The following is a 115343-nucleotide window of genomic DNA, read 5'->3' as shown; positions in this document are numbered from 1 at the left end:
AAGGATAGGTTTTATCATCCTTGAGGTTGATATTAAATTTGGGCTGAAATTGTTTAATCAGTGAGTTTTCCAGCAGGAAGGCATCCTGTTCGGAGCCGACGATGGTAAACTCAATATGATGAATATGTTCAACCAGCTTCCTGGTTTTAAAACTATCGTGATTCTTTACAAAATAAGAGCTCACCCGTTTACGCAGGCTTTTCGCTTTTCCCACGTACAGGAGCTCGCCACCCTCGCTATAGTATTTGTAAATACCGGGTTGAAGGGGAATGGTATGTGATATCTGTGAAAACTCCGCTGCTGTCATCTGATCAATAAAGTCATTAAAGGTGCATCATCGCAATCTTTATATCCAGTTCTTTTTCGGGAAGGAAAGCGATGCGCTGTCTTGTCGTAATCCGGATATGATGATTTTGCTGATACTCGAGGTTTTGTTCGTACTCATAAACGAGGTTCCGTACATGCTTGTTCAGCTGTACGGCAGTAATATGCTGTGCATTGTCTAATTCGAGGATTATTTCCTGTGGAAGAGTCGATTCTTCCTTTGCCTTGTACATCAGGGAACGCTTGCCGCTGAATTGATCAGCAAGCAGGATCGTATCGTAGGCACCCTGCAAACTGGGTTTATGGAGGTCTACATCCATAAAGGGGGCGAGCATATTGTGCAGTTGCAGTGAATCGGGGGCGCTGATAGTGACACTATCATGCTTTGTATTCAGTGAAACAGTTTTAAATAAGCCGGGTTTTGTCTTTTCCAATCCGTTGAGTTCTTCCTGGAAGTAGCCTTTCAGATCCCTGTATCCGCTGCCAGTTGGAGGAGTAGTGGAAGAGCCGGTTTTGCATGAGCTAAAGAGTATAGTGCCAGTCAGTAATATCCAGAAAAATTTCATGCAGCAAAGGTAGCGAAGTATGAGGAATTGAGAGGAATAGCAAACTGAACTGCTCCCGCACTAAAGGCTAAAAAATAATGCGCCGTGAAGACGGCGCATCTGATGCATGAGCAAATCTGTCGAGAGCACTAAAAACGTAAAACGGTTTACCAAACAGAATAGTTACAGGCAGGGCTGAAAATAAAAAGGCCGCCCTGTTACTCACAGAACGGCCTTTTGGCTGTGGTAGAACCAGCAATTATATCAGGACATTACCACTCATTTCTTTTGGAATAGGTAATCCCATCAGTGTCAGGATAGTAGGTGCTACGTCACCCAGTTTACCAGGCTTCACTTCACCTTTGAAATCATTGCTGATGATGAAATATGGAACCAGGTTCAGGGTGTGAGCGGTATTTGGTGTACCGTCACCGTTCACCATGAAGTCTGCATTCCCGTGGTCAGCAGTCAGGAATACGGTATAGTCATTTGCCAGGGCAGCAGTCACTACCTTGCTTACGCAGGTATCAACAGTTTCTACTGCTTTGATAGCGGCTTCCCATACACCGGTATGACCCACCATGTCAGCATTTGCGAAGTTGAGGGCGATAAAGTCGGCTGATTTCTGGTTAATTTCAGCTACGATCGTATCGGTTACTTCAGGCGCACTCATTTCAGGCTGCAGATCATAAGTAGCTACTTTAGGAGAAGCTACGATGAGACGGCGTTCACCTTTGAATTCTTTTTCGCGTCCACCGGAGAAGAAGAAAGATACGTGAGGGTATTTTTCAGTTTCTGCGATACGGATCTGTGTACGGTCGTTTTGTTCCAGTACTTCACCCAGGGTATTAGCCAGGTTATCATTTTCGAAGATCACATGCACGCCTTTGTATGTTTTATCATACTCAGTCATGGTAGTGTAGAACAGGTTCAGTGGTTGCATACCGAAATCGGGGAAAGCCTGCTGAGTGAGCACCTGGGTGATTTCCCGGCAACGGTCAGTACGGAAGTTAAAGCACAGTACTGCATCGCCTTCCTGGATAGTGGTCACTGGTTTACCAGCTGCATCAGTGATGATTACAGGCTTGATAAATTCGTCAGTTACACCCGCTTCGTAAGAAGCTTTTACAGCTGCCAGTACATCGGTAGCAGGGGTACCTGTACCATTTACCAGGGCATCGTAAGCAAGTTTTACACGTTCCCAGCGTTTATCGCGGTCCATCGCATAGTAGCGGCCGGTGATGGTGGCTACCTGACCGGTAGTTTGTGCCAGGTGAGGCAACAGGTCAGCGAAGTAGCCCAGACCACCTTTAGGATCTGTATCACGACCATCTGTGAAGGCGTGAATATATACTTTGGTCAGACCTTTTTCCTTAGCAATCTGGGTCAGCGCTTTCAGGTGGGTGATATGAGAATGCACACCTCCATCGCTCACCAGACCAATCAGGTGAAGGGCTTTATCTTTGTCTTTAGCGTAGTTGAAAGTTTCCTGCAACACAGCATTAGATGCCAGTTCTCCTGTACGGATAGCGACATTGATACGCTGGAGCTCCTGGTATACAATGCGACCGGCACCGAGGTTGAGGTGACCTACTTCTGAGTTACCCATTTGTCCATCCGGTAAGCCTACCTGTTCGCCACAGGTAACGAGCGTACTGTGTGGGTACTTTGAATAAAGACTGCTCACGAAAGGTGTCTTGGCATTTGCTATTGCGTCAGCGGAAGGAACCTGTCCTTGTCCCCATCCATCCATGATAACGAGCATGGCTTTTTTCTTTTCCATATATCCGGTTGAGATTTTAAAGCAGTAAGGTCGTAAAGTTACGCAAGCATCCTTGATTCTTCTAGTAATTTGATCATTTGCTGGCAAAATTCATATCAGTTTCTGACTGAGATTAATTGTTACAACATGCACTTAAGTTTTATTCTAATTTTATATATTTTTAAATTTGAATTAATTACCAATTGGATGATACAACGATAATTGTATTTTCCGCGCCAACTGGCAGTTTGGCATAGTTTTAGCCCGTTTCTCACTGATGATGAAAACTTTACTATCTAATAAAATACTGGCAATGAAAAAGTTAATGTACGTGCTGGGAGTGGTGCTGTTAGCAGGCATTGTCACTGCATTTACAATGTCAGCAAGCGCCTTAAATCCGGGTGCTGCAGGACCTTTCGAAGATGTAGTCAGCTCCATCAAATCGGGTGATGCTAGTTCACTCTCCCGCTACCTTGATAATACTGTTGAAATCAACATCTCAGGTAAATCCAGCTCTTACAGCAAATCTCAGGCTGAAATTATATTAAAAGACTTTTTTTCAAAGAATCAGGTGAAGTCATTCGAACTGATACATCAGGGCGAAGGCGGAGGCGGATCCCGCTTCGGTATCGGTAATATGGGTACCTCTGGTGGAGCATACCGTACATCCTTTTTCCTGCAAAAAAAGGGAGGCTCAATGGTCCTCAATGAGCTTCGTTTTGAAAACAAGTAGTGATTGTTAAGATTGATATTGTTTAGTCCGGAGTACATCTCCGGACTTTTTTTGTTTGGAAGCGTCAGTTAAAATTCGCTTACTTTCGTTGTCTCAAAGCAATAGTATGTTACAGGAACCAGCATTAACAAACCTTATTCGCAGCGCACTGGCAGAAGATATCGGAGATGGAGACCACTCTACCCTTGCTTGTATACCAGCCAACGCCAAAGGTGGTGCAAAATTGAAGATCAAAGAAAACGGCATTTTAGCAGGAATGGAAGTAGCACCTGTCATTTTCCGGTTGCTGGATCCGGAAACTGTATTTACGCCTTTTAAGAAAGATGGAGAAGCCATGACTGCCGGTGAAACGGCATTTGAAGTGCATGCTTCCGTACATACCCTGCTTATGGCCGAAAGACTGGTGTTGAACTGCATGCAGCGCATGAGCGGAATTGCTACCCTCACCAATCAATACGTACAAAAACTAAACGGATATCATACAAAACTGCTCGACACACGCAAGACAACACCTAACTTCCGCCTGCTGGAAAAAGAAGCAGTAAGAATTGGTGGCGGTGTCAATCACAGGATGGGACTATATGATATGGTGATGCTGAAAGACAATCATATCGATTTCGCAGGCGGTATTACTGCTGCTGTAAACAGAACAGTTGCTTACCTCGAAAAGAACGGATTACCTTTGCAGATTGAAGTGGAAACCCGTAATCTCGATGATGTAAAAGAAGCTTTGACTGTTGGAAAGATTCATCGCATCATGCTCGATAATTTTACGCCGGCACAATTGCATCAGGCATTATTACTGATAGACGGGAAATATGAAACAGAGGCTTCAGGAGGCATAAACCTGGATACGATTGAAGAGTACGCAAAGACAGGAGTGGATTACGTATCAGCAGGAGCTGTCATTCACCACGCGGTGAGTCTTGACCTGAGTCTGAAAGCTATTTAAAACAGAAATATCCCTAGCGTTGAGAAAGATATTATTTATCATCAACCGCAAAGCCGGTACGGACAGACAAAAGCGGTTAGAAGGAGTGATTCGGCGATACCTGACACCGAAAGCTTTTCAGGTAGAAATTAAACACCTGGAATACCTGGGTCATGGCGCAGACCTATCCCGCGAAGCAGTCACCAATGGTGTAGATACTGTGGTAGCAGTAGGAGGAGATGGTTCCATCAATGAAATAGCGCAGGGTTTGATCGGTACAGATACCGCACTTGCAGTAATTCCACTGGGTAGTGGCAACGGCCTGGCCAGAGCCTTGAAGATTCCGCTGAAAGTACCTTTGGCACTGGAGCTGATTGCTAATGGAAAAAGGAAATCTATTGACATCGGGTATGCCAATGAACACCTATTCCTCAGCAATGCGGGGGTAGGCTTCGATGCCCTCATCGCCGACCAGTTCAGACATACGAAAAAGAGAGGATTGTGGGGATATGCCAAGCTGGTGATCAGCAGTTTCAACAAGTACAAAGGGCCTTCTTATAAAATCGATATTGACGGGCAGCAACTGGAACAGAGAGCTTTTATGTTCACCGTAGCTAACGGGAACCAGTTTGGGTACGAGTTCAAACTTGCACCAAACGCCAGCGTTTTCGATGGTACCCTCGATGTATGTGTCGTACCTCCCATGCCTTTCTTTGGATTAGTGCCATTAGGTTTCTTTTCACTGATGGGCAATGTTGACAAGACCAGTTACATGAACCATTACATGGGTAAGCAAATTCTGGTCAAAAGTCCGGAACTGGCCCATTTGCAGGTAGATGGAGATGCGGTGCCACTGACCAGTCAGGGACAGGTGCTCTTCAGAGTAGAACCCGCTTCCCTACAGGTAATTGTAGCATAATTTAAAATGAATTTTATGTCCAAAAAGAAAAATAGCAGCGGCGGGATCGTTTATTCCACAGATCCCAATTTTACTCCTTTTAATGATAACGACCAGGAAGAAGTAAATACCCTCCCTCCTGCTCAACAGCAGTTGCGTGTAAAATTAGACACGAAGCAGCGTGCAGGTAAAGTGGTTACACTGGTAGACGGATTCGTAGGTAAAGAGGAAGACCTGGAAAAACTGGGTAAAGACCTCAAAACAAAATGCGGCACCGGTGGTAGTGCCAAAGATGGCCAGATCCTGATTCAGGGAGATTACAAAGAGAAGGTCATCAAGTGGCTGCAGGACTGGGGCTATAAAGCCAAATAACTGATACAACAGCCCCCATATTCATCATACAATAAAATTAAGAAGAAATCGCCCCTCCTGTTCTGCAAAAATTTGCAGGACAGGCATTACTTTTTGTGCCACGTTATAAATTGTAAACAGTTAATAATTAAAATTATATGTTTCTCCGTTGCATTTTTTAATTTGATAAATTAACAAAGTTTTCACAATTTAGTCCTACCCTTTATCAACCAAAATCTTGTTTTTCATCTGGCTTTTTGATGAACTGCTATGAAACAACAACCAACTACCCGCTCTGCAGTAGAAACAAGATACTAAACGGATTACGTGACCCCGTCATCCAACCTATATTCTTAACATGAACGCGGCACGTAATCCGTATCATTTTAAGTGTTCGCTTTGATCAAAACCGGACGATATCACTTAGGAAAAATGAATTCTATCTCCCCAAATCCGAGTTGTAAAATATTTCCTTCTTTTTCCAGGCAAAGTTTGCCATCCGGCAGTACATCCCTGATGGTGCCTTCGAAGATTTCCCCGTCTTTGCGATACAGACCAGGCTTGTTCATGCGCACCAGCTTGCTTTTATATTCGTCCAGCAGCTCATTATAATGTGCGGGATGTAACTGTTCGAAACGTGTGTGTAGAAACGTACATAGGTCCTTTGCCAGCTCTACAGAATCCCAGGTTTTTCCGGTTATTTGCCTGAGAGACACAGGATTCGGTAAATGTGGCGGGAAACTACCCTGGTTAATGTTAAACCCAATACCTGTTATGGCATATTGCCATGTATTGCCACGCAGCACATTTTCAATTAAAATGCCTGCTGCCTTTCTGTCACGCCAATAAATATCGTTACTCCACTTTATACCAGTCTCATCACCAGCATACTTTGTAAAGAAATCAGCTGCACCGAGGGCTACAGCTACGCTCAGCAGGAATTGTCTGGAAAGTGGCAGCATAGTGGGTTCCAGTGCTATTGTCAGTGCGATGTTTTCCCCTTTGGGCGATGACCATTGCTTTCCACGTTGTCCTTTTCCGGCCGTTTGTTCCATTGCAAACCAGGCTGTACCGGATGTCACGAAGCCCGAATTTACCTGCTCCATGGCATAGTTATTGGTGCTGTCTACTGAATCTAAGATATAGAAAGGCTGTCCTGTCATTGAAAAAATTCGTTGAATTATTTTGGAAAGGCAAAGTAACTCATTTTATCTTTTCCTTAACAGTTACAAAACAGCCTGCGCCAAGCCGCCGAAAGCCATAGCAAGTCCGTGGTTCTTAAGCATTAACACCCGGTAAACCTTCGATCATCCCCTAGTGGTACCTTCGTTTTATTCCGGCGTTTATTTCAGGCTTGTTTAGTAATTTTGACAATTAAAGTTTATTTTTAACCAAAAGAGATTTTATTGGCACCCTTAACCGTTCTGAGTACGAGAAAGAAAGCGCTTGCGCGCCTGAGTAGAGAAAGCGAGATTTTTTCCACCATCATCAAGGCCATCCAGGAAAAAAAGGGAGAAAACATAGTTTCCCTGGATCTGCGCCAGATTCCTGAAGCTGTGGCTGATTTCTTTGTAATTTGTGAGGCTAACTCCAACACACAGGTGCGGGCTATTGCTGACTTCGTGGAAGACCAGGTGCAAAAGTTTACCGGAGAAACCCCTTATAAGCATGAGGGCTTTACCGCACAACAATGGATTCTTGTAGATTATGTGAATGTTGTGGTGCATGTATTCCAACCGGAAACCAGACAATTTTATGGTCTGGAGGATATGTGGAGTGATGCCGAACGAATGGAGCATAATGAGACTAACTAATAACTTTTAACTATTACCCGACATCCGTAAAGGAGCGAAAGATTATGGAAAGAGGCAACAACTTCACAAAGGGGTCAGACAAATCGCCTAAAAAAGGACCAAAGTTCAATATATACTGGGTCTATGCCTTTATAGGTATTGCCCTGCTGGCAATGAACTGGTTTCCCTTTAACCCACCGCCCAGAGATATAAGCTGGCAGGAATTCCAGCTGGATTATCTGAAACCAGGTGATGTAGATAAGCTGGTGGTTGTAAATAAAAAATCAGTAGAGGTTTACATAAAAAGAGACCGTCTTAATGAGCCTAAATTCGACAAAGTATCCAAGGGCAACCTGGGTCGTGTGAATCCAGGCCCTCACTATCGTTTTACTATCGGTAGTGAAGAAAGCTTCAAGGCAGATATGGATAAGGCGCAGGCCAATACCGCTCTGGAAGACCAGGTGAAAGTCACCTACGAAGACAGACAAGGTTGGTTTGAACCATTCATTCAACTGCTGTTGCCGCTGGTATTACTCATAGGTCTCTGGATCTTGCTGATGCGTAAAATGGGAGGCCCTGCCGGTGGCAGCGGTGGCCCAGGCGGCATCTTCAATATCGGTAAGTCCAAAGCTACCCTCTTCGACAAAGGCACCCGTGTCAATATCACCTTCAGTGATGTAGCCGGTCTCGACGAAGCCAAGGTGGAAGTGATGGAAATCGTAGACTTCCTGAAGAATCCCAAAAAATACACCTCCCTGGGTGGTAAAATACCAAAGGGTGCGCTGCTGGTTGGCCCTCCGGGCACCGGTAAGACCCTGCTGGCCAAAGCAATGGCCGGTGAAGCTCAGGTACCTTTCTTCTCTATGTCCGGTTCTGACTTCGTAGAACTGTTCGTAGGGGTAGGTGCAAGCCGTGTTCGTGACCTGTTCAAACAGGCGCGTGAAAAAGCACCATGTATCATCTTCATCGATGAAATTGATGCGATCGGCCGTGCAAGAGGTAAAAACGTAATGATGAGCAACGATGAGCGTGAAAACACCCTCAACCAGCTGCTGGTAGAAATGGATGGTTTCGGTACCGACAGTGGTATCATCATCCTCGCTGCTACCAACCGTCCGGATGTACTGGATAGTGCGCTGCTGCGTCCAGGTCGTTTTGACCGTCAGATCTCTATCGATAAGCCGGATCTGGCTGGCCGTGAAGCCATCTTCGATGTGCACCTGAAACCAATCAAGACTTCTCCTATCCTCGATATCAAGAAACTGGCTTCCATGACTCCGGGTTTTGCCGGTGCCGACATTGCCAACGTATGTAACGAAGCAGCCCTGATCGCTGCACGTAAAGGCAAGACGGAAGTAGAAATGGATGACTTCAACGATGCGGTAGACAGAGTGATCGGTGGTCTTGAAAAGAAAAACAAGATCATCTCCCCTGAAGAGAAAGAAATCATCGCATTCCATGAAGCTGGTCACGCTATCTGCGGCTGGTACCTGGAACATGCTAATCCACTGGTGAAAGTAACCATCGTTCCCCGTGGTGTAGCTGCCCTCGGTTACGCACAATACTTACCGAAAGAACAATACCTCTATAATACCGAACAACTGATGGACGATATCTGTATGACCCTCGGTGGCCGTGCAGTAGAAGAAATCGTATTCGGTAAGGTATCTACCGGTGCCCAGAATGACCTGCAGGTGATCACCCGTATGGCCTATGCAATGGTAACCGTATATGGTATGAACGATAAGGTCGGTAATGTATCCTTCTATGATCCAAACAGTGATCAGTCATTCACCAAGCCTTACTCCGAAGAGACGGCAAAAATGATCGACGAAGAAGTACGTGCACTGATCGAAAAAGCTTACCAGCGTACCAAGAACCTGCTGACCGAGAAAATCGACAACGTGAGAGCGCTGGCCGGTGAACTGCTGAAAAAAGAAGTATTATATCAGGCAGATCTGGAAAGACTGATTGGTAAACGTCCTTACGATGTACACAAAGAGCACATAGCAAACCACGAAGGTATGACTACTGACGGTGTTCATCCTACAGACCTGATCAATCCATCACCAGCTACTGCTAATGCGTAAGTTGATATGAAAGTATCTCCTGCCAAGGAAAATATTCTCAAAAGAGTAAGAAATGCATTAAGCCAGTCGGTACAGTTGCCCTTCCCTAACTCGGAGGGCAACAACTCCGTCTTCGTGAAGGAACACGAAGGACTGGAAATGAAATTTGCAGAAGAATTTGCCCGCTTGCAGGGCAAATTCGTTTTTTGTACCAGTAAGGCCGAACTGCTGGAAAACCTGCAGGCACTGGCCGCCACCAGGGAATGGACAGATATCATCTGCCAGACTCCTGCCCTGATCAAAGATCTGCAACTGAACCAGCTGCCCGGCCTGAACAAAGGTGATATGCACACCGCACAAGCAGCCATCACTGACTGCGAAATGCTGGTAGCCCGTACAGGTACCATGGTACTCAGTGCGGCACAGTCTTCAGGAAGAGCACTCCCGGTTTATACACCGGTACACCTGGTGATCGCTTATACCCATCAACTGGTGTTTGACCTGAAAGATGCCATTGCAAGATTGAAGGAGAAATACCAGGGAGACCTCCCCTCCTCTATTCACTTTGCCTCTGGCCCAAGCCGCACGGCAGACATCGAGAAAACACTGGTAGTAGGTATACATGGTCCGAAAGAAGTGTATGTATTCCTGGTAGATGAATAATTCAATTATCAGTAAACAATATTCGTACAGCGCGTGACCCCGTCATGCGCTGTTCTTTTAAATAATCAAGCAAGTGACACGCTTACTGTTTTTTATTTCCATCATCGTCATGTGCGCCTCCTGTGGCAGTGGAGGCGGTGGTAATTTCCAGGATTCTACCACTACCCTTATCGTTGCCGATACCTGTGCCGTTATCTTCCATCCCACAGGCGATAAACTGACCTACCTGAAGAATACCTTCAACAAGAACTCCTTTGCTGCAATGGAGCAGTCCAACAACGCTGCCCTGGTAGCAGATAGCGCCTATCTCGCCAAACTGGGCGTGAAAATTATCAGTACTGACAAAGTGAAAATTAAGTTTCACAAAAAGAACGGTGAAGATGTAGACATTAACCTCATGCATGAAAAATATGCCTGGGAAATCTTCCTGTTCGACAGCTACAATGATCCTGTAAAGGCGGATGTCACCGATATTGAAACTGCTGTACAGGAAGCGGGCATCAGGTAATCACATTTTTTCTTCATCTTTGCACGCGCAATTAAAAGGCTCATGCATCATCATATTCAACTGCCGGCTGGCAAACGTGTTTATTTCGCTTCAGACTTTCACCTGGGTGCACCTGATATGGTGCGCAGCAGAGATAGAGAGCGAAAGATCGTTGCCTGGCTGAATGAAGTATCTAAAGATGCAGCGCATATCTTTCTCGTAGGCGATCTTTTCGATTTCTGGTTTGAGTATAAAGAGGTAATTCCAAAAGGCTATACCCGACTGCTGGGTAAACTGGCTGAGCTGCGTGACAATGGTATTGGCATCTCTGTTTTCATCGGCAATCATGACATGTGGATGAACGGCTATTTCGAAGATGAACTGGATATCCCGGTGTACTACGAGCCACAGACTTACGACATTGCAGGCAAACAGTTCTACATCGGTCATGGCGATGGCTTAGGCCCCGGCGATCATGGATACAAGATGTTGAAAAAGGTCTTCCGTAATCCCATCTGCCGCTGGTTGTTTTCCCTCATTCATCCATCATGGGGCATTGGGCTCGCTAATTACTTCAGCCGCAAAAGCAGGGCAGCTACCGGTGGAGAGCATGAAGAAAAATTCCTGGGAGAAGAAAATGAGTGGCTGGCCATCTATAGCAAAGAAATTCTCAAAACGACCCACTACGACTACTTTATATTCGGTCATCGTCACCTGCCATTAGACCTTGAGCTGACATCAAACAGTCACTATATCAACCTGGGCGATTGGCTGCGTTATTTCACCTATGCGGAGTTCGACGGTACAACTACAACCCTGAAGTACCTTAATCAAGAATCTCGTGCAAAATAGGCGGTGAATTCATCTCCTGGAAGTCCGGCATATGCAGCTTGAAGAAATCCAGGTAAGCATACAGTAATCTCCTTCTTTTATCTTTATTCATCACCACCTCACCCAGTTGTTCCCATTCCTGGCACTGGAACAGGCGATCTGTGATCTCACTGTTCATGGCATCCAGGTAATTGTTATGGTGTGGAGGTAAGTCAGTAAATGAGCCTTCCTGCAGGTCGAGAAAAGGTGCGTATTCCGAGAACCTTCCATTCAGCCGGAAGCCCAGCTGTTCTGCCAGTTTCAAAGTAAAATACAAGGGTATATTCGCTGCGATGCCCAGCGGAGCCTGATCCAATGCTGCCAGTGCTGCCTCGGAAAAGTAATAGAGCTCCAGGTTTTGTTCCGGTTGTTTCAGGCTTTTTTGCAACAACTCTATGAGATAGAGCGCGACCGTGTTTTTGACTATATTGAAGTGCAGGGAGGTATAGATATATCCCAGCTTGAATTCGGAGATCCTTTGAATGGTTTTTTGCTCATAATGATACACCACGAGTTCCAGTATGTTGCCGGGTTGAAACAGGTTACCTTTGGCTTTGGGCTTCGATGAACGAACGCCATTGACCATATAAGACTGGATACCAAACAGCTCTGTGAAAATCGTTACGATGGCGCTGGTTTCACCATACTTAACTGTTCTGAGGACTATACCGCGTGTTTTGTGTAACATTACACTACAAAAATAGGCTAATTAATAAACACTATCTTCGTAACAAGATGTTCACCTGTAGTAGCACTGGAAGCAAATACCAAATAGACCCCTGTCTGAGGTCTGTGACCTGTATAATCTACCCCATTCCATAATGCAAGTCCACCTTTACTCCACGTTTGATATACTACTCTGCCGCTTACATCAGTAATTTTCACTAAACTATTGTCCGCTAAACCGCTGATAGCAATATTGCCGCCATAGTCATGCGTAACAGGGTTGGGAAATACCAGCACAGAATCCTTACTCATTGTTTTTCCTTCCGTGGCAGTGCCTCTGTAAGACATCAGGCCCTGATCGGTGGCAAAATACACCTCGCCGGTATTGGGATTGATGCTGATACTATAGATCCTGTTGCCCGGCAAAGGACTATTATCAGTCGTGAAATTTTCAACAATGCCGGTACCATCCTCATTCACCAGCCATACCCCCTTATGAGTGCCTACCCATTTCCGGTTAGCCCCGTCTACAGCAATGGCAGTCACCTCTTCATCCTGGAAGAGGTAGCCGGCAAAATTGCCCTGCTGAATGATGGGCCATACAGCATCGCAGGTACTGCAGGCAATAACCCCGATCCCGGTTCCTGTGCCTACCCAGATACTGCCATTCTTATCTTTTGCCATACAGTTAACATCGTTGGACGGCAGATTGCCCTGCGCACTCCCCTGTCTGTACTGTGTCCATTGATTACTGACTGTATTGTAAATGAAGATGCCATTGCTTTGCGGGGATACTATCCAGATCTGCCCGGCATCATCTGCAATCAACTGGCTGATGGCATTACCGCTTTGAGCATAGGTACTACGGAAAGTGAGATAGGTACCATCCGGCTTCTTACACACCAGGTTATAGCTAGCACCATACACGGCTATCCAGAGATTGCCGGAGGCATCCGTGGTAAGACCACTTATTTTCTGGTTTGGCAGTTCATAAGTACGGGTACCATCGCTGGCAATATGTATCAGTCCATTGCCAAATGAGCCGGCATACAAACCGTTCCCGGCCGGATCAGGAGCCATGACCATAATATCATGGTGCAGGCTATCTGTATATTGCTGCCAGTCGCCATTGCTATAGGTATAGTATACTCCTGTATTGTTGTTGGCCGCCCAGCTATCGGAGACCCCACCTGCAGGGGCATACAGCGTATTGTTAGTAAAGAGCAACTGCCCTGTCAGTATGCTGGCGGGGCCATTGAGACTGATGGTAGAAAACGTTTGTCCATCGTATTGCAGTAAACCGGAGAGCGAGTCTGCGACCCAGGTATACTGCTTATCTCCCGTGGTTTGCCGGATCGCTTTTAATAAACCATCCTGAACAGGTGTACCCACACTCCCATCTTTCCCAATGAAAACAATACTCGTTGGGTTGGAAATAGTGAGATAATCACCCTGAACAGCAAGGTTGGTAACCCCTGAATAATAAGGCTCCCAGGCATTATTTTGTAGAATATATAATTTCGTTCCCTGCTGGCAAATCAATTGTCCGCCAAAGGAAAGGATATTGGAAACCGTATCCGCCAACTGCCCTACCGCAGACCAGTTTCTATAGTCAGCAGGGTTAGTGCCGGTCATCGGACTGGTTTTCACCCCGGTTGCCGTAGCGGCATAGTATTGGTTATTCAGAACAGTGAAGCCATAAACAGGTCCAAGGGCATAGGTAGCCGCAATTTCCGGGGCTGTTGTATTCACGACTACAACACCCAGCCCTGTACAGAGGTACATGTTGCTACCACCGGGGTAGATGCGGAAAATGGTTTTATCGCTGGTCGTTTGTTTCCTTAGCAGCTCGGGCAGGTTATAACTGTTACTGCCGCTCAGGAAGTCGAGATTGCTGTTGCGGTAGGCGATCAGTACGCCATTTTCATTACTGCTGATGGCACGGATGCCTATGTCGTAAAGGCCGTTGACTTTGCTATAACGGGAAATGTCTTGTTCTGCACCAGTAGTCACGGAAAATAAGCCTGAACTGGTGGCACAATATACTTTGTCCCCCTGTTGGGCGACGGCAATAGCTGGTAGCGTTGGTAGCCATGACTGCCATTGTCCGATAAGGGGTTGTGCTGGTAACAGCAGCGGACCGAGGCACAAAAGATATAGGGGAAGCAGGAACCGGTACATGCATCAAAAATAGTTATATGTTGTTACTTTATGACAATTACTGTGATATAGGCTGAGTCGCCCATTTTTTTAGACAACTTTGATTACCTTTACGACCTAAATTCAACGATGCTTATGTGGCAACGCTTAGCGGGTTTCGTACTAAAATTCAGGCTCCCACTGCTGATTGCATTATTGGCAGCTACCGCAGTAATGGGATATTTCGCCAGCAAGGTTCAACTGTCTTATGAGTCCAACAAAGCTATTCCTACTGATAATCCAAAGTATCAGGAATACCAGGAATTCACAAAGCTTTTTGGTCAGGATGGAAACATGGTTGTACTGGGTGTACAATCAGACAGTTTCTTTAATGCCGGATTTTTCAATGACTATGTACAGCTCAACAACGACCTTAAAAACGTTCCATACGTTGAGAATGTACTGAGTGTACCTGTTGCCATCAATCTGTTGAAGAATGACAGCACACACAAACTGGTAGCGCAGCCTTTGTTCAAAGGTGATACCAAAAACCAGGTAGTGCTGGATAGCCTGGCAAATGTATTTCATAACCTGCCTTTCTACAAAGGGCTGCTGTACAATCCTGATACACATGCATATCTCATGATGATCAGCGTGAACAAGCAGGTGATGGCTACAAAAGGCCGTACCAAGGTGGTGAATGACATCATGAAACTCGGCGATGATTTCGGTGCTAAACATCATACACAGGTACGTATGAGCGGTCTGCCGCTGATTCGTACCATCATGGCGGTGATGGTGGCCAATGAAATGAAGATGTTCCTGATCTTGTCATTTGTACTGACAGCCCTGATCCTCTTCGTATTCTTCCGCTCACTGGGCTCAGTGCTCATGTCTATGGTGGTAGTAGCAATGGGGGTGGTTTGGTCAGTAGCTACCATCGTATTATTAGGCTACAAGATCACATTGCTGACAGCCCTGATTCCACCATTGATAGTGGTGATAGGGATCCCGAACTGTGTATACTTCCTCAATAAATATCATACTGAATTCGCAAAGGATCAGAACAAGACCAGGGCACTGGTACACATGATTCAGCGTATGGGTATTGTGACCCTGTTCACAAACCTGACAGCAGCCATTGGATTCGGTGTATTCTGCTTTACCAAGAGTTCATTGCTGAAAGAATTTGGTATCGTAGCAGGCCTGAATATCATGCTGATCTTTGTGATCTCCTTTATCTTCCTGCCTGCGGTACTGAGCTACCTGCCAGCACCGAAAGTAAAGCACACCAGCTACATGAACAACCGCTTCTTCCGCGCGTTCCTCGATGGGCTGAATGCATTGGTATTTAAGTACAGGCCAGTTGTATATATTGGTACAGCAATAATGGTGATCGTTGCAGTTACCGGTATGCTGCGCCTGAAGTCAGAAGGCTTTATGCTGGATGACGTTCCGAAGGAAGACAGGTTATACCTGGATCTGAAATTCTTTGAACAAAATTTCAAGGGTATAATGCCCCTGGAAATAGCAGTTGATACAAAGAAAAAGAATGGTGTTATCAACCTGCAAACGCTGGATAAACTGGATCAGTTATCTAAGCTGTTTGCTGTTCAGCCGGATTTCGCTCAACCATTGTCAGTCGTACAGGGTATTAAGTTTGCAAAGCAGGCTTATTACAATGGAGACAGCACAAACTATGCGGTTCCAAACTCATTTGATATCGGATTCCTGGCTCCTTACCTGCGCATGAAGAACACGGGTAATGCCAGCAAGGAAGCAGCAATGTTTACAAAACTGGTATCCAACTTTATGGATAGTACCCGCCAGGTAGCGAGAGTAAGTGTGAATATGGCGGACGTAGGTTCCCGTCGTTTACCAATCCTGCTGGATTCACTGAAACCGAAAGTGAATGAAATATTCGATACAACACATTACCAGGTGACATATACCGGTAGCACAGTGATCTTCCTGGAAGGTAGCCGTTTCATCATCGATGGATTGATGGAAAGTATTCTGCTTGCCTTTATCCTGATCATCTTCTGTATGCTGTATCTGTTCCGTTCATTCAAGATGCTGATCATATCACTGATTCCGAATATCATTCCGCTGGCGTTGACAGCAGGTGTGATGGGCTGGGCAGGTGTACCACTCAAGCCATCAACAGTACTTGTATTTAGCGTGGCGCTGGGTATTGCGATAGACGTAACGATTCGTTTCCTGGTGAACTTCAAGCAGGAGTTGCCACATCATAACCTGGATATCTCTGCGACAGTAAAGCAGACGATTCATGAAACAGGTTTGAGCATCGTATACACCTCCCTGATCCTGTTTGCAGGTTTTATGATCTTTGCATTCTCTCAGTTTGGAGGTACCAAAGCATTAGGTTGGTTGACATCGCTGACATTGATGCTGGCGATGATTACGAACTTAACAATTTTGCCTGCTTTGTTGTTATGGATGGAGAAGGGCCTGATCAAAAAGGCGCAGAAGAAACAGTTATGGAATACGCTGGATGATGAAGAAGATGTAGAGATGTCCAAACTGGGATTAAAAGACCGGGAAGAAGGCGACAAATAGACTTAAAAAAATATCCAAAATAGCTAAAAGCTCAATGCCAGTGCACTGGCATTGAGCTTTTTAGTTTCAAATAATCTAGTGCAAGGCACTCATCCCCCCCTTTTAGCCGTTTGTATAAAAGGGTGAATTATACCCATTAAAAAATAAGAGGTTTATGATGCCATTCTAACCACTTTTAGTTCATGAAAAACAAATACTTAAAGGGCGCTCATTTATCTGAGCGTAAATTTAAGGAGATCCTACGGCTATTTGCCGAGGATCTCACGGCCACTCAGATTGCCAGCATAAGTGGAGTAAGTCGGGTTACTGTTAACAGTTATCTTAAGAAAATCAGACAACAGATAGCCCGGCATTGTGAATCTTTATTGCCAACCGACCCCTTACGTTCAACCTCTACTACTGAACGGAAAGTAGTCCCAGCCACTCAAGACTCCGACTCCTCACTTCCCCTAAAAACAGATGTAAGCCGGAATATCAAGCCCGTTGTTTTTGGTATCTACCGTGCATCTGATCGTCTGCACACTGAGATTTTGCCCGATGTAAGCCGTTCCATGATTCATTCTGTAGTCCGGAGTAACCGATCCATATTGGAAACCCAGAGTGCAGCAGACAAAATCAGGCGTTTCAGCAACGTCGCCGATTTGGGACAATACAGGCTTTATAACCTGGAAAATGAGGGTGCCAGCAACCCGGCTGAGGATGTAGACGCATTCTGGGGACTTACCAAGCATCGCCTGGCCAAATTCAAGGGTCTTAACCGCAGCACAGTATATCTTCACCTGAAGGAATGTGAGTTTCGTTACAACCACAGGAATGAAGATATCTATGAAACACTGCTGGAACTGTTAAAGACACAGCCACTAAGCCTGTCCTGAAGGAGAGGCCAATTTTCCGGGGACGAAAGCAGCCAGCCTTTATGAGGCCCGGTTGGCGGTATGTGCGTATGTGAATGCTGATTGACTTCCCTTATTAAACCGTTATCAGACGTATATTTTTATTTAAATCTGGTTTTAACCCGGATTTAGATTTTGGTTGATGAGCGCGCAGGCGGTATTCCTATCGCTTGCCTTTATTATTTTTTTTAATATGAATTTATTCTAGATAAGTTTTAGCGTTATTGTAACATAATTTTGACAATCCTTTAAAACTTAACTTAGACTAGTAGTGCCATAAAACCCCCTATAATAGTCTATTCTTACATTTTTATGACAAAATATGTGCATGATAACATGAAAATTGTATGCGTGTTTTAACATTTTATTAAGTATCTTGCCGACCTATTAAATAATAATAAAGTAACATTACAACAACAGAAATCTAAGCCAAAATCAAAACGTGATGATAAGGAGCTGCTGAGACGAATATGTATTGTGCATACAACCCGACAATATCACAACATAATCTCGTGAAGTGCTTACTGAATAAAAACTTGTGAACTGAATTTTGGTGCCCGAAAAATATTGCATGGCAACATGTAGTATGCGGTTTTTTTATTGGTTTTGCTTAAAGATGATCTAACAAAGACAGATTTATTATTATTTGGTTACACAGAATTAGGGGTCGCTTGTATCTAATTTAATCGGCATTGACTGTAACGGGGGAACGATAGTGAGATGTTAAAATGAACAAGAATTGCCTGCTTGCTTATGAATTAATACTGCTTTGTTATGCGCCGTGAAAGGCGTGGGAGAGGTTTTGCTTATTTTCTATAGACTATTGCTTATTTGCTTATGAGGAATACTGATATAATTGTTAACAAGTTCATTTTATCAAATCAATTATCTTTTATGAAGAAAGGATTACTCCTATGGCTGTTCGTGGCCATGAGCGTGTTACACACGTTCGCTCAAACACGAACAATTACGGGAAAGGTAACTGATACCAAAGATGGGTCTCCCTTACCTGGAGTGTCAGTTATAGTGAAGGGAACTTCCAAAGGTACTGTCACCAGTGCTGATGGTAGCTACAAAATTGAAGCAGACGCAAAAGATGCGCTGATATTCTCCTTCATAGGATATGTTAACCAGGAAAAAGCCGTAGGTGGTGCAGCAAACATCTCCGTATCACTCGGTACAGACAATAAACAATTGAACGAGGTGGTGGTAACCGCTCTCGGTATCACAAAAGAAAAGAAATCACTGGGTTATAGCGTGCAGAAAATCGGCGCTGACGAGCTGATTAATTCTAACGAACACAACGTTATCCAGGCCCTGGCTTCCAAAGCTGCAGGTGTGCAGGTGATTGGTTCCGGTGGTACTCCGGGTGCATCTACCAAGATCATCATCCGTGGTAACGCTACCTTCACTATGGAGAACCAGCCACTGATCGTTGTGGATGGTGTGCCTGTTGATAACAGCACTAACGCTACTTCCGCAAGAAACTACCCTTATAACTCCAACCTGCAGGGTGTAAACAACTCTAACCGTGCATTGGATATCAACCCTGACGATATCGCTTCTGTAACAGTATTGAAAGGACCTGCCGCTGCTGCCCTTTATGGTGCAAGCGCTGCTTCCGGTGCTATCATCTATACTACCAAAAGAGGTCGTGCAGGTGCAACTAAAGTAGCTTACAGCTTCAATGCTGCTTTCGATAAGGTAAGCAAACTGCCTGAAGAACAACATATTTATTCTCAGGGTAGCCCTGGTGCAACTCCTGTTTACGATCCAGGTGGCCTGGGCTCAAGTTCTCCATATAGCTGGGGTCCCGCTATCAGCTCTGTTAGCGGTGCTAAAGTGTATGACAACACAAAAGAATTCTTCCAGACTGGCCAGAACTTCACACATGATGTATCTGTAACCGGTGGTAACGATAATACTACTTTCCGTTTGTCCCTGAACCGTGTAGACCAGAAAGGTGTGGTACCAACCACAGATCTGCAGAGAACAAGCGTTCGTATCAATGCTGACTCTAAGATCACCGACAGGTTAACAATGGGTGTATCTGCTTCTTATGTACTGACTGAAGGTACTAAAGCACAAAACGGTTCTAACACTACCGGTGTTATGCTGCCGCTCATGAGAGCCCCGGCATCATGGAACCTGGCCGACTATAAAAACGAAGACGGTTCCAGCAAGAACTATTACATCTTCTACGACAACCCATACTGGAGTCTGTACAACAACCCTTATAAAGATAAAACCGACCGCTTCTACGGTAACGTGAATACATCATTCAAAATCACCGACTGGTTGTCACTGAACAACCGTACCGGTGTGGATATGTACACTCAGTTCAGCAAACAGGTTTTCGCAATCGGATCTAACGCTGTGAGCGACTATCTGGGTCAGATCGAAGAAAACACTTATACCAACAGAAACATCTACTCAGATCTGATCCTGTCCGGTCATAAGAATTTCAACGAAAAGTTCGATGTAACTGCTAACCTGGGTGGTAACCTGAATCAGGAAACTGGTCAGAATGACTATGCGAAAGGTACGCAGCTGTCTATTCCCAACTATTATAACCTGAATAACGCTTCTACCCTGTACGCTGATAACTCTTCTTTCATTAAAAGAACATCAGCACTGTACTATGACCTGGAATTTGCCTACAAAAACCAGTTCTTCCTGACTACTACAGGTCGTAATGAGTGGTCTTCTACTTTCGGTCAGTCTAAAAATAACTTCTTCTACCCTTCAGTAAGTGGTAGCTGGATATTCACTGAGATTGTACCAGCTAATAACGTAATCACTTATGGTAAACTGCGTGCTGCTATTGCTGCTGGTGGTAAGAGCCCTAGTGTTTACGCTGCAAACACCTTATATACTAATCCAAACTTTGCTGACGGTTTTACCGATGGTAACTCCTTCCCTTTCAAAGGTCAGAACGGTATGAGCCTGAGCAACGCGCTGGGTAACGTAAACCTGAAACCAGAAAGAAGTGTGGAAAAAGAAATCGGTTTGGATGTTAAATTATTCGGCCGTGTAAATTTGGAACTGACTTACTACGATAAACAATCCAAAGATATCCTGGTAGCAAGACCAGTAGCTGGTTCTTCTGGCTTCGCCAGCATCCTGGATAACGCTGGTAAAATGCAGAACAGAGGTTTCGAAGTGTTAGCATCTGCTGATGTATTGAAACTGAAAGACTTCACCTGGAACGTTGAGGTGAACTGGTCTATGAACAAAAACAAAGTATTGGAACTGGCTAATGGTGTAGACGAAATCAGCGTTGAATCTGCATTCACTTCTATCGGTTCTTATGCTATCGTAGGTCAGCCTTATGGTGCGCTTTATGGTACCAAATGGGTACGTAACGATGCTGGCCAGCTCGTAATCGGTGCGAACGGTTTGCCTTCTATTGCCAGCGCAAGCGGCAACCTCGGTAATCCATTCCCTGATTGGACTGGTGGTGCAAGAACTACTTTCACCTACAAACACATCACCCTGTCTGCCCTGCTGGATGTAAGACATGGTGGTAAGATCTGGAACGGTACTTATGCAAGAATGAACAACCTGGGTAGAACTGCTGAGACTGCAGATCGTGAGAGAACTTACGTTATTCCAGGTGTTGTATTGGGTGCTGACGGTAAATACACTGATAACACAACTCCGGTTTCCGCACAGAGCTACTATCGCGTTTACAAAGGTGATGCTGCTGGTTCCGCTGTTGAAAACTCAGTACAGAATGGATCATGGGTTCGTCTGCGTGAACTGAACCTGGGTTATAAATATACCATTCCAGGCAATAGCCCGATTAAAACTGTAGAACTGACCCTGACTGGTCGTAACCTGTGGTTACATACCGACTACAAAGGTGTAGATCCTGAAACTAGCTTAACTGGTGCTGGTTCTAACCTGACAGGTTTTGATTATTTCAACAACCCGGGTACTAAAACTTATGCAGTTGGCGTGAGAGTTGGATTCTAAAGTGTATTTAAAGGAATTATTTGAAAATAATAACAACGACTAAGTCATGAAAAAAGTCTTAATATTTTTAGCATTACCGCTGTTATTCATGGCGGAAGGCTGTTCAAAGTTCACAGAAGGTTACGGCGAAAGCCCAAATAACCCAACGAAAGCGACTCCTCCGCTGATCCTGTCAGCAGCAGAATTAGGCCTTTTCAGTACCTACACCGGTACCCTGGCAAGAATCTCTGCTACCCTGACTCAACAAACTGGTGGTGTACAGGCGCAGATGCTGGAAATCGATCAGTACCAGCTGCTGAATACAGCAAATACCAACGATTGGAACAACCTTTATAATAATGTCGTTCAGCCTGCAAATGACCTGATCGAAAATTATGGTGCTACCAACCAACAGTATGCTGCTGTAATGAAAATCATGAAAGCAATGGCACTGGGTGTTGCTACCGATGTATGGGGCGATGTACCTGCTACCGAAGCTGGTATGGGTAACATTACCGGTAACCTGACTCCTAAATTCGATACCCAGGAATCTATCTATGCATACATTCAGACCCTGCTGAGCGAAGCAGTAACTACCCTGACTGCTACTGACGGTACTAACAACTACACAATTGGTTCCGATGACTTCATCTTCGGTGGTGATCTGACCAAATGGGTTAATACTGCTCACATCCTGCAGGCTCGTTTTGCTAACCGCCTGAGCAAAGGTGATGCTACCGGTTCTGCAAATACCGCACTGGGCTTCCTGGCTAACGTAACTGACGCTGGCGATGCAAAAGCTTACTACGGTTCTGTAACCGCTGAACTGAACCAGTGGGCTGTATTCAAAGTAGACAGAGCTAACTATCTCAAGGTTGGTAAATACATGGTTGACCTGTTACAGAATAACAATGATCCACGCTTACCATACTATGCAGATAAAACTGATGCTGGTACTTATGTAGGTGCTGCTCCTTCATCTGAACTTACTTCCGCTTCTGAAGTGGGTTCATACATTGCTGGTGATGGTGCTCCAATTCCTTTGGTAACTTATGCTGAAGCACTGTTCATCAAAGCTGATGCTAGCTTCCGTCTGGGTAACCTGGGTGATGCTGCTACTTACTACAACCAGGCTGTAATCAAAGCTGTAACCCAGGTAACTGGTACAGCCCCTGATGCTGCTTTCATTGCTGCTTACGCTTCTGCTACAGCTGCCACTATCACTGAAGCGCAGATCGCAACTCAGAAATGGATAGCACTGTATTGCCAGATCGAAGCATGGGCTGAATGGCGCAGAACTGGTTATCCGGCTATCACTCCAAACGCAGATAACGTAACCGGTACTAACGCTGTTCCAAGAAGACTGCCTGTTGTAAACGACGAACTGCTTTATAACAAAGCAAACGCTGAAGCTTACAAAGATATAGATATCTTCCAGCCAGTATGGTGGGATAACCTGTAATCCTTTCAATTCTTCATATCAAAAAGGGAGTGTGTCTTATGATGCACTCCCTTTTTTTTATTGCTAATTCTCCCCCGAATTTTTTATATTAGTACAGACTAATAATCCAAACTCAAAATAGCTAAGAACCAAAATCTGAACACAACGAGCCATCATTTTTAAAACAACCAATTTGTATTTGTAGCCATCATTGTGCCCTGTGCCCTGCAGCTCCCTCATGCATGCATGTAGCCGTTTCACATTGATTTTTTAAAAACAAAGTCCCTCATGAAAACATCTGTACTCCTATGGCTATTGCTAGCCATCAGCGTGGTATCCACGCATGCCCAGACCCGTACCCTCAAAGGAAAGGTAACCGATGCCCACGATGGTCAACCCATCCCCCTCGCCACCATCAGAATTGCAGGCACCAACAAAGGAACTACCACCGATCAACAGGGTAATTTCCTGATCAGTGTTGAACCCGGCCAATCCCTCCAGGTATCGTCTGTCGGCTTTCATTCTGTGTCAATTGTAGTCACAAATCAAACTACATTATCAGTAACCCTGGGTGCGGACCAAAACGTATTGAACGAGTATATCGCTACCGGTTACACGAACACCAACAGGCGCACCAGAACAAGCGCCGTAGGTGAAGTCACCGCAGAAGACCTGGAAAACAAAAACTATGTAGACATTAATCAGGCATTACAAGGCCAAACGCCGGGTGTTTTCGTAGGAGGTAACTCAGGTATGCCCGGTGCCATTCAAACTGTCAGAATCAGGGGCATAGGGTCCATTAGTGCCGGTTCCTCTCCCCTCTACGTCATGGATGGGATCATTATCGACGGCCGGGACATCAATGCATTCGGCTCTCTCGGGGTACAAAGTAATGACCTGCTGGCCAACCTGAACCCCAACGATGTGGAAAGCATCACTATCCTGAAAGATGCTGCCGCCACCGCACTCTACGGATCCAGGGGTGCCAACGGTGTGATCGTCATCACCACCAAAAAAGGTAAATCAGGTACCACCACAATAGGTGTCAATGCCCAGTATGGTAAAACAGAAATGACCAGGGGCCATGCCGCTTTAATGACACCCGCCGAAGCCCTGGCCTACGACAGAGACGTACTCGCCATCAATGGTACCTCTCAGGCCGATATTGATGCGCAATTCCCTCTGTCTCTCCTCGACCATGCTTTTGACTGGTCAAAAGCGGGCTGGCGCAGAGGTACTAACCAGGTACTCGGTCTCACCGGATCCGGCGGTACTGATAAAGCCAAATACTATGCCTCCGGAGGATATGAAAAAGTAGATGGCCCCATGATCGGAACCGGCATGAAACGCTACTCCGTCATGTCTAATGTTAGCTCAAAAGTAAATGACCAGATTGACCTCGCACTCAACCTCAATATCTCCTATACCGATTTCAATTCTGCCGGCGGTGGAAACTTCTATTCCAGCCCTATTTTAGGCGCTTATTTTGTGTCTCCCTTCCAGAGCCCTTACAAACCCGATGGCACCATGTACACAGGCAATGAAACGGACTTTAAAGCCGCTTCCAAAAACAATTTCCTGTACTCCTACACCCGCAATACAAATAAGTTGAATAATTTCAGAGGACTGGGTGGTCTCACGGTTTCCTATACTTTTACTGACTGGCTCAAAATCTCTGAAAAGATCAATATCGATATGGTATATGGATATGCAAACCTCTTCACTGATCCTACTACCCACGATGGTGCCAATGTGAAAGAACCACTGAAGAGCGGAGATATTTTTAACCAGCTCGTACGCAATGTTACACTTACCAACCAGGTCTCCGCATCAGGCAACATTCCCCTTCCAAAAGATCATTCCCTCAACTACATCGCATTGATGGAATATGACCGGTTTAACAATGTCAGCTTCGGTGCAGAAGGTATCGGCCTCGTATCAGGAAAACTAAAAGCCCTGGATGTCGCATCCATTCCGCAGGATGTGAATGGTAACGGTACTGACTATACTTTTATTTCTTACTTAGGTCAGCTCAACTATAATTTCAAAGAGCGATATACACTCAATGTCAGCTACCGCAGCGATGGATCTTCCCGCTTTGGCCTGAACAAACGCTTTGGTAATTTCTACTCTGTAGGTGCCTCCTGGATGCTGATAGATGAGCCGTTTATGAAGAACCAAAAAGTCCTCTCCGACCTGCGCCTGCGCGGTAGCTATGGCCTCACTGGTAATGCAGACTTTGACAACTTTGTAGCGACTGCACTGTATGCCTACAATACTTCCTACAACAACGCACCAGGTAATGCACCGAACACTATCGGAAATAAAAACCTGACCTGGGAAAAGAACAAATCTTCCAACATCGGCTTCGAAGCTGCCGTACTGGATAACAGGATCAAACTCACATTTGATGTATACAAACGCATCACCAATGGTTTGCTCATGAATACACCGGTATCCTCTACCAGTGGATTCACACAGCAGCAGGCAAATGTAGGCAGGGTGCAGAACAAAGGTATTGAAGCCTTGCTCTCCTCTACCAATATAAAAGTCGGCGGATTCGAATGGCAGACAGATTTTAACTTCTCACTGAACAGGAATAAGATCCTTGAACTCTACGGCGGACAGGATATCACCGGTAGCATATCCATTCAACGTGTAGGTTATCACGTTACCAGCTGGTATATGTACAGATGGGCAGGAGTAGACCCTGCAAATGGAAATCCATTATGGCTCACATCAGACAACAAAACGACTACCAGTAGCCTGAATGCTGCAAACAAAGTAGTGGCAGGTAATGCAGAACCCCGATACATTGGCTCAATGACGAACCGACTCTCCTACAAAGGCATTGCATTATCATTTATGTTTTACGGCGTAACAGGCAATAAAGTCCTGAACCAGACAAGGTCTTTATCAGATGCTGATGGCGTATATTTTGGTTACAATTACAGCAGGCAACAGGGACAAAATTACTGGCGTAAACCAGGTGATATTGCAGAAAGACCCAAGCCCCAAAAAGGTGGTAACAGCAATGCGAATTCTGCTACCTCTACAAGGTTCCTGGAGAATGGGGAATTCCTGCGCCTGAAAGATGTAACCCTCTCTTACAATCTGCCTGCCAGATGGCTGAAGCATGCTAAAATCACGAAGGCTTACGTGTTTGCTACAGGCACCAATTTAATTACATGGACAGGCTATACCGGCTGGGATCCTGAGCAGGATATATCCGCGAATGAAGTCTTCCGTTATCCTCCCTCCAAAACAATTAGCCTGGGCTTAAATGTAAACTTCTAAACTGCTGAAAACATGAGAAACTATATCATCTATATATTCCTGCTACTATCCGTTACAGCATGCAATGATAAGCTGACGCTATCACCTGCTGTATCACTGCCTACCGAAGATGCACTCACTGATATTGCTGGTGTAAATGCCGGTATCAGCGGCATGTATGCAGGTATGCGCTCCGTCAATTACTATGGCCGCAATTTTCTTGTAATACCCGAAATAGCCGCTGATAATGTATACCTGGCAGCGGCTAACAGTAATCGTTTCGGCTCCTCATTTCGTGTTACCTGGCTCACATCTGACGGGGATATCACAAGCCTCTGGAACCAGACATATGCAGTAATCCTCAGGGCAAACAATATCATCAACAGTATACCAACCTTAACTGATGGTACGGATGAAGAAAAAAATAATGCATTGGGCCAGGCATTATTCATCAGGGCACTCATACATTTCGATCTGCTGCGTACCTTTTCACAGCCTTATGCAATAGGCGGTGGCAGTGCATTAGGTATCCCTGTTATGACAAAATTTGCAGTAGGTTCACCCGCCAGGAATACCGTAGATGAAGTGTATACACAGATCATCAACGATCTTACACAGGCAAAATCACTGCTTGCAAAAGACGGCAGTAACCCATATAACGCCAATGCATATGCGGCATCCGCATTGCTCGCAAGAGTGTACCTCTACAAAGGCGATAACGAAAACGCTGTAACCGAAGCATCTGCTGTAATTAGCTCAGCAGAATATGCAATCGTTCCCGCAAATGATCTCCCTGATTTTTATAACACAACAGGAACCAGCGAAGATATCTTTACACTCATGGTATTATCCACAGAATCACTGGGCTCTGACGATGTAGGCAGAATCTATCTGAAACCTGGTTATGGTGATATTCGTGTATCACCTGATTTAGTAAAAGTATTCGATACGGCTGATGCCAGGTATAAGTCGTACATACTACCCTTCGATGGAGATAGCACAGAATATGAAAATGATAAGTTTACCGGACAGGATGGTATCTTTGGATTGTACAGTCCCAAGATCCTGAGGATTTCTGAACAATACCTCATACGTGCAGAAGCAAATGCAAAACTGGGCAATTATACAGCTGCATTGGATGATGTAAATGCTATCCGCGCGAAGAGAACAATACCCAACCTGGTGAATATCCCTGATGCAGATGTACTTGCAAATGTACTCCTCGAAAGAAGAAAAGAACTGATGTTCGAAGGCCATCGTTACTTCGATTTGCTGCGGAACAAACAGGATATTGTAAGAGAATTCTGTGGAGATCCTTTGGAGTTAAATACACCGGCTTGTACTTATCCGGCTACACAGCCAACAGTGATACCACCCATACCACAAAGAGAAATAGATGTAAATAAAAACATAGCTCAAAATCCCGGGTATTAAATCCGGAATAAAAAAAGCTTTTGCCGATGGCAAAAGCTTTTTTTATTTTAAAATGAATGCTCAACTTATTTTATCACTTCCGCCAGTTTCGCTTCCAGCGCCTCTCCTCTCAATCCAATTCCCAAAATCTTACCAGACGGGTCCAGCAGCATATTAGTAGGAATAGAATTAATACCATACAGAGGCACTACCGCACTCTCCCAGAACTTCAGGTCACTCACGTGTGTCCATGTCAAACCATCCTTCTGAATCGCCTCTAACCATGCTTCTTTCTTCTTATCCAGGGATACTCCCAGCACAGTGAAGTTCTTACCTTTATAAGCATTATATGCCTTTACTACATTTGGATTCTCCATACGGCAAGGCTGACACCAGCTAGCCCAGAAATCAACCAATACAAATTTACCTTTGAAAGAGCTCAGGCTCACCATCTTGCCAGTCGCATCAGGCAGTGAAAAATCCGGCGCTTCCTGGCCTACCTGCAGTGCAGTCATATTCGCATCTACCTCACCAGCCGCCTGCTTCAGCATCTGCTCCAGTTTACTGGTGAGCCCAACAACGAGCGTATTGGTAGGAAAATGACTCTTTACTTCTGCAATCTCTTTTCCACTGCCCATTAAAGATTGTGGATTGATCATGCTCAATGCAAATGCAGCTACAGCCGGATTCTTGGAAGTAGTAGCCGTGTGCATTACAAAATCAGTGACTTCTTTTTCCTTTGCCTGCAGCGCTTCAGTTTTTACCTGTATAACACTATCACCAACACCACTCTTCGCCAGGCTATCCAGCGCCATGCTTTCTTCAGTCAGCATACGGCTCTTGGAACTTACATCGTTCAGCAATTGCTGCAGTTCAGTAGAAGCTTCCGCATTTTCAAATTTCACCAGTTCCAGGTTATTCAGATCACCTGTTACACTCATGGTTCCTGCATCCAGCGCCAGCAGGATGAAGCGCTGCTGATCTTCGCCAAAACGAATACGATACAGCCCCTGTTCTGGCAGCATGCCTTTCAGGGTAAACTTACCACTGGCATCTTTCAGCGTTACAGAGTCCACTATTTTCAGGGTGTCCATGGACAGTTCTTCCAGTACCACAGTACCCAAAGGTGCATTATCGATTTTTGCATTGATCACAAAATCCCCTTTCTCGGTCTGCTGGTGACAACCTGCCAGTACAAAACCGAAGGCTATCGCCCATAATGCTAATTTCTTCATATAGATCAGTTGTTATTTAAGTTTTTCAGCCAGCAGCTGGTTAGTGAGTTTTGGATCGGCTTTACCTTTGGAGGCTTTCATCACTTCGCCCACAAACAGGGCCATCAGACCTTTCTTCCCTCTGCGGAATTCTGCCACCTTATCAGGGTATTTATTTAACACCTCATCGATGATGGGTGTAATATTATCTGCATTATTATCCTGCAACAGATTGAGACGGGTAGCGATGTCCAGCGGCGCAGTTTCAGGTGCCAGCAGCAATTCCGGGAAGATGCGGGAAGATGCAATGGAGAAGTTCACCTTTCCATCTTCCACCAGCTGAATGAGGGCGGCCAGCGCCTTTGCCGGCAGCGGGAATGCAGACATATCAATGCCCTTGTCATTGAGCGTGGACTTCACAGGGCCCAGCAGCCAGTTAGCTACCGCCTTGTGTTTTGGAATCACATTGACCACCTGCTCAAAATAGTCAGCGGTGGCCTTATCATCGCAGACTACTCTGGCATCGTAATCAGAGAGCCCGTATTGCTTCACATATTTTTGTACCAGCGCTTCCGGCAGTTCAGGTAGTGATGCACGAATGCCCTCCAGGAACTCGTCGGTAAATGAGAACGGTGCCAGGTCCGGCTCAGGGAAGTAACGATAGTCGTTCGCCTCTTCCTTGGAGCGCAGCGGGAAGGAAGTACCATTGCCGGCATCGAAGCTGCGGGTTTCCTGTACAATCGTGCCGCCGGTTTCTACCAGGGTGATCTGGCGCTTTATTTCACCCTCTACCGCACGTTTTACGTTGCGGATAGAGTTCAGGTTCTTTACTTCTACTTTGGTACCCAGTCTGGTCTCACCTTTCAGGCGAATGGAGATGTTAGCATCACAGCGCATGCTACCCTCTTCCATATTACCATCGCACACATCTACCCAGCGTACCAGGCGGCGCAGCACCGTGAGGAATGCATATACCTCATCGCTGCTATGCAGGTCCGGTTCAGTTACAATTTCCAGCAGGGGTACACCGGCACGGTTATAATCCACCAAGGTAAAGGCAGGATCCTGATCGTGCATAGATTTACCGGCATCTTCCTCCATGTGAATGCGATTCAGCTGAATCGCCCTCTCACCATCTGCAGTCGAAATGATAACCCGGCCACCAACACAGATAGGCGCGGTATGTTGCGATACCTGATAGCCCTTGGGCAGGTCAGGATAGAAATAGTTCTTGCGGGCGAAAAAGTTCTCTTTCTCAATATGGCATTCGCATGCCAGCCCCAACCGGATTGCATATTCCACTGCCTTCTTATTCAGTTTTGGCAGGGTACCGGGGTGCCCCAGTGTAATAGGGCTGATATGTGTATTGGGAGCGCCTCCGAAAGCAGCACTGTCCCCACAGAATAGTTTGCTCTCTGTTTGCAGTTGGGCGTGTACCTCCAGGCCTATCACTACCTCATATTTGTCAAAATCGATGCTTGCGCTCATATTATATTATGCTGTGAACGCAAATATAAAAAATGACGGGTAGAAAGGGTATCATTTTGAATTTAATTAAGCCAGCCTGCATCTGGCTTAATTAAATTCATGATTCACCGCTTTTTAAAAGGAATATTGAATTTTAACAAAATTTTATTAAACTTGCACTAGCAACTGTTTGACCTGTATTTCCACATTAATATTACTAGCCACAGCATTTGACCTATATTCTACTGGCGCACCACAAAACATTTAACCTTCTTCCTGATAAAAGCGGTAACTAGCAACGCTGTGTAGCTATCTTCGACATTGGGACTTACCATTTAACCACTATTTATCCCTGTTCCCTGAATTAGGGGTTGATGCCTTTTTAGTAACTTTCAAGCATGAGCATTGAAAATACTTATCAGGCACAGCAGGCCTTTTTTGCCTCCGGCGCTACATTTCCTTACGCATACCGCCGGAAGCAGCTTAAACTGCTGAAAAAGGCCGTAAAGCGCTATGAGCGACGTATATTGGCTGCCCTGCATGCCGATTTACATAAGCCCCCGATGGAAGCCTTCGGCAGCGAGGTAGGGCTCGTGTACGGTGAAATCAAATACTGTTTGCATAACCTGAAGCGCTGGATGCGCCCGGAGCCTGTAAGCAGTCCATTCATGCTCTACCCCTCCAAAAGCAAAATTCATCGCGCCCCCCTGGGCCAAACCCTTATCATAGGTCCCTGGAATTATCCTTTCAGCCTGATCATGACACCCCTCATTGGTGCCATCGCCGGTGGTAACTGTGCCATCCTGAAACCTTCAGAACTGGCTCCCCATACCGCCGCCGTAATTGCCAACCTGGTACAGGAAACCTTTGCCCCCGCCTATGTCACCGTTGTAGATGGCGAAGGCAGTGAAGTCATTCCCGCATTGATGCAGCATCGCTTTGATCATGTGTTCTTTACCGGCAGCACAAATGTTGGTAAGAAAATACTGGAAATGGCCGCCCCTCACCTCAGCCCTGTCACCCTGGAACTGGGCGGTAAGTCTCCCTGCGTGGTTGATGACAAGGTAGACATACAGGTAGCCGCCAAAAGGATCATCTGGGGCAAATACTTTAATGCCGGCCAGACCTGCATAGCACCTGATTATGTACTGGTACATGCCAAAGTAAAGGACGCACTTATCACTGCCATGAAAAAGGCGATTGCCAGCTTCTATGGCGACAACCCGGCTACCAGTAAAGACTATGCCCACATTATCAACAAAAAGCGGTTCGATACGCTTAGCAGCTACCTCTCCAAAGGCACTATCCTGCACGGAGGCGATACCGATGCCGCCAATTTGTACATAGGCCCTACCCTCATGGAAAATGCTGCGATTGACGAAGAAATATTCGGTCCCATCCTGCCCATCATGACTTATGAACACCTGGGCGATGCAATTCAATATATCAAACAGCACCCTGCCCCCCTCTCCCTCTATGTATTCACAAAGAGAAGCAGTACTGAAAAAACACTTATTGAACAACTGAGTTTCGGAGGGGCCTGTGTGAACAATACCTTGGGGCACTATACCAATGTAGAACTACCTTTCGGTGGCGTAGGATACAGTGGTATGGGGCAATACCATGGCAAATACAACTTCCTGACCTTTACCCATGCCAAGGCGGTGATGAAAACCGGTACCTGGCTGGATGTTAAGCTAAAATACCCTCCTTACCGGGGCTTGGGATTCTTAAAAAGACTCATGAAATAATAATCTTCCTGGATAAAAAGCTCCTCAGATAAAAGGACTTCCTGAGTAAAAGCTCCTGAATAAAAATGTCTTCCTAATAAAAAGACCTACTTCTTAAAATGTAAAAAGAGGTTGCCTCCACTACTGGAGACATCCTCTTTTTACTAAAGGCGGTTCGATATGCTTGCCCTATAAATCCGCTTTATGCAATCTCTTTGGTACTTTCACCTGTAAGGTCTGTGACTTCCCATCTCTCTTTACCTGTACATCCACAGTGCCTTTATTCTTGTTTTCCCTGTAAGCATTCGTTACATCGCGGGTAGAGCTGATGCTGGTGCCTGCCAGGGAGGTGATTACATCTTTGGGTTTGAAACCTGCTTTTTCAGCAGCAGACCCCGGGGCTACGGCCAGTACCACAGCACCATTGCCATCTTCAGTATCCTGTACGGAAAGACCCAGTTTCACATCATTTTCACGACGATCATCCCAGCTGAAATTGCGGGGGCCACGGCGCTCCTCATCTCCGCCATCATCACCACGGAAGTCAAAACGACCACCATTAGGCGGCATCATTCGGAAGAAATCTTCCGGGCCATCATTGTCATCACGACCACGGCCGAAACCAAACTCAGGTTGCTTTCTTTCATCCAGCGTCACCGTAACAGTGTTTTCTTTCTTATCACGCAGGTAGGTGATAGTCACTTTATCTCCCGGCTCGTGTGCACCAATTTTCTCAAACAGTTCCTTTGGTTCTTCAATCTTATCAGCATCTACTTTGGTGATCACATCTCCCTCTTTCAGACCCGCTTTGGCGGCAGGACTCTCTTTGGATACTTCTTTCACAGTAGCACCGGCAGCTTCCTTCTTTTCAGTCAGTACACCCAGCAGTGCTCTTCCCGGGCGGATATTATTATTCGGTTCTCCTCCAAAAAACTGTAAGCCACGGTGTTGTGGCATGTTAAAGTTGAAGTCATTGCCATCCATCGGGCGGATCTTGCGGCGATATACAGAGATATCGCCATCCTTGTAGGATTCCAGTTTTTCGCCATCTACCAGCACATTACCATCCTTGATTTCAACAGTTACTTTTCCGTCCTTATTGCTGTTCCGTTTGATAATGATTTCGTCGTATTCACCCAGTTTATCTCCTTTGGGGGCTGGCTCCTGCGCGTAGCCCATGCTAAAAGCGAGGCAGGTAAAACCCGCTAGTGCGAATTTTGGTAAGAGCTTTTTCATATGTATATGTTTTACAGGAGCAAATTTAGAGGGGGGAGATATAAAGGAAAAGTTAAAATCGACAAGGGGGAAATGAAAAGCGCCCTCCGGTCAGAGGGCGCTATAGAGAAGGTTCTTAGAGTATTGCTTTGACTGCGGTAATCACCTGGTCCAGCTTGTCAGTTTCCTGACCACCGGCAGAGGCGAAGGATTTCTGACCACCGCCACCACCTTTGATGAGGCCGGAGATCTTCTCCTTGATAATTTTGGGTGCTTCCAGGCCTTTGTCAGCAACCAGGTTATCAGCAATCATTACTGCTACGTTTGCCTTACCGCCTACATTGGCAGCGAAGACGAATACGTAATCAGTCAGTTCAGTTTTCAGCTGGAAACACAGCTGCTTCAGGGCATCGGCACTATTCACGCTCACAACGCTACCAATGAAGTTGATGCCGTTTATTTTCTCTGCTTTTGGTAGCAGGCTGCTTGCCAGTTGTTTTATCTTCTCCTGTTCCAGTACTTCCAGCTGCTTTTCCAGGCCCGCTTTGTCAGCGATCAGGGTATCCACAGCCTTCACCAGTTCTTTTGGATTCTTCAGGGCAGCTTTTACCTCTTTCAGTTGCTGCAGTTGCTCATTTACATAAGCCAGTGCATGGGCGCCGGTTACACCTTCAATACGGCGTACACCTGCAGCTACAGCGCCTTCAGAGAGGAATTTGAACAGGCCCAGTTCGCCGGTGCTACCGATGTGGGTACCACCACAGAACTCTACAGAGTAGTTGGGGTCCATGATTACTACCCGTACAATGTCGCCATATTTTTCGCCAAACAGGGCCATAGCACCCAGTTTCATCGCTTCTTCCTTAGGCAGTTCCTGGATTACAACAGGAATGTTAGCACGGATCTTTTCATTCACGATATCTTCAATCTGAGCCAGTTCTTCATCAGTCACCTTTGCAAAGTGAGAGAAGTCGAAACGCAGGGATTCAGGATTTACCAGGGATCCTTTCTGCGCTACGTGCGTTCCCAGTACCTGGCGCAGGGCTGCATGCAGCAGGTGGGTAGCAGAGTGGTTCAGGGTAGTCTGCTGGCGTTTATCTTTATTGATAGTCGCGGTGACAGTGGTATTAATCGTTGCAGGCAGCTTGTCGGTGAAATGAACGATCAGGTCGTTTTCCTTTTTGGTATCGGTTACGCTGATTTTTTCACCTTCGAAGTCTAAGGTACCCGTATCCCCTACCTGGCCTCCACTCTCTGCATAGAAAGGGGTCTGGCTCAGTACCAGTTGATATTGTTCCTTGCCTTTGGCCTTGATTTTACGGTACTTGGTTACTTTGGTCTGGGTAGTATCCAGTGAGTAGCCTACGAAGGTGGTGCCGCTGTCTTCCAGGATGGTCCAGTCGCCCATATCCAGTTCCGTAGCAGCGCGGGAACGATCTTTCTGTTCCTTCATAGCAGCTTCAAAACCTTTTTCATCCACGCTGAAGCCATTTTCTGTTGCGATCAGGTTGGTGAGGTCAAATGGAAAGCCATATGTATCAAGCAGTTCGAATGCAGTTTTACCATCAATAGATTTCGTAGCACTGTTGGCAGCAATAATATCTTCAATACGGCGGATCCCGCTATCCAGGGTGCGGAGGAAGTTATTTTCTTCTTCGAAAATTACTTTCTTCACAAAATCCACCTGCTTCTGCAGCTCAGGAAATACAGTTTCAAACTGCTGTGCCAGTACAGGTACCAGCTCATGCAGCAATGGTTTTTTATATTCCAGGTAAGTGAAGTAATATCTTACCGCTCTGCGCAGAATACGGCGTATTACATAACCGGCACCGGTATTGCTGGGCAGCTGATCGTCAGCAATGGTAAAGCAAATGGCACGGATATGATCTGCCAGCACGCGGAAGGTCACATCCTTTTTGCTGTCAGAAGCCTCATATTTGGCACCGGTCAGTTTTTCGATATACCCGATAGTGCCGGAGAATACGTCAGTATCGTAGTTGGAGAATTTACCCTGGATCACGCGTACCAGGCGTTCAAAGCCCATCCCTGTATCCACGTGCTTCGCAGGCAGTGGCTCCAGGCTTTTGTCTTTCAGGCGGTTGAACTGCATGAATACGTTGTTCCAGATCTCAATCACCTGTGGATTATCTTTGTTCACGAGGGTGGCACCTTCCACCAGCTTTCTTTCTTCGTCCGGGCGACAGTCTACGTGAATTTCAGAGCAAGGACCGCAGGGACCGGTATCACCCATTTCCCAGAAGTTATCTTTTTTGTTACCCAGCAGGATGCGATCTTCCGGAACATGTTTTTTCCAGAAGTCGTAGGCTTCCTGGTCTTTTTCCAGGTTTTCTTTCTTATCACCTTCAAATACAGTAACATATAAACGGTCTTTGGGCAGTTTATACACTTCTGTAAGCAGCTCCCAGCTCCAGGCGATGGCTTCTTCCTTGAAGTAGTCACCAAAACTCCAGTTACCTAACATTTCGAACATGGTATGGTGGTAGGTGTCGATCCCTACTTCCTCCAGGTCATTGTGTTTTCCGCTTACGCGAAGGCACTTCTGTGTATCCGCGACCCTGGACCAGGCAGGTGTTTGGTTACCCAGGAAGTAGTCTTTGAACTGGTTCATGCCCGCGTTGGTAAACAGCAGGGTGGGGTCGTTCTTGACCACGATAGGAGCGGATGGCACTACATGGTGCCCTTTGGATTTAAAAAACTCCAGGAATTGCCGGCGAATCTCGGAAGCAGTCATAAGTATTTGAAAAAATTAGTATGTATTATAATTTTGTGTCACCTAAATGGCTTTAATTTGTATTTTAAGCCAACTAGTGGTGTTTAGAAAATTGACACTCAAAAGATTGCCCTTTTAGTCTAATTCCCTTAGGTTTGCACACCCTGACGCAAGAGCGAAAGGAGTGCAAAAATATTGAAAAAGTCAGAATGGCGAAGAATTACTGAAAAGCCGCACCCAACTTCATCCTCATTGTATGAATAGCCCCCAGGAACAAATTACTACTGCTGTTAAAGCATAAGCCCGGCACATGAAGAAGGTAAAATACTTTTATAATACTCAGACGCTCAAGTACGAAAAACTCGTAGTATCACTGCGCGTCAAGGTATTACGTATCCTTGGATTTGTCTCAGCCGCCATTGTCACAGGATTTATTTTTCTATCCATATCTTATAGAGTCTTGGATTCCCCCAAAGAGAAAAATCTGCGTCGTGATCTGGAAGTGATGAACGAGAAATACGAGGAAATGCAGAGCCGCATGAAGGAAGTCAAATCCCAGCTGGCCGAATTGGAACACCGCGACAATGAAATTTACCGCGTTATCTTTGAAGCTTCCCCCATCCCGGATAGTACCAGGGCCGGCAATATGGCAAAAGAAGAAGAGCTCACCCAGATGGCCTCCTTCTCCAGCAGTGAAATCATTGCCAGCACCGGATCCTTACTCCAGGAATTAGTGCATCGTATTGGTATCCAGGCTAAATCTTATGAAAAGATCGACGACCTGGTGAAGAATAAACAGAAAATGCTCGCTTCTATCCCGGCTATTCAGCCGGTATCCAACAAAGACCTGAAACGCATTGCCTCCGGTTTTGGTTATAGAATCGATCCTATTTACAAAACTGTAAAGTACCACTCCGGACTTGACTTCGCTGCCCCTGCCGGTACCCCCATCTACGCCACCGGCGATGGTGTGGTGGAAGAAGCCAGCATGAGCGATGTAGGTTATGGTAACCATGTGGTGGTAAATCATGGCTATGGGTACAGAACCCGCTATGGCCACATGCTCAGAATAAAAGTAAAAGCAGGTACCGCCGTAAAACGTGGCGATGTACTCGGTTGGGTAGGCAGTACAGGTAAGTCTACAGGCCCTCACTGCCACTACGAAGTGGAAAAGAACGGGGAAAAGGTAGATCCTGTGTACTTCTTCTTCAACGACCTGTCTCCGGAAGAGTTTGACAGAATGCTGAAGATAGCCAGATCCGGCAACCAATCATTTGACTAATCAATACCAGATTTTTAAAGCAGGCCGCAGGCCATCTTTTCCCGCCGTTCATTGCCGATGCCACAGGTATCAGCAATGAACGGCGGCTTTTTTTAAAAATCCAAACTCCCCCGGAATTTTGTAATTTGGTATTCATATAATGGATATGATGCAACAGCTGGATCTATTTTCTAACCTGGAACCTAAAAAACCAGACCCTGCGCCCCCTCCGGTTCCTGAAAAGGAACAGGAACCGCTCCCCAAACAGGAGCCGGAACCGGAGCCGCAGCAGCAACCAGTTGTGGAGCGACCTAAGATGGCAGAGATTAACGACTTACCAAACATACCCAGCAGGATTCAGGTTCAGTTGCCTCCTGATATACCGCCACCTCTGGCGGTATCCAGCCAGTCTGTGACCGCATCCCAGCCTCCCCAGAAGAAAAGGGGACGCAAATCGCTGAAAGAAGTGTCCGACGACCCTGATCTGATCAAAACACTGGAAACAGTGCCGCTGGACAAACAATACTACTCCATTAGCGAAGTAGCCACGATGTTCAAAGTAAATACATCGCTGATCCGCTATTGGGAAAACGAATTCGATATACTCCAACCCAAAAAGAACAGAAAAGGCGATCGCTTGTTCCGCCAGGAAGATATCCAACACCTCAAACTGATCTATCATCTTTTGCGTGAGCGTAAGTACACTATCGAAGGTGCAAAGCAAAAGTTAAAAGAAGATCGTAAATTGGCAGCCCGTAATTTTGAAATGGTACAGGCTTTGCTGAAGGTAAAGGGATTTTTAACCGAACTGAAGGAACAATTATAAAAAAAAGTTATGCGATTGAAATTATTACTCATGGGGGCATGTCTCCTACTCGCCACCACCTTATCTTATGCACAATCCACAGCAGCTAATGGAAGGAAGATTCTGAAAGGCAAGATTGAAATGAAAACGTTGATGAACGATAGCTCCATGGCCTGGTTCTATGCTGGTGTAAACAAGTATCAGCCCAATGACCGAATGCTGGCGTACATCAAGGATAATCGTGGCAAATTCACTGTGGTAGCAGTAGTAGGCACCTTCGATGACGAGAGCCGTCGCCTCCTGCCAGCCCTCTATAAGATCATGATCCTGGCCGGTAGTCCCGATGAACAGATCATCACTTACGGTGCTGACGAAAAACTGCAAACAGGTGCACAAGTAGGCTACCAGGCAAAGAAACTCCCTACCTTCATCGTAGTGCGTGATGGTAAGGAACTGGGTCGCATCTCCGGAGATCTGGAAGATTCACTCGAAGGCGATATCGCCAAAATCCTGCTGAAAGCAAACAGAAAAGATAAAGATTGATATAGACTAACTAATGAAAAAGCCGTTCCGGGATCCCGGAACGGCCTTTTTTATGCACAGTGGATAACTTATTTCTCGTGTATTTCCACCTTTGTACTCGATAATTTCACACCCTGTTTCTCCAATATATTAATAAACCCAAGGTTTAGCTCACTCCTCAACTGGTTGTAAGGAATACTCTCTATCACATTCGTGAGGTAAATAATCTGAATCACATAAGTGTCCTTCGTGAAATCATGAAGGTTGACAATGAAACCATCCGCTACTTTCTCCTGCTGTTTCAACAGGGACTTAATGTCCTGTAATACTTTCAGCAGACTATCCGCAGGTGTATCTCCCGCCACTTCCAGCCTGAATACAGCCCTTTGCTGCGTACGCAGCGAAATATTATCAAGAATGCTATCCACCATTTTCTTGTTGGGCACAGTCACAAAAGTCTTATCCTGTGTGCGGATCCGCGTACTGCGCAACCCGATCTTTTCAACAGCACCCTGGTAAGCATCCACCTTTACGGTATCTCCTACACGGAAAGGCTTGTCAAAGAAAATGATGAAAGAACAAATCAGGTTCTCTATACTTTCCTTGGCAGCAAGCGCAAGGGCCGCAGCACCGATACCAAGACCCGCAATAATTTTGTTGACAAGCACCGCACCAAAAAGAATACGGATAAAAGCAATGGCACCAAATATAAATACGATCGCTTTGAAGAAATCCCTGAAGAATACAATAAACTGGTTGTCCGTCTTATCGTGCAGCAGGTCGGCACTCTTACTGATCATCAGCGATACAAAATCAATCACCCGAAGAATGATCCAGATGATCGACACAGAGAGCGCCAGTTCCAGCATAGTACTCAACACCGCCTTCAGACTAAACCCATTGTAAATGGTAATATTCAGCTCCGGCGGGAAGTTCAGGTGATCGATCGTAAGCATGAAAGCAACCAGCAGGAAGAAGTATTCCAAAGGCCGCAGCAGCAAATGGGAAAACTCCTGTTCACCAATATCAGGAGCCCATTTTCTAACCTCTTTGAAGAGAAGATTCGCCAGCCATTGCGAAAGATACCGTTTGATCATCGAGACAAACAGCAGCACAAAGGCCAGAATAAAGTAATTCTGAATAGGGTTGCCAAGGATAACCTTGTCGAGCATGTTGTTCATATTATGCGAAATTACAATATTAGTATATTCTTCGGCTTCCCTTATCAGTAATAACGATTACACCCGGTTGCTTCCCTTTTTCAAAGCTGCCATACCGATTGTTGATTCCCAGTGCTTTAGCGCCATTTAGTGTAGCCCATTGCAGTATTTCTTCCAATGGAATCTCCGGGAAATGTGTGCGTATAGCCTGAATCTCTTCCCAGATGGACAGGTGATGATTAGACGCAAGGCTATCCGTACCCAGGGTGATCGTACAGCCTTCACTGCGTAATAAAGGGATATCCGGCAGGCGATTTTCTATGTACAGATTTGCCTGCGGGCATAAGCACCAGTAGGCTTGCGGGGCATGTAAGCTGGTAAATTGAATATCTTCCTTAGTAGAAAAAGTATTGTGTACCAAGATCACCGGCAGGTGCTTAAAGTAGGGTAACCAGGCAGGTAAGCTGGTACCTCCTGTAGGTACAAATGCAGTCGCATCCATGCCAAAGTGCTGGTAGAAATCCAGGAAAGCCCCCGTTTTATCCCGGTAGAGCTGGTTTTCAGCTGCTGTTTCCTGGTTATGAATACTGATAGGGGTATTATCAGGCATTACGGACAGCAAAGAAAAAAGTGCCTTACTCACTGAATAAGGGGCATGTGGCACCACGGAACAGGAATGCATTGTATCATTCAGACTCCTGAACTGTTCCAGTACCGAAAGACTGTAATCCAGCCTGCCCTGCGCTGCAGCTGGTACAAAGCCCATTGTTTCCACAAAGGAATGGTAGTAAATAGGCGCTCCCTGTTTTTCTGTAAAGGTCGCAGTGCTATTACAAATATCACCTACAGCCGAAATGCCACTTTCCCACATCGCTATTGCAGCCTTTTTCATGGCCTCCTCATCCTGTGCCCCCCTTTTTTCCATTACCTGCGTCAGGAATGCCGGTAAGCCGGTTCCGGCAGGAATCACCCCTTTCATATGTGACAATTCCAGGTGACAATGGCTGTTGACGAAGCCCGGACTGAGCATTCCGTCTACAGACTGTACCCCATCTCCGGCGAGTTCTGCGGGTACAATATCCACGACAGTACCGTCTTCCGAAAGGATCAGCACATTGTTCCCGGGCAATATTTTCTGCCCGTCAAAGAGGGCTGTTCCTTTAAATTTTAGCTGTTGGGTCATAATTATCCTAAAGATGTTAATTTTGCCGGCAATTGATAAGTCGACCAATCACCGACCATTCAACAAAGATAATTATGATAGATAAACTAGACGCGATCAAAGGCCGGTTTGAACAGGTCTCCCTTGCCCTTACCAACCCCGAAGTAGTGAGCGACAACAAACAGTTCAGCAAACTGAGCAAGGAGTACCGTCAGCTGGAAAAAATCGTGAAAGCCTACGATACTTACATGAAACTGCTGGATAGCATCGCCTTTAATAAGGAAGTACTTGAAAGTGGTGACGAAGAAATGAGGGAGCTGGCTAAGGAAGAAACTGAAGCCCTGGCCAACCAGAAAACCGAACAGGAGGAAATAATCCGTAACCTGCTCATCCCGAAAGATCCACAGGATGAAAAGAATGCGATCCTTGAAATCCGTGGTGGTACAGGTGGTGACGAGGCTGCCCTCTTTGCCGGTGACCTGCTGCGTATGTACCTGCGCTTCTGTGAACTCAGAGGCTGGAGTACCAATATCCTGAGTGAAACCCCCGGATCAGTGGGTGGATACAAAGAGGTAGTCGTAGAAATAAATGGAGACGATGTATATGGTACCCTGAAGTTCGAGTCAGGCGTACACCGTGTACAACGTGTACCTGCTACGGAAACTTCCGGCCGTGTACACACTTCTGCGGCTACAGTAGCGATCCTGCCTGAAGCAGAAGAAGTGGATGTGGATGTAAGGGAAGCGGATATCAAAATGGATACCTTCCGCTCATCAGGTGCGGGTGGTCAGCACGTAAACAAAACTGAGTCTGCAGTTCGCCTCACACACATTCCTACCGGTGTGGTAGTAGAATGTCAGGAAGGACGCAGTCAGCACTCTAACCGTGATATCGCCATGAAGATGCTGCGTACACGTATCTACGAAGCAGCAGTACGTAAGCATGAAGAAGCAATTGCTTCACAGCGTAAGAGCCTTGTATCAACCGGTGACCGTTCTGCCAAAATCAGAACTTACAACTATCCACAGGGTAGGGTCACTGATCACCGTATTGGTATGACGGTGTACAACCTGGATGCTTTTACCAATGGTGATATCGAGGAAATGCTGAAGGCATTGGCGTTCGCAGAAAACGTGGAGAAAATGAAGATGGGTAGCTAAACGCTGCGCAATAATAATTTAAAATGAAACGCTTTTGCCGCAGGTAAAAGCGTTTCATTTTTGCGTTCCCCGAAATATGAAACAATAGTCTTACATTTGTTTTTTCACTAATACTTATAAGTATGTTTGCCTTGATTTACCAAAATCTGGCAACATATTTGTCTCGTATTTTTCAGTAATAAATATTCGTACAATGAAAAGAATCAATCCTATCGTAGCAGTAGTATTGTCTGCCACCATGTTATTTAGCTGTAGCACCTGGAATGGAATGAATAACACCCAAAAAGGCGCAGCCATCGGTGTAGGTGGTGGTGCTGCCACTGGTGCTGTGATCGGTAAAGCCGCTGGCAACACCGCGCTTGGAGCTATCATTGGTGCCGCTGTAGGTGGTGGTGCCGGTGTATTGATCGGTAAAAAAATGGATAAACAGGCACAGGAAATCAAAACAACCGTACCAAATGCTACCGTAGAGCGTGTGGGCGAAGGTATCAACGTAACCTTCAACTCAGGAGTGCTCTTCGGATTCGATAAATCTGACCTGACACCTACTGCCCAGACAAACATCCAGTCACTGGCGCAGGTACTTAATAAATATCCTGACACTTACGTACGCGTAGAAGGTCACACAGATACAACCGGTACCGATGCTTACAACTATGCACTCTCTGAAAGACGTGCAACTGCTGTAGCTAACTACCTGAAAACGCAGAACGTAGCTGCTAACCGTATCCAGACATACTGGTATGGTTCTAAACAGCCTGTGGTTCCAAATACTTCAGACGCTAACAGGGCAAAAAACCGCCGTGTGGAATTTGCCATCTATGCAAACGACAAGATGAAGCAGGATGCGCAGAAAGAATCAGGACAATAATAGGATTTCCTTCATACACATATAATGAAAAAGGCCGTATCCATGGATACGGCCTTTTATATTAAATTACTTTTTTAACCACCACTTTCGCACGAATAAGAAGGCGATAATCCCACAGAGGGCACCTATCGAATCGGCCACCACATCCATCATATCGAAGCTGCGGTCTACTGCCCAATACTTCTGGATGTACTCAATAACAAGCCCATAAAAAGCCGCGATCAGCCAAAAGAGCGTGAGCGTTAGTGCAGATATATGTCCCTTGCTTCGGTAATAACCTATACACAACAGGAGTACCGTACAACCAAACAAACCCAGGTGAACGATCTTATCCATATGTATCTTCTCAAAGAAAGGATCTTTGGGAAGATCGCTTCCAGGTAGTGTACATAAGTAAAGCACCAGCAATATCCATAAAATAGCAGGCCAATAGTATCTGATAATCCTCATCGCTGGCACGTCCGGTTGTTTTAAAAGGTAATGTAATGATTCAAAGCCACCCTATCCACGATGGATCAGGGCTAATATTAATAATCATAAAGGTATAAGGTTCCAAAGTCGTTCACAACCTTAGCACCTTATACCTCTACTTTTTTAACCTTTTATTAAGTATTTAGCTTATTCGCCAACAAGTGCACCATAAGCAGCTGCATCCAGCAGTCCTGCTACATCTGCAGGGTTCTTCACTGTCATCTTGATCATCCAGCCATCGCCGTAAGGATCAGAGTTTACCAGTTCAGGAGATCCATCCAGTTCTTCGTTGATTTCATTAACAGTACCGGCTACTGGCAGGAACAGGTCAGACACAGTCTTTACTGCTTCTACAGTACCGAATACTTCTTCTGCATCCAGTGATTTACCAACGGTAGGAATGTCTACAAATACGATATCTCCCAGTTCACGCTGAGCGAATTCAGTGATACCGATAGTCGCTGTATTACCTTCCAGTAACACCCATTCGTGATCTTTGGTGTAACGCAGATTTGACGGAAAATTCATGGCAAGTTTGATTTTAAGGCGTAAAAGTAAGGAAAACCTAAAAGAACAAAAATTTCTTCACCACTCTTATCTTCATTGCCACATCTTCCAGTGGCCTGTCATTTCCGTCTGTCTTCATTCCTGCTATCTTATCTATTACGTCCAGGCCTTCCACAACCTGTCCAAACACGGTATAGCTCTGATCCAGTTGTGGCGTGCCTCCATACTTCTTATAGTATTCGCGTTGATCTACAGGAATCTTCCTCCCTCCCAGCCTGCCCCGCTCCAGTTTGTCCAGTTCCTCGTCTGTCCACACTTTTCCCTGCACGATATAAAACTGGCAACCTGAACTTGCCTTCGCCGGATTGTTATCCCTGGCTGCAGCAAGCGCCCCCTTTTTGTGGAACAGGTTTAACTGGAACTCCGCGGGAATCGTGTAGTTCACATCCCCGTTGCCCAGCATCGCTCCCCTGGCAGCATGCTTTGAATCAGGATCTCCGCCCTGTATCATAAAGCCTTTGATCACCCTGTGAAATAACGTACTATCGTAAAAGTGATGCCTGGCAAGTTTGATAAAATTATCCCTGTGCTTCGGTGTAGTGTTGTACAGCTCAATCACCATCGTGCCATAAGGCGTAATGATTTTTACCTTTCGGTTTTTAGCAGCCATAGTGGGTAGTGTGAGTATTAAACACACAAAGAGGAGCAGTCGTTTCATGGGGTGAATGATTATTTTTTTAGAGTTGTTTGCGCATCAGCCAGTCGGTGTCTTCCTGCTGACCCAGCATGAAAATATGGCTGCCGAATTTTTCAAAGCCATTCTTCTCATAGAATTGGTAAGCCTTGGTATTGTATTCCCAAACCCCCAGCCAGATCGTCCTGATATTATGCTGCGCAGCTACTTCCAGCGCATAGTCCAGCAGGAACTGTCCGGCTTTCATGCCCTGGAATGCTTTCAGCACATAGATTTTTTCAAGCTCCATAACGGGAGCAGGTTCCAGGGGACCATGATGATCCGGTTGCTTGTGTAAATTGAGTTTCAGAAAACCCGCCGGTGAAGTGCCCTCGTACAGAATGTAATATAAACAGCCAGGGGCCGCCATTTCAGCTGTCAGTGCCTTTTTGGACTTTTTCTCCTCCATAAAAGCATTAAAATCCGCCGGGTTGTATTGATGTACAAATGTTTCAGTAAACGTCCGCTGCTCAAGCATCACCAGTAAGTCCAGCAACTCAGTAGAAACGGGCACAACGTGTAATGATGTATCCATAGCCAGGGTGTGTAATTTATATCAGGAGGGAATTTTATCGTCCCTCCTGATCATCAAAGTATGCAATAATATGCTCCTGCAAAAATCTTTCCTGTTCCGGCATACTCATTTTGGGTACAGGCTGTGCCTCCTTGAAATGAGGCCAACCATCCTTGTCGTATCCCTCCAGTTCAAAATAACCGCTTTGACTCAGTAAAGTACATGTTGCCACATGCATCAGGTCCTGTTTCTGTTCCTTGGTGAACTTCTTCTTCATGTGCCCAAGCTCCTGGATGCCTATTAAAAAAAGTATTGCTTCCATATTCGGGGTCTTGCCAAATCGCTCTGTAAGCATATCCAGCACCCTTTTCCATTGCTGCTCAAATTCCTCCGCCATTTTATAATTATTTAATTATGAACCTTCTATCCCTGCAAATGTACGTTATAAAAAAAGATGATATAAATATGCGGCGGCTTTATTAATTTGGGGCTCACATACGTTATTTATAATGCAAGGATTACAGATTATTAAATGTATGTATCTGAGAACCATATCGTAATTTGGAAATTATAATTTGTAATCCTATTCTTAACAGCATTTTAACGGCCATATCAGCTTGTCTGACAGTGTTTTCCTGGCAGAAAGTTTTACTTTAGCAAACTTGTAAATAATAAATAAGCATGGAGAATACTTCGTATGATATCCGTCAACTAAATGAAAAAATCCACCAGGCAAGCGCATTTGTAGACCTGCTGAACCTGGAACTGGGCAAAGTCATCGTAGGGCAGCGTTACATGGTAGAAAGATTATTGATAGGACTGCTGGCACAAGGCCACGTATTGTTGGAAGGTGTACCCGGTCTGGCAAAAACCCTGTCCATCAAATCCCTTTCCTCCGCCATTAATGGTAAATTCAGCCGTATCCAGTTTACCCCGGACTTACTGCCTGCGGACGTGATCGGTACTATGATATACAACCAGCAAAAGAATGAATTTGTGGTAAGACGCGGTCCTATCTTCGCCAACTTTATCCTGGCGGATGAAATTAACCGTGCCCCTGCAAAGGTGCAGAGTGCCCTGCTGGAAGCCATGCAGGAAAAGCAAATCACCATCGGTGACAATACATTCAAACTGGAAGAACCTTTCCTGGTACTGGCCACCCAGAACCCTATCGAGCAGGAAGGTACTTATACACTGCCCGAAGCACAGGTAGACCGTTTCATGCTCAAAGTGGTGATCGGCTATCCTACCAAGGAAGAAGAGCGTATGATCATCCGCCAGAACCTGAATCCGCAGCCTTCTCAGAAAATCAATCCCATCATTCAGCCTGCCGACATCATGAAGGCCCGCGACCTGGTGCGTGAAGTATATATGGATGAAAAGATCGAACGCTATATCCTCGATATCGTATTCGCTACCCGTAATCCTGAAGAATATAAACTGCAGAAACTGAAACCACTCATCGCTTATGGTGGCTCTCCGAGAGCGAGCATCAACCTGGCAATGGCTGCAAAAGCGTATGCTTTCATGAAGCGCCGTGGTTATGTTATTCCTGAAGACGTACGCAGCATTTGCTTCGACGTAATGCGCCACCGTGTAGGCCTCACTTACGAAGCGGAAGCTGAAAACGTAACCAGCGAAAACATCCTGAGCGAAATTCTGAATGCTGTAGAAGTACCTTAATCGGCCCCTCTGTAGCAATCAGTTTTGTTAAAAGTTAATGTACAACCGGTGGATACTGCAGAAATACTTAAGAAGGTCAGGCAGATAGAGATCAAGACCAAAGGTCTCTCCAATCACATCTTTGCAGGTGAATATCACAGCGCCTTCAAAGGCCGTGGTATGTCTTTCAGTGAAGTGCGCGATTACCAGGTAGGCGACGATGTGCGGGCGATCGACTGGAATGTGACTGCCCGTTTAAATCATCCCTTCATCAAGGTCTTCGAAGAAGAACGTGAGCTCACCGTTATGCTGCTCGTAGATGTGAGCGAAAGCTCCCTCTTCGGTACCGTACGGCAGAACAAGCGGAATATGATGACCGAACTCTGCGCTGTACTTGCCTTCTCCGCTATCAAGAACAATGATAAAGTGGGTGTGATCTTCTTCAGCGACGGTATGGAAAAATATATCCCGCCTAAGAAAGGTAAATCCCATATCCTGTTTATCATTCGCGAACTGCTGTCTTTTACGCCTACCCGCAAAGGCACTAATATCAGGGAAACCCTCCGGTTCTTTAATAATGCTGCCAAGAAAAAAAGCATTGTATTCATGCTGAGCGACTTCCTGACAGGCGACTACCAGGATGCACTGAACATAGCCGCCAAACGCCACGATGTGGTGGGTGTGCATGTCTACGATCAGCGTGACAAAGAACTGCCTCCGGTAGGACTGATACAGATGCAGGATTCTGAAACCGGTGCACGCCAGTGGGTAGATGCTTCTGACAAACAGGTGCAGCAGTATTATACCCAACAGTTTCAGCAGCACGTACAGTATTGCCGCAATTCCTTCAAGAAGAGCGGCGCAGACCTGATCAGCATCCGTACGGATGAAGACTATGTAAAGGCTCTACGGGGCTTCTTTACAAACAGGTGATAGTTTAAAGATGAGCAAATTAACATGGGTAAACAGATCATAGTTAAAACACTTATTTTATTTGCAATACTGGGTTATGGGCTTGGGTCGCAGGCCCAGGTGCAGGTGAGCGCCCGTACAGATACCAACAGGATCCGTATAGGTGAGCAGGTAAAATTAATATTGTCCGCCACCTTGCCCGATAAGGGCGCTGGCAATGTTGTATTCCCACAATTACCCGATTCCTTTACCCACTGGGAAGTTGTGAGCCGTACCGGCTTCGATACTTCTGCTGCCAACGGCAACAAGGTGCTTCAGCAAACCCTTGTGCTCACCAGCTTTGACAGCGGTAGCTGGAATCTCCCTGCCTTAAAATTCGATGTACTCAGTAACGGTGCTGTCACAGATTCGGCTTTCACCGATTCCCTGCTCATAGATGTAGGAACCGTTGAAGTAGATACAACCAAAGCATTCAAACCTATCAAAGCCGTACGCTCAGTGCCCTGGAGTTTCTGGGATTACTGGCTGTACTTCGCAATTGGTATCAGCGTCATTCTCATAGGTATCGGGTTGTTCGTTTATTTCCGCAGCCGTCCTAAGAAAGAAGTGCTGAAACCCACGGCCCCCGCTGTTCCTCCTTATGAGGTTGCATTACTGGCACTGAGACAGCTGAAGGAAGAGAAACTCTGGCAACAGGGCGATGTGAAGCAGTATTATACCCGCATCACCGACATTCTGCGTGCATACTTCGAACAGCAATTCAATATCCCTGCCCTGGAGCAAACCAGTGAGGAACTGTTACAGCACATCAAGCCGGTGACAATTCTGAACCAACAGCGAGACAGGTTGAGAGACCTGCTTACGATTGCCGATCTGGCTAAATTTGCAAAATTGACTCCTACACCGGAAGAGCATGAACGTGCACTGTCACAGGCATTTGAGATCGTAGAATGGACGAAGCCCGCTGTGGAAAAAGCAAAGGAATCAGAGAAAGCAAATGATGCAGACGCAGGGAAAACTGAAGGCGCAGGCAACTAAGGGTACGAAGAAAAGGAATTGACGAAGTGACAACCGGGGTCGCAGGCGACTCAGGATGTGAAGAATGAATTGACGAAGCGCTTAGCGTAGCGCCGGCAACCGGAAAGAGCCCTGTACAAATGGGAAACTGCAGCTGCAGGCAATAACTTGAAACAGGAAATTATTTTAGATACATGGATTTTTCAGTCTGGAAAAATATTGAATTTGCCCACCCCGCCTACTTTGGCCTGCTGGTGCTGGTGCCGGTGATGATCTACTGGCATTACGCAAAGCAGCAAAAGAAACAGGTGGCTATGGATATGTCTTCCCTTCAGGGCCTGAAGGGCCTGCCGGTATCCTGGAAGGTGCGGTTCCGCCCCCTCCTGCTGATACTGCGACTGCTGGCGTTTAGCGCGCTGGTAGTGGCGCTGGCAAGACCTCAGACCAGCAATACATCTGAAAGCATAGACAGCGAAGGGATCGATATCGTGTTGGGAATAGATATATCAGGTAGTATGCTGGCAGAAGACCTGCAACCTAACAGGTTGGAAGCTGCCAAGAAAGTAGCAAACGACTTTGTGGATCGCCGTATCAGTGACCGTATTGGCCTGGTAATCTTCTCAGGAGAAAGCTTTACACAATGTCCCATCACTACGGACCATGCTGTACTCAAAAACCAGATAGCAGCCATCAAGAGTGGTATGCTGCAGGATGGTACCGCGATTGGGATGGGATTGGCAACAGCAGTAGACCGCCTCCGAAATTCAAAAGCCAAGAGTAAGGTGATCATTCTCCTGACTGATGGTGTGAACAACGTAGGTCTCATCGATCCGCTCACCGCACTCGAAATTGCAAAGGCATTCAAAACCAGGGTCTATACAGTCGGTGTTGGTACCGTAGGAAAAGCTCCTTTCCCTATGACAATGCCGGATGGCAGTATTCAAATGGCCATGCAGGATGTGCAGCTGGATGAGCCCCTGATGAAAAAGATTTCTACAGAAACAGGAGGTAAATATTTCAGGGCTACCAACAACAGGGACCTGGAAAATATTTATGGCGAGATCGATAAACTGGAAAAGACGAAAGTAGAAATCACTTCCTACAAGCGTTTTGCAGAACATTTCTTCCCCTTTGCCATGCTGGCACTGGCTTGCATGCTACTGGAAGTTGTGCTTCGATATACCATATTCCGGAGCCTGCCATAAAATAATTACCATCAGCTATACCTCAGCGTCAGCTGCTATAGCCTAAAAAACTCGCTTATGCCGAAGGCAGAAGCGAGTTTTTTGTATTTTTACACCCTCATAATAATAAACATAGCATTTGCAGGCATTAATCTACAGATCTACCGGCAGCTGGTACACCGTAAAAACCACTACCACCGGCGAAACTTTCCAGGCACGCATCAAAGGCGTACTGAAACTGGATGAGGATATCACCTCTACCAATCCTATCGCCGTAGGCGATATCGTAGATATCGTACCCGAAGAGGGCGATGCCAATGCAAAAAATGCAATGATTACCGACATCCAGCAACGACGCAATTACATCGTCCGCAGTTCCCCACATAAAAAAGGGAATGCCAAACACATTGTCGCTGCCAATGTAGACCAGGCCATGCTCATCTGCACCGTAAAGGAACCCAGAACCTCCAACGGGTTCATGGATCGTTTCCTGGTGACGGCTGCCGCCTACCACATCCCGGTCGTCCTGGTGTTCAATAAAAGAGACATTTACAAAGAGAAAGAAATAGACAGGTTTGCCGAACTGGCGGCCCTGTATGAAGACATTGGTTATACTGTAAAACTGGTGTCTGCCGCTACGGGCGACGGTGTAGAAGAACTGGAAGCCATGATGAAAGATAAAACCACCCTGATGTCCGGGCATTCCGGCGTAGGGAAATCATCACTGATCAACCGTTTACTACCTGGCCTGGACCTGCGTACAAAAGCTGTTAGTGGCTGGAGTGGCAAAGGATTGCATACCACAACCTATGCAGAGATGTATGACCTGCCAATAGGTGGTAAGCTGATAGATACGCCGGGGGTAAGAGAGTTTGGGATAGTGGATATTGAAAAGCCGGAGCTGTCACATTATTTCCTTGAAATGCAACCTTATCTTTCACAATGCCAGTTTAATAACTGTCTGCATATCAATGAGCCTGGCTGTGCTGTGAAAGCGGCGGTGCAGGCGGGAGAAATAGATCCGGAGAGGTATGTGAGTTATGCAACGATTCTGGAATCCATGAAAGAAGAGAGCTATTAGGGCATTTGAAATTAAAGGAAATAAAAGCCCCTGATTTTTCTGAAAGGAAATACCTTTTTACAATTTCCTAAAATGAAAACCTATTTAAATGTTTTCCGAAGGAAATCCCCCTCAAATTTCACTACCTGCTAATGCCTGTTCTTCTTATGATGCTTCCCCTGCATCTCATCCAATATCTTCTCAGCACCCCAGTTACTCCTCGGTTGCGGACACCCCGTCTTCCTTGTCCTGCAGGAACTCAGGCCCAAAAGCCCAAGCACGAACACGCAAATAATGAACGTACGTATCATTAGAATACCCTATTAGACATTTGTTTGGAAGAATGCTTATTCTGCTTGATATTCCTGTTAGAATAGTAATTGCTGCTGGGACAGCCTTTCTGCTCTGATTGACAGCTGATAGCCATAATGCTACCCAGCACGAGGAGTAATAATAATTTCTGCATAGGGTAAGGATATTAAATGCAAGATAATTAAAATATGTCACTTATATGTTATGCATTTACCGCTCCCGGGGCATAGGTATCCCACATTCACCAGGTTGAACCGGCAGCTAAACCTGGTGAACTGCGCTTTCATCAACAAACAACTTATTTGCCTTCTTCCGGCAGATCTTTGAACCAGCTGGAATACAGGATATAATTATTCGCGATCCTGTTGATCTCCCCGCCTATCAGTGACTCACTGATATTCTTCACCTTCTTCGCAGGCACCCCTGCATAAATAGCGCCTGCTTCTACCTGGGTATTTTCCAGTACCACAGCGCCCGCAGCAATGATTGTATTACTGCCGATGTGCACATTATCCATCACAATAGCGCCCATGCCAATCAGCACATTATCTTCTACCGTACAGCCATGTACAATGGCATTATGGCCGATAGATACGTTATTGCCAACAATGGTCTTGGTCTTTTCGTAAGTAGCGTGAATGCAGGCACCGTCCTGTACATTTACTTTATTCCCTAAGCGGATGCTGTTTACATCGCCCCTGATCACAGCATTGAACCAGACGCTGCACTCATCTCCCATGATCACATCACCCACGATAGTCGCGTTTGGGGCTATAAAACAGTCCTTCCCCATTTCAGGCATTACTCCTTTTACCGGCAGAATGTATGGCATTACTATATGTTTTGCCGGCAAATTAGCACTTACAATTGATTTAACTCATGCTCCGGATCAGGCACACTTACAGTCTTGTAGTTTGAATGAAATTTCAACTGCCAATAAAAAACACGCTATCCCGCAGGTGCTTAAGAAAAGCTCCCTGAACACACAAAACGGAATCATTCCAACCACAACCAACCTGCACACTTATTAATACGCATGGGCATATCATTTTCGTATTTTTGCAGGCAAATGAATAACAGGCAACTTTTTTTAAGACACGTAGCGCAGTTGTCAGACGCGCCCTTAGGAATTGAGATGGTGAAGGCATCAGGCATGTACATGTGGAATGTGGATGGAAAGAAATTATTGGACCTGATAGCAGGGATTAGTGTATGCAATGTAGGGCATTGCCATCCGGCAGTAGTAAAGGCCATACAGGATCAGGCAGCAACCTATATGCATCTCCTGGTGTATGGGGAACTGGTGCAGTCGCCCCAGGTAGCCTTTGCTACCTTACTCACACAACATTTACCAGCTTCTCTGGATAGTGTATACTTTACTAATTGTGGTTCTGAAGCGGTGGAAGGTGCCATGAAACTGGCCAAACGTTTTACCGGCAGAACAGAAATTATAGCATTTGAAAATAGTTATCATGGTTCTACACAGGGAGCCATGAGCATTATGGGCGATGAAGAGTGGCGGAATGCATACCGGCCCTTACTGCCCGATATCCAACACCTGAAATACAATACCTGGGAGGCAATAGACCGCATTACAGAAAGAACGGCCTGTGTGATTGCTGAAACAGTGCAGGCAGAGGCCGGGGTCATTGTACCACAGCAGGAATGGATGAAGGCATTGCGGGAAAAATGTACCCAAACAGGTACCTTACTGGTACTGGATGAAATTCAGTGTGGCCTGGGTAGGAATGGTTCGCTCTTTGGCTTTGAGCAGTTCGGTGTAGTGCCTGATATTCTCCTCCTGGGAAAGGCCCTGGGTGGTGGTATGCCAATGGGCGCTTTCATTGCCAATAAAGAGATCATGTGGACGCTCACCAACAATCCAGTCTTAGGCCACATGACCACCTTCGGCGGCCATCCCGTTATTTGTGCAGCTGGTATGGCAGGGTTCAAAGTCTTGCTGGAAGAAAAACTAACAGATACTGTCAGGGCAAAAGAAGCCTTGTTTAAAAAATACCTCGTCCACCCTGCTATCAAAGCAATCCGTTCCCAGGGCTTAATGATGGCAGTAGAACTGGAAAGCTTCGCCACTAATAAGAAGGTGATCGATGCCTGCATTGAGAAAGGAGTCATGACAGACTGGTTCTTATTTGCACCGCAATGCCTGCGCATTGCGCCTCCGCTCATTATCACAGAAGAAGAGATCAGGTTCGCCTGCGATACCATCCTCGAAGTTTTAAATACGCTGGCATAAGCAATCACATTGTATTTACCTTTTGCAGCTATTTTGCCTGGCGGCAAACCACTGCACCCAGTGAAGATTTTAGAAAATTGAGAAAACAACTTTCTAAAATCTTCACTTTTTTATTTTGTATTTCCAGCCTAAACACTAACTTTGAATTCCAAAGTACTTTAGTATGACCGATCAGCAACACCTGAACACCCTAAGTGATATCAAGCGAATCATGGATCGCAGCAGCCGCTACATCTCCCTCAGCGGCTTAAGCGGTGTATGCGCTGGCATCTCCGGCCTGGTAGGTGCAGCCATCGCTCACAGCTGGATCCGCGACTACTACACCCGCTGGGAAACCTCCGGCATCTTTGACAAACAGGACTTCAACATCCTTAAAATTAAACTCACCATTCTCGGCCTCATCGTCATGGGGCTCGCCCTTGGCGGAGGTACCTACTTTACCTGGCGAAAAGCCAGGAAAGATGGTCTCCCCATCTGGGACAAAACCGCCCGCAACGTCTTCTATAGTGGCCTCATCCCCATGGTAGCCGGCGCTGCATTCATAGCCGGAATGGTCTACAATAACCTTGAAGTACTCGTTGCACCCGCCTGCCTCCTCTTTTACGGACTGGCACTGGTCAACGCCAGTAAGTATACATTCGGAGATATCAAATACTTTGGGATCGCTCAAATCATACTGGGGATAATCAATGTTTTCTATTTGCGTCGCGGGCTGTATTTTTGGGCCTTCGGTTTTGGTGTATTACACATCGTATACGGTGTGATGATGTGGTGGAAGTATGAACGCAATGCCAGCGCAGAAGACTAATCAGTCCCCTGACAGCATAGCTTCAATTATTGAACTTTTTGAATCCGGTAAGCAGTGGCCATAAACAATCCCATAGGTAATCTGAATAAAATTTTCGACAGCAGGATCCGTCTTGGTGTTATGAGCATACTTATGGTCAACGATGAAGTCAGTTTCAACGATCTTAAACAGATGCTGGAACTCACCGATGGTAACCTGGCATCACACCTGAACACCCTGGAAGAAAACGGCTATCTCAAAGTCCACAAAGGCTTCATTGGCCGCAAAACAAATACAACCTATCAAATCACCAAAGCAGGTGAAAAAGCCTTCAAAGGTCACCTCGCTGCACTCGAAAGTATGATTCGATCTATAGAGTAAATTTTTTTTATCCCTATACTTTGAAATACAAAGCACTTTAAAATAACATACCATGGAACAACAACATCTTGCAAATGCAGGACAGGAGAGCCATTCTCCTGCCCCAGGGGAAGACTTTTCCAATGAAAAACCTTCCTTTATGAAACGATACGCTTACGCCATCAAAGCGTTCACCATTTTTGTACTGGTCAACCTGCTCCTCATTCCTACCAATCAGATCATGAACCTGATCCAGGAAAGAGAACAACGGAGTGATGAAGCTACCGTCGAAATCAGTAACAAATGGGGCGGTACCCAAACCTTCACAGGCCCCATCATCATTGTACCTTACATCGATACCCCCAATCACCGGGCTTATGCCCTCTTCCTGCCGGATCAACTAAGCATCAATGGTGAACTCCTGCCCGAAACCCGCCACCGCGGCATCTATACAACCGCTGTATACAGTTCTCACTTACAGATCAGCGGCAACTTCGCAGCAATTAATTCCGATATCCCGGCAGACCGCTTCCTGGTCAATGAAGCCGTGATCGCCGTGGGTGTCGATGACCTGAGAGGTATCAGCAATCAACCCGAACTGCAGCTCAACGGGCAGTCACACATCTTTAGCCCCGGTGTCATGATCCGAAGCGTGTTCCACAACGGTATGCAGACCAGGATCCCACTCACAAAAACTGACAGCGGCTGGTCAGCAGGTAGTTTTACAATCAACCTCGACCTCCGTGGCTCAGGCGTACTCTACTTCTCTCCCGTCGGCAAAACCACCGAAGTCAATATAAAATCCAACTGGGCCAATCCCCAGTTCGATGGCGCATTCCTGCCTGTTAAATCCAGCGTTTTGCCCACCGGCTTTACTGCTGCCTGGCAGGTATCTCACCTGAACCGCAACTTCCCACAGGCGCTCACCACCCAAAATGAAGTGAACCTGCGGACCGCGGATTTTGGTATCAAACTGTTCCTGCCAGTCGATGGCTATCAGCAATCTACCCGCGCTGTTAAATACGCTATCCTCATTATCGGCCTTTCATTCCTTGTTTTCTATTTTATTGAATTACTCCAGCGCTTCTCTGTGCATCCCCTGCAATATATCCTGATCGGGTTTGCCCTTTGTATCTTCTATACCCTGTTAATCGCCCTCGCGGAACAGCTGAACTTTAACACTGCCTACCTCATCGCCAGTATTATGACCATTGGCCTTGTTACTGCATACACAACAAGTATCTTTAACAACTTCCGTATTGGCGGAGGCATAGGTGGGGTATTACTCATCCTCTATGGGTTCATCTATGTCATCATTCAATCCGAAGACCAGGCATTGCTGATGGGTAGCCTGGGATTATTCATTATACTCGCTATTGTAATGTACTTTAGCCGTAAGATCAGGTGGAAAGAGTTGAAAGGCCATGAATAATTGGGCATGACTATACGGCTTGAACAAGATTGCTTTAAACATATGAGTTATCTCAAAAAACGACTGCGCAGTTTTGGATTTGCGATTGCTGGTATCATCGCCTTTGTACGTGCTGAACCACATGCCCTGCTGCATTTTATTGCAACGATCATCGTTGTGGCGGCGGGCTTTTATTATCACATTACTGATACGCAGTGGATGATCCTGCTCCTGGTGATAGCATTGGTATGGATCACCGAAATGTTAAACACCGTGCTGGAGAAGGTAATGGATCACGTAGCACCCGACTACCATCCCCGTGTGAAATGGATCAAGGATGTAGCGGCAGGTGCCGTATTAATAGCAGCCATCATCGCTATCATCATCGGTGCCATTATCTTCGTTCCATTAATATGCTAAACTGTCCCAAAAATAAAAAAGCTTCTGCCGCAAGGCAGAAGCTTTTTTATTGCAATATTATCAGGAAAATTAGAAATCAACCCCCATACCGAAATACCAGATCGGACTTCCTCTAAAGAACGCTATCGCCGGCCATCCTGCATCTACTCTCAGGAAATACCCTGCAATCGTCGTTCTCGCACCAAATCCATAACCAGCTACAAAGGGGCCGAGGAACCCATCCTTCACCTTCACAGTCACCGTTCCATCACTACCATTATAATAAGTATAATTCGCATCCTTGAAGTTCAGCTTACCATTCCACGCTGTCCCAATATCAATGAACTGTGTCAGCTGGAAGTTCCTCAGCAGCGCAGAGTTTATCGGCCTTTGCAGGAAGGTCGCAAACACCGGCAAACGTAACTCCGAGTTAAACACCATCACGTTATTACCATTCCTTGCATTCTGCTTATAACCACGCAGCGGCGTTGCCAGCGTCTGGTAAGCATAACTTGCATTCGTAGCTACCGGTGTCAGTGTATTGATCTTAGGATTCAGCCAGTTGTCCGTACCACCTAAATAGTACAACAGCTTCCTGTCACCCCATGATAAGTCGGCCGCAAAACGGGTCGCCCAGATAAAGTTGCGGTAGATAGACTCATAGTGACGGGCATCAATTCCCATGTTATAAGTAAATCTTCCCTTGCCGGTAGGATCCGTTGTATTGAATGCCTGGTTCAGGTTACCCGCTACTTTGGCCCATGCTTCACCATAGATCTTATACCTTGTACCATGCCAGATGTTCACAGCAGGATTGATGGTATTATCATATACATATTCCAGGCGGGTCAGGATATTTTTATCCTGGTAAGTAGGCCATTTCAGTGAGTTCTGATCAGAAGCCGCAATCACAAATCTGTCAACACGATACCCTACCTGCAGGCGGATACTTCTTGCTTCGTCAAACGGATATTTTACCTCTCCCTGCCACAGGTTCGTCTTCAGCTTGGCAGGATAATCAATCAGCACTGTACCTGTGCTATCCACACCGATACCGGTATACTTGGCCACCTTACGGTAGTAAGTGAATTTATAATCAAAACGTTTTTTCAGGTAAGAAGCAGAGAGGTAGTATTCTGTACCATCCAGTGAAGATGGGATACGGAAACCACCGTTGATCTTGATATCTTCCATCAGATCACTTACCCCCAGGCGGATCAGGCCATTCAGTGGATCTGACAACTGGATCGGGCCGCTAGGCTGACCGGTAAAGGTCTGGTACCTGTTCACCAGTATGGAGTTATCCAGTTGCAGGATGAGGTAGTCAGACGCAAATTTCCATTTATAAGGCAGCAACTTTGCTTTCTTCAGTATTGATTCCACTGGCAGTTTAATCGGATTACCATTGCCTGATACATCGGCAGTAGCATTATTACCTGCAGGGTTATTGAGCGTCGTATCCTTTGGATCGTTGGCGAACTCGCTCTGGAAGAAGTCATTATGTTTTACCGTATCCTTCTTAGGTGCGTTCTGGTAAATAGGCAGGCCCAGCCTGATACTATCCTGGTGCATTACATAAGCACGGTAAGCAGTAGGACGATCACTCACATTACGCTTTTTCAGTGCAATGGTATCTACTTTCAACTTTTGCAGGATCTTATAGCCATACTGCTGAATCACCTGGGATACCTCGCTCTGATCGCCGGCACCTCTTGTTTCCTTGATCCCATATGAATAGTTGCTCAGTGGGAAAGTATAAGTAGAGTCTTTCGTAATAGATACAGCCATTACACTATCAGGTGCATTGGTTCCATATTCCTGCAGGGCAGAATCCAGTTCCAGCGGATCAGGATTGTGCAGGATCTCATTACCTACAAAGAAGAGGGAGTCAACTCCGGCTCTTTCCGTTTTGAAGAAACCGGCATAACGGTTACGGATACCGTTCGCGTCGGACACGAAGGTAAAGTGAGTGGTGTTATATTGAAGCGGGTTACGTGCATCCCCGTATTTCATGTTAGACAGCTGTGTGATCTGCTTGTCCGCACTCTTGTTCCAGTTATCCACCAGGAAGATGTTGTAGTGTCCGGCAGGCAGGGTGGTATCGCCACCTTTAGCAGTAGGTGAAGGCCTGTTGGAAGAGAAGATGATACCGCTCTTACCAGGGAAGGCTACGAAAGATGGATCCAGGTCATCATACACATCGTTCGTAATCTGCTCGATGGAATTCTTGGCAATGCTGTATACGTAGATATCAGTATGACCATTCTTCACAGCAGAAAGCAGGAGGGAGTTATCGAATTCAAAGAAGTACTTCATATCGATCACCCTGTCAAATTTGTTCAGGTCGTACTTCATCCTGGTCCTGGTGATCAGGTCGTATACCATCAGTTTGGTCATGCCTTCTGACTCGTATACGATCGCCAGGCGGTTACCTTTCTGGTTCCACGCCAGCAGTGGGTAGTTAGGGTCCATTTGGTTGGCCTGCATCCGTACCCCGTTTTTCAGCAGGGTGGTAGGATTGTCTTCACCTGTCTGCAGCTGTACCTTGTAGAAACCTCTGTTATATGAAATGACAGCAAAGCTGGCATTTTTAGGATTGGCCTGGAAGCGGAAGTAATCAGTCTTACCCAGTTCTTTCACGGCGATAGTACGGCCTTTGGTCGATTGACGACGACGGCGGTTATCATCCTGATAGCGTTTGGTATTGTATGCGAAGAAATCTTTCAGGGCAGCTTTTGGTTTCGTGTTCAGCACCTGCTCAAAGCCTCTTTTCAGACCTCTGTTGATACGGGAAATATACATGAGGTAAGGAACGGCATCTTTACCATATTTACTTTCTACATAATACCAGAATGCATGGCCAGCCAGCAAAGGCTTGTCATAGGCAAACTGGTAGAAATCTTTGTATTTGTTGGACTGGATAGCATCCTTGAGCTGATCGTCGAGGGTTGTATTCCAGTTTTCCGCAGCATATGCAATAAATCCATCTGTGTACCACTTTGGAAAATCGATCAATACAGCGTTGCCTGCGAATTCCCCGATATCTTCTCCGAACAGGAGATTCTCGAGCATTACGCGGGCAATACCCTGACGGATCAGGGAGCGCAGGTGTTCATGATCGCCATCAAAATATACAATCAGCTTATTACCCACCAGCTTGGTTACACCACCGGTATTTTGCCAGTCTACGCCAATGCCTATATTGGATTGTTTCATTTCTCCAAAGGAGTTGTAAACAATGATATTGACCTTCTGACGGAAGGTGAACTCCATAAACTCTTCCAGCTGGGGTAACTCCTTTTCTGCAACCTGAGCGACGTATTTCCCCAACTCAAGACCGTTTTGGCTGAAATAAGTATTGAAATGGCTGGTTTGATAATAACGCCATTTAAAGTTCTTATGCTGTATGCGGTTTTGTCCAAATTCCACGCTATTCGTCTGCGCCATGAGGAGAAACGGGCCAAGTAATAGGGTACCGGTAAATAATAACCTGGTAATAAGTCTGTTCATACAGAAAGTATTGATAATATTGCGTTCTTAATTAAAAGTAACAAAAATCGGTAACAATGCTTGAAATCAAACATTTCACCTTTAATCCGTTTCAGGAAAATACCTATTTGCTCTTAAACGAAAAAAAGGAATGTATAATTATAGACCCGGGCTGTTATTTTGAGTCGGAAAGAAAAGAATTACTAACATATATCGAAAAAGAGGGATTAAAAGTTACCCGGCTGCTAAATACGCACTGCCATCTGGATCACATTTTTGGCAACAAACTGGTGGCGGATACGTATGGTGTAGGGCTGGAGATCCACCAGCTGGATGCAGTGGTACTGGAGCGTTCACCGGAATTAGGCCAGATGTATGGAGTACCATTTGAGGCTTCTCCCGCTCCCGCCCGATACCTGGAGGATGGCGAAAAGATACAGTTTGGGGACAATGAGCTGGAGGTGTTGCTGACACCTGGACATTCTCCCGGAAGTGTATGTTTTTACTGTGCAAAGCAGCAGTTTGTGATAGGCGGTGATGTGCTGTTCTACCAGAGTATAGGTCGTACTGACCTGCCTGGTGGTGATCATCAAACTTTACTTAACAGCATAGAGACGAAATTGTTCGTATTGCCGGATGAAGTGAGCGTTTGGCCCGGTCATGGAAAAGAGACGACTATAGGGTATGAGAAGCAGCATAACCCTTTCCTATAAACCCGCCGTTTTTGGGGAATGGCGGAGCCATTCCCCAAAAACCGGCCTGCGAAAAAAATCGGCCAGTGCAAAGCACTGGCCGATTTTTTTCGCTTATAATTTCGCTACATACTTCCCAACTACCGGCAACCTCCCAAACTCCTTCTTTTCCATCTTCAACAGGAACCACACATACCCAAAGAACAACACCGTCGCCACCAGTAAATTCCCCGGCTTCGCCGCATACACATCCCCGGGTGACAAAATCGTCCTGTTCAGCAAATCAAATAAATAATACACCAACACCGCACTTCCTATATAAGTAATAATCTTCGGCAAATGATAAGGAATCGGGTAATGCTTCTGCCCCCACGCATAGCAAATAGCCATCTGGATAAAGTAGCACACCATGGTAGCCAGCGCCGCACCAAAATACCCAAACACCGGGATCCACCACCAGTTAAAGAAGAAAGTCGCCGCCGCAGTGATCAGCGTAATAATCGCCCCACTCCTCGTCTTATCCGTCAGCTTAAACCAGATCGTCAGGTTATAATAAATCCCCAGGAACATATTCGCCAGCAACAACACCGGCACAATCTTCATACCCGGGTAATACACCGGCTTCCGCAGGAAGATCTTCCATATATTCAGATAAAGACTCACGAATAAGAACATAAAACACAGCAGGATTACAAACAATTTCATAATTCTCGCATAGGTTCGCTGCGGATCCTTCCCCTCTGCCTGCTTAAAAAAGAAGGGCTCCGCACCTAACTTGAAAGCTTGTATGAACATCGTGATCAGGATGGCCAGCTTATAGTTAGCCGCATAAATCCCAATCAGCTCTTTCTTCACCTCCATATTATTCCCGGGCAGGAACTCCGGCAGGAACCAGGCCCTGTCAAAGGTTTCATTCACCATCCCCGCCATCCCAAAAATGACCAGGGGCAGTGAATAGTGGAGAATCTTCTTCCACAACGCAAAGTCAAACTTCGCCCGGATCTTCAGCAACTGTGGTAAAAATAACAATAAGGTAACCCCACTCCCCAGCATGTTGCTCAGGTAAATAAATCCTACCTGGTTGCCGGTATTCACCACATTAGGAGCAAACTTAGGCAATACGACCAGGAAAAAGATGTTGAATAAAATCGTAGTGAGGATCCCTGACAGGCGGATCATCGCATATTTGATTGGCCGGTTCTCCAGTCGCAGCTGTGCAAAAGGAATCGCCGTGAGCGCATCAAATGCCATAATTAACACCACCCATGTATAAAACCAGGGATGCCCTTTCAATCCTCCCAGTGTACCCAGGTAAGAATTGACGACCGTTCCCTGCATCAATAGCAGCAGTATGGTAAAACCAATCGTCGTAAAAATAAGGGACAACATAGATGTACTGAGTACCTCCGCCTTATTCTCCTTCTTTGCAAAGCGGAAGAAGGCAGTCTCCATCCCATACGTGAGAATAATATTCATGAAAGGTACATAGGCATATACTGTAGACATTTCCCCATATGCCGCCTGGGTCATTAATTCCAGGTAAAGAGGTGTCAAAAAGTAATTCAGCAACTTACTTGCAATGTTACTAAAGCCGTAATAGATAGTCTGTCCTGCCAGTGATTTAATACTACTCAATGCCCTGTATTTTTACCAAAATTAACTATTCCAGCCCTTTCCGGCGAAGCTGTTTTTTGTCAGATTGTTTTTTCTTCAGATTCAGCCGCTTTTCTTTGGCAGCCCGGGAAGGTTTGGTCGCGACACGCTTTTTAGGCCGGATCATCGCTTTCTGCACCAGCTCGTTCATTTTTTTAATGACCAGCTGTTTGTTGCCCAGTTGGCTCCGCTCTTCCTGGGATTTTACCTGGAGCAGGCCTTCACTCGTGAGTCGGTGGGCTAATTTTTCTAAAACAAGGGTTTTCTGTTCCGGGGTTAACAATTGGGATGCGGCTACATCAAAGTATCCCTCTACCATGGTTTCTACCTTGTTCACATTTTGTCCGCCTTTACCTCCGCTGCGGGCAGTTTGGAAGGTAATCTCGGGCGTGAGATCGAGGTTCATTTAAATTAACTTTTCTTTATAACTGATTATTGTAATTTAATAAAGGTACAATTATTAACCTAAACCCTTGGCTATGACATTTTTCAACCCTAACCAACTCCGCGTTCTGAAATCCGGCTGGATAATGGCCGTTCTTGCATGGCTGCTGCTTTTTATTCCACATGCACCGGGTTATATAGTCAACACTCTCACCATCACAGGTCTTTTAAGCTGGGAATTTGTGGTGAGCCGCCGCTGGAAAGACTTTTCAATCATGGTACTGGTATCGGGCATCGCCTTCTCCCTGCAGCATATCCTGATGAACCATTTGCCGGATGGGAATCCCGCAGCTGCAGGGGCACTGTCTCACCTCAACCTCTTTGCTGCTTTTCTTGTCGCAATCACCACCCATTATCACCTGATGGGAATAGACAATAAATTCTCCGCCGGCCTGCTGGCGACGGCCATTTTTTATTTGCTGCCAAAGACAGGCAATCCCTTTAGCAGTAATTATGTCTTCACCGGCACCTTTATGAAAGAAAGCATTTTCATGGCATCTTCATTGATCCTGCTGTACATGAAGATCGTATGCTATTATGTAATCCTCTTCCTGGTGGAAAATGGTTATCGCCTGCGTCACTTCATGGAGCGCCTGCCCTCTAAGGTACAGGTATATAACAGGTGGGAATATCTCTTTATGTGGATGATGCTATTCTTCGCTTACATGGGCTGTATTGGTGACCTTAGCACCCGTGTACACATGCTTTTTGAAGGACAACAGATGCCGGAAGAATCTACGCCCATGAGTATTCTCTTTATGATGGCATCAGTATTCTTTTTATATGCAGGTGCTATCATGCTGCGCAATGTGATAACCGGCAGAGCCTTGACTATAGGCTATTATAGCCCATGGATGTTGTTATTGCATTTATTGCCTGTCGTAAATATTATCGCTGCTATCACCTGTTTTTTTGCACCTGAAAAAAGAGAGACACACATGAAAAATGCAGCGAGCTACCTGCAGGCAAAGCGGGAATATGCACGTAAAGCAATGATAGTACTGGGCCTCCTCATCACCGCATATAATATCTATACCATGCTCTTTGTACCTACAGGACTGCGCCTGGTAGCCATCAGTATATTGGCGATGTTATACCTGCTCAAAATTGGTGCATACCTGAAACTCAATGCCAGCAAGATCTTTGTGTACATCGTCGTGTTATTGAATATCCTGACGGTAGCTTATGCTTTCAATGATTACTTTATATTCTATCTTGCACTGATCTACCTGTACTATTATTTCTTAATTGAAACATTCTATCCTGAACTGGAAGCAGAAGATATTATGGAAATTACAGACAGGGAATAACTAAACAATTACAACATGCGCGCAGTTATACAACGGGTGACCAGGGCCTCAGTGACCGTGGATGGGAATACGACTGGCAGTATTCAAACAGGTTTGCTGGTGCTGTTAGGCATAGAAGATGCTGATCATGCAGAAGACATTACATGGTTGAGCAATAAACTCGTCAACCTGCGGGTATTTGCTGATGCAGAAGGTATCATGAACCTGTCAGTAAAAGATGTGGATGGTGGCATCCTGTTAGTAAGTCAGTTCACATTGTTCGCAGCTACGAAGAAGGGAAATCGTCCTTCTTATATCCGGGCCAGTAAACCGGATATTGCTATTCCATTGTATGAGCAGATGATTCAGCAACTGGGGCAGGATCTCGGTAAGCCGGTGGCTACCGGTATCTTTGGTGCTGATATGAAGGTAGACCTGTTGAACGATGGACCAGTAACTATCATCATCGATACAAAAAATAAGGAATAAGTAATAAATTTTTTCAAATATTAAAATTCAAACAAACTCCAAAGCAAACACATGACTATCAAAGAAGCGCAGGACCAGATCGACCACTGGATCAAAACTGTAGGCGTACGCTACTTCAGTGAACTCACCAACATGGCTATCCTTACCGAAGAAGTCGGCGAAGTAGCCCGCGTCATGGCCCGTAAATACGGCGACCAATCCTCCAAACCCTCCGACCAGCAAAAAGAACTCGCCGATGAGCTGGCCGATGTCATGTGGGTACTCCTCTGCATTGCCAACCAAACAGGCATTGACATGACCAACGCCCTCCTCAAAAATTTCGAGAAAAAAAACATCCGCGATGCCACCAGGCACAAGGAAAATGAAAAATTACACTAAGCCGGTTTCAGCAAATTCGCAACACTACTCATCAAAAATGAAAATAGCACCGGCAGGTTTTTTGTTAAATCTACAATATGCAGAAACCCGGATTTTTTAAGAAATACTGGCAGATCCTGAAGCAAACCTTCAGCGATTTTATGGACGACAAGGTACTCAAACTGAGTGCCGCCTTATCTTACTATACGATTTTCTCCATCGCCCCCATGCTCATAGTGATCATCACACTATGCGAGGTATTCCTGGGCAAGGATGCCATCGAAGGCAGCATCTACGGACAAATCAATTCATTTGTCGGCAATGATGCCGCCATCCAGATCCAGCAGATGATCAAAAACGCCGCCCTCTCCGGAGACTCTACCTGGGCCACCGCAGTAGGTATCATTACCCTGATCTTCGGTGCCACCGGTGTATTCGGTGAAATCCAGGATTCTATCAATTTTATCTGGCAGCTCAAAGCCAAACCCAAAAACGGGATCCTCAAAATTCTCATCAACCGCCTCCTCTCCTTCTCCATGGTGATCTCCCTGGGATTTATCCTCCTGGTATCCCTGGCGCTGAACGGCCTGATCGAGTTATTCAGCACGCAACTGGCCCGTTTACTCCCCGAAGTGACCATGGTATTGGTCTATGTAATCAACCTGGCCATCACCTTTGGGGTCATTTCCCTCTTGTTTGCCATCATTTTTAAAGTCCTTCCGGACGCGAAGGTCAAATGGAAACACGTCATAGTAGGTGCCATGACCACTGCCGTCCTCTTCATGATAGGTAAATTTGCCATCGGATTCTACCTCGGTGCCAGCAAGGTTGGTACCGCATATGGTGCCGCAGGCAGTATCGTCATCATCCTGCTCTGGGTCTATTACTCAGCCATCATCCTCTACTTTGGGGCGGAGTTTACCCAGGTCTACGTACAGTATCATGGGGAGCAGATCAGGCCCAATGAGTACGCAGTCTATGTTAAGGAGGTACCGGTAGAGCTGGAAACCAATCTGGCCGCAGCCGAAAAAAAGCCTCCTACCCCATAAGAGCGGGCACAAAAAAGTTATATATATTTGCGCCATTATGGCAACAGATCAGAACAAATTCCAGGCGATCATTTCGCATTGTAAAGAATATGGCTTCGTTTTTCAGTCCAGTGAGATCTACGATGGATTGAGTGCAGTATATGATTACGGCCAGAATGGAGCCCAGTTAAAGAAGAATATCCGCGACTATTGGTGGAAAAGCATGACCCAGATGCACGATAACATCGTGGGGATCGATGCGGCTATATTTATGCACCCGACTACCTGGAAAGCGTCTGGGCACGTTGATGGTTTTAGCGATCCTATGATTGACAACAAGGATAGCAAAAAGCGCTACCGTGTAGACCACCTGATCGAAGCACACGCCGAAACGCTGGATGCTGCTGCAGGTGAAGAACTGATCGCTAAAATGAACGCTTTGCTGGCGGCTGATGATCTGGCTGGCCTGAAAGCGCTGATCGAAGCATACAAAATCAAATGCGCTGTCAGCGGTACTGTAAACTGGACCGATGTCCGTCAGTTCAACCTGATGTTCTCCACCCAGTTAGGTAGCGTAACCGACGAAGCAAGTGAAATATACCTCCGTCCTGAAACTGCTCAGGGTATCTTCGTAAACTTCCTGAACGTACAGAAAACCGGCCGTATGAAAATACCTTTTGGTATTGCACAGATAGGTAAGGCTTTCCGTAACGAGATCGTAGCCCGTCAGTTCATCTTCCGCATGCGCGAATTCGAGCAGATGGAAATGCAGTTCTTCGTACGCCCTGGCACCCAGAAAGAATGGTTCCAGTACTGGAAAGAAGAACGTATGAAATGGCACCTGAGCCTCGGCGCAGACCCGGCTAAGTACAAGTTCCATGAACACGAAAAGCTGGCTTTCTATGCGGATGCAGCTGAAGATATCGAATTTGAATTTCCTATCGGTTTCAAAGAAGTAGAAGGGATCCACAGCCGTACCGACCACGATCTGGGCAGACACCAGGAGTTCAGCAAAAAGAAAATGCAGTACTTCGATACCGAGATCAATCAGAACTATATTCCATATGTGATCGAAACCTCCATTGGTCTGGATCGTATGTTCCTCCTCACCGTATGCAACGCCTACGAAGAAGAAGACCTGACCAAAGATGGTAAAGAAGATAGCCGTGTAGTAATGCGCTTCCCTGCAAAACTGGCACCCACCAAACTGGCCATCTTCCCGCTCACTAAAAAAGATGGCTTACCTGAGATCGCAAAAGAACTGATGGACATCTGTAAGCCTCATTTCCATACCTTCTACGAAGAGAAAGATGCAATCGGTAAGCGTTACCGCCGTCAGGATGCGATCGGTACACCATTCTGTGTCACCATCGATCACCAGACCAAGGAAGATAATACCGTTACCATCCGCTACAGGGACTCCATGGAACAGGAAAGAATTCCATTGGATAAAGTGAAAGAACTTGTGCTGAACAAAATCAACGAATAACCATACTGGCTGGGGTGATGCGGACATCAACCCGCATAACCCCAGCCCCGCAAAAAAAAGCTGGCACCTGTGGTGCCAGCTTTTTTTTGCTTCTTTATTATCCATACAGCTCCTGGTGTATATCATGCCTGTCATACCCCATCCCCAATATCCTCCCCTTCGCCTCATCAATCATATTTTTCCACCCACACAAAAAGAAATACGCCGGCTCCTTACTCACCCCCAACAACTCCTCATAAATCAAATGCACATACCCTTTCTTGCCCGTCCATCCATCCTCACACCGCGACAAGGTCGGGCTATACCTAAACCCCTCCAGCTCCCGTTCCAACTGCCACAACTCCTGTGCATACAACAAATCACACTCCTTCCTGCACCCATAAATCAAATGTATCGCCTGATGCGGTATCTGATGCGTATGTATATGATGCGCCATCGCCCTGAAAGGTGCGACCCCCGTACCTGTACAAATCAAAAACAAATGCCTGTCCAGCACCTGCGGCAGTGTAAACACCCCCAGCGGCCCTTTCACCGGGATCTCTGTTCCCACACCGACCTCATTGAATAAATAAGTAGTACCCGCTCCACCCTCCAGCAATACTATCACCAACTCAAACTCATTCGTGCCATCCGGTGCCGAGGCAATCGAATAACTCCGCCAACGCTTTTTCTTTTCTTCATGGATGGGAAGATCAAGGGTTACAAATTGCCCGGGTTTATAATCAAATCTTTCAAGCTCCCTTATCTGTATCCAGAACCGTCTCGTGTTATGCGTCTCCTGCACAATGCGGGTCACATAACCAGTGTACCAGTTGTCCTGCATATTTAGTGGAATTTATTACTTAAATATCGTGAAAAATGCCACGACCGCCAATGACTTTTTATGAAACCAAAGACCGCTTTCAGCAGATCAAAGAATGATCAATAATTCGTAACTTTGCTCCCCTCATGAATATACAGGCTGTATTACAACTGTACCAGCGAGACACCCGCCTGCAACAGCTGGTGAAAGGGATTCATTTGTCAAATCCACAGTATTTCCAATTAACAGGACTAACCGGTAGTACCCCCACATTTATCGCGGCAGGCGCGTGGGAACTGGCATCATCGGTCAATCACCTGTTCATTTTAAACGATAAAGAAGAGGCTGCCTATTTCCACAATGACCTGGAGCAGCTTAGTCAGGCACTCGACATCTTCTACTTCCCGGATTCATTCAAAAAGGCAGGTCAGTTCAGCGATCTGAACAGCAGCCATAGCATGCTGCGTACCGAAGCCCTGATGAAATTCTCCGGCGATAGCAATAATATCCATAAAAAGATCCTCGTCACCTACCCGGAAGCCCTCTGGGAAAAGGTAGCCGCCTCCAACGCTTTCAGCACCAACATGGTCCAGTTGAAAGTAGGCGATGTGCTCAAAGTGGATCAGCTGCTGGAACAACTCGTTGGCTGGGGCTTCAGCTTTACCGACTTCGTATACGAACCAGGACAGTATGCCCTGCGTGGAGGTATCCTCGACATCTACTCTTTTGGTAATGAAAAACCTTACCGCATAGAGCTCTTCGGCGAAGATATCGACTCCATCCGCATCTTCGATCCTGAAACCCAGCTCAGTGAACGCAAGCTCACACAGGTCACCCTGATTGCCAATATGGATACCCATAACCTGGACCATCAGAAAACCTCCCTGCTGGAATTCCTGCCCGACAATACCGTTGTCTGGATGAAGGACCCCGGCTATGTGCAGGACGTGATCCTGCAGCTGGAAGAAAAGCTGGAGGCATTCCTGCAATCCGGTCAGCAGGTAAGAATTGATGAAGATGAGAAGATGGAACTGAAGGAAGAAGATTTTGTGAAAGCACATCTCCTCATGCAGCAGATCCTGCAAAGGCACTGCATCAACTTCGGCCATAAACTCTGGTGGGAAGAAACCAATCGTCCTTTCACACCGCTGAACTTCGAAACACAGGAGCAACCCGTCTTTAACCGGCAATTCGAAATGCTGATCAAAGACCTGGAAACGCACAATAAGAATAAATACGCCCTCTTCATCTTCGCCGAAAATGCCCGCCAGCTGGAAAGACTACGCAGCATCTTCGAAGACCTGAAGGCCACATTTACCTTCCACCCCATCCCGGTGCCGGTGAGCCATGGCTTCATCGATCACTCACTGAAGATCGTGTGCTATACAGATCACCAGATCTTCCAGCGCTACCACAAGTACAAAGTAAAACAGGCCTACAACAAGAATAAGGCCCTGACCATGAAGACCCTGCGCGAACTGCAGTCGGGCGACTTCGTAACCCATATCGACCATGGTGTGGGTATGTACAGTGGCTTGCAGAAGATTGAAGTAGGTGGTAAAATGCAGGAAGCCATTCGTATCATCTACAAGAACAATGACCTCCTGTATGTAAACATCAACTCCCTGCACAAGATCAGTAAGTTCACCGGCAAAGAAGGTGTAGAACCCAAGGTGAATAAACTGGGTAGTGATGCCTGGGATAAGCTGAAAGAAAAAGCCAAAACACAGGTAAAGGATATTGCAAAAGACCTGATCAGGTTATACGCTGCACGCAAGGCCCAGAAAGGTTTCCAGCATGCACCGGATACTTACCTGCAAACGGAACTGGAAGCATCCTTTATCTACGAAGATACCCCTGACCAGAGCAAGGCAACTGCCGATGTGAAGCGGGATATGGAATCGCCTTCACCAATGGACAGACTGGTATGTGGTGACGTTGGTTTTGGCAAGACGGAAGTAGCTGTGCGTGCAGCCTTCAAATCCGTTGTAGATGGCAAGCAGGCCGCAATCCTGGTACCTACTACCATCCTCGCCTTCCAGCACTACAAGACCTTTGCAGAGCGATTGAAAGACTTCCCATGTACAGTAGATTACCTGAACCGCTTTAAGTCGGCCAAAGAAAAGAAAGATACATTACAACGACTCGCCGAAGGAAAGATAGACATCATCGTAGGTACACATGCCCTGCTGAGCAAAGATGTGAAGTTCAAAGACCTCGGAGTACTGATCGTGGATGAAGAACAGAAATTTGGTGTGGCAGCAAAAGAAAAGCTGAAACACATCAAGCTGAATGTAGATACACTTACACTAACGGCAACGCCTATTCCGAGAACACTCCAGTTCTCACTGATGGGTGCAAGAGACCTTTCTGTAATCAATACACCGCCGCCTAACAGGCAGCCGATTGAAACAGAAGTACACGTCTTCGATCATGACATGATCCGCGATGCCATCTACTTCGAAACAGAAAGAGGCGGCCAGGTTTACTTTGTATATAACCGTGTGAAAGGATTAGGTGAAATCAGTAGCCTGATCAAAGGCCTTTGCCCGGACTTGTCTATCGCTACTGCCCATGGGCAGATGGAAGGACACCAGCTGGAAGAAGTGATCCTCGATTTCATCGATCGCAAATACGATGTACTGGTATGTACCAATATCGTGGAGAGTGGTGTGGATATTCCAAATGCAAACACCATTATCATCAACAACGCACATCACTTTGGATTGAGTGACCTGCACCAGTTGCGTGGTCGTGTGGGCCGTAGTAACAAGAAGGCATTCTGTTACCTGCTGGCACCACCTATGAGCACATTGCCTGCTGATAGCCGGAAACGCCTGCAAACCCTGGAACAGCATAGTGAACTGGGTAGTGGTTTCCAGATTGCGATGCGTGACCTGGACATTCGTGGTGCCGGTAACCTCTTAGGTGGTGAGCAAAGTGGATTCATGTCGGATATTGGTTTCGATATGTACCAGAAGATCCTGGATGAAGCCATCCGCGAACTGAAGCAGAATGAATTTAAGGATCTCTTTAAGGAGCAACTGGAAGAGAAGAAGGATTATGTGAGTGATTGTACTATCGATACTGACCTGGAAATACTCATCCCGGATAGCTATGTAGAAAGCATCCAGGAGCGTTTGAATCTCTACCAGGAACTGGATAACATCACCCTGGAAAGCAAGCTGGTTGCATTTGAAGAAGAACTGAAAGACAGGTTTGGTCCATTGCCGGAGCCGGTACTGGAACTCTTATGCCTGGTCCGTTGCCGCTGGATGGCGATCAAACTGGGTTTTGAAAAAATGATGCTGAAGAATGAGACATTGCGTTGTTACTTTATCAACAATCCTGACTCACCTTATTTCACATCGCCTACCTTTGATCATATCCTGAATTATGTACAAACCAGGGTGAATAATGCAAAGCTGAAACAGGTGGGCACAAACTTTATGTTGGTAGCTACGAAGATTACGAACATGAATGATCTCTACGATTTCTTAAAGAATATGGAGGATGCCCGTTCATAGAATAAATTAATTTTTGGGGCCGTCTGCAAGACGGCCCCAAAAAAATTATCTCACCAGTGTTACCGTCCCTTTTCGGCTGAATTTCCGCCCTGTATAATCCGTACCCTGTATCTGGTACACATAGGTCCCGACAGGCGAATCCTGCCCCTTAAAAGTGCCATCCCAGGCACCCGTCAGTGAGCTTGTCCTGAACACCTCTTTTCCCCACCTGTCCCATACACATAAAAAATCCAGTTCCGGTACCCCCGCCGCTATCGCCCTGAACAAATCGTTCTGCCCATCATGATTCGGCGAAAATGCACTTGGCACATAAAACTCCGGCCCTGTATACGCTTTCACAAACAAAGTATCTTTCTGCACACATCCCTCCGGTGAGGTCACGGTCAATATATACCTCACATCCTGCCCCAATATCGCTACCGGATCTGCTATAAACGCATCATTCAACCCTATAGCCGGGTACCAGCTATACGCCAGGTCATCTCCGCTTGCCACCGCATTCAGCTGCAAAGGCTGCCCTTTCGCAATCAAAGTATCCCGGCCCGCCTCCAGGTCAATATCCACAATCTTCACAGGAATCCAGAATGAATCGGACAAACACCCATCCCTGCTTACAGCATATACACCCGCCGTATAACTGCCACCCGCCTTATAAGTATAACTAAAATCCTTCACCGTTGCCTTAGTTCCATCACCAAAATCCCAATACCAGCCGGCCAACCCGATGCCGGGTGTAAGATTCGTTCCTGAAAAATTAATCGCATCCCCGATACATGCATCACCGCCGCTGGCACTGATCAACGGTGTATTATACACTGAGAGCAACTGTGTCGTATCATCTGTACATCCCTCTTTGGTCAGCACCGATAACCTTACCGGGTAGGTGCCCGGTGTGGTAAAATCAGCTACTATATTTTGTCCGCTGGCACTATGTCCATTCAGGTCCCAGTTCCATTCCGTCAAGGTGCCCACTTCCAGCGTAGTCGCATCTTTGATGGTCAGCGATCTCCCCAGGCACAAAGGCGCTGTTGACATTTCCGCAACAGGGTAAGTACCTATCGTTACCTGCTGATGCATGGTATCCGAAATACATCCGCTATTATCCTCAATCACCATGGTCACATCATACACGCCCGGCCTGGCATATTGGTGCTGTCCCGGTTGTGATACCGTAGCAGTCGTGCCATCTCCAAAATCCCACAACCACCTGGTAATGGTACCAAATGATTTAGAGGAGTCACTAAACAAAATCGGATCGCCTATGCAAAAACGCTGGTTACTGCTAAAGGCCAGTTCGGGCCTCAGTGCGGCACAAAACTGCTGCACATTATAAGAGCCTCCTGTAGAACCGGCAAAGCCCCAGTAAACCATGGGACTATTACTAAAAATATCACGTACAATGTCTTTAGTCAATGATAGTCTCAGCACACCATCCATGCTCACCGTCATCTGCATAGTGGTGGCATCCCACTTTACCCGGAAGATGTGCCAGTTACAGTCTTCAATATTCTCATTCCCATCCAGCGCCGTTACCGGCCCTGCGAGGTTATTAGCTGAACTGTGGTCTGTCACGCCATTCATCTGTATGGCCAGGTGGTCGTAGTAAGGATCATTGTCATTGGAATTCTGGTAGGTATCAATGATAATACCCAGCGAAGGACTGATACTTTCAAATCCAATACCTGATCCTGTTGCTCCCAGATTAGTTCCCTTGGTTTGTAAGATAAAGCCAATCCCATCCGCGCCTTCATAATCTTTACAGCCCAGGTTTACATCAAAATAATAATCAAAAGAATTACGGAGATCGATTTGGTTCTTATTCCAGACGGTGCCGCTACTGGTATTTACATCCTGTGTCAGGATATAGCAGTTACAGGTGCGCTGTGTGGCACTGCCATTTAAGATATAAGGAGTCTGTACCTGCGCCTTGGCAAGAAATGACAGACATAGCAGAACCATGATAATACCCGTGGATGATGACATAGATACAGAAGCGCTAAGCTTAAATATACTCAAAAAACAATGGCCTTGTTCCAATAAAATTCCAGATCCTGGGTCATACTGACCTTAATCAGGAGATTCAGCGGGATTTTAAAAAGAAAATGAAATGAATAGATATAGCATATACTCAAAATATAAATTTTTTACTGCGGTTTATGGAATTTGATCTTTCCCCTGCATCATGTAGGAAACAAATACGAAAACTATGAAGAAGGTATTATTAACACTGTTGGTAGCAGGAATGGCGATCACCGGATTTGCGCAGGACATGAATGATAAGAAGACGAAGACAATCACAGTAAATGGCACATCTGAAATAGAGATTACACCTGACATTATTTACCTGAACATTACCCTCCAGGAATATCAGAAAGACAAGAATAATAAAGTAGATATTTCCACACTGGAAGATCAGTTGACTAAGGCTGTACAGAAAGCCGGCATCCCTGCTGAAAACCTTACCATTTCAAGCGTATCCGGTGCCCAGTGGTGGAGAAAGAAAAAGAAAGATGCAGACTTCTATGCATCAAAAGAATTCAGACTGAAACTGAGCAGCCTCAATAAGCTGAACAGCATCCTGGATGGTGTGGAAGATGCAGGTATCACCAATGTATATATCAGTGAAGTTAGTAGCAGCAAGATAGAGGACTATCGCATGGCGGCAAAGGTAAAAGCCCTGCAGGCTGCTAAAGCAAAAGCAAGTGTGATGATAGAAGGGATCGGGGAGAAACTGGGGGCAGTGCAACAGGTAGTGGAAAACAATATAAATGTGTTTCGCCCTGCATATAATAATAACGCCAATGTAGTGATTCGTGGACTGAATTCAATTAATACTTCTGTTGCTGATACGAATATCGACTACCGCACTATTAAAGTGACAGCTGACGTAAGCGCGGTTTTTGCAATTCAGTAAAAGCAATAAAGCCAACCCCATATATTGGGGTTGGCTCTCACAATTTTTCTCAATATTGTTCAATCTTATCTCAACAGGCTTACTGCCCATCCCACCACACACGGTCTGTCACTTTCACCGAAGGCACATTCGTACCATTTGTAGAAATCTCCGAGTTCGGGTATAAAAACCTGCGCGGCAAACTTGTAATATTATCATTCGCAATCAGCGATAGCGCCGGGTACCCGGTTCTGCGCCAGTCTACCCAGTTCTCCGTAGAAAAATTATTCGCGATATTCTTCTCTTCAATGATCAGCTGCAATGCATTGCCAGCTGTCAATGTTCCTCTCTTCGACAGGTAAGTTTGTGCGTCACTACTACTTGTATCCACGCCAACCTTTACCATATTGTTCACAATCGCTTTCCTGTAAAGCGGCTGTGCAGCTGCATATCCTGATACAAGATAAGTGGCTTCTGCTTTCATGAAATCAGCTTCTGCTGCATTTAGTACATACCCGTTTGAGGCTATATCCCCGTAAAAACTACCTGGCACTGAGTAGTCGTTTAGGTTTCCTGCTCCGGATCCAATTACGTTACCTGTATAAAGACCTGTATTTGACGCTTTACTTACAAGATAGGGAAGACGGGGATCTGCATGTGATACAAGTGAATCAACATAATGTGAAGCTAATACAAGCGTGGTAGTGTTGAAGAAATGAAGATACCATTGACTGGATGAGGTCTCAGTGCCTGTGTATGGGAAATAGCAGTCCTCATCATTGCTGCTCATACCATTGTTGAGTGCTTCCAAAGCGAGAGATGCCTGTGTAGCCGCGGTGTAACCAGGTGCCTTAGTGAGATGCATATAATACCTTGCTTTCAGCGTATATGCCATTTTAATCCACTTACTCATATCCCCACTATAAAAATAATCATCAGTTCCGGGAGTGGATCCTTCACCAGTAGCCAGTTCTGTAATAGCACTATCCAGCATTGATTGAATGGCTGAATAAATACTTTCCTGTGAATCAAAGGTAGGTGTGCTTACATCTGTACCCTGGAAAGATGCTGAGTAAGGAATATTTCCCCAAAGGTCTGTGGCATTACCAAGTGTATATGCAGTTAATACTTTTGCTATACCTGCATACATTTGATTCCCATTAGTTAATGCCTGCACATTTAAAATATGCAGATTGTTCAACTCTACGATATAAAAGGAATTCCAATAGTCATCAAATGTTGTAGTGGTAACAAGGTAATTGGCAGTATTGGGCAAAGGCTGATTTGGAACGCAATTTTGCATCCATTGATTAACTAATACGGAAGCGTTACCATTTGCAATATATTCTGATGCACCAGCTTCCAGCGGACCTAGTAACAAGGATTCAGAGACCGATCCAGGAAGATTTGGATTATCATTTACATCCAGATATTTTTTACATCCAGCCAGCAGTGATCCCGTGAAAATGGTCAATATGATGAATGTTTTTTTCATGTTCAATATTTTAAAAAGTAAGTTTGATAGTGCAGTCATAAGAGCGGGAAGTTGGCGCGGTGAAAGAGTAAAGACCCACACTACTATTACCGTTGCCCCAGGAATTGGCTTCGGGGTCAGCACCGGTAAATGAAGAAGATTTGTGGATCCATAAGTTACGGCCAGTCAGCACGATGCTGGCATTTTTGAAAGGTAAACTTCCCAACGCTTTTTGACCCATATTATACGACAAGCTTACATTTCGGAGTTTGATATAAGATGCATCCTGTATCACCGCTTCTGTGATACCACTTATCTGCTGGTAATATTTTTGAGCACTTACAGAAACAGTATTTGGCTGGCCGGTTTCATCACTTATTCCTTTTACCACCCTGTCCGCCCGGTTTTCAGTAACTTTAGATACGCCATAATATAGGTTGTATCCATCGTCTGAGTTTTGAATTTTTCCACCCTGTCTTGTATCAAAATAGAAACTGAGACCAAATTGTTTATAATGAAACTGATTAGTGATACTTCCCAGCCAGTCTGCCGTGGTATTTCCGAGAATATTACTATTATCATCCGAATAGGGAAGACCGGATGCATTAATGCGCAACTGACCGTCTGATGTCCTCGCATATTTTGTCCCTTTCAATACTCCCCATGGCTGGCCAACTACTGCCCATGTGCTACCGATACTGGTCTGATCAAGTCCTGCCCCAATTTCCTGAACCTTTGAATTCATTTTAGTGTAGGTCATTGTTACATCCCAACTAAAATCTTTTGTTCTTACAGGAGTGACATTTAGCAATACTTCCAGTCCTTTTGTTTCCATTCTTGCAGAGTTGATCGTTGTCGATGCATACCCGGTAGAGTTAGGAAGTGCAATACCTCCAACCAGTCCGTCGGACATTTTTCGGTCAAACCACGATGTTTCAAATCCCAGTCTGTTATTGAGGAATTTCATTTCTAATCCAAATTCCAGTTCTTTCTGTAATTCATTTTTTAGGTTCGCATTACCTAGCCCACTACTTATAAGAAAGCCATTCTGTCCGTTATAAGGAAATGTCAGGTTACTGCTTACATCTCCATAAATAGTTGCCTGGTAGTAAGGAGTAGTTGTCGTATAAGCATTTACATTATCATTACCTACGATGGCATAGGAAGCCCTGACCTTACCAAAATTGATTGTCTTTTTCACTTTTTCAGGCATCACTTCTGAAAAAATAAATGCAGCGGCAGCAGAACCATAAGGATAGTACCTGTTGCTGGCAGAAAGAACAGAGCTACCATCATATCTGCCATTCAGGTTGAGGATTAATGTCCTGTTATAATCCAGCTCACCTTGTGCATAAAAACCTACTTTTCTTACCATTGTCTGCGATTCAGTGTAAGTCACCGAAGAAGCACTGGCCATATTGTAATAACCGGCTTTTGCCAGGCCTTTTCCAATCGCCTGCATGTAATCAGAGTAGTTAGAATAAACGTTGTTTCCTAACAGCAGGCTGGTATTTATCTTAGATGTGAATTGTTTTTTTAGTTGTACTATGAAGTCATGGTTAAATTGACGAAAGGTGCTATGTTTGGATTGTATCAGACCAGTAGTGTAAGTAATATCATTCATATTTACATGGTACTGCAACTGATCTCCATACATATCTGCACCCATACGCTCTGTTACTGAAAGCCAGTCAGTAGGTGCATATACAAATGTCAGAACAGGGAGGTACCTGTTAACGATGGTTGTATTAAGTACATTGTCAATTACCCAGTATGGGTTATTCCGGCTATAGCGATACAGTCGTTGGGTTCCATCATCATTCAGGTAAGGTTTTAAGTCGTAAGAGACCGGGGCTGCATACACTGTCCAAAGTGGGTTCTCAAGACCATAACCTTCTGGCATACGATGGTTTTTAACTGAGCTATAAGTAATCTGAAATGTTCCTGTCAGTTTCTCATAAATTTTAGTGGTATACTTTGCAAATAGGCTATGCCTGGTGTAATCCGTAGCTGGAATAGTGCCCTGTTGATTAAAGTAGGAATAGGATAGATAATAACCTGAATTGGCAGTTCCTCCTTCTACCGAAACAGTATTGTTAGTACTCACACCTGTGCGAAAAAATTCCTTAAATTGATTGTGAAAAGGAACTTTAGCTCCATTGACCTTCAGGGTGTCCATACGTGGGCCCCATGATGTACTGGTTTTGGTAGCAGCAGTTTCCCCATCGTAATAGATGCCATTATTACCTTGCGCATAAGTCATCTGGCGATCCGGAAAGTAAGCGTTTTCAAATGAAAGACCGGAGCTAAGCATAACGGTTGGTTTACGATTGTCTCCCCCCCTCTTAGTAGTAATCAGGACCACGCCCCTTGCTCCGGCAGAACCATATAATGCTGTAGCCGCAGCTCCCTTCAGCACATTTATACTCTCAATAATACCCGGATCAATATCAGAAAGCCTGTTGGAACCGGGACCTCCATCGTTGGGATTATCTGTTTCATCATTGTTAATAGGCACACCATCCATTACAATTAATGCCTGGTTTTCACCCGTTAGAGAAGTAATGCCACGGATGACAATACGGGCAGAACTACCCGGCATTCCGGATGAGTTGGTTATCTGTACGCCAGATACCTTACCGGTAAGTGTATTTACAATATTCGGCTCTTTTGCACGCAGGATCTCATCGCTTTTTACTTCCTGGGAACTGAAGGTGAGATTACGTTTTTCTTTCTTTACACCCAGTGCAGTCACTACGACTTCATTGAGGTCACTGGCGCTTTCGGCCATGGTAATAGTTAAGGTACCGGTATTGCCTGCACCCACTTCTTTGGTGAGGAATCCTACCGCTCTTAAAATGAGTGTGGTATTCGGTGTGACTTCTAGTGAAAATGAACCGTTTTTGTCAGTAACGGTACCTTTGTTTGTTCCTTTAATGTTCACTGTTACAAAGCCTAAGGGCTGTTTATTTTCATCGGTCACTGTTCCCTGTATAACCCTGCTTTGCGCAATGGTAAGGGTACTAAGAAGCAAGCCCGCCAGCAATGCTGACAGGTAATATGAAACTGTTTTCATACGAAGGAGATTAGAAATTGGTTTTTTTAAGTTGAATTATTACGCTCTACAGGCCATCTGCGCAAATGGCCATCAATAAGTTCCTGATTATGTGATTTACGACTTACTTCAAATGTAATAGGTGGGGCTTCGTATCCTTTTATCGCAATTAACAATCTATGTTCGGATATTAACCAGAATGGGGTTTTCCTGGAGATACCCCGGCAGGCTTTAAAATTGGGTCAGTACGATTTGATCCCCGCTAAAAACAAAAAGTCCCGCTTATATAAGCGGGACACGATGGAAAAAGATTTCAAAAAAAAACGATGATCAATAAATGTTGACTTTAAATATTCCGTCCGTTAATGGCTCTTCTTTCTCGCCATTGTTTAAAATGCCGGCAAATGTGCCTTCGGCATACTTACTATTTATGCTTGTAATTTTAATTGTCGCTGTAGTACTCAGGTAGGACGCAACCTCTGCGGATAATGACGGAGACCATAAAATATAGGTCCCGTTTGCCTGTGTATATGTCCCTACGGCAAGCGTATCAGGGAATATAACTGTGATTGCAATGTGCTTACTCAGGTTGCTGGTCAAACCTTCAATGGTCAGGGCCTTCTTGCCAACTACTGCCGTATCGGTCACAAAACCACTCGCATCGTTTGCAGAATAAGCAGTGCCTTCAAACGCGAATGTTAAAGATCCCGAAGTCGGCACTGCCTTGTCTTTCTGACATGCGCAGAAAGACAGCACCAGACACAGAAGTCCCAGGAGGGAGCTAGGTTTCATAGGATAGTAAAATTTCAATAGGTATAGAGATAAATAGGACTGCAAAATACTGAGAAATCAGATGAATTAAATAAAAGATTTATAAGTTTTTTAACAGGTATGTTCACAATAATAGCGAAGTGACTGTAAATGAGAGAGAAACAAACTGTCCACACTTTCCACAAAATGGTATAAAATTAACGTTTGGGGGTAATTTTTGAGTTTGGCTAGATAATTTTTTGAGTATATCAGAAATAAAAAAGACTGGCCGGAGCCAGTCTTTTTCGCTTATATAAAATTAAACTTAGGCATCGATCTTCGCATACTTTGCGTGAGATTCGATGAATTCTCTACGGGGAGGTACTTCATCGCCCATCAGCATACTAAATACGCGATCTGCTTCGGCAGCACTTTCAATAGTTACCTGTTTCAGGGTACGGTTATCGGGGTTCATGGTAGTTTCCCACAGCTGTTCTGCGTTCATCTCACCCAAACCTTTATAACGCTGGATAGTTACGCTATCTTCCTTACCATTAGCCAGTTGCTGGATCGCTGCTTTACGGTCTTCTTCCGTCCACGCATAGATCTGCTCCTTGCTCTTCTTCACCAGGTACAGTGGCGGCTGCGCAATGTAAACATAGCCCTGTTCTACCATCGCCTTCATATAGCGGAAGATGAACGTGAGGATCAGTGTCGCAATGTGACTACCATCCACGTCGGCATCCGTCATGATGATCAGCTTGTGATAACGGAGTTTAGCCAGATTCAGTGCTTTATCATCTTCTTCAGTACCGATGGTAACCCCAAGGGCGGTGAAGATATTCTTGATTTCTTCGTTTTCGTAGATCTTATGCTCCATGGCTTTCTCTACGTTCAGGATCTTACCACGCAGTGGCAGGATGGCCTGGAAGCTACGGTTGCGACCTTGTTTCGCTGTACCACCCGCGGAATCACCCTCGACCAGGTACAGTTCACATTTTTCAGGATCGTTCTCAGAGCAGTCAGCCAGTTTACCAGGGAGACCACTACCACTCAGTACACTCTTACGCTGTACCATCTGCCTTGCTTTACGCGCAGCTTCACGGGCCTGGGCAGCAAGCACTACCTTATTGATAATAGTTTTGGCTTCACGCGGATGTTCTTCCAGGTAAGCATCCAGTACTGCGGCTACAGAACTGTCTACCACACCCATTACGTCGGAGTTACCCAACTTGGTTTTGGTCTGACCTTCGAACTGTGGCTCAGGTACTTTTACGCTCACGATGGCACTCAGACCTTCGCGGAAGTCATCACCGGTTACCTCTACCTTAGTCTTTTCAAACATCTTGTTCTTATCACCATAGCTTTTGAATACACGGGTGATAGCACGGCGGAAACCGGCTACGTGTGTACCACCTTCAATGGTGTTGATGTTATTTACATAAGAGAAGATGTTCTCAGAGAAGGAGTCATTATAGATCACCGCTACTTCTACGGACACATTGCTGGCAGCATCGAGGGTCTCTACAAAGATTGGATCTGGCAACAGGGGATTACGACGACCATTGCGATCCAGCATAGATACAAATTCGACAATACCACCTTCGCTGTAAAAGGTTTCGCTCACAGAGTTACCATGATCGTCTTTCTCACGGTCGTCCGTCAGAACGATACGGATCTTCCTGTTCAGGTAAGCCAGTTCACGCAGACGGCCAGCCAGGATCTCCCTGTTGTAGGTAGTATCCTTGAAGATCTCACCATCTGGTTTAAAATGAACAGTGGTACCTGTAGTATCGGAAGTACCGATTTCACGTACCGAGTACTGGGGGATACCACGGGAATACTCCTGTTCGAACAGCTTGCCCTCACGTTTTACGGTTACATGCAGCAGGGTACTCAGTGCGTTTACGCAACTCACACCCACACCGTGCAGACCACCGGAAACCTTATATGTGTTTTTGTCAAATTTACCACCTGCGTGCAGTACGGTCATTACCACTTCCAGCGCCGAACGGCCTTCTTTGGTATTCATCCCTGTCGGGATACCGCGACCATCATCCACTACCTTGATCGAGTTGTCCTCACAAATAGTGACTTCTATATTTTTACAATAACCTGCCAGCGCCTCATCGATTGAGTTGTCCACCACTTCATATACAAGGTGGTGAAGACCTTTAACGCCAATGTCACCAATGTACATCGCAGGGCGTTTACGCACCGCTTCCAGACCTTCCAGTACCTGAATACTATCCGCATCATAGCCGCCTTGGGCTGGAGTAGTTACTTGCGCTAATTCTTCGCTCATATTTGGGAGAAAATGTAGTTTAGAATTGAATTCTCGTGAATTGTGCAAAAATACGAAAAATGAGCCTTATTTCAATGTTTAATGTGCAAATAAAATGATGTATCGATGGGTTATTTTTCCACCTCGATTATTCACATGTCAAATATTATATAGGTGAGTGCTCCCCGAGCACCGTTTCCTTGATCCCCGTAAAAAGTGTTTTCCATACCAGGTTAAAGAACGATTTATTGGGATCCCTGGTATATTTGGGATGAGCAATTCTAACCTGTCCCTTACCGGGGTTTTCGTCCTTTATGACCAGCATATTGGCTATAAAGCTGATCAGGCCTTTCTTTTTGAACTCATGACTGCCCTCTTCCTTTTTCAGGATACTGACCTTCAGGTCTGAATAAAGGAATTTCACCTCACCTTTAGCACCCTGTTCATTACCTGTCATGCTAAAGCTCAGGTCGTTGATCTTGCAGGACTTCACCTCCACCATCCCAAGTGGTTTCAATACTGGGTTGAGTTCCTTTCCATCCATATCCTTTACCTGGCCGGTAACGGAAAATGCGCCATTGTTGTTTTTCAGGCCAAAGCCAAAATGGGCTTTTAGCTTACCACTTTTCATGAGTACGGCATCCAGGTCGATGGTGAGCATGGGTTTGCGGGCAATGACGGTGTCAATATTGGTAACATTCCTGAATATGCCATGTACCTGCTTGAAACTGAGTTTTCCTGCCTCCTGCGATTTGGGGTTGATTTCAGTATAAAGAATGTCCGTTCGCTTCCCGACGATGGTATCTATATTAATAGGTAAGGCTACTTTTAGCAGTATCTGGTTAGGAAATTTCCCCAGTTTATTGCCGGGCGAAGGGGGCAGGTTACGGTTATGGTAGATATCCAGGTTCCCGCTGTTGATCACCACCTTTCCTGCCTGGAAGATCTGGTCTTCCAGGAGTAAGCGGGGTTCCAGGTTTGTAATGTCAATATTATTCAGGTGTACATCAAAGCGATCCCGCTGGTAAACGGATTTGATATCGAACTGTTCCCTGTTGTAGCGGGGGGCTACCTGGAACTGCCCTATTTTGATGCTTCTGTCTTCCGCACTGTAATGAACATCTCTCACATGCATCCAGTACAGGCTATCCGGGGTGCGGTACTGGTAATTTTTCAGGTCTAATATATAGTTACGGGCATACAGGAACCGTGTAGGGTCCTGGAGCGCCACGGAGTCAATCAGGAAATCCTTGACCTGTACACTCAGTTCATTGAGCTGGGTGTAGATGAGGCTACTGTCTTTTTTGATATAGGTGTATTTCAGGTTAGTGTTGTCGAGGACCAGGTTGCCCAGGTGAATCGAGGAAATTTTCTTCGAAATATTCTGGTAGGCATTTCTTGGCTTTGTCGTATCGATATTTTGGGTATTGAGTTCCAGTACAAAACTGGGGTTGCGTAGAACTAAGGAGGTGGCGCTCAGCTGTTTTTTGTGGAAGTAACGCCATACTTTGAAATATTTCAGGCTGATTTCGTCAGCACTGAAAGTATAAATGAAGCGGGGAGCCCTGTGCTCCTGCTGTAAACGGGCGTAAACGGCGGAATCCTTTACCAGGCTAACTTTTTCAAGTGCAAGGCTACCTGTGATGAGATTGAGGTGCATTTGGTCGTAACGGAGGTTGTACAGGCTGTCCGACATGTCCAGCACATAGCTTTTCAGCTGAATGCGGATCTGCTTATCCCAGCGGTGGGCCAGGTACCAGGCAGTTGCCATAATTAAAAGGATAAAGCTGGCCAGAATGATCAGGGCTTTCTTCCAGAACCGACGTATAAAGGACTTTCTTTCCATTAGGGATGAGTGAACGAATTTCATACCAGTACGCACTCATTCGTAAAAGTAACGCATGTTATTTTAAAAAGGCCCTATATGAAAGGGTAAAAGCCGGGTTTGTTTCTTGTCGGAAATAGGGGTATTCCCCTTGTTTCCCGTAGATATTACGCATATATCCCGCAGGTAATCCGCCTCTTTTAGAATGCGGGTTATTGGCGGGATATCTGCGGGTTATCTGCGGGTTATCTGCGGGATATTTCCCTTAGAAAGCACAGTGTCTTAGTACAGAAAAACCTTACAGTTGACGTATTGTATGCAGAATTAGCTTTACAGGTTGGAAGTTGGTTCAGCGAGCGCTTTACAGGTGTGAATTACTCATTACTTTGTTTCTTTTCTTCCATTTTGAGGACAAAGCGCCCTTTTTTGTATATGCCTCATTGGGTGTCAGGTAGTTACAACTCATGTGCGGTCTGACACGGTTATAATAATCAATGGCCTTGCTAACGGCATTAAGCGCCTCTCCGTAGGTCTTAAAGATCTTTAGTCATTATCCGAATATAGGTTCACACAAGGGTTAAGGAATCCTGTTAAAAGTTTACAATGTTTGAAGGAATAATCCGGCACCGGGTTTCCTTTTGGAAACCACGTGTTTTGGTCACCTTACTGTCATAATCGTTTCCGTTAAAATATGATTGACTATTTTTGTCGAGGTTTTAACAATAGATCAGGAAAATTGAAAGAGTTGCAGGACATACTAACATTGGCTATCCGCCAGCCGGCTATGAGCGACCAGCTTGAGTTGGCTGTATCTGATAGCGTGGCGGTACCTGACTGTCTCGATTTCACATTGCAGCGGTTTACATATGACCGTCCTTTGCCAGTAGACGATGTAGCGATGGTAGTGTATCAGCCGGCAAAAAGAGGTCAGTCTGCAGCTGTGGAGCTACGTTATTGTGTAGCCGGGAACAAATATTGTCAAAATCCAGGATGTACAGACCAGGTTTGCGCACATAAAAAGGATAACTGCAATCAAAAGCAGCCTTCCATCGACATGATTACGGTGCGTTTTCAGCCGTCGTTTATACAAACCCTGCAGAAGGGCTCTTCAACGAGTACCCTGTTTGACATGCAGTCACGTAAGCCTTTCGTAAAGACAATAGCGCCCAGTACCAAGTCAAAACAGGTATTGGAGCAAATGGTACATCATAACTATGATGGGGCTTTGAAGAATATCTTTTTGCAGAGCAAGGCATTAGAGCTGTTGTTATTCAGCTCTGACCAGTTTGTGCAGAATGATACAGATGACCGTTTCGGTTGTCGTTTCCTCACCCACATGGAAGACCGTGGAAAGATCGAGAAGGCAAAGGATATCCTGCTGGAGCAGCTGGATGCACCTATTACCATTCGTGATCTGGCCCGTAAGGTAGCCATGAATGAGTGTTACCTGAAGAAAGGGTTCAAGGCGATGTATGGTACCACCATTTATGACTATTTCCAGAAGGAAAGAATGGAGAAGGCCAAGGGCCTGCTGTACGAAAAGGGAATGAGTGTGAGTGAGGTAGCGATCCTGATGGGCTATTCCTGTATTTCCCATTTTTCCACTGCGTTTAAGAAACACACCGGATTGAAGCCATGTGAATTGTTATTGCGCTAATAATCAACTTATTATATTAAAAAGCCCCCTGTCAAACAGGGGGCTTTTTAATTTGGGAACAGTGATTTTCCTTTTTCGATCATTAGTTTTCCCGAATTGAAAAAGGATCTGTGAAAGATTGCTGCATCTTTGTATCACGATCGGCAGATATCTATCCTGATCATCCTTATAAGCTTCCTTATCAGATTTGACCATGGGGAAGGCTTACCGGGCAAAAGATTTGAGTAAAGCCATTATTTTGCACCTCAAACACGATATTTGACCTTTTGAAAGTGCATTTTTTGTCAGGTAAGTCTTCTACCGTAATTACATAAAGCCGTCTCGAACTACTCGAGACGGTTTTTATTTAGAATTTTAAATGCGAAAAAAAGGGTTCACCAGCGGTGAACCCTTTTTTTATGTGTTGCGCACAAATAAGATCCAGGTATTAATACAAAAAGAAAACCCCGCCCAAAAGAGCAGGGTCTGTCCTATTTATCCCTATACCTATGAAATACTAATTAGTGAAAGTAATCATTCTGCAATGGTACCAGCCTCATTAATCAACACTGCTTTTTCTGTACCGTTGTCCTGAATATTTACCTTATAATAAGAAGCAACATCTGACCTTTCAATTTTCCAGCCATCTTTGATGGTGGCGGTCGGATACTTCGCTTTTACACCTGTTGCAACTGCCGGGGGCAGGTTTGCTTCTGTGTAATTGCTGCGGGTTGCTAACCATTTACCATCTTTATCAAACTCTGCTGCTGTCTTCACTTCATCTTTGGTAAAGTTCGCTACCCAATTGCCTCCGTAGTTTTTAGTCCATCTGGCGTCCGTACCTGCAAAGTTCTGTTGAAAAGATTCTTTTACAACTGCCGGAGCGACCATTTCTGTCTTAGCAACTACTTTCTTTGATTTTTTTGCTGATTTTTTTTGTGCAAAAGTTGTGCCGGAAGTTACAAGTGCCACAAAAAATATAAAAACTAACTTTTTCATAAAAGATCAGATATGGTTTATCAATTATGGTTTATCAATCTTTTGGGTTAAGTTTTTCAACTTATCTTTTTCTTCCGACGTTAGTTACCAAAACAATGCCAAGATTCAATAGCGAACCAATGCACTGTAAAAATACAAAAAATATTCAGCAATTAAAATCAAATGGTTTACTTCTTTGTTTTTAGTCCCGGTTTCCTTATAAGAGCCGGCTAAAATCCGTAACTTTGCAGAATTTTAATCAACTCACTTATTAACGTCAAAGGGCGCATAATTGTTTTATGAGCAGCAAATATCAGGAATATAATCAGCTGAATTTACCGCAGATAGCGAAAGATGTATTGGCTCGTTGGGAACAGGAGCAGGCTTTCGAGCAGAGTGTTTCCCTGCGGGAAGGCGCGACCCCCTTCGTTTTTTATGAAGGTCCGCCAAGTGCTAACGGCTTACCGGGCATTCACCATGTCATTAGCCGTACACTCAAGGATCTTGTGTGCCGTTATAAGACTATGCGCGGTTTCCAGGTAAAGCGCAAAGGCGGTTGGGATACCCATGGTCTCCCTGTGGAACTGGGTGTAGAAAAAACGCTCGGCATTACTAAAGAAGATATTGGAAAAACTATTTCTGTTGAAGAATATAATAAGACCTGTCGTACTGAGGTATTAAAATATAAAGATAAATGGGATGACCTGACCCGTCAGATGGGTTATTGGGTAGACCTCCAGAAACCATACATCACTTTCGAAAATGATTATATCGAAAGCCTGTGGTGGTGCCTGCAGACATTATATAAGAAAGGCCTCCTGTACAAGAGCGTGAGCATTCAGCCTTACTCTCCTGCTGCAGGTACAGGTCTGAGCTCACATGAACTGAACCAGCCAGGTACTTACAAAGATGTAAAGGATACTACTGTCGTTGCCACTTTCAAGGCTATCGAGTCAGACAGATCCGCATTCCTCTTCGAAATTGCCCGCAAGGCAGACCCTGCTGCTGAAATCTTCTTCATGGCGTGGACGACTACCCCATGGACCCTGCCTTCCAACCTGGGTCTGACTGTAGGAGCGAATATCGAATATGCGCTGATCCGCACTTTCAATCCATATACCGGTCTGCCACAGTTTGTCATTATGGCAACTGCCCTGACTGGCAAATACTTTAAGAAAGAGGGTGAAGACGGCGATTTCGCTGCCTATAAAGAAGGTGACAAAGTAATCCCCTGGCAGACCCTGGCAGTCTTCAAAGGCAGTCAGCTGGAAGAAATCCGCTATGAGCAGCTCTTGCCATATGTACAGCCTGAAGAAGGAGATCCTTTCCGTGTCATCATCGGCGATTTCGTAACCACCGAAGATGGTACCGGTATCGTACATACTGCGCCTGCTTTTGGTGCGGACGATAACAAGGTGGGCAAAAAATATGGTATTGGTATCCTGACCCTGGTAGACCGTCAGGGAAAATTCCTGGATACCGTGGGTGAGTTCGCTGGCCGTTATGTGAAGAATTATAAAAGCGACCCGGATTACAAGGACGTAGATGTAGATATCGCTGTAAAACTGAAGAAAGAAAACCGCGCTTTCAGGGTAGAAAAGTATGAACATACTTATCCTCACTGCTGGCGAACAGATAAGCCTGTATTATATTATCCGCTGGATGCCTGGTTCATCCGTACTACTGCCCTTAAAGACAGGATGGTGGAACTGAATAAAACCATCAACTGGAAACCTGCTTCTACCGGTACCGGTCGTTTTGGCAACTGGCTGGAGAACATGGTAGACTGGAACCTGAGCCGTAGCCGTTATTGGGGTACCCCACTGCCGGTTTGGCGTACAGAAGACAATGAGGAAGAGATCTGCATCGGTTCCGTGGCAGAACTCCGTGAAGAACTGTCAAAATCACTGGCAGCAGGTGTCATGAAAGTACCTGCCAATCAAAAGGATGAAGCTGCTTATATTGAGCACCTTACCTCTGATCTGCACAAGCCATTTGTCGATAATATAATATTGGTAAGTGCATCTGGTAAACCAATGCGCCGTGAACCAGACCTGATCGACGTATGGTTCGACAGTGGGGCGATGCCTTATGCGCAATGGCACTTCCCATTTGAGAATAAAGAAACTTTTGAGCAAAATTTCCCGGCCGATTTCATCGCTGAAGGTGTGGATCAGACCCGTGGATGGTTCTATACCCTGCATGCGCTCGGTAGCATGCTGTTCGACAGCGTAGCTTACAAGACTGTGGTATCTAACGGGCTCGTCCTGGATAAGAATGGCAACAAAATGAGTAAAAGGCTCGGCAATGTGGTCAATCCATTCGAGACTTTGGAAAATTTTGGGGCAGATGCCACTCGTTGGTACCTCATTACTAATGCTTCCCCATGGGATAGCATGAAATTTGATATTGAAGGCATCCGTGAAGTACAACGCAAGTTGTTCGGCACCCTGTACAATACTTATAACTTCTTTGCCATGTATGCGAACCTGGATAACTTCGGTTTCAGGGAAGCATATATCCCGCTGGAACAGCGCCCGGAAATTGACCGCTGGATCATTTCCCTGCTGAACACGCTGGTGAAAGATGTTACAGGATTCTTTGATGAATACGAGCCAACTCAGGCAGGAAGGGCTATCCAGACCTTTGTAGACGAACATCTGAGTAACTGGTATGTACGTCTCTGTCGTCGCCGTTTCTGGAAGGGGGAATACGAACATGACAAGATCTCTGCTTACCAGACGCTGTTCGAATGTCTCGAAACCCTCTCCAAACTGATGGCACCCGTATCCCCGTTCTTTGCAGACTGGTTATTCAACAACCTGAATCAGGTAAGTAAACGTAGCGACAGGGTGTCTGTACACCATGTGGACTTCCCTGCAGTAGTCACTGCAGCGATCGATGCTGAACTGGAAGAAAGGATGCAGCTGGCCCAGGATATCAGTTCCCTGGTATTGTCTCTCCGTAAGAAGGTAAATATTAAAGTACGCCAGCCCTTACAGAAGATTTTAATCCCTGTTCAGGATGGACATCTGAAAGATCAGGTGGAAAAAGTGGCTCACCTCATAAAAAGTGAAGTCAATGTGAAAGGTATTGATTATCTTACGGAAACCGCCGGTTTCATCAAGAAAAAGATCAAGCCAAACTTTAAATCCCTGGGGAGTAAAATGGGAGCAAAAATGAAAGCAGTAGCAGCAGCTATTACCGCTTTCACTGATGCCGATATAGCCGTATTGGAAAGGGACGGACAGTTTAACTTGCTGATCGATAATGAGCAACTGCCTATAGTGTTATCTGACGTTGAGATTATTTCAGAAGACATTCCTGGTTGGACTGTAGCTAATAAAGGCGCCTTAACGGTAGCGCTGGATATTACTATTACTCCCGAGCTGCTCGATGAAGGTAATGCCCGTGAATTGGTAAACCGTATTCAGAAAATCAGGAAGGATAATGATTTCGAACTGACTGACAGAATACAGGTAAAAATGGCGGCCGCAGAAAGCCTCAAGTCCGCGATTATTAACTATAATGACTATATTTGCACGGAAATTTTGGCAGATAGTGTGGAATTAGTGCCGGAATTACAGGATGGAGTTGAAATTGAAGTTAATGATTTGACATTTAATGTATTAGTTAACAAAAAAAGCTAATCCCCATGGCAACAGGCAAAAAAGTTGCTATTAGTAAGACCCATAAGGCAGCACCGGCTTCTAAAGCTACGGTAAAGCAGGCTACACCCGCAAAGAATGCGGCCCAGGCATCCACTGCTAAAAAGGCAGCGGTCCAGGCTGAAAAATCAACTGCGAAGACTGTAACGTCGAAAGCCCCCGCTAAAGCCGCTAAACCGGTTGCTTCCCCAAAGGCTGTTGCCAGTAATAAAACAGTTACAAAAGCATCCCCTTCCAGCAAATCTGTAGCGAAACCAGCACCTGCAAAGGCTGTACCCGCAGCTAAGCAGCCCGTTAATAAAGCTACGGCTCCCGTTAAGCCGGCAGCTAAGAAAGTGCCTGATACAAAGCAGAAAGTAGTTGCGCCTGTCGCACCTGCTGAAAAAGAAAAACTAATTTCCAAGCCAGAAGAAAAAGAAGTAATAATGCCAGTAAAGAATAATAAAGAAAAAGACGAGAAGGAAAAAGCGGTAGCGAAAGATGCCGGCAAGAAAACAGCTGAAAAAGCGCCTGCTAAAACAGAAAAAGCTCCGGTGAAAGCCGAAAAACCTGTTGAACGTGTGGAGAAAGCTGATAAGAAAGCCGGTTCCAAAGCTAACACCCTGGTTACTTACCAGCCCGAGTTCACCAAGTCCGTACTGGATCAACCTGAACAACCTTCCGGACCTATCTACCGTTACAGCGATGCTGACCTGCAGGAATTCAAAGACCTGATCATGAAAAAGCTGGAAGCAGCTAAGAAAGAACTGGTTTACCTGCAAGGCCTGATCACCCGCAAGGATGAAGCTGGAACCGACGATACCGAAAACAAATACATGAGCATGGAAGATGGTTCCGGTTCCCAGGAAAGAGAACAGCTGAACCAGATGGCTAGCCGCCAGATCCAGTTCATCGACCACCTGGAGAAAGCCCTGGTGCGTATCGAGAACAAAACTTATGGTATTTGTCGTATGACAGGTAAGCTGATCGATAAGGCAAGACTGCGTGCAGTACCTCATGCTACCCTGAGCATTGAAGCTAAGTTGGCTAAGAGCAAGTAATTTTCTCTTCTATAGATAAAAAGAAAGCCCGGATGTACCATCCGGGCTTTTTCTTTGCAATATTATCGCGGTAGCTGATGTCTGATGACATCCGGCTTATTTAAATTCCTGCATTTCTACCAGCTTCTTGTAGATTCCATTCACAGCAATCAGTTCTTCGTGCGTACCCTGCTCCTTAATCTCGCCCTGGTCCATTACCACAATAATGTCCGCATGCTGGATGGTAGATAAACGGTGAGCAATCACGATGGTCGTACGGTTTTCCATCAGTTTGTCCAGCGCATCCTGCACCAGTTTTTCTGATTCCGTATCCAGTGCAGAAGTCGCTTCATCCAGGATCAGGATGGGCGGGTTCTTGAAGATCGCTCGTGCAATAGTGAGACGCTGCCGCTGACCACCGCTCAACTTCATACCCCTGTCCCCTATCACGGTATCATAACCATCGTCCTGCTTTATAATAAACTCATGTGCATTGGCAATCTTTGCCGCCCTGATCACTTCTTCTTTGTCCGCATTTTCTTGTCCGAAGGCGATATTATTAAAGATAGAGTCGTTGAAGAGGATCGCTTCCTGCGATACCATACCCATGATAGCGCGCAGGTCGTGCATCTTTACATCACGGATGTCCTGGCCATCGACCATGATCTTACCACCCTGTACATCGTAGAAGCGTGGCAGCAAATCGGCCATGGTGGTTTTACCGGCACCGCTCTTGCCCACCAGCGCCACCATCTTGCCTTTCGGAATGGTGAGACTTACATTCTTAATAACAGGAGTTTCATTGTACCTGAAAGTGATGTTGTCGTATACGATGGAGTCAGTAAAGCCAGGCAGTGATTTTGCATTCGGTTTATCCTTGATGGGATTGTCGAGGTCGATAATGCGCAATACTCTTTCGCCGGCTGCCAGACCTTTAGGCAGTGCCGTAAAGGCAGAACCTATGTTCTTGGCCGGTGCAAGGATCTGGAAATACAGCGCCAGGTAACCAATGAACATACCCGGATCCAGGTTGCTCTTATGATTCAGGATCAGGTATCCACCATACAGCATGATGATCACTACTACCAGTACACCCAGGATCTCGGATACCGGGGAGGCCATTTCACGCTGGTTCTGGATGTTCTTGACTGTCTGGGCAAAGGCTGAGTTATCCTTGTCAAACTTTTCACGGATGAACTTCTCCCCGTTGAAAGCCTTGATGATGCGGATCCCTGACAAGGTTTCTTCTGTCACGTTCAGCAACTTCCCCAGCAAACCCTGACTAATATTGGATTGCCGCTTCAGTTTCTTTGACACACTGCTGATCAGCCAGCCGGAGATCGGGAAAAATAAGATAGTGAATATGGTGAGTTCCTTGGAAATAACAAAGAGTGCAATAAAGGTGGAGATGATCACCAGGGGATCCCTGAACAACGTTTGCAATGAAGTCACCACAGAGTTTTCCACTTCCACAACATCAGAGCTGATGGTAGAAAGCAGGTCACCCTTACGTTCGTCATGAAAGAAACGGAGGGACTGGGTGCTGAACTGTTCGAACAGCCTGTCACGCATCTTCTTCACCATGCTCACACGCATACGGGTCAGTACTTTCTGGCTCAGGTAACCAAAGAGGTTTTTGAGTACGATGGTAGCAAACAGTACTATACATACATATACGAGCACCCCGAATTTACCGGCCTCTGTAGTCAGCTGCTGGTTGAGGTAATAATAGAAAACATCTTTTAAGTACCCGAAGCTCACAGAGAATTCAGGCATCTGGGTCACGATCTGCTGATGCCCCGTGTCAAACAAGGCATTCATCATGGGGATGAGCAGGGTAAAGTTCATGATTCCCAGTAAGGAATAGAGGATAATATAAACAATGTACTCCGGAACGTAGTGGTGATAAGGTCGTGATAAATCCAGCAACCTAAAAAATGTCTTCATCTTTTACTTTATTTTATATCGTATCGCGCATGCGTGTTTCCTTATCTTTGCCAGAGAGATTTGGAACAGGGCTGCAAGTTACTACAATATTAATAGTGATGTTCCCCTGGTTTCTTTACATCTCAATATTAACAATTCGTATAATATGCAGGAAAGCAAGAGACAGAAACAAATTGGACAACTGTTACAAAAAGAACTCAGTGATATATTCCAGCGTCATGGATTCAATGTGATAGAAGGAGGTATGATCTCCATCTCCGCAGTTCGTGTGACCCCGGATCTGCTGGAGGCCAGGGTGTACCTGAGCATGTTCCAGATCAGGGATAACCACGAGATGATCAACCGCATCAAGGAACAGATGGGTGTGATCAAAAGAGACCTGGGAAATCGTGTAGGCAAGCAGTTGCGCCGTATTCCGGAAATTACCCTCTTCCTGGATGACACGCTGGATTACGTGTTCAAGATGGAAGAGCTGTTCAAGAAGATTAACGATGACGATGCCGGGAAGGAAAACAAATAGGAATTTAAGCTAAAAGTATGATCTGGCAGTTCGCATCCCGGTATTTCAGGGCCAAAAAGAGTACTAATGCCATCAATATTATTGCATGGGTGAGCGTATCGGCTATTGCAGTCGGTGTAGCGGCCCTGATTATTGTTCTCAGCGTATTCAACGGCTTTGAGGGACTGGTCAAGTCATTGTATTCCTCCTTTTATCCTTCTGTGAAGGTGAGCCCGGTGAGCGGGAAATCTTTGCACCTGACACCTGCTCAGCTGAAGCAGATAGCGGGAACAAAGGGGGTGGCGTACATGACAGAAGTGATTGAGGAAAAAGCCGTATTGCGATATGGGGATGGCGATCAGACGATTGCTATCCTGAAAGGTGTGGACAGCAATTATAATAAAGTGGCAGCGGTAGACAAAAGCATTGCCCGCGGCCATTATGATACGGGCGATGAACTGGCTTACAGGGCAGTATTGGGCCTGGAGCTGGAAATGGCGCTGGGTGTGGATGTGGAGAGAAGCCTGGTACCCCTCACCGTCTACCTGCCCCGTCGTAATATCACGAGTGTGACTACACCCGAAGAGGCCCTCGGCAGTGGCATCCTCTACCCTGCCGGTTCATTTGCTATACAGCAGGAGTTCAACAGTAAGTATGTGATCACCAATATTGCCTTCATGAGAGGGGTATTGGGGATGGCAGCGGATGAGATGTCGGCACTGGAGGTGAAGGCAACGGCCGGTGTGAGTGACAATGAGCTGAAGGCAAGACTAAAGCAGCTGCTGGGCGATGGCTATCATTTAGAAACCAGGTATGAACAGAACCAGTCCCTGTATGCGATTATGCAGACAGAGAAGTGGGCCGTATATGTGATCATGTCATTTATAATGGTGATTGCAGCATTCAATATGATTGGTTCATTGTATATGCTGGTCATGGAAAAGCAGAAGGACATTACTATTCTGAAGGCCATGGGGGCAAGAAGCAGTCTTATTACAAAGATCTTTTTAATGGAAGGACTGATCATTGCTATGATTGGTACCCTGATAGGTTTTTTCATCAGTATTACCTTTTGTGTATTGCAGGACCAGTTTGGCTTAGTGAAGCTGGAGGGACAATCATTCCTCGTAAGCTCCTATCCGGTAAGCATGCACCTTACGGACTTTTTGCTTGTGAGTATCACTATAATCTTAATAGGCCTGGCCGCCAGCTGGTACCCGGCGCTCCGCGCCGGCCGGCAGCAAGTGGCCTTAAAAGCAACATAGCCACTTTCATATTGCGGTATCAGCCAGCGTCAGCTGGCTGATACCGCGCAGAAAAAAACAGGCCAGTCACGAAGTGACTGGCCTGTTTTTTTGCTATCTGATTCTATTAATAATCTCCCAAAGTCTCTGGCAACTGTCCCAAAGCGCTCTTCAGCTGCTCATCATTTGGCGCAATACCATGCCATTCATGATGCCCTTCCATAAAGTCCACACCAGCTCCCATAATTGTTTTCATCAGGATCACAATCGGCTTACCCTGTCCTGTCATACCAACTGCTTTCTCCAGTGTAGCCACCACTTCATCCATATCATTTCCATTCATATGCAACACTGTCCAGCCAAAAGCTGCAAACTTAGCTTCCAGGTCACCCAGACCAGCTACCGCTTCCACGGTACCATCAATCTGCTGTCCATTCCAATCCACAGTTGCAATCAGATTATCTACTTTATGGTGAGGAGCAAACATAATTGCTTCCCAGTTCTGACCTTCTTCCAGTTCACCATCACCATGGAGGGAGAACACAAAACGGTCATCATTATTCAGTTTCTTAGTCAGCGCAGCACCAATCGCTACACTCAGACCCTGGCCCAGGGAGCCGGAAGCCATACGTATACCTGGTAAACCTTCGTGTGTGGTCGGGTGACCCTGCACACGGGAGTTTAACTGGCGGAATGTAGCCAGTTCAGATACCTCAAAATAACCCGAACGGGCCAATGCACTGTAAAATACCGGCGAGATATGGCCATTGGATAAAAAGAAAAGGTCCTGGTCACCTCCATCCATGTCGAAAGGCTGCGGCTTGTGCTGCATCACCTTAAAATACAGGGCTGTGAAAAAATCAGCACAACCTAATGAACCGCCTGGATGGCCACTCTGGCAGCCATGCACCATGCGAACGATATCCCTTCTGATTTGTGTAGCTATATCTTTCAACTGTGGCATAATACTTGCAAATTTTTTGATCAGGCGAAAATAATAGAATTTAAATACAATTGCACATAATCTTGCCTAATTCCCTCATTTTAAACTTAGAGATCTCTCAATCTGTATTATTTTCAGATTAGAGTGATACACATTTACTTGAAATTAATATCTTTGTACATAGACCAAGTCCCCTCCCAAATGGAGAATGTTTTAATAGCTACTGTCCTAAGTTTCGTTATAACCTACTTTGCCATCCCCGTGTTAATCCGGGTAGCAGAACTGAAGCATTTGTATGACGAACCGGACGAACGGAAATCACATAAGTCGCGAATCCCAACTTTAGGGGGGATAGCGTTTTTTTCAGGATTCATTGTTGCAACTGCGGTTTGTGTGCCTGCGTTGGCTGATTCTCCATTTCAATATATGGTGGCTGCGTTCTTTGTGATTTTTATGGTGGGCATGAAAGATGACATTGTAGGACTCACCCCTCTCAAGAAACTCATTGGCCAGTTAATGGCTTCTTTCGCAGTAATTTATCTCAGCAATTTACAGATCAGCAGTATGTATGGTTTCCTGGGTTTCAATGCCCTGCCCCCACACTTTAGCCTGCTGCTCACCTACTTTACATTCCTGGTAGTGATCAATGCCTTCAACCTGATTGATGGTGTAGATGGCCTGGCCGGTAGTGTAGGCATGCTGGTATCCGGTGTGCTGGGTACATACTTCCTGTATACCGGTCAACTGGTATATGCTGTGTTAGGTTTCTCCATGGCAGGCGGTTTAGCTGCTTTCCTTATTTACAATATTTCTCCGGCAAGGATCTTTATGGGCGATACAGGTTCACTGCTGGTGGGCCTGGTCAATGCCATCCTGACCATCAAGTTCATCGAAGTTGCAGGTAACCCTGCAGGTAAACTGCCTGTAGAATCCGTACCTGCGGTAGCGATTGCTATCCTGATCCTGCCACTGTTCGATACCCTGAGAGTATTTGCAGTGCGTATGCTGCACGGACGTTCACCGTTTGCTGCTGACCGTAACCACCTGCATCACTACCTGCTGGCGCTGAACCTCAATCACCGGCAGACAACCCTGGTATGTGTAGTGGTCAATGCTGCCTACATCGCATTCGCATTTTATTTCCAACATATTGGTACGGGCTGGTTACTGGCTTGTATGATTGGCTCTGCTTTGATACTCACAGGGGTACTTTATCAGCTCAAGAAGAGAAAAGAAACGATGCTGCACAAGGTGAACCTGGCTACTGTAAATGAAACAAAGGCGGTAGTAGAGGTAATGCCAAAGTCCGGTATCAAGGTTAACCCAAAAGGAGTGCTACAGGATAAATAGTTCCCGGTCATTTTACAGGTCTCACTTTCCCGTATGAAAGGCCGTGGCAGGCCGTCAACTGTCCACTCCGCACTCCTCATATTCTATTTCTATCATATCCCGGCTTCAAAATCTCAGATAAATCCTGTAGGTTTGCACGCACTTAATTATTTGTTTGCTATGCAAGATGATCTAAACTTAATCATGGACGATGCCAGCGAATCCATGCAAAAGGCGATCGCTCACCTTGAGGTGGAATTGTCCAGGATCAGAGCTGGAAAAGCAACTCCGGCAATTCTGGATGGGATTTCTGTAGATTACTATGGTTCTCTGACCCCGCTCTCTCAGGTAGCCAATATCAATGTGGCTGATGCGCGTACCCTGACTATTCAGCCATGGGAAAAAAATATGCTCCAGCCGATCGAAAGAGCTATCATTGCTTCTAATATCGGGATTAACCCACAGAATGATGGTATCATCATCAGAATGTTCCTGCCTCCACTGACTGAAGAAAGAAGAAGGGAATTCGTGAAAAGAGCAGCTGGTGAAGGTGAGCAAGGTAAAGTGTCAATCAGGAACATCCGTCGTGACGCGATCGAATCAATAAAGAAACTGCAGAAAGAGGGACTGAGCGAGGATACTGCGAAAGATGCTGAAGCTGAAGTGCAGGCATTGACCAATAAGTTCATCGAATTGGTGGATAAGCATTGTGCACAGAAAGAGAAAGAAATTATGGCGATCTAAGCTGATTGTCAGTACATAATTATAAAAAGAGCCTGTATCCGGATTGATACAGGCTCTTTTTTTGGGAAAATGAATGGTTTGTTACAGGTTGGTGATAGAGAAGCTCCCTTTTATTTCCTGTTCACCAGGTACACGCCCCCTAATATAATTCCCAGGCTCAGGACCTGTAAAAGGGTGATGTGCTCCCCTGCCAGGAAACCCCAGCCCAACGCCACAATAGGTAATACATAAGTCACCATACTGGCGAACATAGCCCCTGTTCTGCTGATCAGGAAGTAAAACAAAACCGTGGCAATACCACTACCCAGGATGCCCAGCGTAGCTGCGGCCCCGATAGAAGTCCAGGGTACAGCCGGCCCGCTGAGCAGTGCAAAGAAATGCGTGTACAGCAATACCGGCAAGGCCAGGATGGCACAGAATCCCAGCGAGATAGCACTTACCTGTACAGAAGAATAATCTTTCAGGTGCCTGCGTACCAGGTTAATATTTGTACCATAGCATACGGTGGCTACTAGGATCCACAGACCGTAGTACCAATAACTCGTGCTGATCCCTTGAGAGGCAAATAATAACACCACCCCGATCAAGCCTGCACTGATACCCAGTAACTGGCGTTTGATAATGGCATTATTGAACAGCAAAGCCCCTGTCACTAAGGTCATAAGGGGAGTAAACCCGTTCAGGATCCCGGCGAGGCCACTATCTACCTGCATCTCAGCAATACAGAAAAGGAAGGCTGGAAAGAAATTGCCTAGTAAACCGGAGAGGAAGATCAGGGGAAGTTTCTTCACCGGTATCTTGTGGATAAAACGGAAAAAGAAAGGTGATAATGAAATGCCTGCACATAACATGCGGAGGCTGGCTACCTGCCAGGGCGATAGTCGCTCCATACCCAGTTTCATGAGAATAAAGGAGCTGCCCCAGGTGAGGGAAAGGAGGAGGAAGATCCCCCAGTTTAATGTTCGTTGGCTCACGTTTTTTAGTTTTTAGAATGGCGATACAAAGATCGCAAAAAAAGAGAGGTTTGCCCGGTAGTAAAGCGGAATAAATCCACCTTTACTGCACAACACTTCGGTTTATATTTTGTTACACTAGGTAGAAATGTTACGCAGATGAGTAAAATTAAACTGGCAGATATCAGTACCACAGCTCCCAAAAAACTGGATAAAGAAAAGATCAAGACCCTGACAGACCAGATCCGGGAAGAGCTGGATGAGCTACAGAACCTGCTCTATGCCGAACATAAACATGCCATCCTCATTATATTGCAGGGCATGGATGCCAGTGGCAAGGACGGTGCTATCCGTGCAGTGATGAGTACTATGAATCCTGAAGGGGTAGATGTAAAGGCATTCAAGGCACCTATAGAGCAGGAACTGGATCATGATTTTTTATGGCGGGTACACCAGCATGCCCCTCCCAAAGGCATGATTATGGTATTCAATCGTTCTCATTATGAAGATGTGCTGGTGCAGCGCGTGCATAAATGGGTGGATGATAAAATGATTATGAAACGAATGAATGCGATCAATGATTTTGAAAGATTACTTACAGTACATGGAAATACAACCATCCTGAAATTTTACCTGCACGTATCTCCGGAGGAGCAGGCAAACCGGCTGCAGGAGCGCACCACCAATCCGAAGAAAATGTGGAAGTATAATAAAGGGGATCTGATAGAAGCGAAGTTCTGGAAGAAGTACAGGAAAGCGTATGAGGATGTATTTGAACATTGTGATGAGGTGCCGTGGATGATTGTACCTGCTGATGATAACTGGTATAAGGAATACGTAGTAGCGAAAACGTTAAGGGATACACTGTTGTCTTTGAAGATGAAGTATCCGGTATTAAAAGGTTAGCCGGATATGATTTGGATTTTCTTTTCAGAAAGGGTTACCAGGATCTCCTGCAGCCGGCCTAAGTAAATTCAAAAATGAGCTGCTACCAAAGAATGGATGTTTTTCAGCAATAAAAAAGCTTATTATCTTGTACCTGCAAATTGTTCGTGTCACCTAAAAAAGTTGTTATATGGGATTTTTCAAAGAGTTTAAAGATTTTGCCACCAAAGGGAATGTAATTGATCTGGCAGTCGGTGTGATCATTGGTGCTGCCTTCGGGAAGATCGTATCAGCATTGGTAGATAACATCTTTATGCCTATACTTGGCATATTGACCGGTAAAGTAGATTTCAAGGAAAAGTACCTGCTGCTGAATGATAGTAAGGGAAGCAATTTTGAATCTCTTGCCAAAGCAAAGGAAGCAGGAGCACCGGTATTGTCTTATGGTCTGTTTATCCAGTCAATCATTGAATTTATTATCATTGCATTCTGTATTTTCCTGCTGGTAAAAGGAATCAATGCCCTCACCAAAAAGAAAGAAGAAGCCCCCGCAGCTCCTGCAGCGCCACCAGAACCTACTCCACAGGAAAAGTTGCTGATGGAAATCAGAGACGAATTGAAGAAAAGATAATTACTCACACAAGTAATAAACAAGGGGTTGCCATAGGTAACCCCTTGTAGCTTTTTGGAGAGTTAGTTATTTTTGCAGCTTAAGAACATTTTATTCAAGGCGGTTCGTAAGCTGCTGAACAGGTCTCACTGTCTGCTGACCCCCGCATTTAAACCACAATTGTAATGAGAAGATCCTTCTTGACAGCCATTTTACTGGTATGTACTTTCGGTCTGCTGCATGCTCAGACAGACTGGATGAAAACCTCCCGCGAAGAAGCGAGTGGAAAAATTAAAAAAGATGCCAGTGACACTACTAACAAAGTTTGGAAAAAAGGAGGCACTTTCAACCTGAACGTAAACCAGGGATCTTTGACTAACTGGGCTGCGGGTGGTGATAAATTCTCTTTTTCCGTGGCATCTTCCCTGAACGCATTTGCCTTTTACAAAAAAGGCAGGCATAGCTGGGACAATGTGCTGAACCTGGCTTACGGTTATGTAAATACGACCAGCCTTGGTGGCCGTAAGAGCGATGACCTGATCTCCATTACATCCAAATATGGATATGACATCGGTAAGAACTTTTACCTCTCAGGTTTAGTGGATTTGCGTACACAGTTTACAGACGGTTACCTGTATACAGATACCAGCAAAACCCTGTCATCCAGATTCTTTGCACCTGCTTACCTGGTACTTTCCCCGGGTATTGACTATAAGCCAACGGACCAGTTTTCTATCTTCTTCTCCCCTGTTACCGGTCGTTATGTATTCGTGATGGACGATTACCTGTCTTCCCAGGCTGCATTTGGTGTAGATACCGGCAAGCATGTAAAATCTGAGTTTGGTGCTTACCTGACGATCAATACTGTAAAGACCCTGGCAAAAGGTATCGTGTACAAAGGCAGGTTGGACCTCTACTCCAACTATCGAAACAATCCGCAGAACGTGGATCTGTATATGACAAACTCACTGAACCTGGCTGTGAATAAGTATATTTCTGCCGTGATCTCACTTGATATGATCTACGATGATGATGTAAAGTCTTTCGTAAATCCGAAAACAGGCGTACTGGGACCAAGACTACAGGTCAAACAGGTGATCGGTGTCGGATTTTCAGCTAAGTTTTAAGCGGGATTTTTTTCCTATTTTTGAATGATCCCTTCACCGGAATTTGCCTGGCGAAGGGATCATAATATTATGGCCGACAACTCATATAAGATAAAACTACCCCAGTTCGAGGGACCTTTTGACCTGCTGCTCTTCTTTATTGAGCGGGACGAACTGGATATCTATAATATCCCCATCACCACTATCACCAACGACTTCCTGGACTATATTCATCACCTGGAATCACTCAACATTGAGCTGGCCAGCGAATTCATCCTTTTCGTATCTACCCTGATGCGTATTAAGGCCAAGATGCTGCTGCCCCGCAAGGAACTGGATGAGCAGGGTGTAGAAATTGACCCCCGTCAGGAGTTGATTGATAAGATCCTGGAATACAAACGCTTCAAACAGGCGGCCGCCGAGCTGGCTGAGAAAGAAGCCGACAGGATGCTGATGATCAAGAGAGGGAATATTGCAAAAGAACTGTCTTCTATCGGGGAAATCACCAGCGAAGGGACTGAAATCCAGACGCTTACCCTCTTCAAACTCACCCAGACCTTCGAAAAGGTGATGCAAAGGGTGAAGCAGCGGGACAACAAACCTCAGCACGTGGTATATAAATATGACTATACCATGGAGGGCTCCCGTCAGTATATGATAGAACTGGCATCGAGGGAGAAGACCCTGGCATTCGAAAAGATCTTCGATCATTGTCAGGACAGGGTGCATGCCATCTTCCTCTTCCTGGGGATGCTGGAACTGGTGCAAATGAAGTACATGACTATCATGGTGGGCGAGGGCCGGAATAATTTTATCATCGACTTTATAGAACCTGAAGACCGTGAACTGGAAGTAGCGGGAACACTGGATATGGAATGAGTGACAAAAAGGAACATATCGAAATCGTCTCCTTGCCGGCTTATGCGCAGGCAGATAGCAACTTTGTTGCTTCCAGTATTTGTGAGCTGAAGGAGAGCTTTTTTGCTACCAATGGTAAACCCCATCGTCACGACTTTTATACTATCTACTGGATCAAAAAAGGGCATATCGAGCCCACTATCGATGCCGTCACTTACGAGGTAAATCAGAATACATTGTATTTCCTGGCACCGGGCCAGGTACATACCATGACCTTCAGCGAAAAGGTAGAAGGCTATATGATCGCGTTTCAGGATGCATTTATGTGCCTGAAAGACCAGGCGGCCTCCCTGATGGGCATTAACTCGTCCCTCTTCTTCAACAACCAGTTCAGCACCGTGATCACCCTGCAACCTGAGCAGGAAAGGGATTTTGAGATGCTGGTACAACTCATGAAGAAAGAGGTGAAGGACCAGGAGCCGGGCTTTGATACCGCCCTGCATGGATTGCTGCGATACTTCCTGGTACTGGCCTCCCGGATCAAGGGTAGCAGCATGATCGCAACCCCTGATCAGCATGCATCGCACAACAGCTCTTTATTTTTACAGTTTAAGAACCTCATCGAAGATAAATATACCACCCACAAGAATGTATCGGACTATGCTGGCCTCATGCACGTGAAGCCGGTATTGCTGAATGAGATCAGCAAGCAGCAGTCAGGCATTACCGCAGGTGAGCATATCCGCAACCGGGTGATCCTGGAAGCACAACGTTATTTATATAATACAGATCTGTCAGCAAAAGAGATTGCATACAGGTTAGGTTTTGAAGATCCTCATTATTTCAGCCGCTTTTTTAAAAAATATACCGGTCAGACCCCTTCTGAATTTAAAGAGACCGGAAAACTTGCTATTTGATAATCAACTACTTAGTTGGACTCAATAAAAAAGTCCACCACTTTCATCTTTTTATCCATTTCGAATAGTTGTTGCAACGATTAATTTTACATCATCAAACAACGAACAAGGCAATTAATCCTTCAGATATTTAAAAACATTCAAAAAACTAAAACTCTTATTTTATGGCAATCTGGAAAATTGATCAATCTCACAGTGATGTAGAATTCAAGATTAAGCATCTGATGATCACTAACGTAACTGGTTATTTCACAAAGTACGACGCTACTGTAGAAAGCAACAGCGATGATTTCAGCGATGCTAAGATTTCTTTCGAAGCTGAAGTAGCTGGCATCACTACCAAGAATGAGCAACGTGACCAGCACCTGCAGGCAGAAGATTTCTTCCATGCAGCACAATATCCTACATTGAATTTTGTATCTACCGGTATTAAGAAAGTAGATGATGAGACTTATAAAGTAACTGGTGACCTGACTATGCGTGGTGTGACCAAACCAGTAGAACTGGATGTAGAGTTCAGCGGTATTGTTAAGGATCCATATGGACAGACTAAAGCTGGCTTTGAAGTAAAAGGTAAAATCGCGAGAAAAGAGTATGGCATTACATTCAACGGTCCTACCGACAACGGTGGTCTGTTGCTGGGTGAAGAGGTAAAACTGCTGGCAAGTGTGCAGTTGGTAAAACAGGCATAATCAGGAATAGTGGAAGATTTCTGGCAATCCGGACTGGAATTAAGGAACAGCAGAACGGAATAAGCAATAATACAAATCGAAGTGTGTGGGGGAAAATGTGGCCTTTGGAACATTAAACTTTTTTTGAAGGATAGATTGCCAGAAATAGTGAGTAGCCGTCCCGGCCGGGGCGGCTTTTTTATTCCACGTATGTAGAGAAAAATCTACGTGGGTACGGGGTTGGGAACAATAAAAGAAGTAGTAATTTAGAGATCCCTACAAATGCATTATTAATCTACATAAAAAACTGAAACATGAAGAGAAATGCTTCTGCTAACTGGCAAGGTACCGGAAAGGATGGGAAAGGAACAGTTACTACGCAATCCACTGTGCTGAACAGTACCCCTTATTCTTACAAGAGCCGTTTCGAGGATGGAAATGGTACAAACCCTGAAGAACTGATTGCAGCTGCGCATGCGGGCTGTTTTACCATGAAACTGAGTTTCCTGATTTCCGGTGCGGGATTTACGCCTGAGAACCTGGATACAAAAGCAACTGTCACCCTGGAAAACGGTGCAGTAACGGGGAGCCATCTGGAACTGAGGGCGAAAGTGCCGGGTCTGGATGAAGCAAAGTTTGCAGAACTGGCGGAGGAAGCGAGGACGAATTGCCCGATTTCGAAGCTGTTGAATACTGAGATTACATTGGATGCGAGTCTGGCGTAATAGCACTTACACTATTTTCTTTTTGAACGGGCCTGCGGGAATGCTGAGCATTCCTGCAGGCCCGTTCGGCATCTGATTTGTACTCGTTAAGCAAAACAAATTTAATCGTATGAGTACCGCAGTAACCAATATCGGACTAGAGAAAAAGACCTCCAAAGAACTTGCAGAAAAACTCAATCACCTGCTGGCCGCTTACCAGGTTTTCTACCAAAACGTGCGCGGTTTCCACTGGAACATACGTGGCGACAAGTTCTTTACCCTGCACATAAAATTCGAAGAATTATATACCGATTCATTAGTGAAAATTGATGAAATCGCAGAACGTATATTGACATTAGGCTTCACTCCCAGCCACGCCTTCTCGGACTACATTGCAGACTCTCTCATTCATGAAATTAAGAATGAAAGCAAGGACACGGCCTGTGTACAACAGGTACTCTCCGGTCTCCAGACCATCATCGAAATAGAACGTGAAGTCTCATCATTAAGTGCCGAAGTAGGTGACGATGGTACCAATGACCTGATCACCACCTACATCCGTGAACAGGAAAAAGTAATCTGGATGTACAACGCTTACTTGCGTTAAAAATAGATATCACCATTAAATGCAGAGACAGGCATTTAATTGAAAAATATGGTAGCACTTTCTTCAAAAAAAATAATTCGATTGCAGTGCTACCCGAAGATTTCGGGAAAAGTACCCATATATCAGGAAAAGGCAATTTGTTAAAAAGCAAATTGCCTTTTTCTATTGCTAAAAAGGTTTGTAACTTAGAAATGTGTTCTAAACAGGACTTGTATTACGCAAGGAAAGCATGGTTGATCCGCTAATTTTTTTCACAGCAAAATCAATACACATGGAAGTTTCAGCACAAACATCAGAACTAGAACAGATTCAGGACTGGAAGGTAGAAGTGAATAGTGTCAGAGATACCCTCCGGTCTATGCAAAATCGTCTTGAACTGTTATCAGGCAAAAAATCAGACGAAGATTCTCTGGCACAGATTGAGCATTTTCAAAATCAGTTCATCCGTCAGTTAGAGGTATCGGATGAGATGTTCCACGACTTAAAGCAGTGTGCAAAAAAGATCTCCAACAATGGTCAGCTCTCCGTTCTACACGATGACCGCCCCGTGGATGACTGCGCCACAATGGAAGATCGCATGCAAACATTCAGAAAGCTATATCACGAGTTACAGGAAGAATTCAACGCATTCTCCGCTTTTTCATAACCTTGCTGGAATAAAAGGAATTGGATTTAATCCCTGCCGGATAGAGGGAATAAGGTTAATAATCACAATTCAATAATGACTGTCTCACTTACTGCATAACCTGTGCAGGTAAGCAGGTAGCCCTGTGCCATCTCTTTATCAGTGAGCACTTCATTCAGGGCCATCCATATTTTTCCCTGTGTACAACGGGCTGTACAGGATCCACAAACACCTCCTTTGCAGCTATAGGGAAGTGTAATGCCATGTGCTAAGGCTTCGGACAATATGTTCTTATTGCCCGGTAGTTTTAGCTCATAGCTTTCATGCCCCTTTTTGATCAGTACTGTTTTGATCGTGCTGTCAGTCGGTGTGCCTATGCGTGCCAGCTGGGGGCCTGTCTCCACTACAAAGTTTTCTTTGTGCTGCTGCTGTTGGCTATACCCCATAAAGGTGAGCGTGAGCAGTGCCATGCGCATATATTCCGGTGGTCCGCACACAAAGAATTGGGTGAGGTGGGCGGCATATTTAGTTTGCTCTTTCACCAGTGGTTCCAGCAGACCATTACTGAGTCTGCGAATGATACCTTCGGCACTGAAGAGGTAAATGATATGTAATTGTTCAGCATATTGTTCCTGCAGTGATTGCAGTTGCTTGTGGAAGATAGTGCGTTCCTGGGTAGGGCTGCTGTAGACCAGTTTGACATGGGCATGGGCATGATGATGCAGGATGTATTTGAGCAGGGAAAACAAGGGCGTGATGCCGCTGCCGGCACCTAGCAAAAAGATGTCGAAAGGTACAGATGGTACTTCATCCAGCGTGAACCTGCCTGAAGGCTGCAGGGTAGTAACGATGTCGCCAACCTTCCAGTAATCCAGTATATGCCGGGAGATCTCACCATTTTCCTTACGGCGGATGGTGACAGCCAGATCCTGATCAATACCCGGTGTGGAGCTGAAAGAATAGGAACGGCGGTATTCCACGCCGTGTAGTTCGATGAGGAAGGTAAGGAACTGACCAGCCTCATAATCTATCTTTTCTCCATTCATGGGCTGAAACCTGTACGTGAAGGTATCAGGTGTTTCCTTTACGATAGCAGTGATCCGAAGCTGTAAATACATACTTACAAATTTATCATTTTCATCAGGCTGTCTTAGCAAAAAAAATCGCTTTTGCCTGAAGACAAAAGCGATTTTATCATGTAAATATTATTCCAGCTATTAGATAGCCGTTACTGTTACTTTATCTTTCATCATTTCCCTGGCAGCCGCCGCAATACCAGCGGCATCAAAGCCACATTCACGGTGCAGCTCTTCAGGCTTACCATGCTCGATGATGCGATCAGGGATACCCAGGCGTTTTACTTTTGCGGTATATCCATGATCCACCATGAATTCCATTACAGCGCTACCAAAACCACCGCTGATAGCATGGTCTTCTACAGTAATCACTTTATCGAACTGGCTGAATACTTCATGCAGCATCTCTTCGTCCAGCGGCTTTACAAAGCGCATGTCGTAGTGAGCAGGCTGCAGGTCATCTGCCAGCAGGTCTTTGCATGCTTCAGTCACGAAGTTGCCTACGTGACCCAGGGAGAGGATCGCGATATCTTTACCGCTACGCAGTTTGCGACCGGTACCGATTTTAATTTCTTTGAAAGGCTGGCGCCACTCAGGCATTACACCCTGCCCTCTCGGATAGCGGATCACGAAAGGCTGTTGCTGTGTAGACAGCTGGGAGCTATACATGAGGTTACGCAGTTCTTCTTCGTTCATCGGTGAGCTGATCACCACATTAGGTACACAACGCATATAAGCGATGTCATACACACCATGGTGGGTAGGACCATCTTCACCCACCAGGCCTGCGCGGTCCAGGCAGAATACTACGGGGAGTTTCTGAATGGCTACGTCATGCAAAGCCTGATCGTAAGCACGCTGGAAGAAGGAAGAGTAGATGGTACAGAACACCCGCATGCCCTGTGTAGCCAGACCGGCAGAGAGGGTAACGGCGTGCTGCTCACAGATGCCTACGTCGAAGGCACGATCCGGCATCTTTTCCATCATGTATTTGAGGGAGGAGCCGGAAGGCATGGCAGGAGTAATACCCATGATGGTATTATTCTGCTCTGCGAGTTCTATGATGGTATGCCCAAATACATCCTGGTATTTAGGAGCCTGGGGCTTATCAGGTATTTTTTTGAAGATCTCACCCGTGATTTTGTCGAACAGGCCGGGTGCATGCCAGGTAGTCTGGTCCTTTTCTGCCAGTGCATATCCTTTACCCTTGGTGGTAACGATATGGAGCAGTTTAGGGCCGGGAATATCTTTCAGGTCCTGCAGGGTGTCTACCAGTTTAATGATATTATGCCCGTCGATGGGACCGAAGTAACGGAGTTTCAGGGATTCAAAGAGGTTGCTGGAGCCGGAAACCACGCCTTTGATACCTGCTTCCAGTTTAGAAGCCATATCGCGGGTAAAGCGTTTGCCTACAGGGAGTTTACCCAGCAGGTTCCACACGTCGTCGCGGAATTTGTTGTAGGTGGGCGAAGTGGTAATATCGGTCAGGTATTCTTTGAGTGCGCCTACGTTAGGGTCAATGGACATGCAGTTATCGTTGAGGATAAAAAGCACGTTGGCATTGGCTACGCCTGCGTGGTTGAGGGCTTCGAAGGCCATACCTGCGGTCATAGCACCATCACCGATCACAGCTATATGCTGGCGGTCGGTTTCTCCTTTGAATTTGGAAGCGATAGCCATACCCAGGGCGGCGGAGAGAGAGGTGGAAGAGTGACCTACACCAAAGGTGTCGTAGGGGCTTTCATCTCTTTTAGGGAAACCGCTGATACCGTGGTATTTACGGTTAGTATGGAACACATCCCTTCTGCCGGTGAGGATTTTGTGTCCATATGCCTGGTGACCTACATCCCATACCAGCTGATCATACGGGGTATTGAATACATAGTGCAGGGCTACTGATAGTTCTACCACACCAAGGCTGGCCGCAAAGTGGCCACCATGCACGCTCACCATGTCAATAATGAACTGGCGGAGTTCTTCGCTTACCTCATGCAGTTGTTCCTTACTCAGCTTCCGCAAATCAGCAGGGGTTTGTATGTTGCCCAGCAATGGGCCCGGCGTAATGTTCATATCTGTTGGATGCAGGATTTTAATACACAAAAGTACGATAAATAATGTGTGTATGCACTTAGCAATTCATTTGCCAAATATCAGCACATAGAACCATTTGCCCCTGTAGAATTCCGTACATCTGCACCTGTTGCAGGATACCACCGGCTAATGGTATTTTTGAAAAGGAGGCGGCGGCCTGTTGAAGGAACTCTTTCAACCTGTAAATGTATCCTTTTGAATTTAATCATGCCGGCCGCGGGCCTTTTCCGGGATTATTGGCAGGAAAGCGATTGATTCAATGCTCCCGGGCCGGGCATTTTTGAAATGTAGCAGTTGTTTATTAATTTCAAATAGATGTTTAAACGAATATCAAAATATTGGTGGTGTCAGATAGCTGGATGGGCTGCTTATTTTGTCGTGAATATATTCTTCGCCTACTCCTACCAGGGAAGTGTGGACAGATCATATACCATCAATCTGTTGCTTATCATATTTTTTGGTCTGGTGGCCACCCATGCTCTCCGGAGCTTGCTGCAGCGCATCAACTGGTTCCAGTACAGCTTTGAGAGCCAGATGCTGTTATTCTTCGGATTGACGGTAGGTGCCGGGATTATTATTTATGTCGGGAACATTTCGGTCGGGAACCTGTTTCGCGATCTGAGCCAGCAGCGCACTTTTGCGGATCTTAAGACGGTCAATTTTCTCATTCCTATCTTTTTGATCACGGCTATCTGGTGGCTCATCTATTTTGTGTGGCACTATATAGACCGCAGCAGGAATACTCAGGTAGATAAGTTGAAGCTGGAGAGTACAGTGAAGGAGCTGGAACTGAAGACGATCAAATCACAGCTGAATCCTCATTTTATTTTTAACGCGCTCAACAGTATACGGGCATTGGTAGACGAAAACCCTCAAAGGGCGAGAACGGCTATCACAGAGTTGTCCAACATCCTGAGGAGTAGTATGCAGGTGGAAAAAGCGGAGACGGTGAGCCTGGAAAATGAGTTGAGTATCGTGAAGGATTACCTGGCCCTGGAAACGATCCGCTTCGAGGAACGCCTGAAAGTAGAATACGATATAGATCCTGAAACCCTGGAATTGCCCATCCCTCCTATGATGTTGCAGACATTGGTGGAGAACGCAATCAAGCACGGTATTTCAAGAATTATAACGGGAGGAACGGTGTTGATAGGCTCTCATGTCAGGGATATGCAGCATGAGATTACGATTGAGAATACGGGGCAGCTGTCGGCCTCAGGTCCGGGATTCGGGTTTGGGATCCAGAGTACGAGACAAAGGTTGAGTATGTTGTTTGGCAGCAGGGCATCTTTCAATATTTACAATAAGGATGGGGAGATGGTAGAAGTAAAGGTGGTGATGCCGCTGGTATAAGGTCCGGGTGGGCTTTCCGGTGAAAGAGGACCATTTTTATAACTGCACTGCTCAAGGCTGAGAGCTGGTCCTGGTTTCAAGTTGAATAAAATTCTTAGATTTATAGTAACGCGCAGCGATCAAAACAAAGCAACTGCTCATGAAAAAAGCTTTAATTATTGACGATGAAAGATTAGCCAGGAGTGAGCTCAAAAAGCTGCTGGCAGACCATCCGGAGATAGTGGTGGTGGGAGAAGCGGTGAATGCCAAAGATGGTCTGGACAAGATTGAAACCCTGCATCCGGATCTCCTGTTCCTGGATATCCAGATGCCTGACAAAACCGGTTTTGATTTATTGGCAGAGCTGGAGAAAGCTCCCCAGGTTATTTTCACCACAGCATACGACGAACACGCGCTGAAAGCATTTGAGTACAATGCCCTGGACTACCTGCTGAAACCGGTAGAGCCAAAAAGGCTGGCAGATGCCATACACAAACTGCATCAGCAGGAAGAAAAGGAAAGACAGGCCGAAGTTGGCGCGATCAGAACCATTCTCTCAGAAAATGACCAGGTATTTGTAAAAGACGGTGACCGTTGCTGGTTTGTAAAATTGCAGGAAATCCGCCTTTTTGAGAGTGTAGGTAACTATGCGAGGGTCTATTTTGAGACCAATAAGCCATTGATCCTGAAGTCATTGAATGCCCTGGAAGAACGCCTGGATGAGCGCACTTTCTTCCGTGCAAACCGTAAGCACATTGTGAATTTGCGGATGATAGAGAAGATCGATACTTATTTTAACGGTGGATTGCTGCTGGAAATGAAAGGGGGTGAAAAGATAGAGGTGAGCAGAAGGCAGGCCGTGAAGTTTAAGGAGATGATGAGTCTTTAGAGTGGGAGAAATTTGCAGGTTTAAAACTTAGAAATACAAGAAAAGTCCCCTCTCAGGAGGGGACTTTAATTTTTTTAAGTTGCAGGAGCTATTATCTTAACACAGGTGCTGCATGTACAGCATCTGCTATTTCTTTGATCAAAGAAGCATCTTTTTCAATAGCGTTTCCGACTACGATGATGTCGGCACCAGCTTTACAGTTCAGATAGGCTTTTTCAGCATCCCGGATACCACCGCCCACAATAATAGGGGCACTCACCTGGCTTGCCACGCGGGCAATCATACTTTCAGTAATTGGTTTACGGGCTCCGCTACCAGCGTCCATATAGACTACTTTAAGACCTAGCATTTCGCCTGCGATGGCTGTACACATGGCAATGTCGTCTTTGTCTGCAGGAAGAGGAGTAGTGTTACTGATGTAGGATACGGTTGTAGGTGCTCCTCCATCTACGACCATGTAACCGGTGGAAATCACTTCCAGTCCGCTCTTCTTCACTGCGGGAGCAGAGATGACGTGCTGACCAATGAGTAATTCCGGATTACGGCCTGAGATTAAGGATAAATATAACAGAGCATCTGCGTAGCGGGAAACCTGGGAGGGGCTTCCGGGAAACAAAACTACTGGTATATCACAGTTGGATTTCAACTGCTGTACACACTCGTCTAGATGAGAGGTAATCACAAGGCTCCCTCCAAGAAAGATATAGTCAACCTTTGCTGCTGTACATTTAGCAGCTAGGTCGGCTGCTCCTGCTGGAGTTACCTTATCCGGATCAATCAGTACTGCAAAGGATTTAACACCTTTTGCCTTCCTGTCGATGAAAGAATTGTATATTTTATTGTGCATCAAAATAGCATTGTTCCGGTTGTCGCAAAAGTATAAATTTTTTGGTAATAAGTCACAGTCTTAGATAAATATGCATGTGAGCTATTTTCTATAGAAAAATAGCGTGGTCTGGACCCCCTCTCTAATTTTACAGTCTGCAATCTTTGGGCCATTCACAAAGGTGTAACGGATAAACCAGCTAAAAAGTTATTTTTATCATATAAAATAAAAATATATTTTTTGAACAGTAAATACAAGCAAATTACGAAAAAGTTGAGTTTGTTGACTGGATATCTATGCCAGTTTGCGGTGAAACTCAATAGCAGAGGCCCTTTCAGCCCTATTTACAAATGTAAATTTCCTGCTGTCAGAATAGCCTTGAAAACGAGCTACTGGCCTCATTTTCAGGGTTTAGCGTACAGGGTCTTTGTTAATGATTTGTTATTGTGCCCGGAAAATTTTAAAGAAAAATAACATGCCCTTACATTTGTATTCAAATAGGGTTTTCATAGGATAGTAACAAATTGAGGGCGCCTTTCCAGGTGCCCTTACTATTTTCTCTAAGTTCTGATCTTATCTCTCTTTCTTATTTTTTACCGCATAGATTACCTGATAAGCCCCGATCTCTCAAAGGCACATTTATAACTTTCAACATAGGTTTTTTCATTGTTAGTTCGCGCTCCACAATATCTTTTTTGGAAAATATCTGCTGATTTGTATTAATAACAGTCGTAGTGAGGATTCCCCTCTTAGTTGGCATTTCCTATATATTCGTAAAAACTTTCATTTTGGATTTACCATAAATCCATTATTTTTTTATACGTTTTTTTAAGATTGATCTAATAAATTGGAGTATTTCAAATATTTATGCTGGTATTACCATTACTATATATATTTATTATATTTGTTATTGTATTAATTTTATTATGGTTACTGTCCTATGAAAAACCAATTAATTCCTACAGGCGTGAATCTTCATGCAATGTAAAATGACTCTCGAAAGCAATGGTTTATCCATTGCTTTTGTTTTTTTGGTGGGATTTTTACCTCATTGGCCGACCAAAATAGCAGGCTCGGGCAAAAACAGTTTCCATTTTTTGACCGGGATTTTGTATTTTTAGACTTACAAATATTTTACACTATGAAAAAGCTGCTGTTCCTGCTGTTGGTAAGTTGTGCCACAGTATCATCAGCAAGCGCCATTAGCGGAAAGAGGAAGCTAGATAATACCTGGAACGAGGAAAAAAAGAAAGATAAAGAAGGCGATAAGGGGGAAAAGGAAAAATGTAAGTCTGCTAACTGCGATAATTCTGATAAAGCTACTACCGTAACAAAAACTACCGCACGCGCTACCCGCGTTGAGGAGTACGTATGGATGTTACCAAAGGATCAGGATGGTGATAAGATGTATGAGGAGGATTTGAAGAAAGGGATAGTAGACTTATATAAATGGTACCTGCAGAATGGAAGCCGGATCAATACGAGCGACATGAAAGCGGTAGCCGAAGAACCTGCATTCCCTTTCAAAGTGGATGCGAAAACTTTAAAACAGTATTTTCAGTTTATCAAGAATAATTTTCCTGGTCTGAGCGAAGATGATCTGACAGATGGTACCCCTAAGAAAGCACCGGTGGCCAGTCATAAAAAATATGCTCCTGTAAGTACCAGGGATGATATGGAAAGCCAGATTTCCATTCCAGTTGTTAAATAAAAAATGTCTGCCTTGCCATAATGCATTTGGAGTTTAGTTACAATAAGGAGGAGGTTTTGCATGCATTGCGCTATCATTTCCTGCAGCGGGGTGAAATCAAAGTTTTCAGGAACACGCTTTTTATACTGCTGGTATTTACCTTATGTGGGTTTGCATATCAGCTGGTGACGGTGGGCGCACTGATAGGGATTGTCAGTATGTCAATATTGATTGTCCTGGTGTTTTGGTATATGCTCCCGGTATCCATTTATAATAATGCGGCAACGTTTCAGGATGATATTCATTTGAAGTATTCTGAAGATGGGATTGTGATTACCACGAGGAAGAGTGATGTGGAGAAAAAGTTGTCCTGGCATGTATTTACACAGGTGGTGAAGGCAAAGAATTTTTTCTTTTTATACAAGGGAAAGAAGGATTTTTTTTTGGTACCCACGAGTGCGTTTAAGACTGAGTTGGAGCAAAGAGAATTTGAGCGGTTAGCGAAGAATAAGATCAACTAAATAAAATAATTGCAAAAAAAGCGGGCAGTTCTCTGGACTGCCCGCTTTTTTTGATGTGCGAATATTTTTATAAATCGAAGTTGTGGAATACAGCAAGATGCAAAATATGCGTCATAGAATTATTTCCCGTAGCTGGCTGTACAAAGTGATTCATATACCCCGCTTCTACCTTGAGATTTGGCTTCAAAGCATAGCCCTGCGCAATTAAGAATCGATTCTGATCTACGAATTTATCATTGATCTCACTATTGAAAACATTCATAAAAAACTCATTCTGCAGAGCGAAATAAAAAGGAGTCGTTTTCTCTCCCTTCCGGATCGGGAACTGCGTACGGTTGAAATAGCGCAAACGATGCCCATATTTCCAATATTGCACATCCTTTGAACTCACTGTTTTCGCCCCTACCCAACGCTCCTCAAATCGAACGCGATGTGTCATATTGAAGGTCCGGGTATTATTCTTATAAATGAACTGCTGATAAATACGATGCTCCGGGAAGTACTGATCCGCCCCGTCACTATATGTTGTAATAAACGAATACCCCAGCAGATAGCTTGCATTCTTCCCCGGCGTATACTGCAATCCTGCCCTGCTCAGGATTTGCCCCTTAGCACTGATTCCATCCCGTATTCTCGCCTGAAAATCGTACGCAATCGCCCATTTCTGGTTAATCTGTGCAGTACCAAAATAAGTATACCAGTGGCTATAGCCCTGGGTGAGTTCCTGTGCGGAAAGTTGTAGACCGCCCATAAGCAGGCATAG

At 45.4% G+C, this 115343-nt stretch carries 96 protein-coding genes and 1 pseudogene (2 of these 97 only partly in view); 59 read left to right on the top strand and 38 right to left on the bottom strand.

The window, feature by feature from the left end; translation table 11 throughout:
* The 3 genes from uvrC to gpmI form a co-directional block, all read right to left on the bottom strand.
* Positions 1–307, bottom strand: partial view of an excinuclease ABC subunit UvrC gene (gene uvrC, locus DXN04_RS07970; protein ID WP_116852799.1) — the start only. 1502 nt of this gene lie to the left of the window's left edge; only the first 307 of its 1809 coding nucleotides appear in the window; its start codon is at positions 305–307; its stop codon lies off the left edge, out of view.
* 16 nt (positions 308–323) lie between these two features.
* On the bottom strand, positions 324–890 hold the full coding sequence (locus DXN04_RS07965) for a hypothetical protein (RefSeq protein WP_116852798.1): 567 nt from the start codon (positions 888–890) through the stop codon (positions 324–326).
* Positions 891–1128: 238 nt separating this feature from the next.
* A complete protein-coding gene (gene gpmI / locus DXN04_RS07960; RefSeq protein WP_116852797.1) occupies positions 1129–2652 on the bottom strand; it encodes a 2,3-bisphosphoglycerate-independent phosphoglycerate mutase in 1524 nt (507 codons plus the stop codon).
* A gap of 292 nt (positions 2653–2944) precedes the next feature.
* On the opposite strand from gpmI, the gene DXN04_RS07955 reads away from it, so the two are divergent.
* The 4 genes from DXN04_RS07955 to DXN04_RS07940 all read left to right on the top strand — a co-directional run bounded on the left by DXN04_RS07955 (position 2945) and on the right by DXN04_RS07940 (position 5565).
* Positions 2945–3364, top strand: a complete 420-nt coding sequence (locus DXN04_RS07955) for a DUF4783 domain-containing protein (RefSeq protein ID WP_158568906.1) — start codon at positions 2945–2947, stop codon at positions 3362–3364.
* 106 nt (positions 3365–3470) lie between these two features.
* Complete coding sequence (nadC, locus tag DXN04_RS07950) at positions 3471–4316, top strand: carboxylating nicotinate-nucleotide diphosphorylase (RefSeq protein WP_116852795.1); 846 nt, start codon at positions 3471–3473, stop codon at positions 4314–4316.
* A 19-nt stretch (positions 4317–4335) separates the two neighbouring features.
* Positions 4336–5214 carry a diacylglycerol/lipid kinase family protein gene (locus DXN04_RS07945; protein ID WP_158568903.1) on the top strand — a complete coding sequence of 293 codons (879 nt, stop codon included), beginning with the start codon at positions 4336–4338 and terminating at the stop codon, positions 5212–5214.
* A 15-nt stretch (positions 5215–5229) separates the two neighbouring features.
* Positions 5230–5565, top strand: coding sequence for a translation initiation factor (locus DXN04_RS07940; protein ID WP_116852793.1), 336 nt, complete (start codon positions 5230–5232; stop codon positions 5563–5565).
* A 398-nt stretch (positions 5566–5963) separates the two neighbouring features.
* Here the strand turns inward: DXN04_RS07940 and DXN04_RS07935 are convergent, their stop codons facing one another.
* Entirely contained in the window at positions 5964–6707 is a 744-nt protein-coding gene (locus DXN04_RS07935; RefSeq protein ID WP_116852792.1) for a biotin--[acetyl-CoA-carboxylase] ligase, read from the bottom strand.
* 243 nt (positions 6708–6950) lie between these two features.
* Between DXN04_RS07935 and rsfS the strand changes: the two genes are divergently transcribed.
* The 5 genes from rsfS (at position 6951) to DXN04_RS07910 (ending at position 11408) form a co-directional block, all read left to right on the top strand.
* Positions 6951–7358 (top strand): ribosome silencing factor, encoded by a 408-nt coding sequence (gene rsfS, locus DXN04_RS07930; RefSeq protein ID WP_116852791.1) that lies wholly within the window; start codon positions 6951–6953, stop codon positions 7356–7358.
* A gap of 44 nt (positions 7359–7402) precedes the next feature.
* A complete protein-coding gene (gene ftsH / locus DXN04_RS07925) occupies positions 7403–9427 on the top strand; it encodes an ATP-dependent zinc metalloprotease FtsH (RefSeq protein ID WP_116852790.1) in 2025 nt (674 codons plus the stop codon).
* Positions 9428–9433: 6 nt separating this feature from the next.
* Positions 9434–10069, top strand: a complete 636-nt coding sequence (locus tag DXN04_RS07920) for a LutC/YkgG family protein (RefSeq protein WP_116852789.1) — start codon at positions 9434–9436, stop codon at positions 10067–10069.
* A 73-nt stretch (positions 10070–10142) separates the two neighbouring features.
* Positions 10143–10577, top strand: a complete 435-nt coding sequence (locus DXN04_RS07915) for a hypothetical protein (RefSeq protein ID WP_147319874.1) — start codon at positions 10143–10145, stop codon at positions 10575–10577.
* A gap of 42 nt (positions 10578–10619) precedes the next feature.
* A complete protein-coding gene (locus DXN04_RS07910) occupies positions 10620–11408 on the top strand; it encodes a UDP-2,3-diacylglucosamine diphosphatase (protein WP_199415002.1) in 789 nt (262 codons plus the stop codon).
* On the opposite strand, the gene recO is transcribed toward DXN04_RS07910, so the two are convergent.
* On the bottom strand, positions 11383–12114 hold the full coding sequence (gene recO / locus DXN04_RS07905; RefSeq protein WP_116852787.1) for a DNA repair protein RecO: 732 nt from the start codon (positions 12112–12114) through the stop codon (positions 11383–11385). The genes DXN04_RS07910 and recO overlap by 26 nt on opposite strands.
* Before the next feature lie 17 nt (positions 12115–12131).
* Positions 12132–14273, bottom strand: a complete 2142-nt coding sequence (porZ, locus tag DXN04_RS07900; RefSeq protein WP_116852786.1) for a type IX secretion system anionic LPS delivery protein PorZ — start codon at positions 14271–14273, stop codon at positions 12132–12134.
* A 114-nt stretch (positions 14274–14387) separates the two neighbouring features.
* On the opposite strand from porZ, the gene DXN04_RS07895 reads away from it, so the two are divergent.
* The 6 genes from DXN04_RS07895 (at position 14388) to DXN04_RS07870 (ending at position 27812) form a co-directional block, all read left to right on the top strand.
* A complete protein-coding gene (locus DXN04_RS07895) occupies positions 14388–16811 on the top strand; it encodes an efflux RND transporter permease subunit (protein WP_116852785.1) in 2424 nt (807 codons plus the stop codon).
* A gap of 182 nt (positions 16812–16993) precedes the next feature.
* Positions 16994–17686, top strand: a complete 693-nt coding sequence (locus DXN04_RS07890; RefSeq protein WP_116852784.1) for a LuxR C-terminal-related transcriptional regulator — start codon at positions 16994–16996, stop codon at positions 17684–17686.
* A 912-nt stretch (positions 17687–18598) separates the two neighbouring features.
* A complete protein-coding gene (locus DXN04_RS07885; protein ID WP_158568901.1) occupies positions 18599–21682 on the top strand; it encodes a SusC/RagA family TonB-linked outer membrane protein in 3084 nt (1027 codons plus the stop codon).
* A 46-nt stretch (positions 21683–21728) separates the two neighbouring features.
* Positions 21729–23123, top strand: a complete 1395-nt coding sequence (locus tag DXN04_RS07880; RefSeq protein ID WP_116852782.1) for a SusD/RagB family nutrient-binding outer membrane lipoprotein — start codon at positions 21729–21731, stop codon at positions 23121–23123.
* 267 nt (positions 23124–23390) lie between these two features.
* Positions 23391–26399, top strand: coding sequence for a SusC/RagA family TonB-linked outer membrane protein (locus DXN04_RS07875; RefSeq protein ID WP_116852781.1), 3009 nt, complete (start codon positions 23391–23393; stop codon positions 26397–26399).
* Positions 26400–26411: 12 nt separating this feature from the next.
* Complete coding sequence (locus DXN04_RS07870; RefSeq protein ID WP_116852780.1) at positions 26412–27812, top strand: RagB/SusD family nutrient uptake outer membrane protein; 1401 nt, start codon at positions 26412–26414, stop codon at positions 27810–27812.
* Positions 27813–27877: 65 nt separating this feature from the next.
* Here DXN04_RS07870 and DXN04_RS07865 read toward each other — a convergent pair whose 3' ends face one another.
* On the bottom strand, positions 27878–29026 hold the full coding sequence (locus tag DXN04_RS07865; RefSeq protein WP_116852779.1) for a TlpA disulfide reductase family protein: 1149 nt from the start codon (positions 29024–29026) through the stop codon (positions 27878–27880).
* A 12-nt stretch (positions 29027–29038) separates the two neighbouring features.
* On the bottom strand, positions 29039–30493 hold the full coding sequence (gene gatB, locus DXN04_RS07860; protein WP_116852778.1) for an Asp-tRNA(Asn)/Glu-tRNA(Gln) amidotransferase subunit GatB: 1455 nt from the start codon (positions 30491–30493) through the stop codon (positions 29039–29041).
* Positions 30494–30870: 377 nt separating this feature from the next.
* Here gatB and DXN04_RS07855 point away from each other — a divergent pair, with 377 nt between their 5' ends.
* Entirely contained in the window at positions 30871–32223 is a 1353-nt protein-coding gene (locus tag DXN04_RS07855; protein WP_116852777.1) for an aldehyde dehydrogenase, read from the top strand.
* 168 nt (positions 32224–32391) lie between these two features.
* Here the strand turns inward: DXN04_RS07855 and DXN04_RS07850 are convergent, their stop codons facing one another.
* Both DXN04_RS07850 and alaS read right to left on the bottom strand, forming a co-directional pair.
* Positions 32392–33438, bottom strand: a complete 1047-nt coding sequence (locus DXN04_RS07850) for a PDZ domain-containing protein (protein ID WP_116852776.1) — start codon at positions 33436–33438, stop codon at positions 32392–32394.
* Between the two features lie 115 nt (positions 33439–33553).
* Positions 33554–36169, bottom strand: a complete 2616-nt coding sequence (alaS, locus tag DXN04_RS07845) for an alanine--tRNA ligase (protein ID WP_116852775.1) — start codon at positions 36167–36169, stop codon at positions 33554–33556.
* 289 nt (positions 36170–36458) lie between these two features.
* Between alaS and DXN04_RS07840 the strand changes: the two genes are divergently transcribed.
* From DXN04_RS07840 to DXN04_RS07830, 3 genes are all read left to right on the top strand, one after another.
* Positions 36459–37430, top strand: a complete 972-nt coding sequence (locus tag DXN04_RS07840; RefSeq protein ID WP_116852774.1) for a M23 family metallopeptidase — start codon at positions 36459–36461, stop codon at positions 37428–37430.
* Between the two features lie 145 nt (positions 37431–37575).
* On the top strand, positions 37576–38235 hold the full coding sequence (locus tag DXN04_RS07835) for a MerR family transcriptional regulator (protein ID WP_233525534.1): 660 nt from the start codon (positions 37576–37578) through the stop codon (positions 38233–38235).
* A 9-nt stretch (positions 38236–38244) separates the two neighbouring features.
* The gene (locus DXN04_RS07830) at positions 38245–38757 is read left to right on the top strand and encodes a thioredoxin domain-containing protein (protein WP_147319873.1); all 513 of its coding nucleotides are present in this window, start codon (positions 38245–38247) and stop codon (positions 38755–38757) included.
* A gap of 68 nt (positions 38758–38825) precedes the next feature.
* On the opposite strand, the gene DXN04_RS07825 is transcribed toward DXN04_RS07830, so the two are convergent.
* Together DXN04_RS07825 and DXN04_RS07820 are read right to left on the bottom strand one after the other, a co-directional pair.
* The gene (locus DXN04_RS07825; protein WP_116852772.1) at positions 38826–39917 is read right to left on the bottom strand and encodes a mechanosensitive ion channel family protein; all 1092 of its coding nucleotides are present in this window, start codon (positions 39915–39917) and stop codon (positions 38826–38828) included.
* Between the two features lie 19 nt (positions 39918–39936).
* Positions 39937–41079 carry an amidohydrolase family protein gene (locus DXN04_RS07820; protein WP_116852771.1) on the bottom strand — a complete coding sequence of 381 codons (1143 nt, stop codon included), beginning with the start codon at positions 41077–41079 and terminating at the stop codon, positions 39937–39939.
* A 74-nt stretch (positions 41080–41153) separates the two neighbouring features.
* Between DXN04_RS07820 and prfA the strand changes: the two genes are divergently transcribed.
* The gene (prfA, locus tag DXN04_RS07815) at positions 41154–42218 is read left to right on the top strand and encodes a peptide chain release factor 1 (RefSeq protein ID WP_116852770.1); all 1065 of its coding nucleotides are present in this window, start codon (positions 41154–41156) and stop codon (positions 42216–42218) included.
* Between the two features lie 193 nt (positions 42219–42411).
* Entirely contained in the window at positions 42412–43089 is a 678-nt protein-coding gene (locus tag DXN04_RS07810) for an OmpA family protein (protein ID WP_116852769.1), read from the top strand.
* Between the two features lie 66 nt (positions 43090–43155).
* Here the strand turns inward: DXN04_RS07810 and DXN04_RS07805 are convergent, their stop codons facing one another.
* From DXN04_RS07805 to DXN04_RS07785, 5 genes are all read right to left on the bottom strand, one after another.
* Complete coding sequence (locus tag DXN04_RS07805; protein WP_158568900.1) at positions 43156–43425, bottom strand: VanZ family protein; 270 nt, start codon at positions 43423–43425, stop codon at positions 43156–43158.
* Positions 43426–43707: 282 nt separating this feature from the next.
* Positions 43708–44088 carry a glycine cleavage system protein GcvH gene (gene gcvH / locus DXN04_RS07800; RefSeq protein ID WP_116852767.1) on the bottom strand — a complete coding sequence of 127 codons (381 nt, stop codon included), beginning with the start codon at positions 44086–44088 and terminating at the stop codon, positions 43708–43710.
* A 37-nt stretch (positions 44089–44125) separates the two neighbouring features.
* On the bottom strand, positions 44126–44785 hold the full coding sequence (locus tag DXN04_RS07795; RefSeq protein ID WP_116852766.1) for a peptidylprolyl isomerase: 660 nt from the start codon (positions 44783–44785) through the stop codon (positions 44126–44128).
* Between the two features lie 19 nt (positions 44786–44804).
* The gene (locus DXN04_RS07790) at positions 44805–45335 is read right to left on the bottom strand and encodes a GNAT family N-acetyltransferase (protein WP_116852765.1); all 531 of its coding nucleotides are present in this window, start codon (positions 45333–45335) and stop codon (positions 44805–44807) included.
* A gap of 34 nt (positions 45336–45369) precedes the next feature.
* Positions 45370–45711, bottom strand: coding sequence for a hypothetical protein (locus DXN04_RS07785; RefSeq protein WP_116852764.1), 342 nt, complete (start codon positions 45709–45711; stop codon positions 45370–45372).
* Positions 45712–45995: 284 nt separating this feature from the next.
* Between DXN04_RS07785 and DXN04_RS07780 the strand changes: the two genes are divergently transcribed.
* The 5 genes from DXN04_RS07780 to rsgA all read left to right on the top strand — a co-directional run bounded on the left by DXN04_RS07780 (position 45996) and on the right by rsgA (position 51170).
* Positions 45996–46997, top strand: a complete 1002-nt coding sequence (locus tag DXN04_RS07780) for an AAA family ATPase (RefSeq protein WP_116852763.1) — start codon at positions 45996–45998, stop codon at positions 46995–46997.
* A gap of 24 nt (positions 46998–47021) precedes the next feature.
* Positions 47022–47909: a DUF58 domain-containing protein gene (locus tag DXN04_RS07775; RefSeq protein ID WP_233525533.1), complete on the top strand. Its 888-nt coding sequence runs from the start codon at positions 47022–47024 to the stop codon at positions 47907–47909.
* 24 nt (positions 47910–47933) lie between these two features.
* Positions 47934–48926 carry a hypothetical protein gene (locus tag DXN04_RS07770; protein ID WP_116852761.1) on the top strand — a complete coding sequence of 331 codons (993 nt, stop codon included), beginning with the start codon at positions 47934–47936 and terminating at the stop codon, positions 48924–48926.
* Between the two features lie 173 nt (positions 48927–49099).
* Positions 49100–50110, top strand: coding sequence for a vWA domain-containing protein (locus tag DXN04_RS07765; RefSeq protein ID WP_116852760.1), 1011 nt, complete (start codon positions 49100–49102; stop codon positions 50108–50110).
* A gap of 118 nt (positions 50111–50228) precedes the next feature.
* A complete protein-coding gene (gene rsgA, locus DXN04_RS07760; RefSeq protein ID WP_116852759.1) occupies positions 50229–51170 on the top strand; it encodes a ribosome small subunit-dependent GTPase A in 942 nt (313 codons plus the stop codon).
* Positions 51171–51459: 289 nt separating this feature from the next.
* On the opposite strand, the gene DXN04_RS34745 is transcribed toward rsgA, so the two are convergent.
* Together DXN04_RS34745 and DXN04_RS07755 are read right to left on the bottom strand one after the other, a co-directional pair.
* The gene (locus tag DXN04_RS34745) at positions 51460–51615 is read right to left on the bottom strand and encodes a hypothetical protein (RefSeq protein ID WP_158568898.1); all 156 of its coding nucleotides are present in this window, start codon (positions 51613–51615) and stop codon (positions 51460–51462) included.
* 144 nt (positions 51616–51759) lie between these two features.
* The gene (locus DXN04_RS07755) at positions 51760–52293 is read right to left on the bottom strand and encodes a gamma carbonic anhydrase family protein (protein WP_072358442.1); all 534 of its coding nucleotides are present in this window, start codon (positions 52291–52293) and stop codon (positions 51760–51762) included.
* 237 nt (positions 52294–52530) lie between these two features.
* On the opposite strand from DXN04_RS07755, the gene DXN04_RS07745 reads away from it, so the two are divergent.
* The 5 genes from DXN04_RS07745 (at position 52531) to DXN04_RS07725 (ending at position 56693) form a co-directional block, all read left to right on the top strand.
* The gene (locus tag DXN04_RS07745; RefSeq protein ID WP_116852757.1) at positions 52531–53715 is read left to right on the top strand and encodes an aspartate aminotransferase family protein; all 1185 of its coding nucleotides are present in this window, start codon (positions 52531–52533) and stop codon (positions 53713–53715) included.
* Between the two features lie 163 nt (positions 53716–53878).
* Positions 53879–54523, top strand: coding sequence for a hypothetical protein (locus DXN04_RS07740; RefSeq protein ID WP_116852756.1), 645 nt, complete (start codon positions 53879–53881; stop codon positions 54521–54523).
* A gap of 54 nt (positions 54524–54577) precedes the next feature.
* Positions 54578–54883, top strand: coding sequence for a winged helix-turn-helix domain-containing protein (locus tag DXN04_RS07735; RefSeq protein ID WP_262512450.1), 306 nt, complete (start codon positions 54578–54580; stop codon positions 54881–54883).
* Positions 54884–54935: 52 nt separating this feature from the next.
* Complete coding sequence (gene creD / locus DXN04_RS07730) at positions 54936–56294, top strand: cell envelope integrity protein CreD (protein WP_116852755.1); 1359 nt, start codon at positions 54936–54938, stop codon at positions 56292–56294.
* Between the two features lie 42 nt (positions 56295–56336).
* The gene (locus tag DXN04_RS07725; protein WP_116852754.1) at positions 56337–56693 is read left to right on the top strand and encodes a diacylglycerol kinase family protein; all 357 of its coding nucleotides are present in this window, start codon (positions 56337–56339) and stop codon (positions 56691–56693) included.
* A 69-nt stretch (positions 56694–56762) separates the two neighbouring features.
* Here the strand turns inward: DXN04_RS07725 and DXN04_RS07720 are convergent, their stop codons facing one another.
* The gene (locus tag DXN04_RS07720) at positions 56763–60182 is read right to left on the bottom strand and encodes a hypothetical protein (RefSeq protein WP_233525531.1); all 3420 of its coding nucleotides are present in this window, start codon (positions 60180–60182) and stop codon (positions 56763–56765) included.
* Between the two features lie 56 nt (positions 60183–60238).
* Here DXN04_RS07720 and DXN04_RS07715 point away from each other — a divergent pair, with 56 nt between their 5' ends.
* Positions 60239–60874 carry an MBL fold metallo-hydrolase gene (locus DXN04_RS07715; protein WP_116852752.1) on the top strand — a complete coding sequence of 212 codons (636 nt, stop codon included), beginning with the start codon at positions 60239–60241 and terminating at the stop codon, positions 60872–60874.
* Positions 60875–60967: 93 nt separating this feature from the next.
* On the opposite strand, the gene DXN04_RS07710 is transcribed toward DXN04_RS07715, so the two are convergent.
* On the bottom strand, positions 60968–62488 hold the full coding sequence (locus tag DXN04_RS07710) for a lipopolysaccharide biosynthesis protein (protein WP_116852751.1): 1521 nt from the start codon (positions 62486–62488) through the stop codon (positions 60968–60970).
* A 25-nt stretch (positions 62489–62513) separates the two neighbouring features.
* Positions 62514–62912 (bottom strand): annotated as a pseudogene (gene arfB, locus DXN04_RS07705) (alternative ribosome rescue aminoacyl-tRNA hydrolase ArfB); the annotation flags it as partial.
* 73 nt (positions 62913–62985) lie between these two features.
* Here arfB and DXN04_RS07700 point away from each other — a divergent pair.
* From DXN04_RS07700 to DXN04_RS07680, 5 genes are all read left to right on the top strand, one after another.
* Positions 62986–64260, top strand: a complete 1275-nt coding sequence (locus DXN04_RS07700; protein ID WP_116852749.1) for a hypothetical protein — start codon at positions 62986–62988, stop codon at positions 64258–64260.
* 15 nt (positions 64261–64275) lie between these two features.
* Positions 64276–64728, top strand: coding sequence for a D-aminoacyl-tRNA deacylase (gene dtd / locus DXN04_RS07695; RefSeq protein WP_116852748.1), 453 nt, complete (start codon positions 64276–64278; stop codon positions 64726–64728).
* A 51-nt stretch (positions 64729–64779) separates the two neighbouring features.
* Positions 64780–65106, top strand: coding sequence for a nucleotide pyrophosphohydrolase (locus DXN04_RS07690; RefSeq protein ID WP_116852747.1), 327 nt, complete (start codon positions 64780–64782; stop codon positions 65104–65106).
* A 77-nt stretch (positions 65107–65183) separates the two neighbouring features.
* The gene (locus DXN04_RS07685; protein WP_116852746.1) at positions 65184–66134 is read left to right on the top strand and encodes a YihY/virulence factor BrkB family protein; all 951 of its coding nucleotides are present in this window, start codon (positions 65184–65186) and stop codon (positions 66132–66134) included.
* Between the two features lie 37 nt (positions 66135–66171).
* Positions 66172–67602, top strand: a complete 1431-nt coding sequence (locus DXN04_RS07680; protein ID WP_116852745.1) for a glycine--tRNA ligase — start codon at positions 66172–66174, stop codon at positions 67600–67602.
* A 97-nt stretch (positions 67603–67699) separates the two neighbouring features.
* On the opposite strand, the gene DXN04_RS07675 is transcribed toward DXN04_RS07680, so the two are convergent.
* Positions 67700–68425 carry a ferredoxin--NADP reductase gene (locus tag DXN04_RS07675; RefSeq protein WP_116852744.1) on the bottom strand — a complete coding sequence of 242 codons (726 nt, stop codon included), beginning with the start codon at positions 68423–68425 and terminating at the stop codon, positions 67700–67702.
* A gap of 125 nt (positions 68426–68550) precedes the next feature.
* Here DXN04_RS07675 and mfd point away from each other — a divergent pair, with 125 nt between their 5' ends.
* Positions 68551–71931: a transcription-repair coupling factor gene (gene mfd, locus DXN04_RS07670; RefSeq protein WP_116852743.1), complete on the top strand. Its 3381-nt coding sequence runs from the start codon at positions 68551–68553 to the stop codon at positions 71929–71931.
* A gap of 45 nt (positions 71932–71976) precedes the next feature.
* On the opposite strand, the gene DXN04_RS07665 is transcribed toward mfd, so the two are convergent.
* Complete coding sequence (locus DXN04_RS07665; protein ID WP_116852742.1) at positions 71977–73914, bottom strand: lectin-like domain-containing protein; 1938 nt, start codon at positions 73912–73914, stop codon at positions 71977–71979.
* 223 nt (positions 73915–74137) lie between these two features.
* On the opposite strand from DXN04_RS07665, the gene DXN04_RS07660 reads away from it, so the two are divergent.
* The gene (locus DXN04_RS07660; protein WP_116852741.1) at positions 74138–74845 is read left to right on the top strand and encodes an SIMPL domain-containing protein; all 708 of its coding nucleotides are present in this window, start codon (positions 74138–74140) and stop codon (positions 74843–74845) included.
* A gap of 79 nt (positions 74846–74924) precedes the next feature.
* On the opposite strand, the gene DXN04_RS07655 is transcribed toward DXN04_RS07660, so the two are convergent.
* The 6 genes from DXN04_RS07655 to DXN04_RS35750 form a co-directional block, all read right to left on the bottom strand.
* The gene (locus DXN04_RS07655) at positions 74925–76319 is read right to left on the bottom strand and encodes a SusD/RagB family nutrient-binding outer membrane lipoprotein (protein WP_116852740.1); all 1395 of its coding nucleotides are present in this window, start codon (positions 76317–76319) and stop codon (positions 74925–74927) included.
* A 10-nt stretch (positions 76320–76329) separates the two neighbouring features.
* Complete coding sequence (locus DXN04_RS07650; protein ID WP_116852739.1) at positions 76330–79374, bottom strand: SusC/RagA family TonB-linked outer membrane protein; 3045 nt, start codon at positions 79372–79374, stop codon at positions 76330–76332.
* A 309-nt stretch (positions 79375–79683) separates the two neighbouring features.
* The gene (locus DXN04_RS07645) at positions 79684–80145 is read right to left on the bottom strand and encodes a hypothetical protein (protein WP_116852738.1); all 462 of its coding nucleotides are present in this window, start codon (positions 80143–80145) and stop codon (positions 79684–79686) included.
* A gap of 283 nt (positions 80146–80428) precedes the next feature.
* Positions 80429–82408, bottom strand: coding sequence for a DNA topoisomerase (ATP-hydrolyzing) subunit B (gene gyrB, locus DXN04_RS07640; RefSeq protein ID WP_116852737.1), 1980 nt, complete (start codon positions 82406–82408; stop codon positions 80429–80431).
* 145 nt (positions 82409–82553) lie between these two features.
* Positions 82554–84233, bottom strand: a complete 1680-nt coding sequence (locus DXN04_RS07635; protein ID WP_116852736.1) for an AsmA family protein — start codon at positions 84231–84233, stop codon at positions 82554–82556.
* 340 nt (positions 84234–84573) lie between these two features.
* Positions 84574–84753, bottom strand: coding sequence for an integrase core domain-containing protein (locus DXN04_RS35750; RefSeq protein ID WP_116852735.1), 180 nt, complete (start codon positions 84751–84753; stop codon positions 84574–84576).
* Between the two features lie 204 nt (positions 84754–84957).
* On the opposite strand from DXN04_RS35750, the gene DXN04_RS07625 reads away from it, so the two are divergent.
* The gene (locus tag DXN04_RS07625; protein WP_158568896.1) at positions 84958–85869 is read left to right on the top strand and encodes a helix-turn-helix domain-containing protein; all 912 of its coding nucleotides are present in this window, start codon (positions 84958–84960) and stop codon (positions 85867–85869) included.
* A 513-nt stretch (positions 85870–86382) separates the two neighbouring features.
* On the opposite strand, the gene DXN04_RS07615 is transcribed toward DXN04_RS07625, so the two are convergent.
* Positions 86383–86847: a PepSY-like domain-containing protein gene (locus DXN04_RS07615; protein ID WP_116852732.1), complete on the bottom strand. Its 465-nt coding sequence runs from the start codon at positions 86845–86847 to the stop codon at positions 86383–86385.
* Between the two features lie 278 nt (positions 86848–87125).
* On the opposite strand from DXN04_RS07615, the gene ileS reads away from it, so the two are divergent.
* The gene (ileS, locus tag DXN04_RS07610; protein WP_116852731.1) at positions 87126–90476 is read left to right on the top strand and encodes an isoleucine--tRNA ligase; all 3351 of its coding nucleotides are present in this window, start codon (positions 87126–87128) and stop codon (positions 90474–90476) included.
* Between the two features lie 5 nt (positions 90477–90481).
* A complete protein-coding gene (locus tag DXN04_RS07605) occupies positions 90482–91534 on the top strand; it encodes a TraR/DksA C4-type zinc finger protein (protein WP_116852730.1) in 1053 nt (350 codons plus the stop codon).
* Between the two features lie 96 nt (positions 91535–91630).
* Here DXN04_RS07605 and DXN04_RS07600 read toward each other — a convergent pair whose 3' ends face one another.
* A complete protein-coding gene (locus DXN04_RS07600) occupies positions 91631–93460 on the bottom strand; it encodes an ABC transporter ATP-binding protein (RefSeq protein WP_116852729.1) in 1830 nt (609 codons plus the stop codon).
* A gap of 145 nt (positions 93461–93605) precedes the next feature.
* Between DXN04_RS07600 and rbfA the strand changes: the two genes are divergently transcribed.
* Positions 93606–93980: a 30S ribosome-binding factor RbfA gene (rbfA, locus tag DXN04_RS07595; RefSeq protein WP_116852728.1), complete on the top strand. Its 375-nt coding sequence runs from the start codon at positions 93606–93608 to the stop codon at positions 93978–93980.
* Between the two features lie 17 nt (positions 93981–93997).
* Positions 93998–95224, top strand: coding sequence for an ABC transporter permease (locus DXN04_RS07590; protein ID WP_116852727.1), 1227 nt, complete (start codon positions 93998–94000; stop codon positions 95222–95224).
* A gap of 106 nt (positions 95225–95330) precedes the next feature.
* On the opposite strand, the gene DXN04_RS07585 is transcribed toward DXN04_RS07590, so the two are convergent.
* On the bottom strand, positions 95331–96167 hold the full coding sequence (locus tag DXN04_RS07585) for a transketolase (protein WP_116852726.1): 837 nt from the start codon (positions 96165–96167) through the stop codon (positions 95331–95333).
* 180 nt (positions 96168–96347) lie between these two features.
* Between DXN04_RS07585 and DXN04_RS07580 the strand changes: the two genes are divergently transcribed.
* Positions 96348–97496 (top strand): glycosyltransferase family 4 protein, encoded by a 1149-nt coding sequence (locus tag DXN04_RS07580; RefSeq protein WP_116852725.1) that lies wholly within the window; start codon positions 96348–96350, stop codon positions 97494–97496.
* A gap of 159 nt (positions 97497–97655) precedes the next feature.
* A complete protein-coding gene (frr, locus tag DXN04_RS07575) occupies positions 97656–98219 on the top strand; it encodes a ribosome recycling factor (RefSeq protein WP_116853380.1) in 564 nt (187 codons plus the stop codon).
* A gap of 110 nt (positions 98220–98329) precedes the next feature.
* Here frr and DXN04_RS07570 read toward each other — a convergent pair whose 3' ends face one another.
* Positions 98330–99193, bottom strand: a complete 864-nt coding sequence (locus DXN04_RS07570; protein ID WP_147319872.1) for a DMT family transporter — start codon at positions 99191–99193, stop codon at positions 98330–98332.
* Positions 99194–99331: 138 nt separating this feature from the next.
* Between DXN04_RS07570 and DXN04_RS07565 the strand changes: the two genes are divergently transcribed.
* From DXN04_RS07565 to DXN04_RS07525, 9 genes are all read left to right on the top strand, one after another.
* A complete protein-coding gene (locus tag DXN04_RS07565; protein ID WP_116852723.1) occupies positions 99332–100078 on the top strand; it encodes a PPK2 family polyphosphate kinase in 747 nt (248 codons plus the stop codon).
* Positions 100079–100247: 169 nt separating this feature from the next.
* Positions 100248–100688, top strand: coding sequence for a large conductance mechanosensitive channel protein MscL (gene mscL / locus DXN04_RS07560; protein WP_116852722.1), 441 nt, complete (start codon positions 100248–100250; stop codon positions 100686–100688).
* Positions 100689–100852: 164 nt separating this feature from the next.
* Positions 100853–101794: a DUF3078 domain-containing protein gene (locus tag DXN04_RS07555; RefSeq protein WP_116852721.1), complete on the top strand. Its 942-nt coding sequence runs from the start codon at positions 100853–100855 to the stop codon at positions 101792–101794.
* Positions 101795–101863: 69 nt separating this feature from the next.
* Positions 101864–102652, top strand: a complete 789-nt coding sequence (locus DXN04_RS07550) for a segregation and condensation protein A (RefSeq protein WP_116853379.1) — start codon at positions 101864–101866, stop codon at positions 102650–102652.
* A complete protein-coding gene (locus DXN04_RS07545; protein WP_116852720.1) occupies positions 102649–103548 on the top strand; it encodes a helix-turn-helix domain-containing protein in 900 nt (299 codons plus the stop codon). The genes DXN04_RS07550 and DXN04_RS07545 overlap by 4 nt, the downstream gene beginning before the upstream one ends.
* 164 nt (positions 103549–103712) lie before the next feature.
* Positions 103713–104240, top strand: a complete 528-nt coding sequence (locus tag DXN04_RS07540; protein WP_116852719.1) for a YceI family protein — start codon at positions 103713–103715, stop codon at positions 104238–104240.
* 293 nt (positions 104241–104533) lie between these two features.
* Complete coding sequence (locus tag DXN04_RS07535) at positions 104534–104944, top strand: OsmC family protein (RefSeq protein ID WP_116852718.1); 411 nt, start codon at positions 104534–104536, stop codon at positions 104942–104944.
* 109 nt (positions 104945–105053) lie between these two features.
* A complete protein-coding gene (locus tag DXN04_RS07530; RefSeq protein WP_116852717.1) occupies positions 105054–105530 on the top strand; it encodes a Dps family protein in 477 nt (158 codons plus the stop codon).
* A gap of 358 nt (positions 105531–105888) precedes the next feature.
* Positions 105889–106176: a hypothetical protein gene (locus DXN04_RS07525; protein ID WP_147319871.1), complete on the top strand. Its 288-nt coding sequence runs from the start codon at positions 105889–105891 to the stop codon at positions 106174–106176.
* A 62-nt stretch (positions 106177–106238) separates the two neighbouring features.
* Here the strand turns inward: DXN04_RS07525 and DXN04_RS07520 are convergent, their stop codons facing one another.
* Together DXN04_RS07520 and dxs are read right to left on the bottom strand one after the other, a co-directional pair.
* Complete coding sequence (locus DXN04_RS07520; protein ID WP_116852715.1) at positions 106239–107273, bottom strand: flavin reductase family protein; 1035 nt, start codon at positions 107271–107273, stop codon at positions 106239–106241.
* Positions 107274–107372: 99 nt separating this feature from the next.
* Positions 107373–109301, bottom strand: a complete 1929-nt coding sequence (gene dxs / locus DXN04_RS07515) for a 1-deoxy-D-xylulose-5-phosphate synthase (protein ID WP_116852714.1) — start codon at positions 109299–109301, stop codon at positions 107373–107375.
* A 336-nt stretch (positions 109302–109637) separates the two neighbouring features.
* Between dxs and DXN04_RS07510 the strand changes: the two genes are divergently transcribed.
* Both DXN04_RS07510 and DXN04_RS07505 read left to right on the top strand, forming a co-directional pair.
* Positions 109638–110675: a sensor histidine kinase gene (locus DXN04_RS07510; protein WP_116852713.1), complete on the top strand. Its 1038-nt coding sequence runs from the start codon at positions 109638–109640 to the stop codon at positions 110673–110675.
* Between the two features lie 139 nt (positions 110676–110814).
* A complete protein-coding gene (locus DXN04_RS07505; RefSeq protein WP_116852712.1) occupies positions 110815–111543 on the top strand; it encodes a LytR/AlgR family response regulator transcription factor in 729 nt (242 codons plus the stop codon).
* A 91-nt stretch (positions 111544–111634) separates the two neighbouring features.
* On the opposite strand, the gene DXN04_RS07500 is transcribed toward DXN04_RS07505, so the two are convergent.
* Positions 111635–112390: a geranylgeranylglyceryl/heptaprenylglyceryl phosphate synthase gene (locus DXN04_RS07500; RefSeq protein WP_072358356.1), complete on the bottom strand. Its 756-nt coding sequence runs from the start codon at positions 112388–112390 to the stop codon at positions 111635–111637.
* Positions 112391–113510: 1120 nt separating this feature from the next.
* Here DXN04_RS07500 and DXN04_RS07495 point away from each other — a divergent pair.
* Positions 113511–114080 carry a hypothetical protein gene (locus DXN04_RS07495; protein WP_147319870.1) on the top strand — a complete coding sequence of 190 codons (570 nt, stop codon included), beginning with the start codon at positions 113511–113513 and terminating at the stop codon, positions 114078–114080.
* Between the two features lie 20 nt (positions 114081–114100).
* Positions 114101–114580, top strand: coding sequence for a YcxB family protein (locus tag DXN04_RS07490; RefSeq protein ID WP_116852710.1), 480 nt, complete (start codon positions 114101–114103; stop codon positions 114578–114580).
* A 67-nt stretch (positions 114581–114647) separates the two neighbouring features.
* On the opposite strand, the gene DXN04_RS07485 is transcribed toward DXN04_RS07490, so the two are convergent.
* Positions 114648–115343, bottom strand: the 3' portion of a protein-coding gene (locus DXN04_RS07485; protein ID WP_116852709.1) for a DUF2490 domain-containing protein. 27 nt of this gene lie beyond the right edge of the window; the window shows 696 of its 723 coding nt (coding positions 28–723); its start codon lies off the right edge, out of view; its stop codon occupies positions 114648–114650.

The sequence above is a fragment of the Chitinophaga silvisoli genome, assembly GCF_003412465.1.
GTDB lineage: Bacteria > Bacteroidota > Bacteroidia > Chitinophagales > Chitinophagaceae > Chitinophaga > Chitinophaga silvisoli.
This window is presented reverse-complemented; position numbering and strand designations above follow the sequence as displayed.

Excerpts from the sequence above, each read along its gene's own strand:
- porZ (WP_116852786.1), bottom strand. The coding sequence starts at position 14,273 with ATGTACCGGTTCCTGCTTCCCCTATATCTTTTGTGCCTCGGTCCGCTG.
- DXN04_RS07540 (WP_116852719.1), top strand. The coding sequence starts at position 103,713 with ATGGCAATCTGGAAAATTGATCAATCTCACAGTGATGTAGAATTCAAG.
- DXN04_RS07555 (WP_116852721.1), top strand. The coding sequence starts at position 100,853 with ATGAGAAGATCCTTCTTGACAGCCATTTTACTGGTATGTACTTTCGGT.
- DXN04_RS07780 (WP_116852763.1), top strand. The coding sequence starts at position 45,996 with ATGGAGAATACTTCGTATGATATCCGTCAACTAAATGAAAAAATCCAC.
- DXN04_RS07740 (WP_116852756.1), top strand. The coding sequence starts at position 53,879 with ATGACCGATCAGCAACACCTGAACACCCTAAGTGATATCAAGCGAATC.
- recO (WP_116852787.1), bottom strand. The coding sequence starts at position 12,114 with ATGTTACACAAAACACGCGGTATAGTCCTCAGAACAGTTAAGTATGGT.
- gpmI (WP_116852797.1), bottom strand. The coding sequence starts at position 2,652 with ATGGAAAAGAAAAAAGCCATGCTCGTTATCATGGATGGATGGGGACAA.
- ileS (WP_116852731.1), top strand. The coding sequence starts at position 87,126 with ATGAGCAGCAAATATCAGGAATATAATCAGCTGAATTTACCGCAGATA.
- DXN04_RS07825 (WP_116852772.1), bottom strand. The coding sequence starts at position 39,917 with ATGAACAACATGCTCGACAAGGTTATCCTTGGCAACCCTATTCAGAAT.
- DXN04_RS07855 (WP_116852777.1), top strand. The coding sequence starts at position 30,871 with ATGAGCATTGAAAATACTTATCAGGCACAGCAGGCCTTTTTTGCCTCC.
- DXN04_RS07525 (WP_147319871.1), top strand. The coding sequence starts at position 105,889 with ATGCAAAATCGTCTTGAACTGTTATCAGGCAAAAAATCAGACGAAGAT.
- DXN04_RS07835 (WP_233525534.1), top strand. The coding sequence starts at position 37,576 with ATGATGCAACAGCTGGATCTATTTTCTAACCTGGAACCTAAAAAACCA.
- dtd (WP_116852748.1), top strand. The coding sequence starts at position 64,276 with ATGCGCGCAGTTATACAACGGGTGACCAGGGCCTCAGTGACCGTGGAT.
- DXN04_RS07830 (WP_147319873.1), top strand. The coding sequence starts at position 38,245 with ATGCGATTGAAATTATTACTCATGGGGGCATGTCTCCTACTCGCCACC.
- DXN04_RS07700 (WP_116852749.1), top strand. The coding sequence starts at position 62,986 with ATGACATTTTTCAACCCTAACCAACTCCGCGTTCTGAAATCCGGCTGG.
- DXN04_RS07910 (WP_199415002.1), top strand. The coding sequence starts at position 10,620 with ATGCATCATCATATTCAACTGCCGGCTGGCAAACGTGTTTATTTCGCT.
- DXN04_RS07580 (WP_116852725.1), top strand. The coding sequence starts at position 96,348 with ATGGAGAATGTTTTAATAGCTACTGTCCTAAGTTTCGTTATAACCTAC.
- DXN04_RS07590 (WP_116852727.1), top strand. The coding sequence starts at position 93,998 with ATGATCTGGCAGTTCGCATCCCGGTATTTCAGGGCCAAAAAGAGTACT.
- DXN04_RS07725 (WP_116852754.1), top strand. The coding sequence starts at position 56,337 with ATGAGTTATCTCAAAAAACGACTGCGCAGTTTTGGATTTGCGATTGCT.
- DXN04_RS07765 (WP_116852760.1), top strand. The coding sequence starts at position 49,100 with ATGGATTTTTCAGTCTGGAAAAATATTGAATTTGCCCACCCCGCCTAC.
- DXN04_RS07755 (WP_072358442.1), bottom strand. The coding sequence starts at position 52,293 with ATGCCATACATTCTGCCGGTAAAAGGAGTAATGCCTGAAATGGGGAAG.
- DXN04_RS07650 (WP_116852739.1), bottom strand. The coding sequence starts at position 79,374 with ATGAAAACAGTTTCATATTACCTGTCAGCATTGCTGGCGGGCTTGCTT.
- DXN04_RS07680 (WP_116852745.1), top strand. The coding sequence starts at position 66,172 with ATGGCAACAGATCAGAACAAATTCCAGGCGATCATTTCGCATTGTAAA.
- alaS (WP_116852775.1), bottom strand. The coding sequence starts at position 36,169 with ATGACTGCTTCCGAGATTCGCCGGCAATTCCTGGAGTTTTTTAAATCC.
- DXN04_RS07585 (WP_116852726.1), bottom strand. The coding sequence starts at position 96,167 with ATGCCACAGTTGAAAGATATAGCTACACAAATCAGAAGGGATATCGTT.
- gatB (WP_116852778.1), bottom strand. The coding sequence starts at position 30,493 with ATGAGCGCAAGCATCGATTTTGACAAATATGAGGTAGTGATAGGCCTG.
- DXN04_RS07565 (WP_116852723.1), top strand. The coding sequence starts at position 99,332 with ATGAGTAAAATTAAACTGGCAGATATCAGTACCACAGCTCCCAAAAAA.
- DXN04_RS07770 (WP_116852761.1), top strand. The coding sequence starts at position 47,934 with ATGGGTAAACAGATCATAGTTAAAACACTTATTTTATTTGCAATACTG.
- DXN04_RS07605 (WP_116852730.1), top strand. The coding sequence starts at position 90,482 with ATGGCAACAGGCAAAAAAGTTGCTATTAGTAAGACCCATAAGGCAGCA.
- DXN04_RS07615 (WP_116852732.1), bottom strand. The coding sequence starts at position 86,847 with ATGAAAAAGTTAGTTTTTATATTTTTTGTGGCACTTGTAACTTCCGGC.
- ftsH (WP_116852790.1), top strand. The coding sequence starts at position 7,403 with ATGGAAAGAGGCAACAACTTCACAAAGGGGTCAGACAAATCGCCTAAA.
- DXN04_RS07810 (WP_116852769.1), top strand. The coding sequence starts at position 42,412 with ATGAAAAGAATCAATCCTATCGTAGCAGTAGTATTGTCTGCCACCATG.
- DXN04_RS07820 (WP_116852771.1), bottom strand. The coding sequence starts at position 41,079 with ATGACCCAACAGCTAAAATTTAAAGGAACAGCCCTCTTTGACGGGCAG.
- DXN04_RS07545 (WP_116852720.1), top strand. The coding sequence starts at position 102,649 with ATGAGTGACAAAAAGGAACATATCGAAATCGTCTCCTTGCCGGCTTAT.
- DXN04_RS07550 (WP_116853379.1), top strand. The coding sequence starts at position 101,864 with ATGGCCGACAACTCATATAAGATAAAACTACCCCAGTTCGAGGGACCT.
- mfd (WP_116852743.1), top strand. The coding sequence starts at position 68,551 with ATGAATATACAGGCTGTATTACAACTGTACCAGCGAGACACCCGCCTG.
- DXN04_RS07535 (WP_116852718.1), top strand. The coding sequence starts at position 104,534 with ATGAAGAGAAATGCTTCTGCTAACTGGCAAGGTACCGGAAAGGATGGG.
- DXN04_RS07805 (WP_158568900.1), bottom strand. The coding sequence starts at position 43,425 with ATGGATAAGATCGTTCACCTGGGTTTGTTTGGTTGTACGGTACTCCTG.
- dxs (WP_116852714.1), bottom strand. The coding sequence starts at position 109,301 with ATGAACATTACGCCGGGCCCATTGCTGGGCAACATACAAACCCCTGCT.
- DXN04_RS07660 (WP_116852741.1), top strand. The coding sequence starts at position 74,138 with ATGAAGAAGGTATTATTAACACTGTTGGTAGCAGGAATGGCGATCACC.
- rbfA (WP_116852728.1), top strand. The coding sequence starts at position 93,606 with ATGCAGGAAAGCAAGAGACAGAAACAAATTGGACAACTGTTACAAAAA.
- DXN04_RS07790 (WP_116852765.1), bottom strand. The coding sequence starts at position 45,335 with ATGGATACATCATTACACGTTGTGCCCGTTTCTACTGAGTTGCTGGAC.
- DXN04_RS07955 (WP_158568906.1), top strand. The coding sequence starts at position 2,945 with ATGAAAAAGTTAATGTACGTGCTGGGAGTGGTGCTGTTAGCAGGCATT.
- DXN04_RS07715 (WP_116852752.1), top strand. The coding sequence starts at position 60,239 with ATGCTTGAAATCAAACATTTCACCTTTAATCCGTTTCAGGAAAATACC.
- DXN04_RS07675 (WP_116852744.1), bottom strand. The coding sequence starts at position 68,425 with ATGCAGGACAACTGGTACACTGGTTATGTGACCCGCATTGTGCAGGAG.
- DXN04_RS07505 (WP_116852712.1), top strand. The coding sequence starts at position 110,815 with ATGAAAAAAGCTTTAATTATTGACGATGAAAGATTAGCCAGGAGTGAG.
- DXN04_RS07685 (WP_116852746.1), top strand. The coding sequence starts at position 65,184 with ATGCAGAAACCCGGATTTTTTAAGAAATACTGGCAGATCCTGAAGCAA.
- DXN04_RS07635 (WP_116852736.1), bottom strand. The coding sequence starts at position 84,233 with ATGGAAAGAAAGTCCTTTATACGTCGGTTCTGGAAGAAAGCCCTGATC.
- DXN04_RS07885 (WP_158568901.1), top strand. The coding sequence starts at position 18,599 with ATGAAGAAAGGATTACTCCTATGGCTGTTCGTGGCCATGAGCGTGTTA.
- DXN04_RS07920 (WP_116852789.1), top strand. The coding sequence starts at position 9,434 with ATGAAAGTATCTCCTGCCAAGGAAAATATTCTCAAAAGAGTAAGAAAT.
- DXN04_RS07665 (WP_116852742.1), bottom strand. The coding sequence starts at position 73,914 with ATGTCATCATCCACGGGTATTATCATGGTTCTGCTATGTCTGTCATTT.
- DXN04_RS07495 (WP_147319870.1), top strand. The coding sequence starts at position 113,511 with ATGAAAAAGCTGCTGTTCCTGCTGTTGGTAAGTTGTGCCACAGTATCA.
- DXN04_RS07840 (WP_116852774.1), top strand. The coding sequence starts at position 36,459 with ATGAAGAAGGTAAAATACTTTTATAATACTCAGACGCTCAAGTACGAA.
- DXN04_RS07865 (WP_116852779.1), bottom strand. The coding sequence starts at position 29,026 with ATGAAGAAATTAGCATTATGGGCGATAGCCTTCGGTTTTGTACTGGCA.
- DXN04_RS07745 (WP_116852757.1), top strand. The coding sequence starts at position 52,531 with ATGAATAACAGGCAACTTTTTTTAAGACACGTAGCGCAGTTGTCAGAC.
- creD (WP_116852755.1), top strand. The coding sequence starts at position 54,936 with ATGGAACAACAACATCTTGCAAATGCAGGACAGGAGAGCCATTCTCCT.
- DXN04_RS07690 (WP_116852747.1), top strand. The coding sequence starts at position 64,780 with ATGACTATCAAAGAAGCGCAGGACCAGATCGACCACTGGATCAAAACT.
- DXN04_RS07520 (WP_116852715.1), bottom strand. The coding sequence starts at position 107,273 with ATGTATTTACAGCTTCGGATCACTGCTATCGTAAAGGAAACACCTGAT.
- DXN04_RS07490 (WP_116852710.1), top strand. The coding sequence starts at position 114,101 with ATGCATTTGGAGTTTAGTTACAATAAGGAGGAGGTTTTGCATGCATTG.
- gcvH (WP_116852767.1), bottom strand. The coding sequence starts at position 44,088 with ATGAATTTTCCGTCAAATCTGCGTTACACCAAAGATCACGAATGGGTG.
- DXN04_RS07655 (WP_116852740.1), bottom strand. The coding sequence starts at position 76,319 with ATGAAAAAAACATTCATCATATTGACCATTTTCACGGGATCACTGCTG.
- DXN04_RS07795 (WP_116852766.1), bottom strand. The coding sequence starts at position 44,785 with ATGAAACGACTGCTCCTCTTTGTGTGTTTAATACTCACACTACCCACT.
- DXN04_RS07895 (WP_116852785.1), top strand. The coding sequence starts at position 14,388 with ATGTGGCAACGCTTAGCGGGTTTCGTACTAAAATTCAGGCTCCCACTG.
- DXN04_RS07500 (WP_072358356.1), bottom strand. The coding sequence starts at position 112,390 with ATGCACAATAAAATATACAATTCTTTCATCGACAGGAAGGCAAAAGGT.
- prfA (WP_116852770.1), top strand. The coding sequence starts at position 41,154 with ATGATAGATAAACTAGACGCGATCAAAGGCCGGTTTGAACAGGTCTCC.
- nadC (WP_116852795.1), top strand. The coding sequence starts at position 3,471 with ATGTTACAGGAACCAGCATTAACAAACCTTATTCGCAGCGCACTGGCA.
- DXN04_RS07600 (WP_116852729.1), bottom strand. The coding sequence starts at position 93,460 with ATGAAGACATTTTTTAGGTTGCTGGATTTATCACGACCTTATCACCAC.
- DXN04_RS07935 (WP_116852792.1), bottom strand. The coding sequence starts at position 6,707 with ATGACAGGACAGCCTTTCTATATCTTAGATTCAGTAGACAGCACCAAT.
- DXN04_RS07880 (WP_116852782.1), top strand. The coding sequence starts at position 21,729 with ATGAAAAAAGTCTTAATATTTTTAGCATTACCGCTGTTATTCATGGCG.
- DXN04_RS07850 (WP_116852776.1), bottom strand. The coding sequence starts at position 33,438 with ATGAAAAAGCTCTTACCAAAATTCGCACTAGCGGGTTTTACCTGCCTC.
- DXN04_RS07785 (WP_116852764.1), bottom strand. The coding sequence starts at position 45,711 with ATGGCGGAGGAATTTGAGCAGCAATGGAAAAGGGTGCTGGATATGCTT.
- DXN04_RS07890 (WP_116852784.1), top strand. The coding sequence starts at position 16,994 with ATGAAAAACAAATACTTAAAGGGCGCTCATTTATCTGAGCGTAAATTT.
- DXN04_RS07965 (WP_116852798.1), bottom strand. The coding sequence starts at position 890 with ATGAAATTTTTCTGGATATTACTGACTGGCACTATACTCTTTAGCTCA.
- DXN04_RS34745 (WP_158568898.1), bottom strand. The coding sequence starts at position 51,615 with ATGCAGAAATTATTATTACTCCTCGTGCTGGGTAGCATTATGGCTATC.
- DXN04_RS07645 (WP_116852738.1), bottom strand. The coding sequence starts at position 80,145 with ATGAAACCTAGCTCCCTCCTGGGACTTCTGTGTCTGGTGCTGTCTTTC.
- DXN04_RS07720 (WP_233525531.1), bottom strand. The coding sequence starts at position 60,182 with ATGAACAGACTTATTACCAGGTTATTATTTACCGGTACCCTATTACTT.
- mscL (WP_116852722.1), top strand. The coding sequence starts at position 100,248 with ATGGGATTTTTCAAAGAGTTTAAAGATTTTGCCACCAAAGGGAATGTA.
- DXN04_RS07870 (WP_116852780.1), top strand. The coding sequence starts at position 26,412 with ATGAGAAACTATATCATCTATATATTCCTGCTACTATCCGTTACAGCA.
- DXN04_RS07510 (WP_116852713.1), top strand. The coding sequence starts at position 109,638 with ATGTTTAAACGAATATCAAAATATTGGTGGTGTCAGATAGCTGGATGG.
- frr (WP_116853380.1), top strand. The coding sequence starts at position 97,656 with ATGCAAGATGATCTAAACTTAATCATGGACGATGCCAGCGAATCCATG.
- DXN04_RS07940 (WP_116852793.1), top strand. The coding sequence starts at position 5,230 with ATGTCCAAAAAGAAAAATAGCAGCGGCGGGATCGTTTATTCCACAGAT.
- DXN04_RS07530 (WP_116852717.1), top strand. The coding sequence starts at position 105,054 with ATGAGTACCGCAGTAACCAATATCGGACTAGAGAAAAAGACCTCCAAA.
- gyrB (WP_116852737.1), bottom strand. The coding sequence starts at position 82,408 with ATGAGCGAAGAATTAGCGCAAGTAACTACTCCAGCCCAAGGCGGCTAT.
- DXN04_RS07875 (WP_116852781.1), top strand. The coding sequence starts at position 23,391 with ATGAAAACATCTGTACTCCTATGGCTATTGCTAGCCATCAGCGTGGTA.